The organism is Aureimonas populi (assembly GCF_017815515.1).
Taxonomy (GTDB): Bacteria; Pseudomonadota; Alphaproteobacteria; order Rhizobiales; family Rhizobiaceae; genus Aureimonas; species Aureimonas populi.
In genome coordinates this window covers 2,087,581-2,197,799 of sequence record NZ_CP072611.1, presented here as the reverse complement: position 1 = coordinate 2,197,799, position 110,219 = coordinate 2,087,581, and the positions used below count along the sequence as shown (strand labels likewise).

The following is a 110,219-nucleotide window of genomic DNA, read 5'->3' as shown; positions in this document are numbered from 1 at the left end:
CGCACTACCTCTTCCAGCGCTTCTTCGACATGATCGACGCGCACCGCGCGAAACGGGCGGCGTAAGCGCCTAGCGCCTGCGCCGCGCCTCTGTCGTGCCAGCGCAACGACGCGATGGCTACCCAGGCGAGGAGCGGCATCCAGAGGAAATAGATCGCGATTTCCCAGTTCATCGGTCCAGCCCGTCGAGAGCGCCCTGCGCCAGCCAATGTGGGCGCAGGCTGACGAAAAGGCAAAGTGCCGAGAATGGAACGCCGGACGCCGGATGAAGCATATCGCTCAGCATCGAGAGCGGGATGGTCAGCACCGCGGCCACGATAAACGCGTTCGCGATGCCGTTCACATAGGTCGCGCGCAGCTTGATCTTCTCTCGTGCACCCTCGCTCAGCTTTCGTGGCTGCACACCTTCTTCCGCCGTCATTCGCTCTCCCGGCGCCAAGCCCGTCATCGCCTCCCAGCCTATCCACCCGGCAAAGCGTCGAGAAGCGCCTCGCGGGGGTTCCCCCGGCGCTGCGCCTCGCCTATAAGCCGCTTCCAGCCTTTAGACAGACGACGCCGCACCCGGCCGCGCCCCATGCGGCCCGGGTCTTCGCGCGCACGAACAAGACGGACGGCCCGATGCCCAAGCGTACCGACATCAAATCCATCCTCATCGTCGGCGCCGGGCCCATCATCATCGGGCAGGCCTGCGAGTTCGACTATTCCGGTACGCAGGCCTGCAAGGCCCTGCGCGAGGAGGGCTACCGGATCGTCCTCGTCAATTCGAACCCGGCGACGATCATGACAGATCCCGATCTCGCCGACGCGACCTATATCGAGCCGATCACGCCCGAGGTCGTCGCCAAGATCATCGCCAGGGAGCGGCCGGATGCGATCCTGCCCACCATGGGCGGCCAGACCGCGCTGAACACCGCGCTCTCCCTCAAGCGCATGGGCGTTCTCGACAAGTACAAGGTCGAGATGATCGGCGCGGACGCGACCGCCATCGACAAGGCCGAGGACCGCGCCCTCTTCCGAGAGGCGATGTCCAAGATCGGCCTTGCGACACCCAAATCCTTCCTGGCCAACGCCACCGAGGCCAAGCACGCCGACAAGCTGGCGCATGAGGAGCGCAAGGCCGCCCTTATCCGCGAGACACCCGAGAACGACCGCGAGGAAGCCCTTGCCGCGCTGGAAACCGAGTGGAACCTCGGCGAGAGCGACCGCAAGCAGCGCTACATGACGCGCGCGCTCGCCGCCGCAGCCGAGGGGCTGGAGCATGTCGGCTTGCCGGCGATCATCCGCCCCTCCTTCACCATGGGCGGCACCGGCGGCGGCATCGCCTACAACCGCTCGGAGTTCTTCGAGATCGTGGAAGGCGGGCTCGACGCCTCCCCCACCACCGAGGTGCTGATCGAGGAATCCGTGCTCGGCTGGAAGGAGTACGAGATGGAGGTCGTCCGCGACAAGGCGGACAACTGCATCATCGTCTGCTCCATCGAGAACGTCGATCCGATGGGCGTGCACACCGGCGATTCCATCACGGTCGCCCCGGCGCTGACGCTCACCGACAAGGAATACCAGGTGATGCGCAACGCCTCGATCGCGGTGCTGCGCGAGATCGGGGTCGAGACGGGCGGCTCCAACGTGCAGTTCGCCGTCAACCCGGCGGACGGCCGGCTGGTGGTCATCGAGATGAACCCGCGCGTCTCGCGCTCGTCCGCGCTGGCCTCCAAGGCCACGGGCTTTCCCATCGCCAAGGTCGCGGCCAAGCTCGCCGTCGGCTACACGCTGGACGAGCTGAAGAACGACATCACCGGCGGCGCGACCCCGGCCTCCTTCGAGCCGACCATCGACTATGTCGTCACCAAGATTCCGCGTTTCGCCTTCGAGAAGTTCCCCGGCGCCGAGCCGACGCTGACCACCGCCATGAAGTCGGTCGGCGAGGTCATGGCCATCGGGCGCACCTTCGAGGAAAGCCTCCAGAAGGCGCTGCGGGGCCTGGAAACCGGCCTCGACGGGCTGGACGAGATCGAGATCCCCGGCCTCGGCGAGGGCGAGGACAAGAACGCCATCCTGGAAGTGCTCGGCCGCCCGACGCCCGACCGGCTGCGCCAGGTGGTGCAGGCGCTGCGCCTGGGCCTGTCGAAGGCGCAGGTGCATCAGGCCTGCAAGATCGACCCGTGGTTCCTCGATCGGCTCCAGGCCATTGTCGACATGGAGGCGAAAGTGCGCGAGCACGGCCTGCCGGCCGACGCGGACAATCTGCGCTTCCTGAAGAGCATGGGCTTCTCGGACGCGCGCCTCGCCCGGCTCGCAGGCCGGCGGGAGGAGGAGGTCGCCAGCCTTCGCGAATCGCTGGACGTGCGCCCCGCCTTCAAGCGGATCGACACCTGCGCCGCCGAGTTCGCCTCCCCCACCCCCTATATGTACTCGACCTACGAGAAGCCCTTCGCCGGCGCCCTGCGCTCGGAGGCCGAGGTCTCGGGCGCGCGCAAGGTGGTCATCCTCGGCGGCGGGCCGAACCGCATCGGCCAGGGCATCGAGTTCGACTATTGCTGCTGCCATGCCGCCTTCGCGCTGAAGGATGCCGGCTTCGAATCGATCATGATCAACTGCAACCCGGAGACGGTCTCCACCGACTACGACACGTCCGACCGGCTCTATTTCGAGCCGCTGACGGGCGAGGACGTTCTGGAGATCCTCAAGGCCGAGCAGGAGAAGGGCGAGCTTGTCGGCGTCATCGTGCAGTTCGGCGGCCAGACGCCGCTCAAGCTCGCCGAGGCGCTGGAGAAGGCCGGCATCCCGATCCTGGGCACCTCGCCGGATGCGATCGACCTGGCCGAGGACCGCGACCGCTTCCAGAAGCTGCTGCACGACCTGAAGCTGACCCAGCCCAACAACGGCATCGCCCGTTCGGTGGAGGAAGCGCGGGTCATCGTGGAGCGCATCGGCTATCCGGTGGTGGTGCGCCCCTCCTACGTGCTCGGCGGGCGCGCGATGGAGATCGTGCGCGGCGAGCACCAGTTCGAGCGATACATGAAGGAGGCCGTCGTCGTCTCCGGCAAGTCGCCGGTGCTCATCGACAGTTATCTCTCCGACGCCATCGAGGTGGACGTGGATTGCTTGAGCGACGGCACGGACACCTTCGTGGCGGGCATCATGGAGCATATCGAGGAGGCGGGCATCCATTCGGGTGATTCGGCCTGCTCGCTGCCGGTGCATTCGCTCTGCGCGAAGATCACCGACGAGCTGGAGCGCCAGACGCGCGAGATGGCTCTGGCCCTCAGGGTGGGCGGGCTGATGAACGTGCAGTTCGCCATCAAGGGCGAGGAGATCTACGTTCTCGAGGTGAACCCGCGCGCCTCGCGCACCGTGCCCTTCGTGGCCAAGACGGTGGGCTCGCCCATCGCCAAGGTCGCCGCGCGCATCATGGCGGGCGAGACGCTGGAGGCGGCCTTCGCCGCCTATGGCGGCAAGCCGGACGTGAAGGGCCTGCGCCACATCGCGGTGAAGGAAGCCGTCTTCCCCTTCGCGCGCTTTCCCGGCGTCGACACGCTGCTCGGCCCGGAGATGCGCTCGACCGGCGAGGTCATGGGCCTCGATTTCGACTATGCGCTGGCCTTCGCCAAGGCGCAGCTCGGCGCGGGCGTCGACCTGCCGCGCGAGGGCACCGTCTTCGTCTCGGTGCGCGACGGCGACAAGGAGGGCGTGGTGGCGCCGGTGCGCCGGCTGGTGGAACAGGGCTTCCGCGTCTCGGCGACGGAGGGGACCCATCTCTTCCTCGCGCGCAAGGGCATCGCCTCGGAGAAGGTGAACAAGGTGCTGGAAGGCCGCCCCCACATCGAGGACGCCATCCGCAACCGGCAGGTGCAGCTCGTGCTGAACACCACCGAGGGCGCCAAGGCGGTGTCGGATTCGCGCTCGCTGCGCCGGGCGGCGCTGATGCACAAGGTGCCCTACTACACCACCCTCGCGGGCATGGTCGCGGCGGCCGAGGCCATCGCCGCGCTGAAGGCCGGGAATCTTGAAGTTCGCCCCCTTCAATCCTACTTCCGAGCCGCTTGAACTCTTTGCGGCCGGGGTGTCTGATCCCAGGGTGCAACTGATTCTCTCAGGGACCGGTCTCCTCCAAGGGGCCGGTCCGCAATTTTATCCGGCAAGGCTGCCGGCCAACGAAAGAAGGGGGCTCCGGTACGCACGCCGGCGCCCCGGCGATGAGGTGATGGCATGGAAAAGGTCCCGATGACCGTGAGCGGGTTCGAGGCCCTGAAGGAGGAGCTGCGCCGCCGCCAACAGGAGGAGCGCCCGCGCATCATCCAGGCGATCTCGGAGGCGCGCGCCCATGGCGACCTTTCGGAGAATGCCGAGTATCATTCGGCCAAGGAATCGCAGAGCCTGAACGAGGGCCGCATCTCCGAGCTGGAGGATCTGACCGCGCGCGCCGAGGTCATCGACGTCTCCAAGCTCTCGGGCGAGAAGATCAAGTTCGGCGCCACCGTCAAGCTGGTGGACGAGGACACCGAGGAGGAGAAGACCTACCAGATCGTCGGCGAGCAGGAAGCCGACGTGAAGCAGGGCCGCATCTCCGTTACCTCCCCCATCGCGCGCGCCCTCATCGGCAAGGGCGAGGGCGACACGGTGGAAGTGGCCGCCCCCGGCGGCGCGCGCTCCTACGAGGTGCTCGAGATCCGCTGGGTCTGACGGCATTCCGTGACGCCGCGAACAAGGGCCGGAGCCGTCGCCCGCGCGGCGCATGAGGCAAGCGCGCCGGCCGTCTCGCATCGCGAGTCGGTCCGCGCCCTCCTGCCCGCGGCCGGGAAAGCCTGACCATGGACATGCGCGAATGCGAGGTCATCGCCCCGAACTTCAAGAAGCGGCTGTCGGGCGTCACCTCCACCATCATCCAGCTCGTGCCCGTGCAGTCGCGGGCGCTGGGAATCGCGGTGCTCGGCCCCGGCCTGCCCGCTTCCCTGCCGCGCCTTCGCCTCTCGCAGCTTCCCGGTCTATGGCGCGCGCCGCGCGGGCGCATGGTGCGCGTCTGGCACGCGCGCCGCAATGTGGAGATGCTGCCCGGCATCGTGATGCGCGACCTGTTGCGAATGCCGCTGAAGCTCGTCTTCACCTCCGCCTCCCAGCGCCGGCACACCGCCTATACGAAATGGCTGATCGGCCGCATGGACGCGGTGGTGGCCACCAGCGCGCGCACGGGCTCCTATCTCGACGGCGCCCATGAGGTCATCCTCCACGGCATCGACACGCAGCGCTTCCATCCCGCGCCGGACAAGGCGGCCGCCAAGGCCGCGCTCGGCCTGCCGGCGGAGCAGAAGATCGTGGGCTGTTTCGGGCGCGTGCGCCGGCAGAAGGGCACGGACCTCTTCGTCGATGCGATGATCGCGCTCCTGCCCGCGCGCCCCGGCTGGACGGCCATCGTCGCCGGCCGGGCCACCGGCCCGCACGAGTCCTTCGAGGCCGGCTTGAGGCGCAGGGTCGCGGAGGCGGGCCTTGCCGAGCGTATCCTCTTCGTCGGCGAGCACACGAACATCCCCCCCTGGTATCGCGCGCTCGATCTCTTCGTCGCGCCGCAGCGCTGGGAGGGCTTCGGCCTCACCCCGCTGGAGGCGATGGCGAGCGGCGTGCCGGTCGTGGCGGCCGATGTCGGGGCTTTCAGCGAAATCATCGTCACCGGGTCGGGCGAGACCGGCATCATCGTGCCGGCCGGCCAAGCGGACGCGATGGCGCGGGCCGCCGGCGCGCTGATGGACGAGGACGGCCGGCGCATCGCGGCCGGCGCGAATGCACGCGCGCATGTGGCCGCGCGTTTTTCCATCGAAAACGAGGCGCGGGCGCTGGAAGCGGTCTACCGGCGGCTGATGGGCGGTTCCCCGGCGTCCGGGCGCACGCCCTCGTCGAGCGCGACGCGCCTGTAGTCGGCCCTCGTCAGCCGGGCGGCATGGTGCAGGGCGAGCCGGAGCTGCGTGCCCACGCGCCGGGCGAGGAAGCGTGCATTGGCCGGCGCCACGGCCAGCCTCTCGCGCCGCGCCTGCACGCTGCTGGCGGCCTGGGCGCCGATCCCGCGCTGGGCGAGGACATGCGTCTGCGCGGCCAGCGCCGGCTCGCAGAGCCAGGCCTCCAGCCCCGCGCCGTGGATGAAGGCGTCGGCGGGGGCCGCGCCCTTCTCGGCCCGCAGAAGGAGCTTGCGCGCGCCCGAGGGCCACAGGAGATAGGCCGCCGAACCCGCCTTGTCGCGATAGAGCCGGATGCGGGAGAGTCCCGGCCCGAGCGGCCGCGCGCCATGGCGCGCCACGAAGCGGCGCTTGCCGAAATCCTCGAAGTTCAGAAGATCGACGCCCTCCAGCGCCTCGGCCGCCGCCAGCGCGTCGAGGATGCGCGGCGACAGCACGGCGTCGTCCTCCAGGATCAGCGCCGGCCGCCCCTCCTCCACGATCCGCTCCCAGAGGGCGTGGTGCGAGAGGAAGCAGGCGAGTTCGGGAAGCGAGAGCGGCCGCTCCCAGGAGCGCCCCAGCGCGGCCGCGCGGGCCGGCGTGATCTCGGCCGCCTCCACCGCCCGCACCCGCTCCAGCCCCAGCCCCAGCCGCCGCCCCTGGCGCTCCATCGCCAGGCGGCGCTCCCCGGCCCGGTCGAGATTGATAAAGCGGCAGGGGATCATCGGTCCCTCCAGAAATCGGGGGAGAGGAGGATGAGCACGGTGACGATCTCCAGCCGCCCCACCAGCATCAGGAAGGACAGCACCCAGAGGGCGCCGTCCGGCAGGGCGGAGAAATTGCCGGCCGGGCCGATGAGCGGCCCGAAGCCCGGCCCCACATTGCCCACCGCCGAAAGCGAGCCGGAGAAGGCGGAGAGGAAATCGACGCCCAGCATCGTCATCGCGATCGTGCCGGCCACGACGAGCACGAGATAGAGCGTGATGAAGATCATCAGCGTCTCGATCATCGCGGGAGTGATGTCGATCCGCCCGTATTTCAGCCGCTCCACCGCGTGCGGGCGAAGGAGGCGGCGGAAATTGGCGCTGACGAGAGAGAAGAGGATGACGAGCCTGTTGACCTTGAAGCCGCCCGCCGTCGAGCCCGCGCAGCCGCCGATGAACAGCGCCGGAAGGAGGATGCCCAGCGCCGCGTTCGGCCAGAGCATGTAGTCCTGCGTGGAAAAGCCCGTGGTGGTGATGAGCGAGATGAGGTTGAAGAAGCCCGTCAGCAGCGCGGTGCCCGCCGCCACGCCTTCCAGGAAATAGCGCACGGCCGAGAGCGCGAGGCCGAACACGAGGCAGATGGCGAGGAAGACCAGGACCTGCGGGTCCGACCAGCGCTGGAACGAGCGCGGCAGGAAGATGCGGATGTAGAGGACCGCCGGCAGCGCCCCCAGCGTCATGAACAGGATGGCGACGAGGAGGATGGCGGGCGTGCCGTAGCGCCCCAGCGAAGCATCGTGGGTGGAGAAGCCGGCCGTGGTCACGGTCGTCATGGCGTGGTTCACGGCGTCGAACAGCCCCATGCCCGCGAGGTAGTAGGCCGCCGCGCAGGCGAAGGTCAGCCCGCCGTAGACCCAGACGAGCGCGCTGGCGAGCTGGCTGAAGCGCGGCAGGAGCTTGTCGGAGCGGTCCGAGCTTTCGAGCTGGAACAGCGACTGCCCGCCGCCGCGAAGCTGCGGCAGGATCAGCACCATCATGGCCACGAGGCCGATGCCGCCCAGCCATTGCAGGAGCGAGCGCCACAGAAGCACGCCGCGCGGCATGGAATCGAGCCCCGTCAGCGCCGTGCCGCCGGTCGTCGTCACGCCCGAGACCGCCTCGTAGACGGCCGTCTCGAAAGTGATGCCGAGGCCGGAGAGATAAAGCGGCAGCGCGCCGACGACGGAGGCGGTGAGCCAGACGCAGGTCACGAGCAGGAAGCCGAGGCGCTGCGTCATCACGATGCGCTCGCCGCGCGTGGCCACGGCCACCAGCGCGCAGACCGCCGCCACCAGCGCGCTCGATCCGATGAAGACGACCCAGTCGTCATTGTGGTCGGCATGGTCCACCAGCGCGGGCAGCAGCATCGCGGCGGCAAGCGCGATGCCGAAGAGCGAGGCGACGTGGGCGAGCGACCTGAAGATGGGAGCCTCCCCCGGCTGGGCCGACCGGCCGGCGAGGCCGGCCGGTCGGGGCGCCCACCTTCTACCGGCTCGCCCCCTCGCGCGCAATCCGCCCGCCCGCTTGCGCGGCGAATGCGCCGTCCTGCCGCTCCGACAGGCGTCGATAGAGCCCGTCCCGGCGAATCAGGGCGGCGTGGCTGCCGTCCTCCACGATGCGCCCCCGGTCGAAGACGAGGATGCGGTCGAGGTCGCGCACCGTGGAGAGGCGGTGGGCGATGACGAGCGCGGTGCGCCCGGCCATCAGCCGCTCCATCGCCGCCTGGATCAGCGCCTCCGATTCCGAATCGAGGCTCGATGTCGCCTCGTCGAGAATGAGGATCGGCGCGTCGGCCAGGAAGGCGCGGGCGAGCGCGATGCGCTGCCGCTCGCCCCCGGAGAGCTTCACGCCCCGCTCGCCCACCAGCGTGTCGTAGCCGCGCGGCAGGCGGTCGATGAAGCCGCTTGCGCTCGCCAGCTCCGCCGCCCGCTCCACCTCGGCCCGGCTGGCGCCCGGCCGGCCATAGGCGATATTCTCGGTGAGCGTGCGGTGGAACAGGATCGGCTCCTGCGGCACCACCGCGATCTGCCGGCGCAGGTCCCTCAGCCGCACGGCCGAGATATCCCGCCCGTCCACCGTGATCCGCCCGTCCGTCACGTCGTAGAACCGCTGCACGAGCTTGACGAAGGTCGTCTTGCCCGAGCCGGAGCGGCCCACGAGCCCGACGCTCTGCCCGCCGGCGATCGTCACCGACAGGTCGTCGTAGAGCGGCGTCTCGTGGCGGCCGTAGCGGAAGCGCACGGCCTCGAAGCGAATCTCGCCGCGCTCCACCGAGAGCGGCTCCGCCTGCGGGCGATCGGCGATTCCCGGCTCCTCCCCGTAGAGGTCCACCAGCTCCTCCATCTCGTTCACCGAGCGCTGGAGGTTGTTCACATGCATGCCGATGTCGCGCAGGTAGCCGTGCACCACGAAGTAGGTGGTCAGCACATAGGCCACGTCGCCGGGGCTCGCCTGCCCGCGCACCCACAGCCACAGCGCGGTCGCCGCGATGGCGAGGCGCATCGTCCACAGGAGCGCGTTCTGCAAGGTGCCTGTCAGCGTCCCGCGCATCCAGGCATGGCGCGTCATCCGGCGCCAGCGCCGCACCGCGCCGGCGAAGCGCTCCTCTTCCCGCTCCTCGGCCGCGAAGGCCTTCACCACGCCGTTGCAGGCCAGCGCATCGGCCAGGACGCCGCCCATGCGCGTGTCCAGCCGGTTCGCGACCCGCGCCACGGGCGCGACGTAGCGCGTGGCAAGCAGCACCGTCGCCGCCACATAGGCGCCCGAGCCGAGCGCCATGACAAGGCCCATCACCGGCCAGGTCCAGCCCAGCAGCGCGACCGTGCCGACGAGCACCACCGCCGAGGGCAGCAGCGCCAGCAGCAGCACGTCGTGCAGGATGTCGAGCGACCACATGCCGCGCGTGATCTGGCGCACGACCGAGCCGGAGAAGGCATTGGCGTGCCAGTCGGTGGAGAAGCGCTGGACGCGCGCGAAACCCTCGCGCGACACCTTGTCCATGATGCGCAGCGTCATCGGCACGATGAGGCTCCACGCCAGATGGCGGAAGAGAAGAAACGTGACGCCGAGCCCCGCCATGGCGGCGAGCGCCGGCAGGGCGCCCGCCAGCCCCGCGGCGGGGTCGCCGGGATGGGCGGCGATGGCGTCCACCAGCCGGCCGGCCGTGATCGGCACGAGGATGTCGGCGAGCGTCGCCACGGTGATGCTGGCCGCGATGGAGCCGACGAGCAGCTTCTCGTCGCGCCAGTTGCCGAAGGTGAAGGACAGGACCCGGCCCAGCGCGTCGGAGCGCCGGCGGCGTTTGTGATGGCTCATGATGGTCTTCGGCGCCCGAAGGCACCGTCCCGATGGAGCGTCGCGGGCCTTAAAAAGCCGGCGCGTCCTCAAACAGTCATGGAAAAATGCGCGGGAAGCGCGGGCGGCGCTGGCCGGCGGGTCAGGCCGAAGGGCGACCCTGCCCGGCCACGGAGACGGCGTATCCGCCTGGGAAAGCAGCGTTCGACATCGAATTCATGCGCCTCCCTCTCCATCTTGCTCGACCGGGAAATTTCCGTTTAGCCCGCTTCCCTCACGCCGGGCAACCGCCCGGCGAACGCTGCCGCCTCACTGTTGCCATCCTGCACCATTGTTGTGTCGGCCCCTGCCCTCCACTATTGAAAACAGGCAGCGCGGCGTCCACCTGCCCGCGTGATCGAACGGACCGCTTGTCATGACCGAACGCCACGCCGACATTCTCATCATCGGCTCCGGCCCGGCGGGGTACACCGCCGCCATCTATGCCGCCCGCGCCATGATGAAGCCGTTGATCGTCGCCGGCCTTCAGGAAGGCGGCCAGCTCACCATCACCACCGATGTGGAGAACTATCCCGGCTTCCGCGATCCCATCCAGGGGCCTTGGCTGATGGAGGAGATGAAGGCGCAGGCCGTCCATGTCGGCGCCGAGATCGTCTCCGACCTCATCGTGGAGGCCGACCTCTCGCGCCGTCCGTTCCGGCTCACCGGCGACGGGGGGCAGATCTACACCTGCGACGCGCTGATCGTGGCCACCGGCGCGCAGGCCAAGTGGCTGGGCCTCGATTCGGAAGCCGATTTCCAGGGCTTCGGCGTGTCGGCCTGCGCCACCTGCGACGGTTTCTTCTACCGGGGCAAGGATGTCGTGGTGGTGGGCGGCGGCAACACGGCGGTGGAGGAGGCGCTCTATCTCGCCCACATCGCCAAATCCGTCACCGTGGTTCACCGCCGCTCCGAGTTCCGGGCCGAGCGCATCCTCCAGAACCGCCTGATGGCGCTGGAGAACGTGCGGATCGTGTGGGACAGCGAGATCGCCGAGATCGTGGGCGCGCACCAGCCGATGAAGTCGGTGACGGGCGTGAAGCTGCGTCATCGCGCCAGCGGCGAGATATCCGAGATCGCGGCCGACGGCGTCTTCATCGCCATCGGCCATGCGCCGGCGACCGAGCTTTTCGCGGGCAAGCTGCGCCAGAAGCCCGGCGGCTATCTCTGGGTGGAGCCGGGCACGACGAAAACGTCTGTGGAGGGCGTCTTCGCGGCGGGCGACGTGGCCGACGACGTCTATCGGCAGGCGGTGACGGCGGCAGGGCTGGGATGCATGGCGGCGCTGGAGGCGGAGCGCTGGCTCGCGGCCGAGCGCACCGAGGAGCACGCGCAGGCGGCGGAATAAACGACAAGCCGGCCGCTCACAGAGCCGGCGACGAGGGGACGGACAATGGCGCTCGACTGGGACAAGCTGCGCATCTTCCATGCGGCAGCCGAGGCCGGATCCTTCACCCATGCGGCGAACGCGCTGAATCTCAGCCAGTCGGCGATCTCGCGCCAGGTCGCGGCGCTGGAAACCGAGATCGGCACGCCGCTCTTCCACCGGCACGCGCGCGGGCTGGTGCTCTCCGAATCGGGAGAGATCCTCTACCAGACCGCCACCGATGTCCTGAAGCGCCTCGAATCGGTGCGCATGCAGCTCACCGAGACCAAGGAGAAGCCGCAGGGGCGGCTTCGCGTCACCACCACGGTGGGCCTCGGCTCGGGCTGGCTGACCCAGCGCGCGCAGGAGTTCCTGGAGCTCTATCCCGAGCTCGAGCTCCAGCTCGTCTTCGACAACGAGGAGATCGACCTGACCATGCGCAAGGCGGACTGCGCCATCCGCCTGCGCCAGCCGCAGCAGCCGGACCTCATCCAGCGCCGCCTCTTCACCGTGCACATGCATGTCTACGCCTCGCCGGCCTATCTCCAGCGCTACGGCCGGCCCGAGACCATCGAGGACATCGACAAGCACCGCATCATCACCTTCGGCGAGCCGGCGCCGGACTATCTGCGCAATCTCAACATCCTGGAAACGGTGGGGCTGCCCGAAGGGCGCTCGCGCCACAGCGTGTTGCAGATCAACAATCTGATGGCGATGAAGACGGCCATCGAGCGCGGCATCGGCCTCGCCCTCCTGCCGGACTACATGATCGACAAGGAATCGAAGCTGGTGCAGGTGCTGCCGGAGCTGGACCTGGCCTCCTTCGACACCTATCTCTGCTACCCTGAGCAGCTACGCGACGCGGCCAAGCTCAAGGTGTTCCGCGACTTCCTGATCTCCAAGGCGCGCACCTGGTCGTTCTGACCGCTTATGCATATTCGCATGGCAGGCATACCGGATGAGCACTGGTCGTTGCGCAGCTAAGGATTAATCTGCATGTAGTCGGTTGCGAGGGATACCTCCTCCCATTTCTCGCCCGGCCGTTTCCTCCCAAGGGCTCATAGCCCTTACTTTTCAGCCGGGTTCTTCGTGAGCCCGGCTTTTTTTCTGCCTCTCCGACATGCTATCGGCCAAGGGGCTTTCCAAAGGACCCCATCTTGCCGTTCCACTCCCTTCCCGCGCCCCTGGCGTCCGCCCTGCAATCTCGCTCCTATCTGGAGCCAACCCCCGTGCAGGCGGCGATGATCGATCCGGGCGTGGCAGGCCGCGACCTGCTCGTCTCGGCGCAAACCGGCTCCGGCAAGACGGTGGCCTACGGCCTCGCCATGGCGAGCGACCTTCTCACCGACGAGAACCGCCTGCCGGCGCCGGGCGCGCCGCTCGCGCTCGTCGTCGCTCCCACCCGCGAGCTGGCGCTCCAGGTGCAGCGCGAGCTGGAATGGCTTTATGCCGACGCGCGCGCCCAGATCGTCACCTGCGTGGGCGGCATGGATCCGCGCGCCGAGGCGCGGCAATTGTCGCAAGGCGCCCATATCGTCGTCGGCACGCCCGGGCGCCTGCGCGACCATCTGGAGCGCGGGCGGCTGGTGATCGGCAATCTGCGCGCCCTCGTGCTCGACGAGGCGGACGAGATGCTCAATCTGGGCTTCCGCGAGGATCTGGAGTTCATCCTGGAGGCGACGCCCGCCCAGCGGCGCACGCTCCTGTTCTCCGCCACGCTGCCCAAGACCATCGCCGCGCTCGCCAAGCGCTATCAGCGCGATGCGCTGCGTATCGAGGCCACGCGCCAGCGCGAGGCCCATGCCGACATCGAGTATCAGGCGATCCGCATCGCGCCGAACGAGATGGAGCACGCGGTCGTCAACATCCTGCGCTTCCACGAGGCGCCGAGCGCCATCGTCTTCTGCAACACGCGCGAGACCGTGCGCCATCTTCATTCGGGGCTGGTGGAACGCGGCTTCTCGGCCGTGGCCCTGTCCGGGGAGCTGGGCCAGAACGAGCGCAACAGCGCGATGCAGTCGCTGCGCGACGGGCGCGCGCGCGTTTGCGTGGCGACGGACGTGGCCGCGCGCGGCATCGACCTGCCGAGCCTGGGGCTCGTCATCCATGCCGAGTTGCCCAACGATTCGGAAACGCTCCAGCACCGCTCGGGGCGCACCGGGCGCGCGGGCCGCAAGGGCGTCTCGGTCATGCTCGTGCCCATCTCGCGCCGCCGCAAGGCCGAGCGGCTCCTGGCCGAGGCGCGCATCCAGCCGCAATGGGGCGGTGCGCCGGCGGCGGACGCCATCCGCAAGCTCGACGAGGAGCGGCTCCTGGCCGACCCGGTGCTGACGCAGGAGCCCAGCGAGGACGACCTCGCCGTCGCGCGCATGCTTCTGCACAACCGCTCGGCCGAGGAGCTGGCGGCCGCCCTCGCGCGTCTCTACCAGCTCAAGTTGCCGGCGCCCGAGGATGTGTTCGACCCCGGCTTCGGGCGCGACCCCAAGGGGGGCGAGGCGCGCGAGCCCGGCCCCCGCAAGGAGCGCGGCCCCGGCGGGCCGACCGTCTGGTTCCGCCTGGATATCGGCCGGCGCAACGAGGCCGACCCGAAATGGCTGCTGCCGCTCCTGTGCCGTCGCGGCCGGGTGACGAAGCAGGAGATCGGCGCCATCAAGATCTATGACCGCGAGACCAAGTTCGAGGTGGCGGAGGAAGCGGCCAAGAAGTTCCTGAAGTCGGCCGGCGGCGAGCTGGACGACATCACCATCTCGCTGGCGGACGGCGCGCCGCCGGAGGGCGACGGCAAGTCCTTCTCCGGGCCGCGCAACAAGAGCCGGCCGCCCATCGGCAGGTCGTCCTTCGGCCAGCCGCCCGAGGGCAAGCCCCGCGGCCCCTTCTACAAGAAGAAGCTGGGCGCCTCGCAGGGCGAGCGTCCGCATCGCGGCAAGCGCCCGAAGGGCTGATCGACATGAAAAAGGCCCGGTCTTTCGACCGGGCCTTTTTCATGGTCCGAGCGGCCCCGCCTTTACCGGCGCAGGCTGGCGCAGAAGCGCTGGATGCGCCCGCAGGCATCCTCGAGCTGCTCGTCCGAGGCCGCGTAGGAAAGGCGGAAGTTGGGGCCGAGGCCGAAGGCCGCGCCATGGACGACCGCCACGCCTTCCGCCTCCAGAAGCTCGGAGACGAAATCCTCGTCGGTCTCGATCACCTTGCCGCCCTGGGTCTTCGCGCCGATCAGCTCGCGCACCGAGGGGTAGACGTAAAAGGCGCCCTCCGGCGCGGGGCACTGGATGCCCGTCGCCTGGTTCAGCATGGAGACGACGAGGTCGCGGCGCTTCTCGAAGGCCTTGCGGCTTTCGCCGACATAGTCCTGCGGCCCGTTCAGCGCCTCCACCGCCGCCCATTGCGCGATGGAGCAGGCGCCCGAGGTCTGCTGGCCCTGGATCATGTCCATCGCCTTGATGAGGTGCAGCGGCCCGGCGGCATAGCCGATGCGCCAGCCGGTCATGGCATAGGCCTTGGAAACGCCGTTCATCGTCAGCGTGCGATCGTAGAGCGAGGGCTCCACCTGCGCGGGCGTGGTGAAGACGAAGTCGCCATAGACGAGATGCTCGTACATGTCGTCCGTCAGCACCCAGACATGGGGATGCTTCACCAGCACGTCGGCCAGCGCCTTCAGCTCGTCGCGCGTATAAGCCGCGCCCGAGGGGTTGGAGGGCGAGTTGAACAGGAACCACTTGGTCTTCGGCGTGATCGCCGCGTCCAGCGCCTGCGGCGTCACCTTGAAGGCGTCCTCCAGCCTGCCCTCGACGAAGACGGGCGTGCCGCCGCACAGCGCCACCATTTCCGGGTAGCTCACCCAGTAGGGCGCGGGGATGATCACCTCGTCGCCGGGGTTCAGCGTGGCCATGAAGGCGTTGAAGAGGATCTGCTTGCCGCCCGTGCCCACGATGGTCTGCGCGGGGGTGTAGTCGAGGCCGTTCTCGCGCTTGAACTTGGCGACGATCGCCTCGCGCAGCGGCACGATGCCGGCCACCGGCGTGTATTTGGTCTCGCCCCGGCGGATGGCGTCGATGGCGGCGTTCTTGATGTTGTCGGGCGTGTCGAAATCCGGCTCGCCGGCGCCGAGCGAGATGACGTCGCGGCCCTTCGCCTTCAGTTCGCGCGCCTTCTGGGTCACGGCAATGGTGGCGGACGGCTTCACGCGATCGAGGGCGCTCGCAAGAAAGGCCATGGGGCAGGCTCCGGAATCGTCTGGGCGGCAGGCTTCCACGGGCGATCCCCGCGAAAATCGGCGGACCATAGGTCGGTCCCCGGGCCCGCGCAAGGCGCCGGGCCGGCCGCACTCATGAATATGGCTGATGGCTTCGTTCACGCCCGCGAATTGGCCATCGGGCCCGCCACGTGCCAGGCTGGGACCGGAGGAAAAGGAGTTTCCATGATCGCGATTCACGGCATGTCCGACAGCGGCAATTGCTACAAGCCGCGCCTCCTCATGGCGCTGCTCGGCCGCCCCTTCGCCCATGTGGAGGTCTCCGCGCTGGACGGCACCACGCGCACGCAGGAGTTCCTGCGCCTCAATCCCGCCGGGCAGGTGCCTCTCCTCGTCCTGCCGGACGGGCGGCTGCTCGCCGAATCCAACGCCATCCTCTGCTATCTGGGAGACGGCACGCCCTTCGTGCCGGCCGATCCGTTCGAGCGCGCCGGGATGCTGCGCTGGATGTTCTTCGAGCAGAACGTGCACGAGGTCAGCGTCGCGGTGCGGCGCGCGCTCAGCGTCTATCCGTCCCGCAAGGCCGGGGCCACCCCGGAGCGGATGGCGCTGACGCTGGCCGGCGGCAATGCGGCGCTGGACGTGATGGAGCGTCATCTGGCGGGGCGCGACTTCTTCGTGGGCGACGGGCCGACGCTCGCCGACATCGCGCTCTATCCCTACACGGCCAGCGCGCCTGAAGGCGGTTTCGACCTTGCCGGCCGGCCCGCCGTCGCGGCGTGGCTCGCCCGCATCGAGGGCCTGCCCGGCTATCGCCCGCGTCAATGGCTGCCGGATGCGCCATGAAAAAAGGCCGCCCCGGTTTCCCGGAGCGGCCCTTCCTGGAAAGGCGCGGCGCTTAGTTGCGGCCGACCAGCAGCGTGTCGAGATCCACGCCCTCGGCCTGCTCCAGCATCTCGCGCGTCAGCGTCGGGGCCAGCAGGCGGATGTCGTCGCCCTCGACAGCCACCTCGATGGCATTCCAGTCGACCAGCACATCCTTCTCCCCGATGCCGAGGAAGCCGCCGACCTCGATCACCACAGCGGCCACCGTGCCGTCGGCGGAGAGGATGATGTCCTCGACCTCGCCGATCTCCTCGTTATTGGCGCCGTAGACTTCCTCGTCATCGAGATCGTCGGCGAGGAAATGGGCCGGGGCGGCGCCGGCCTGAACCTCGGGCAGCATCACGATGGGCGAGCCGCCCTCCATGCCGGAGGTCGGCGTGGCGGAGCCGGCGATCGGGGCCTCGGTGCCGGCGGCCGGTGCCGTGGTGCCCTCGGTGGCGGGCGCGGTGGTCTGGGCCATCGCGGCGCCGCTCATGAGAGTGGCGAGGCCGGCGGCGAGAACGAACGTCTTCATGAAAGAAGCCTTTCTGTACTGATACGCAAAAGCGGCCGGTCCGCGGTTCGTCTCGGCCGCCTTGTTCGGCAGGTAAAGGCACGGCGGCGGCGATTGGTTCCCCCCGTCGTTTCCCTTCGCGCCGCCCGGTGCTACACGCGCCCCACCCCACAGGACGTCCCCAAGCCCGCATGAGCCGCGCCAGCGCCAACCTCCTCCTTTGCCTGACGGCCGCCATCTGGGGCCTGGGCTTCATCGCCCAGTCCACCGCCATGCAGGCGATCGGGCCGTGGACCTACAACGCGACGCGGTTCGGGCTGGCCGCCGCCGTTCTCGTGCCCTTCGCGCTGGCGGAGCGCCGCCGCGCCGGCCCCATGCCCCCGCGCAAGCTGGCGGGCTTCGCGCTGGTGGGCCTCATCCTGTTCGCGGCCGCCGGCCTTCAGCAATTCGGCATCAGCCAGACGAGCGTGACGAATGCCGGCTTCCTCACCGGCCTCTACGTCGTCCTCACGCCTCTCATCGCACTGGTGCTCACGCGCAGCGTGCCCCATCCGGTGGTCTGGCCGGCCGCCGTCGTCGCCTTCTGCGGCATCGCCGCCATCGCCGGAGGCGCCCTCGACGGGCTCAATGCCGGCGACGGGCTGGTGATTGCGGGGGCCGTGTTCTGGGCTCTGCACATCGTCGCCATCGAGCGGTTCGGCCGGGCGGATCGCGGCCCCTTCACCCTGTCGCTGGTGCAGTTCGCCATCGTGGCGCTTCTCTCGGCGCCCGGCGCGGTGGTGGAAGCCCCCTCCGGCGCCGCCCTGGCGGCGGCGCTGCCGGAGATCCTCTATGGCGGGCTCGTCGCCACGGCCCTGGCCATCACCCTCCAGGTCGTGGCGCAGGCCCATACGCCCGCCTCGCAGGTGGCGATCTTCCTTTCGGGCGAGGCGCTCTTCGCCGCCCTGTTCAGCTTCATCCTCCTCGGCGAGCGGCTCAGCGCCGGCGCATGGCTGGGTTGCGCCATGGTCTTCCTCGCCATGCTTGCGGTGGAGCTGGTGCCGATGCGACCTTGGGCGGCCCGTCCATCATCATCATCAGGAAAGCAGGCAGACGAATGGATGCACAAGAGGAAACGCCGCGCGGAGAGCTGACCGTCCGCGTTCCCGCCATGCCGGCCGACGCCAATGCGGCGGGCGACATCTTCGGGGGCTGGGTCATGTCGCAGATGGACCTGGCCGCCGGCATCCGCGGCGCCGAGCGCGCGGGCGGGCGGGTCGTCACCATGGCCGTCAACAGCCTCGTCTTCCGCCGCCCCGTGAAGGTGGGCGACGTCCTGTGCGTCTACACAAGTGTCGAATCGATCGGGCGAAGCTCCATGACGCTGGCGGTGGAAGCGTTCGCGCGCCGCTATGTCAATCATGAGCGCGTGAAGGTGACGGAGGGCACCTTCGTCAAGGTGGCGCTCGACGGCGAGGGGCGCCCCACCCCCGTTCCGGCCGAGCCGCCCTCGCTGCCCTGAGAGGCATCGGGCGCCTCGCCCGGCGCATTTGCGCCGGGCCCGCGCGGCGTTCTATGACGCCGCCATGACAGACCCCGCACCCTCGTCCCCCGTCCATGACAGCCACGCCCTCCTCGCATTGGCGCGCGGCGGCGCACGGCGGGTGGAGCGGATCGAACTGGCCGGGCGGGCCTACTGGGCCAAGCGGCCGGGCACGGCGGAAGGCGGCCGCTGGCACGCGGCGCAGGCCCTTCTCTCGCGCACCCTGCCGCTGCCGATCCTGCGCCCCACGGTCAGCCGGGGCGGCGACGCAGCCGCCGGCGGGGAGGCGCAACGGATCGAGGCCTTCCGCCGCGCCGGCTTTCACGTGCCCGATATCGCCGCACGGGCGCCGGGGCTGCTGATCCTGTCCGATATCGGCCCCAATCTGGGCACGGTGCGCCAGCATCTTTCGGCCGAAGCCTTCGGGCAGGTGCTGCGGATGGCGGCAGAGACCCTCGGCCGCGCCCACGCGGCCGGCCTCGTCCACGGCCGCCCCAGCCTTCGCGACCTGACCTATGACGGCCGGGCCATCGGCTTTCTCGATTTCGAGGAGGACCCCCGCGCCGTGATGCCGCTGGCCAGCGCCCAGGCGCGAGACCTGTGGCTGTTCTTCTGCCAGCTCGCGGCGGCGGGCGTGCGGCCCGAGGCGCAGGGCGCGGCGCTGGTCGCCTACCGCCCCTTCCTCACGCCCGAGGTGCAAGCGGCGCTGCGCCCGCTGCTGACCCTGGTGGCCGGCGCGGGCCGCCTCGTCATGCCGCTCGCCCGCCCCTTTGCCGGCCGCGACCTCGTCGCCCCCATCGAAGCCAGCCGCCTCATGCGTGCCGGGCTTTCGGGAGCGGCCTGAGAACTATTTGCAGACCGAGCGCGAGCGCGTCTTCACGTCGAAGTGGAGGTGGTCGTCATGCGCCTTGTTGTAGCCGGGCCCCAGCACCGTGCCGAAATAGCGGCAGCCGGCCCGGCGCACATTGTTCTGGAACTTGCGCTCGCGCGGGGAGAACAGGCCCTTGGGCTCCACATCCATGGTGGAGCCGTCCGCGAAACGGAAGCCCCGGATGTCGAGCGCGTTGCCCAGCGCGTGCTCGCTGATGGTGCGCGAGCCGGCGATGCGCGAGCAGCGGTAGGACGAGGCGTTCAGAACGGCCGTCGGGCGTTTCCACAGGGTCCACCGGGCGGCGGAGCGCACGTCGTTGTCCAGCCAGCGCGCGGTTTGGAGCGCGGTCTGGCAGGAGAGCGTCGCCGCCGGCTGCATGGCGATGCCCTTGGCCGCCTGCGTGACGCGGATCGGATTCTGGATGCCGCAGCCGCCGCCATTGCCCACAGGGGAAACCTCGGTGAACTGCACGCCGAGCCTTTGCAGCTCGCGCCGGCACATGGCCTCGCCGCGCGGCAGAGAGCGATAGCCGGTCGGCGTCTTGTCCTCCAGCGCGCCACGCCCCCAGCGGAAGGGGTTCCAGCCCCGGCCACCCTCCTGGCGCTCCGGCCGTGCCTGTTCCACCGCCGCGTAGGACGGCACGGCGGCGGCCGGGCGCGGCGCGGAGGCCGGCGGCGCGACGGCGCCGCGAGCCGCGCCCTGGCCCGGCTGGCCGGAGATCGGCGCGCGCGGCACGGGGCCCCCGGAGGGCGCCGCCATCGGCGCCGGCACGGATCGAGGCACGGGGTCGGCCCCGGACGATCCGTCCCACGGGTCGAACGCCTCGTCCGGCCGGGAGCCGTAGAGGCCGCCCCCGCCGGCATCGTCGATCACGCGTCCGCCTTCCAGCGGCGGCAGGGCGGCCTCCTGCACCGGCGCGGGCTGCCCATAGGAGCTGTCCTGAGGGGCGGGCTGCACCGGGTAGGTGCGGCCGTAGTCGCCCGGGCCGCGCTCATCCGGGGCGACCATCGCCTGGGGCTGCGGCTGGGCCACGGGTTCGAGGAATTGCGGCGGGGTGGGCTGCACGCCGCGAAAATTCGATTGCGCCGGGGTCTCGTATCCGCGCTCGGCCGAGTAGGCGGGACTGGGCACGTAGACCGGCGCCTCGCCGGGACGCGGCGGCGGCGGCACATGCCCGCCCCACACGAGGTTCCCCTGAGACGCATCCGAAAAGCCCTGCGCGAGCGGCAGGCCGGGAAAGGCGCCCGCCGCCGCGGAACACACGGCGGCGAGCGTGACGATGCGCCATCCCCTTTTACGCAGAACCATCAGGAGCGGCCTTTCATCTACCGCGAAACTCGAGCGGATGAGGCAAGCCTAGGAGCGTTTGGTAAGCGAAGGATGAACGAGCCCGTATCAAACTCTCTGTCCACAGCCCTGTGCGGAAAATGAACGAAACCGTCGCCGGCCCGTTCAAGGTGCCTTCAGCTTCGTCCCGCTAGAGGCTGTCATGGGCCGGCGCTCCAGCGCGGACAGGCCGCCCGTAGGGAGAACATTCATGATCAAACGCGCAGTCATCCGCCTCGCGCTGGCCGGCATCCTCGCCGCACCCGTCCTCACCGCCGCCATGCCGGCCGCCCAGGCGCAGTCCTCCTGCGGCGCCACGTGGCGCGTCTCGCCGGGCGACACCCTGTCGGCGATCTCGCGCGCCTGCGGCATACCCGCCGGCGCCATCGAGGCGGCAAACCCGCAGATCGACTGGCGCCGCCTCCAGGTGGGCCAGCGGGTCGATCTGGACATTCGCGGCGGGGGCGGCCCGCGCCCCGGCGGCCCGGCGCGGCCGGAGGGCTACGTCGTGCGCGCCGGCGATACGCTCTCCTCCATCGCGCGCTCCTTCGGCATCTCGCTCCAGGCGCTGCGCGCGGCCAATCCGGGCCTGACGGATCGCGACCTCCAGGTCGGCCGCACCATCTATTTCGCCGGCCCGGGCACGCCCCCCGCCCCGCCGCCCGGCCGCCCCGGCCCCGGCAGGCCGGACAGGGCCGGGATCGAGGTGCGGATCGACGAGCGGGAGAACTTCCCCGGCGGCGGGGTGAGCCTCCTCGTCTCGGGGCTGCGCCCCGGCGACGCGGTGTCGGCCGAGGCCGGCCCCCGCTCCGGGCGCGGGGGCACCGAGGCCGAAACGCGCGCCGACCGGCGCGGCCTCGCCACTCTCCATCTGGACATTCCGCCCCGCTCGCGCCCCGGCGAGCGCTGGGGCTACGAGGTATTCGACGGGCGCGGGCGCGTGGCGGCCGACGGCGCGTTCCGGCTCGGCGAGGAGCCGCGCCGGCCCGGACGCCCCGGCCCCGGCAGGCCCGGCCCGGAGCGCCTCACCCTCAGCGGCGTGCTCACCAACGAGGGCGCCGAGTGCCCTGCCCTGCGCGCCGGGAACGGCCGGCTCTACACGCTGGCGGGCTCGCTCGGCGGCTTCCGGCCCGGCGACCTCGTGAGCATCACCGGGGCGGTGGCGGAGGTTTCCACCTGCATGCAGGGCACCACCATCGCCGTGGATTCCATCCGCCCGGCGCGGTGAGAAACAGGAGTGGAGAAGGGTGAAAGCCCTTCTCCAAACTCGTTTTGTTCCCCATATTGCCCCGATGGCCGATACTCCCCGCAAGTCGCCCCGGCGCTCGCCGATCCTGGATTTCTCCGACGCCTCGGAAAGCCTGAACAAGGGCTTCTCCGAAGCGCCGCAGACCGGCTTCGAAGGGCCTCCCCTCGCCGGCCCGGTCTCCGGCTGGGCGGAGGAGATCGCGCAGGCCGCCGAGGTGGAGGCCGAGCGCAAGGCCGATGAGCAGCCCAGGCCCGCCGCGAGGAAGAAGCCCGCCGCGCCCAGGAGCGCCAAGACGGCGCGCGGCACCTCCATGGGCACGACCTCCGACCCCAGGACGCGCGCCGCCGCCGGTCTCAACCCCGTCGCCGGGATGGACGTGTCGCTGGAGGACGCGGCCGCCCTGCCGGAAGGCGGCGTCACCGCCACGGTGGAGGCGCTGACGCGGCTGATCTCGGAAGGCAACCCCCTTCTGAAGAACGGTGAGATCTGGGTGCCGCACCGACCCGAGCGGCCGGCCAAGTCTGAGGGCGGCCAACCGTTCCGCATCGCCTCCGACTACACGCCCAAGGGCGACCAGCCGACCGCCATCGAGGACCTTGTCTCCGGCATCGGGGACGGCGACCAGACGCAGGTGCTGCTCGGCGTCACCGGCTCGGGCAAGACCTTCACCGTGGCCAACGTCATCGAGCGCACGCAGCGCCCGGCGCTGATCCTGGCGCCCAACAAGACCCTCGCCGCGCAGCTCTACGGGGAGTTCAAGAACTTCTTCCCCGACAATGCGGTGGAGTATTTCGTCTCCTATTACGACTATTACCAGCCGGAGGCCTATGTGCCCCGCTCGGACACCTTCATCGAGAAGGAATCCTCCATCAACGAGCAGATCGACCGGATGCGCCACGCCGCTACCCGCGCGCTGCTCGAACGCGACGACGTCATCATCGTCGCCTCGGTCTCCTGCATCTACGGTATCGGCTCGGTCGAGACCTATACGGCGATGACCTTCCAGATGAGCGTCGGCGACCGGCTGGACCAGCGCCAGCTCCTCGCGGACCTCGTGGCCCAGCAGTACAAGCGCCGCGAGATGGACTTCCAGCGCGGCTCCTTCCGCGTGCGGGGCGATACGATCGAGCTCTTCCCCGCCCATCTGGAGGACCGCGCCTGGCGCATCTCCCTCTTCGGCGACGAGATCGAGGCCATCCACGAATTCGATCCGCTGACGGGCCAGAAGACCGACGACCTGAGGTCGGTGAAGATCTACGCCAATTCGCACTACGTCACGCCGCGCCCCACGTTGCAGCAGGCGGTGAAGTCCATCCGGCAGGAGCTGAAGGCCCGGCTGGTGGAGCTGAACAAGGCCGGCCGCCTATTGGAGGCGCAGCGGCTGGAGCAGCGCGTCACCTTCGACATCGAGATGATCGAGGCGACGGGCTCGTGCAACGGCATCGAGAACTATTCGCGCTATCTCACCGGCCGCCAGCCCGGCCACCCGCCGCCCACGCTGTTCGAATATCTGCCGGACAACGCCCTCGTCTTCATCGACGAGAGCCATGTCACCGTCCCCCAGATCGGGGCGATGTATCGCGGCGACTTCCGGCGCAAGGCGACGCTGGCCGAATACGGCTTCCGCCTGCCCTCCTGCATGGACAACCGCCCCCTGCGCTTCGAGGAGTGGAACGCCATGCGCCCGCCCACCGTGGCCGTCTCGGCCACGCCCGGCGCCTGGGAGCTGGAGCAGAGCGGCGGCGTCTTCGCCGAGCAGGTCATCCGCCCCACCGGCCTCACCGATCCCCCGGTGGAGATCCGCCCGGCCAAGGCACAGGTGGACGACCTCCTGGGCGAGATCCGCGAGACGGCGGCCAAGGGCTATCGCGTGCTGGCCACCGTGCTCACCAAGCGCATGGCGGAGGATCTCACCGAATATCTGCACGAGCAGGGCGTGCGGGTGCGCTACATGCACTCCGACATCGACACGCTGGAGCGCATCGAGATCATCCGCGACCTGCGGCTGGGTGCGTTCGACGTGCTGGTGGGCATCAACCTCCTGCGCGAGGGGCTGGACATTCCCGAATGCGGCCTCGTTGCCATTCTCGACGCGGACAAGGAAGGCTTCCTGCGCTCGGAGACCTCGCTGATCCAGACCATCGGCCGCGCGGCGCGAAACGTGGACGGCAAGGTGCTGCTCTATGCCGACCGCATCACCGGCTCGATGGAGCGCGCCATCGCGGAGACCAACCGCCGCCGCGAGAAGCAGGAGGCCTACAATGCGCAGAACGGCATCACGCCCGAATCGGTGAAGGCCAGGATCGCCGACATCCTCGACAGCTATTACGAGAAGGACCACGTGCGCGTGGATGCCGGGCGCGACGCGAAGGAAGGCGCGCTCGTCGGCAACAATCTCAAGAGCCATCTGGAATATCTGGAAAAATCCATGCGCGAGGCGGCTGCCGATCTCGACTTCGAGAAGGCCGCCCGCCTGCGCGACGAGATCAAGCGCCTCCAGGCCACGGAGTTGGCCGTGTCGGAAGACCCGCTGGCCCGTGAATACGACATCGACGCGGAGGGCGGCTCGGCCAACAAGCGCACCGGCAAGGGCCGCCGCCCCGCGCCCGCCAACCCCCGCTTCGGCCCCAGGGGCGAGCCGCTGGCGCCCCGGGGCGAGGCGAGCCCCGCCGGCAAGGCCGAAAACTCCTATTTCGCCAAGCCCTCGCTGGACGACATGGGCCCGGGCACCGACACCGCCCGCCCCCTCTTCCGCAAGAACACGCTGGACGAGATGACCGTCGGCCGCACGGAGAAGCCCCGCCACGAAGGCGCCCTCCCCGCCAAGCCGACCCCATCGCGCCGCCCCCAACCGCCCCAGGGGGAGTCCCCCGAACCACAAGACGCCTCCCCGCCCAACGACGCCCGCCCCATCCGGCGAGAGCGCGTCGGGCTGGGCTCCTACGAAGACCCCTCGGACGAGAAACGCCGCAAGCGCCGTCCGGGAAAAACGGGTCGGCCGGGGCGGTGAGGCGGCGGTTTTTCCTGTCGGGCCGTTTCTCGGCGGCGATACCGGAGAAGTCGATGTAACTTGCCCTCGCGCCAGATTTGGCCGTCAAAGGCGCAGCAGGATTTTGCCCCTTCGATCGGGGCGCGCATTGTGAAGGAGCGCGTCCTGGAAGGCCGAAAGGGGATAGGCGGCCGCGACGGGCGAGGCGGAAAGCCCCGTTCTGATATCCCCGAACGCCTCGGCCATCGCCGCTCGGAAGTCCGAGCGGGGTGAGGCATGGACCCAGTCCCGGAGCCGGAACATCCGCACGCTCGCCTTCGCCTTTTCCAATAGAGCGCCCGTGAGGGGCCGACCGGAAAGAAGGCCGTAGTGAAGCAGCACGCCAGCAGGCTCGATGGCGGCCGCCAGACGCGCCCCGGCAAGGCCGCCCACCGCGTCGAGCCCCGCGTCCAGAGATGGAAGGGGTCTGCTTTCCTCGATGATCTCGACGGGCTCACCACGCAGGGCATGCCGCGACCGCTCGCTACGAACGATCGCGAGGGGCAGCGCCCCGGCCGCATGCAGAAGGCGGATCAGCATGCGGCCGATGCTCGAGGCTCCAGCGGTCATGCCGATCCGGGCGCCGGGCTTCGGCGACAATGCCTGCACCATCAGCCTTGCCGTGAGCGGGTTGATGTAGGCCATCGCGGCCTGCTCGTCCGCGATGTCGTCCGGCACATCGATGCACCATTCCGCCGGCAGGGCCTTCCATGTCGACCAGTTGCCCGCCGAGCCGAGCGGCAGCACGCGGCGGCCGAGCATCGCCGGATCGACACCCGGTCCGACGTCGGCAACGACACCGACCCCATCGTAACCCGGCACGAACGGCAGGGCCGTGCGATGCCGGTACGCGCCCGTGACCGGGATCAGATCCGAGGGATTGATCGCGCTCGCCCGCATCCGCACCAGCACGTCTCCCTGATCGGGAACGGGCTTGGCCGCCCATGCATAGGCCAGCGCTTCTTCGGGCGGGCCGAACTCGTATGCGACAACGCGGAACATGCCGGCATCATACGGGACGTCCCCTTCCGTTGCGACCTCCAAGCCATCACGACGATCGCCTCGCCAACCCTGCATCCAAGGACTTGAAGCGCGAGGCCGATGGCTGCGTTGAGGACGGCAGCAGGGGCCGGATGATCGCGATTTCAGGTCGGGAACGGGCGGACAGGGCCGAAAGCAGCCGTCAGCCCGCGCCTGCCAGCGCCCACGCGTAGAGCAGCGTCGTGGCTGCGCCGAGTGCGCTCCTGATGTTGTGCAGCTTTCCCCACTTCACCAACAGTGCTCGGCTTTCAGCACCCGCCTCCTTTTCCTCGATCGCCATCAAGCGTTTGTTGACCGGCATGATGACAGACAGCGTGAACGGCCAGTTGGCGAGCAACAGGGCGCTTCCCGCAAACCATATCCAATCCGTCGCAAGATATCCGACGATCACTCCTGCCACGCCCCCTGCCAGCGCCAGCCCGGACTGGATCGGCAGCGCTCGCCTGTAACTGGGCTTCCACTGCGCCAGCAGGGGAGCGTCCGCCAATCCGAGGCGAGCCGGATGCTCGACAAGGCTGATGTAGAGCGCGGCGCCAGCGAACAGCGCGGCCGAAACGAGAGCAGCTATGGCAAGTTGCAACATCGGAAATTTCTCGGCATTCAGCCGGGAAGATGCCAAACCCGTGTCAGCGCCTTCCCAAGCGAGTTGGGTTGGCGCCGTGGCTGGGAAGAACCCGATAGACGGGCGCAGGAACTACCGACCTGCAACTCTATTTTCGGCATTCACAGGATGGTCCGCCATCGGACCATTTGCAAGATGTCGAATGTCTCCGATGGTCGGGGGGCGAGGATCGGTGACGCGGCGGCGGCGGACAAGACCCGCAGGACCGACCCGCCCGAAGTCTCGGACGGTCTCCGAGCCCGTTTGCATGGCCTCTGCCCTGGGCCCTTCGCATACCCCCTCATCCCGAGCCGTTCGCATAGCCCCTCATCCTGCGCCCTCCGCTTAGCCCCTCATCGTGAGCCCCGCGCACAGCCCCTCACCCTGAGCCCTTCACACAGCCCTCACCCCGAGCGCATTGCGCAGCCGCGCCCCCTGATCCCTCCGCACCGCCCCTCATCCTGAGCCGTCCGCATAGCCCCTCATCCTGAGCCTGTCGAAGGACGGGGGGCGCTTGGTGCAGCGGTCGTGCCGCCCACCCTCGTCCTTCGACAGGCTCAGGATGAGGGTGAGGTGAGGCGCAGGGTGAAGGAAAGGTGAGGTGAGGCGAGGTGAGGTGAGGTGAGGTGAGGTGAGGTGAGGTGAGGTGAGGTGAGGTGAGGTGAGGTGAGGTGAGGTGAGGTGAGGATGGGCGTACGGGCGAGGCGCGGACGCAAGCCGCCGGCCGATTCCCGCGCGATCTTTCCCCCCATTTCCGCAACGCCCCATACTCCTCCCACCGCCGGCCCGCGGATGGGCGCGAATGATCACCGGGATCGTTCGGGGGCCGGCGGGCGGCGTCCGCGGCGCGGCCTCTTCCGGAGGGGCGGCGACCCGGACGGACCCTCGCAGGCCGGGCGTCCCTCCACTAGGAGAGGGGCCCCAAGTCACGGGGCGCCGCGCGGAACCGGAGACAGCCCAACCGCCCCGTGGTGAGAGCCGGGGTGGAGATCGGGCCGAGGTTCCGGCGTTGGACAGGCGCGGACCGGGAAGCGGAGCGGAGGCTGGCACCCTTCGCAGGGTCTGGAAGACGCCGCGTGGGGCGCCGGAGGCGAGCCACATATAAAATACCAATCGGAGGCGAGCCTCCGGCGCTCCATCGCCCGTTCCCCTCAGGAACGGCACCATCCCTCACCGATCCGGCCGCCAAAGCGGCGCGGAAACGCGCTCGCGCGTCATCCTCGCGGGGCGGCCCCCAGGCGGTGCGGGTCAAAAGACATACGCGCCTTCCGGCGAGGCAAAGGCGGAGCCCGCGGGACCGGCCTCGCGGCCGCTCAATTGGCCGGCGGCACCAGGGGCTGGCCGGGCGTCGTCTCCAGCGGCAAGCCTGTGCCGGCCGGCGCGCCGCCCGTGCCGGGCGCCCCCCCGCCGACAGTGCCGGCGGCCCCCGTCGTGTCGGGCGCCATCGTGCCGGTCGCGCCGACGCCGTTCTGAAGCGCGCCGGGGCCAGCGGTCGCATTCTCCTCGCTCGTCGTGGCGGTGCCGATGCCAACGCCCGGCAATGCGCCCGAGCCCAGCACCGTGCCCACGTCCGCCCCTGCGTCCGCCTGCCCCTCGGCCGACGTCATCGGACGCGGCTCCGGCGAGGGTGCGCCCTGCGCAAGAGCGGCGCCACCGGTGGAGGCCGCCACGGAGGCGGCGATCAGAATTGCCTTCATCATGCGTCTCGTCCTGTTTTCCATGCCGGGCGGCGGCCGAGCGCGCGCGCCGCCCTTTGGTGGGTCCAACGGGCGTCGCGCGCAGCCGTTCCCCTTTCCGCCCCTCCTTCCCCCACGGCAGCGTGGTGGCAAAACGGAGGCAGGAAGCGACACTTCTTTGCAGGGTCGGAGAGTTCTACCGTGCGGTCAAAATCGCCGCTCAAACCATTTGTGACGCGGGGCCACGAAACTTTCGCTTGCAAAGTCTATCGCTCCTTTGCAAGACTTCTAGTGTTCGGGCAATTTCGCGAACACGGGTGATGGACGAATTGCGTATCGGAGGCGCATCCTTCGGGCGGTCCGTGCAAGCGGAGCGCGATGTATCGGTTCCCTTTCCTCGCATCAAGACTTGCCTGCCACCGCCCCGTTCAGGGCGTTCTATGAAAGCCTAAGGGAAGAGGGTTCCGACATGGCGCAGACCGGCACGGTCAAATTCTTCAACACCGAGAAGGGCTTCGGCTTCATCAAGCCGGACAATGGCGGCGCGGACATCTTCGTGCACATCTCGGCGGTCCAGGCTTCGGGCCTCAACGGCCTCGTCGAGAACCAGAAGGTTTCCTACGATACCGAGCCCGACAAGCGCGGCAAGGGCCCCAAGGCCGTCAATCTGCAGACCGCGGACTAAGCTTCCCCATCGCACGGCGGCTTGCCCGCCGGCCACACGGTGCACTGCCCGCGCGAGTTGTCTTGCGCGGGTTCTTCGGCTTTTCCCCTTCCGGCCGGTTCGTGTATCGTGAAACCGTATCCGTGTTAACTGCATTTTAACCTTTCGTTCCATTACCCTTCCCCTGGGGCGCGCGGGGCCTTATTCCTTTCCGAAGTGTTAACGGAACGGGAACGGGTCATGTCGCAGATGCCGTGCCTCGGCGCGCTCGCCTTTGCCGTGCTCGCTTTTGCCGGTGGCCCCGCGCAGGCCGCCGGCTCCTTCATCGACCTGGGGCCCGGCGCGGGCGCGGCCGAGCCGGTCCACTACCGCCATGATCGCACCAGCCCTTCGGTGGTGCGGGTGGTCGCCCTGCCCCGCTCGTCCTACTACCGGGGCACGGGCGTGTTCGCCAACGCGCAAGGCTCCGCCGGCGGTCTTCCCGTCCCCGCCTTCGTGGAGCGCGAACCGGGGCCGAGGATCGTCAACGTGGCCTCCGCGCGGCTCGACCGTCAGCCGTCCGGCCCGGCGGGCTTTCGCATAGACCATTCCGGCGCCACCAAGATCATCCGCCTTTCCCCCGGCATGGGGGCGCGGTCGGAGGCACGGGCAGAGCCCCAGCCGGACGAGGACCGGCGTGCCTTCGCCGCGCGCGCTCTTCAGGAGCCGGGCCTCGTCGTCTATCCCGACCCGGAGGAACCGGCCGGCGAGGCGGTGCCGGTTCCCGAGGAAGCTCCGGCGCGCGAGGCAGCCGTGCCGGAGGAGGTGCCGGTTCCCGAGGCGGCCGAGGTGCCCGCCGAGCCGGCGGAGCCGGAACGGATAGCGGAGCCCTCGCCCGGCTTCGAGCCGTGGACGCAGGACTGGCTGCGCGATTGCGTCGAGCGCCACGAGACCTTCGACGCCTCGCTCGGCACCTACACCGACGAGACCGGCCGCCGCCGCTTCTGCACGGGCGAGTAGGCGCCGTCAGACCAGGAAGGGATTGGTGCGCCGTTCCTCGCCCAGGCGCCCGCCCGGCCCGTGGCCGCAGATGAAGCCCACATCGTCGCCCAGCGGCAGGATCTTGCGCTTGATCGTGTCGATCAGCGTGGCGTGATCGCCGCCCGGCAGGTCGGTGCGGCCGATCGAGCCGGAGAAGAGCACGTCGCCGGCATGGAGGAAGTTGGCCGCGCGGTTGAAGAAGACGACATGGCCCGGCGCATGGCCCGGCGCGTGGATGACCTCGAACACATGCTCCCCGAGCGAGAGCGTGTCGCCCTCCTCCAGCCAGCGGTCGGGCCGGGCGTTGCGCACCGAGCCGGGAAGGCCGAACATCCTGGCTTGGTCCTCCAGCCGGTCGAGCAACATGCGGTCGTCGCGGTGCGGCCCGACGATCTCGACGCCGAGCGCGTCCTTCAGGTCCATCGCGCCGCCGGCATGGTCGATATGGCCATGCGTCAGCCAGATGGCCTCCACCGCAAGCCCGCGCTCGCGCACCGCCGCCAGGATGCGCTCCACATCCCCGCCCGGATCGACCACCACCGCCTGCTTCGTAAGCTCGTCGAAGAAGATGCAGCAGTTCTGCTCGAAGGGCGTGACGGGAACGATCTGCATGCGAAGGCTCATAGGGCAAACTCCCGGAAGGACATCTCGAGGCCGCAGCCAGGGCGGCGCGGCCGTCGCGCCAAAGGAAAAAGGGCCGCGCAACGCGGCCCTTTTCCTATCATTTTCTCAGCGTGAGGCGCGCCCTACTCGGCCGCCATGCGCTTGGGCTGCACTTCGGCCATGTAGTCTTCCACCAGCCGGCGCGTGGTCTCGCCCGGCGTGAAACGGTAGGGGCCGATCTCGGAAACGGGCGTCACCTCGGCGGCCGTGCCGCAGAGGAAGCACTCCTCGAAGCCTTCCATCTCCTCGGGCATGATGGCGCGCACCTTCACCTCGAAGCCGCGCCGCCGGGCCAGCTCGATGACGGTGCGCCGGGTGATGCCGTCCAGGAAGCAGTCGGGCGTGGGCGTATGGATAACGCCGTCCTTGACGAAGAACACGTTGGCGCCGGTCGCCTCGGCCACCTGCCCGCGCCAGTCCAGCATGAGCGCGTCCGCATAGCCCTTGGCCTCGGCCGCGTGCTTGGAGATGGTGCAGATCATGTAGAGGCCGGACGCCTTGGATTTGGAGGGCGCGGTGCGCGGGTCCGGGCGGCGATACTCGGCCAGGTCCAGGCGGATGCCCTTCATGCGCTGCTCGGGGTCGAAATAGCTCGGCCACTGCCAGATGGCGATGGCCACATTGATGCGGTTGTGCTGGGCGGAGACGCCCATCATCTCCGAGCCGCGCCAGGCGATGGGGCGCACATAGGCATCCGTGAAGCCCTGGCGGCGCAGAAGCTCGTTGCAGGCGTCATCGATCTCGTCGGCGCCGTAGGGCACCTTGAAGCCGAGGATGCGGCCCGATTCGATCAGCCGCTCGGTGTGCTCGCGCAGCTTGAAGATCTCGCCCCCATAAGCGCGCTCGCCCTCGAACACGGAGCTGGCATAGTGCAGCCCGTGGGTCAGGACGTGAATCTTCGCGTCCTTCCAGGGAACGAACTCGCCGTTGAACCAGATTTCGCCGTCCAGTTGATCGAACGGAACGCTCATGACCGTTTCTCCCAAGGCGCGGAACGCGCCTTCTTCCGACTGCAAGAAGATCCTGCCGCTTCACGCCCGAATTTCGCCTGCCGAAGCGGTGATGATCGGAATCGAATGGAGGGCGGTCCAGGATCGCGCTAGGCTGCCCAAGCTGCAAGATGGCTGTTCGGGAAGTCGGGATGGGTGTAACAATGACGCCTGAATACGTCAACAGTGCTGACCTATCTTGATGGATGCCCGCCTGCCCGATCCCACCCCACGAAAGCCGATCGACCGGATCGCGACGGACGCGCTTCCGACACACGGCGAGCTCGATTTCCGCCTGATCGAGCTGTTCTTCTTCGCCTATCGTGAATTCACGGCAGATGCGGACGAGATCCTGGACCGCTACGGCTTCGGGCGCGCGCATCATCGGATCCTGCATTTCGTGAACCGCGATCCGGGCATGACGATCGCGGGCATTCTCGATCTCCTGCAGATCACCAAGCAGTCGCTCTCGCGCGTTCTGCGGCAATTGGTGGAGGACGGCTTCATCGTGCAACTGCCGGGCGACGAGGACCGGCGGCAGCGCCGCCTCTATCCCACCCAGAAGGGGCGCGAGCTGACGCTGGAGCTTTCGCGGGCGCAGGTGCGCCGGATCGACGCGGCGCTCGCCGCGTCCGGTTTCCAGAACTCGCGCTGGATCGGCGACTTCCTGTTCGAGATGGGGTGCGACCGGGAAACGACGCGCGAGTGGTTCCACCGCAAGGGCATCGTCAAGGAGGGCGCGTCTTGACGCTTCAGAACGCAGGACCGACGCCGGGCGAACTGGCCGCGGTGCCGACCGGGCCGGGAGACGACGCGGCCCACCTCCTGGTGGTGGACGACGACCGGCGCATCCGCAGCCTCCTGTCGCGCTTCCTTTCCGAGCACGGCTTTCGCGTGTCGACCGCCGCCGACGCGGCGGGGGCGCGGCGCATTCTGGAAGGGCTGGATTTCGACCTTCTGGTCGTCGACGTGATGATGCCGGGGGAGAACGGGCTGGAGCTCACCCGCAGCCTGTCGCAGGCGCGCGACATCCCCATCCTGATGCTGACGGCGCGCTCGGAGATCGACGACCGCATCGGGGGGCTGGAGGCGGGGGCGGACGACTACCTCTCCAAGCCCTTCGATCCGCGCGAGCTGATGCTGCGCATCAACAACATCCTGCGGCGCGGCGCGCCCGCGCCGATCCAGAAGGTGGAGAATGTGCGCTTCGGCCCCTTCACCTTCTCTCTCTCGCGCCGCGAGCTGAAGCGGGAGAACGAGGTGATCCGCCTCACGGACAGGGAGCAGGAGTTGATGGTGCAGTTCGCCGCGCGCGCCGGCGACACGATCCAGCGCCAGGAGCTGATCGGGGAGGAGACGGAGGTCGGCGAGCGAACGGTGGACGTCCAGATCAACCGCCTGCGGCGCAAGATCGAGAGCGACCCGGCCAACCCGCTCTGGCTCCAGACCGTGCGCGGCATCGGCTACCGGCTGAACATCGACCGATGAGCGTTCTGGAGCGCCTTCGCCCCGGCGCGCAGGCGTTCCGGCGCAGGCTGGCCGACCGGCTGCCCGCGAGCGGCCGGTTTCGGCTGAAGGCGCCCCGCCTGCCCCGCTGGATGGGCAAGTTCGCCCCCACCGGCCTTTACGCGCGCTCCCTCATCATCATCATCGCGCCGATGGTGCTGCTCCAGACGGTGGTCTCCGTGGTCTTCATGGAGCGCCACTGGGCGACGGTGACGCAGCGCCTTTCCACCGCCGTGGTGCGCGACATCTCGGCCATCATCGACGCGATCGAGACCTTTCCGCAGGACCCGGACTTCTCGCAGATCACGCGGATCGCGCGCGACAAGCTCGACCTCAACATCCTCGTCCTGCCGCCGGAGCCCCTGCCCGCCCCGGCGCCGCGCCCCTTCTTCAACATTCTCGACGGCATCCTCTCCGAGGAGATCACCCGCCAGATCGACCGGCCCTTCTGGATCGACACGGTGGGCGATTCGCGGCTGGTGGAAATTCGCATCCTGCTCGACGAGCACATGCTGCGCGTCTACGCCCGGCGCAATTCGGCCTATGCGTCCAACACGCACATCTTCATCGTATGGATGGTGGGCACCTCGCTGGTCCTCATCCTCATCGCGGTGCTCTTCCTGCGCAACCAGATCCGCCCGATCCAGAAGCTGGCCGAGGCGGCCGAGAGCTTCGGGCGCGGCCAGCCGCTGCCGGCCGATTTTCGTGTGCGCGGGGCGCGGGAGGTGCGGCGCGCCGCGCTGACCTTCCTGCAGATGCGCGACCGGATCGAGCGGCAGATCGAGCAGCGCACGCAGATGCTCAACGGCGTCAGCCACGATCTGCGCACCGTCCTCACGCGGTTCCGGCTGCAACTGGCCTTCTTCTCCGATTCGGAGGACCGGCGGGAGCTGGAGCGCGACACGGACGAGATGCAGCGTATGCTGGAGGGCTATCTGGCCTTCGCCAAGGGCGAGGCGGGCGAGGAGGTGGGGCTGCTCGACCTCGAGCCCGTCCTCTCCAAATTCGAGACGGAAGCGGGGCTGAAGGGCAGCCGTTTCTCCTTCGAGCTTTCCGGCGACCCGGTGGTCAGGGTCCGCCCCGACGGCTTCACCCGGCTCGTCACCAATGTCGTGTCCAACGCCATGCGCTACGGGGAAACGGTGCGCGTTCGCGCCCGGCACGAGGGCCGCTGGCTGACCATCACGGTGGAGGACGACGGGCCCGGCATAGCGCCCGAGCAGCGCGAGGACGCGTTCAAGCCCTTCATGCGGCTCGACGACGCGCGCAACATCGACGACGGCGGAACCGGGCTCGGCCTTGCCATCGCCCGCGACATCGCGCGCAGCCATGGCGGCGACATTCGCCTCTCCGCCTCGGAGCTGGGCGGGCTGAAGGCCGAGATCAGGATTCCGGCCTAGAACAGCCGTCCGCCATTGGGGACGGGGTGGGACAGGGCGGCAAGGACGACGTTGCCCTCCTCGTCCGGGAAGCCGAGCGTCAGCACTTCCGAGCGCACCGGGCCGATCTGGCGCGGCGGAAAGTTGACGACCGCCATGACCTGCCGGCCCACCAGCTCCTCCAGCGAATGGCGAACCGTGATCTGCGCGGAGGATTTCTTGACCCCGATCCCCTCGCCGAAATCGATCGCCAGCTTGAAGGCGGGCTTGCGCGCTTCGGGGAAGGGATCGGCGGAGACGATGGTGCCGACGCGGATGTCCACTTTCAGGAAATCCTCGTAGGAAATCTGTGGCGCGGAGGTTTCGTCGCTCATCGGTGCCTTCAGTTTCTGGACAATTCTTCGGCGCGGGCCTTCGCCGCCGCCACGGCGCGCTCCAGCAGCGGGCCAAGGCCACCTTCGGCCATCAGCACGTCGAGCGCGGCCTGCGTGGTGCCGTTCGGCGAGGTGACGTTGCGGCGCAGCTGGGCCGGCTCCTCCCCCGAGCGGATCATCAGCTCGCCGGCGCCCGCCACCGTATGGCGCGCGAGCCGCAGGGCGAGATCCGGGGCGAGACCCGCCTTGGCGCCGGCTTCGGCCAGCGCCTCGGCCATGAGGAACACATAGGCCGGGCCGGAGCCCGAAACCGCCGTCACGGCATCGATCCCGCCTTCCTCGCCCACCCATTCCATCGGTCCGCAGGCGGAAAGGAGCGCCTCGGCGGAGGCGCGCGCCGTATCGCTCACGCGGCCATTGGCGAAGGCGCCGGTGATGCCGCGCCCGATGAGCGCCGGCGTGTTGGGCATGGCGCGCACCACCGGCCGCGCACCCAGCACCGCCTCGATGGAGGCGATGGTGCGCCCGGCGGCGATGGAGATGAGAAGCGTGCTTTCCTTCAGCACCGGCAGGAGCGCGGGAAGCGCGGCGTCCAGCACCTGCGGCTTGACGGCGAGGACCACGATATCGGCCGCCTCGCCGCCCGGCGCCTCCAGATGAACCGCGCCCGCATCGAGCACCGGGCGAAGCGCGGCGCCGGCGCGCGGGTCCACCACGACGAGGCGCCCGGGCGCAAGGCCGGCCGCGAGCCAGCCGCCGGCCATGGCCGCGCCCATATTGCCGCCGCCCAGAAGCAGGACCCGGCCCGGTTCCAACCACGCGCTCACGCGTGGCCGACCGTTTCGAACATGGCGCAGGCCAGCGCCTCCTCGGCCGTCTTGTTGGCCCAGATCACGAAGTGGAAGGCGTCGAAATAGCGCTCGCAATTCTCCAGGGCGAGCGTCAGCAGGCGCTCGGCCTGCTCGCTCGTGGGCTCGGCATTGCCGGAGAGGAGCAGCGCGTGGCGGAACATCACCGCCCCTTCCGCCGGCCAGAGATCGAAATGGCCGAGCAGCATCGCCTCGTTGGTGCGGGCCAGAAGGCGCAGCACCTCGGCCTCGCGATGGGCGGGCACCTTCAGCTCGAACGCACACCCCAGATGCAGCGCCTCGCAATGCTCCATCCAGGAAAGGGAGAGCGAGTAGCGGGCGCGGGTCCCGTCCACGCTCATCTCGATCTCGTCGTCGCAAGGGCGCTCGAAGGCCCAGTCACGCGAGGCGGCGACCAGCTCCACCATGTCCACCGGATTGGATTGTCGCCGGAATTGGACTTCCGCCAGTTGCATATCAAAATCCCCGTGCCGCATTCGGGGAGCCGGCGGCGGGGGTCCTCGTCCCCGCCGCCGGCTCCATCGGGCGTCGCCGAACGCGAATCACCCTTTGGAATCAGTGTATCGACGCGGAGTCACGGCACCAGTGGGGAAAGGAAATATTAACCACCGCCCGGCGGGCGGGCTTGAGAGGGCGCGCGAATCGGCCGCCCTAACAGACTCATGGCGAAGGGTAATTTCGCGACGCGGAACGAGCGCCCGCATTGCGAACAAGCTGTGGACGGCCTGTGGACAACCCGTCCGCGACCGCCTCAGATGGAGGGATCGGAGGGTCCTGCATCCGGCGTGGCGGCCCCGCGCGCCTCGAGGGCGGCGATGCGGCGCTTCAGCTCCTCGTTCTCGGCGCGGGCGCGGATGGCCATCTCGCGGACCACCTCGAACTCCTCGCGCTGAACCAGTTCGAGCTGGTTGATGAGACGCTCGGTCTGCGAGCGAACCGCCGTCTCGATCTCGCGCCGCACGCCCTGGGCCGCGCCCGTCGTGTCTGTGACGATGCGGGCGAACTCGTCGAGCATCCGGCTCGGGCCTCGGCTGTTGGACATGGGTAAGCGCTCCGCCTTCGGATTCGTCTGGAACCTTGAGGTAGGCAGGAGCGCGCCGCTTGGCAATGGCGCGGCTTGACCGGAGGGAGCCATGCCGCCAAACCTCGCCGCGCCGCGTCGCGCGTTTTTCGAGAAAGCCGGAGAGCCAGCCATGTCCACCCTGCCCTTTCTCGGCGTACTGGCCTATCCGGCCATCGACCCCGTGCTGCTCCAGATCGGGCCGCTGGCGATCCGCTGGTACGGGCTGGCCTATGTCGTGGGCATCCTGTGCGGCTGGCTCTACGGCCGGCACCTGGCGGGCACGCCGCGCCTGTGGCCCAACGGCGTTTCGCCGGTCTCCAAGGCGGATATCGACGACTTCATCATCTGGATCACCGTCGGCATCGTCGCCGGCGGGCGGCTGGGCTCCATCCTGTTCTACGATTTCGACCGCTGGCTGGCCGATCCGCTTTCGCTTTTCCGCGTGTGGGAGGGCGGCATGTCCTTCCATGGCGGGCTGATCGGCGTCGCCATCGCCATCCTGCTCTTCGCCCGCTCGCGCAAGGTGCCGCTCTGGAGCTTCGTGGACATGGTGGCCGCCTCGGTGCCCTTCGGCCTGTTCTTCGGGCGCATCGCCAATTTCATCAATGCCGAGCTCTACGGCGCGCCGACCAGCGTGCCCTGGGCGATGGTGTTTCCGGGCGCCGGCCCGGAGCCGCGCCACCCGAGCCAGCTCTACGAAGCGGCGCTGGAGGGCGTGCTGCTCTTCATCGTATTGCGCGTCATGACCCACCATCTCGGCTCGCTCTCGCGCCCGCGGCTGACGGCGGGCGTGTTCATCCTCGGCTATGGGTGCGCGCGCATCTTCGTGGAGTTCTACCGGCTGCCGGACGCCCATATCGGCTATCTCCTGGGCACCGGCTGGCTGACCATGGGCATGGTCCTGTCGCTGCCCATGGTGCTGGCCGGCCTGTGGGCCGTGGCAACCGCGCGGCCGCGCGTCTCCCCGCCCAGCCCGAGCGCGCTGGAGGCCGCGCGCGAGGGCGCCGCTTGACGCCGCTCGGGCGGCGGATTGCCGAGGCGATCGCCTCGCGGGGGCCGATGAGCCTCGAACGCTTCTGGAACATCGCCCTGTTCGACCCCCAGGGCGGCTACTATACCGCCCGCCGCCCCTTCGGGGCCGAAGGCGACTTCATCACCGCGCCCGAAATCAGCCAGATGTTCGGCGAGCTTCTGGGCGCATGGCTGGTGGCCGCCTGGCGGAAGCTGGGGCGGCCATCGCCCTTTGTCCTGGCCGAGATCGGGCCCGGGCGCGGCACGCTGATGGCCGACCTCCTGCGCACCACGCGCCGCCTCGACCCGGCCTTCGCGGGCGCCGCGCGCCTCTGGCTGGTGGAGACGAGCGACCGGCTGGCGGGCGAGCAGGCGGCCGCCCTTGCCCGCTTCGACCTGCCCGTGCGCCGCGCCAGGCGGCTGGCGGAAGTGGAGGACGGCCCGCTCCTTCTCGTGGCCAACGAATTGTTCGACGCGGTGGCGATCCGCCAGTTCGTCTTCGGCGCCGAGGGCTGGCGCGAGCGGCTGGTGAGCCTCGACGGCGAGGCGCTGCGCTTCGTGGAAGGCGAGGCCGGAACCGCCCATCCGCTGCCCGGGGCGGGGACGCCCGCGCCAGGCGACGTGGCGGAAGTCTCGCCCCTGCGCGAGGCCATCGCGGCCGAGATCGGCTCGCGGCTGGCGCGGCGGCCGGGCGCGGCGCTCCTCATCGACTACGGCCATGCGCGCTCGGGCTTCGGCGACACGCTCCAGGCGCTGCGGGCCCATGCCTTCGCCGACCCGCTGGCCGATCCCGGCCTTCACGACATCACCAGCCATGTGGATTTCGCCCGCCTCTCGGCCGCGCTGGCGGGGGCCGGAGCCAGCGTCTCGCCCGTCGGCACGCAAGGCGAGTTCCTGCTTTCCCTCGGCCTTGCCGAGCGCGCCGCGCGGCTCGCGCGAGACCGGGGCCCCGAGGACCGGGCGCGCGTCGCGTCAGATGCGCGGCGGCTGGCGGGCGGGGGGCCGGGGGAGATGGGCGCGCTGTTCAAGGTGCTGGCGGCGGCCTCGCGGCCGCTCGCACTGCCGCCCTTCGGCGCGGGCGGCCTCGATTGACTTCGCCACCCCCCTCCACCACGATCCGCGCCATGTTGGACCGGCCCCCCGAATCGCCCTTGAGCGAGCACGATATCGTCAGCGACGACTGGCTCGCCGCCCTGCCCGGGCTGCGGCACGGCTTCTTCACGCGCGCCGGCGGCGTCTCCCGAGGGCTCTATCGCGGCCTGAACGCGGGGCTCGGCAGCCAGGACGCGCCCGAGGCGGTGCGGGAGAACCGCGAGCGCGCCACGCGCTTCCTCGGCATGGAGGAGATCGCGACCCCCTGGCAGGTGCACTCGCCCGACGCGGTGATCGTCGATGCGCCCTTCGGCTCCGAACGGCCCAAGGCCGACGCCATCGTCACCGCGACGCCGGGCCTTGCCATCGGCGTCGTCACCGCCGATTGCGGCCCGGTGCTGCTGGCCAGCGAGGACGGCGCGGTGGTGGGCGCGGCCCATGCCGGCTGGCGCGGCGCGGTGGGCGGCGTCCTGGAGGCGACCATCGAGGCGATGGAGCGGCTGGGCGCCCGGCGCGCGGGCATCCTGGCCGTGCTCGGCCCCTCCATCACCGCCGCCCATTACGAGGTGGGCGAGGACATGGCCGAGACGGCCGCCCGGCAGGACGCGACGGCGGAACGCTTCTTTTTGCCCGGGACGAAGCCCGGCAAGCGGCAGTTCGACCTGCCGGCCTACATCGTCGCGCGGCTGGAGCGCGCGGGCACCCGCGCGCGCTTCGTGGGGCGCTGCACCTATGCGGAGGAAGAGAGCTTCTTCTCCTTCCGCCGCACCACCCATCGCGGCGAGCCCGATTACGGGCGGCAGCTCTCCGCCATCGCGATCGGCCGCTGACACCTTCCCTTCATCCGATACGGGGACGACCCATGCTTCACTTCGCGCCGGAGGAGTTTGCAGGACGGCTCGGCCGCCTGACGGCCGAGATGGCCACCCGCAAGCTCGACGCCATCCTCCTGTTCTCGCAGGAATCCATGTACTGGCTGACGGGCTACGACACGTTCGGCTTCTGCTTCTTCCAGTGCCTCGTGGTGAAGGGCGACGGCGAGATGCGGCTTCTCACCCGCTCGGCCGATCTGCGCCAGGCCCACCATACGTCGAACATCCAGACCATCGCGCTGTGGCGCGACCGGGCGGGCGCGGACCCGGCCATCGACCTGCGCGACCTGTGCGACGACATGGGGCTGCTGGGCTGCCGGCTGGGCGTGGAATGGGCCACCCACGGGCTGACCGCCGCCAACGGCCAGCTCGTGCAGGAGCGTCTGGGCTCCTTCGCGAGCCTGAAGGACGCCTCGGACCTCGTGCCCTCGCTGCGCCTTCTCAAGAGCCCCGCCGAGATCGCCTATGCGCGCGAGGCAGCGCGGATCGGCGACGATGCCTTCGAGGCCATGATGGCGCTGGTGAAGGAGGGCGCGGACGAGGCCGACCTCCTCCATGCCCTGCAAGGGGAAGTGCTGCGGGCGGGGGGCGACTATCCGGCCAACCCCTTCATCCTCGGCTCCGGCCCCGACGCGCTCCTGTGCCGCTACAAGTCGGGCCGCCGCAAGCTTTCCGCGCAGGACCAGCTCACCGTGGAATGGGCGGGCGTCAAGGCGCAGTACCACGCGCCCGCCATGCGCACCGTCATCCTCGGCAAGCCGCTGATGCGCCACGAGGAGCTGTTCGAGGCCGCGCGGGAGGCGCTCCTGGCGGTGGAGGAGGCCATGCGCCCCGGCTCCACCTTCGGCGACGTGTTCGACGCCCATGCCCGCGTGATGGAGGAGCACAAGCTGGTGCGCCACCGGCTGGCCGCCTGCGGCTATTCGGTCGGCGCGCGCTACGCCCCCTCCTGGATGGACCCGCAGATGTTCGTCTCGGGCAATGCCGAGCCCATCGAGCCCGGCATGACGCTCTTCGCGCACATGATCATCATGGATTCGGAGGAGGGCGCGGCGATGACGCTGGGGCGCACCTACCTGACGACGCAGGGGCCGCCGGAGCCCCTCTCGCGCCTGCCGCTGGAGCTTGTTTCGGTGCAGCCCTGAAACGATTCCAAATCGAAACCTTGAATCTTCACCTGATGTTGTTATGAGCCCGACCATAGGCAGCCGGGGCGGGGACGGAGCGCCCCTCGAGCGGCCCAGCGGCCCATTTCAGGCGGGACAGGCATGAAACTCTTCGCAGGCAACTCCAACGTCGCGCTCGCCGAGCAGATCGTGAAATATCTGGAGTTGCCGCTCGGGCGCGCCACGGTCCGACGCTTCGCCGACCAGGAGATCTTCGTCGAAATCCAGGAGAATGTGCGCGGCGAGGATGTCTTCATCGTGCAGTCGACCGCCTATCCGGCGAACGACCATCTGATGGAACTCCTCATCATGATCGACGCGATGCGCCGCGCCTCCGCCCGCCGCATCACCGCCGTGGTGCCCTATTTCGGCTATGCCCGGCAGGACCGGAAGGCCGGCGGGCGGACCCCCATCTCCGCCAAGCTCGTCGCCAACCTCATCACCGAGGCGGGCGCCGACCGCGTGATGACGCTCGACCTGCACGCCGGGCAGATCCAGGGCTTCTTCGACATCCCGACCGACAACCTCTTCTCCGTGCCGCTGCTCTCGCGCGACATCAAGGCGCATGTCGACCTCGACAACTGCATGGTCGTCTCGCCCGACGTGGGCGGCGTGGTGCGCGCCCGCTCGCTCGCCAAGCGGCTCGACGCGATGCTCGCCATCGTGGACAAGCGCCGCGAGAAGCCGGGCGAGTCGGAGGTGATGAACATCATCGGCGACGTCTCGGGCCGGCACTGCATCCTCGTGGACGACATCATCGATTCGGGCGGCACGCTCTGCAACGCGGCCGACGCTCTGATGGCGCAGGGCGCCCGGAGCGTGCGGGCCTACATCACCCACGGCGTGCTTTCGGGCGGCGCGGTGGCGCGCATCGAGGCCTCGCGCCTCGAGGAACTCGTCATCACCGACTCGATCCAGCCCACCAAGGCGATCGTGGAGGCCAAGAACATCCGCGTCGTCTCCACCGCCAACCTCCTCGGAGAGGCGATCCAGCGCACCGCCGCCGAGGAATCGGTCTCCAGCCTCTTCGACTGACGAGCCTGAGGCTGCCATCGCCGCCGGGCGACCCTATATCCCGGTCCGGTTTCCCTTTCGGGAGGACGGCGACATGCGCGCCACCCTTGGCACCCTGATCCTGGCCGCGCTGGTCTGCGCCGGCTGCACCACCGTCGACCCGCAGGAACGGCGCGCCCGCGACGAAGCCTCCTGCCGCGACTACGGCTTCAGGCCCGGAACGGACGCCTTCGCCGAATGCCTCCAGCGCATCGACCTTTCCCGCGAGGCCGACGCCCGCGCGCGTGACTGGGAGCTGCGCGCCCTTTCCCGGCCTGTCTACAGCCCGATCATCCTTCGCTGAGCGCGCTCGATATCGTCTCGCCCGGGGCCCCGGCGCTCCTCCGGGTCGGGCTCGATCGGCGGCACGTCGGTGTCCGGCTCGCGGATATCGTCGTCGCCCACATGGTCCCCGCCCGGCAAATCCTCCCCCGGCAGCGAATCGGGCGGCGGCGGCGGGCCCTTGGTCGGGTCCACGATGTTCGGCTCGATATTGGACATGGAACACCTCTCCTGGTCGACGGCACTCAGGGAGGGTAAGGCACAATTCCGGACGGCGTTCCGCGCGCCGCGTTCAAATCCGAGGACGCCCTTCATGACGCAGGAAGCGACCGAACTCCCGGGAGGATGCCTTTGCGGCGCGATCCGCTACCGGGCAACGGGCTACGACCGGGCCGTCCATTGCCACTGCGGCGCCTGCCGCAAGGCCACGGGCGCGGCCTTCACGACCTGGGTCTGCATTCCCGAAAAGGACTTCGCCCTCCTCGCCGGACGCCCCGCCTACCGGCGCTCCTCGGCCGCCTGCAACAGGGGCTTCTGCGCCGCCTGCGGCACGCCCCTGTTCATGCTCTATGACGGGGACGGCGAGGTCACGGTCTCGCTCGGCTCGCTCGACGAGCCGCGGGCCGTGCGGGTAAGCTACCAGATCTGGACCGAGGAACGGCTGGCGCCGGCCCCGGCGGCGGACCTGCCGTCCTTCCCTCGCGACCCGCACTGACCTTGCCCGAGTGCGCGGCGCGCGCTATAGGCACGCCATCCCGCGCGGACACCCTTGGAGGCAGCGCGGGAGGAAGCGGCTCGCAAGGGCCGCTTTTCGTCGTTCCGGCATTGGGCCGGTTCGGCATCCTCTGCTGTTTTTAAGGACAATCCCATGAGCGAGAGCTACACGGTCAAGGCCGAGGCGCGCGAGAAGGTCGGCAAGGGGGCCGCCAGACATCTGCGCCGCACGGGCATGGTGCCCGCCGTCATCTATGGCGACAAGCAGGAGCCCCTGCCGATCGCCGTCCCCTACAAGGAAACCTTCCTGCGCCTGCACGCCGGCGGCTTCCTGACCACGATCGCCACCATCGAGGTGGGCGGCCAGTCGATCCGCGTCCTGCCCAAGGACTACCAGCTCGACGTGATCAAGGACACGCTCCAGCACGTCGACTTCCTGCGCGTTTCCGCCAGGACCGTGGTGACGGTGAACATCCCCGTGCACTTCGAGAACGAGGACGAGGCCCCCGGCATCAAGGCGAAGGACGGCACGCTGAACGTCGTCCATCACGAGATCGAGGTGCACTGCCCGGCCGAGCAGATCCCCGAGGCCTTCACCGTCGACCTGACCGGGCTCGATATCGGCGATGCGGTCCACGTCTCGGCGCTGAAGCTGCCCAAGGGCGTGACGCTCTCGTCCAGCGAGGACTTCGTCATCGCCACCATCGTGCCGCCGATGGCCGAGGAGACGGACGAGGCCGAGGCCGAGGCGCCGACGACCGAGGTCATCAACCAGACCGACAACACGGTCGAGGACGAGCCGAAGTCCGGCAACTGAGGCCGAAGCGCCCCAGCGGGCGCTTTCCCTAAAGCGAACACAGGAGGCCGGGAACATGCTGCTCATCGCAGGATTGGGCAATCCCGGCCCCCAATATGCCGGCAACCGGCACAATATCGGCTTCATGGCGGTGGACGAGATCCATCGCGACCCCTCCTTCTCCCCCTGGTCGAAGAAGTTCCAGGGCGAGATATCGGAAGGGCGGATCGGCGGCGAGAAGGTGCTGCTGCTCAAGCCGCAGACCTTCATGAACCTATCCGGCCAGTCGGTCCACGCCGCCGCGTCCTTCTACAAGATCGAGCCGGCGCGAATCGTCGTGCTGCACGACGAGCTGGATCTGCCGCCGGCCAAGGTGCGCGTGAAGACGGGCGGCGGGCATGGCGGGCACAACGGCCTTCGCTCCATCGATTCGCATCTGGGCAAGGACTATCGGCGCGTGCGGCTGGGCATCGGCCATCCGGGCGACAAGGACCGCGTTTCCCCTTACGTCCTTTCCGATTTCGCCAAGGCGGACCGGGACTGGCTGGAGCCGCTGCTGGCGGCGGTGGCCGCGAACGCGCCGCTGCTGGTGAAGGGCGAGGACGCGCAGTTCATGAACCGCATGGCGCAGGCGCTCGGCTCGCCGGAGCCGGCCTCGGCCAGGGGCGCGGGCAAGCCGAAGGGCCAAAGCCATATCCGCCAGGCCCGCGGCACGGGGCCGGGGCCCGCCATCCCCGACCGCGGCCCGATGGCCGCGATGCTGAAGAAGCTCTTCGGCACCAAGGACTGAACCGGCCTTTCCGGCCGAGATCAGCGCCGTGACCGGCGCTTCATGGACATGAAGGACGAACTCATGGGCTTTCGCTGCGGCATCGTCGGGCTCCCCAATGTCGGCAAGTCGACGCTCTTCAACGCGCTGACCAAGACGGCCGCCGCGCAGGCGGCGAACTACCCCTTCTGCACCATCGAGCCGAACACCGGCGATGTGGGCGTGCCGGACCCGCGGCTGCGCGATATCGCCCGGATCGGCAAGTCGGCGCAGATCGTGCCGACGCGCATCACCTTCGTGGACATTGCCGGGCTGGTGCGCGGCGCCTCCAAGGGCGAGGGGCTCGGCAACCAGTTCCTTGCCAATATCCGCGAGGTGGACGCCATCGTCCACGTGCTGCGCTGCTTCGAGAATGACGACATCACGCATGTGGAAGGGCGCATCGACCCGGTGGCGGACGCCGAGACGGTGGAGACCGAGCTGATGCTCTCCGACCTCGACAGCCTGGAGCGGCGCGTGGTGGGCACGCGCAAGAAGGCGCAGGGCAAGGACAAGGAGGCCCTCGCGCAGCTTCCCGTCATGGAGGCCGCCCTTGCCAGGCTCCAGGCCGGCGAGCCGGTGCGCACGCTCGTCAAGGACCTCGACGCGGAGGAGGCGCGCGAGCTTCGCGGGCTGAACCTCCTCACCTCCAAGCCCGTCCTCTACGTGTGCAATGTGGCCGAGGAGGATGCGGCGAACGGCAACGCGCACTCGGCGGCCGTGGCGGCCATGGCCGAGCGGCAGGGCGCCGGAACGGTCGTCATCTCGGCCGCCATCGAGGCGGAGATCGCCCAGCTCGGCGAGGACGAGGTGGGCGACTATCTGGAGGCGATGGGCCTGTCCGAGCCCGGACTGGACCGCCTGATCCGCGCCGGCTACTCGCTGCTCGACCTCATCACCTACTTCACGGTGGGGCCGAAGGAGGCGCGCGCCTGGACCGTGCGGCGCGGCGCGCGGGCCCCGCAGGCGGCCGGCGTGATCCACACCGATTTCGAGAAGGGCTTCATCCGCGCCCAGACCATCGCCTATGACGACTACGTTTCGCTCGGCGGCGAGGTGGCGGCCAAGGAGGCCGGCAAGGCGCGCGACGAGGGCAAGGACTATGTCGTCCACGACGGCGACATCATGCTGTTCAAGTTCAACGTCTGAGGCCGGCGCGCGAGAGCGCGCGAAAAGCCCGTTCCGCCGACAGAAAAAAGGGGCCGTCCGGCCCCTTTTCCATGCGCCTTCCAGGGACGCTCAGTGTGGCGTGTCGGCCCAGACGCGGCGTTTCACGGCGTAGACGAGGCCGCCGAAGATGATGAGGAAGATCATCACCACGAAGCCCGTCGCCTTGCGCTCGACCAGATGCGGCTCGGCCGTCCACATCAGGAAGGCGGCGATGTCGCGCGAATACTGGTCCAGCGTCTCGGGCGCGCCGTCGTCGTAGGACACCTGCCCGTCGGAGATGGGCTGGGCCATCGCCAGCGCGATGCCGCCGATGAAGGCCGGGTTGTAGTGCGTGCCCGGCTGGATCTCGTAATGGGCGGGCGGCTCCTCGCCATAGCTGGTGAGAAGCGCGCGCAGATAGTCCGGGCCGTTCTCGTTGTACTGCGTGAAGATGTCGAAGATGAAGGTCGGGAAGCCGCGCTCCACCGCCCGCGCCTTGGCGATGAGCGAGAGGTCCGGCGGGATGGCGCCGCCGTTGGAGGCCGCCGCCTGCTCGGGATTGGCATAGGGGCTGGGGAAGCGGTCGGAGGGAATGCCGGCGCGCTCGAACATCTCGCCCTCGGCGTTCGGCATCGGGTCCTGGATCTGGTACTCGGCCGCCAGCGCGCGCACCTGCGCGTCGGAATAGCCGAGCGCCTCGAGGTTGCGGAAGGAGACGAGCGACAGCCCGTGGCAGGCCGCGCAGACCTCGCGATAGATCTTCAGGCCGCGCTGGAGCTGGCCGATATCCCACGTGCCGAACGGCCCGGCGAAGCTCCAGCTCATCTCCTCCGGCTTGCGCAGCGGGTAGTGCGGCGTCTCCTGCTCCTCGGCCTCCGGGCCGTCCACGGCGGCCGCGGCGCCACGGGCCGATTCGTCGGCCTGCCCGGCCGCCGGGCCCTCGATCACGCCATCCGCCGCCGCGCCCCCGGCGGGCGCCTCCCCGGCCGGCGACTCGGCGTCCGCATCGCGGGCGTCCTCGGCGTCCTGCGCGGCCTGCGCCCCCTCGGCCGGGGTCTGCGGCTCAGCGGCCGGGGCCGCCGTGCCGGCGGGCGCGGCCGGCTCCTGCGCCAGTGCGGCGGCCGGGAAGGCCATGAGGCCCGCCGACAGAAGGGCCGACAGAAGCTGTTTCATCGCGGATTCCTTCGAGAGCTTCATCAGCCTTTGTGCTCCGCAGCCGCGGCGGCGCCGGCGGGGGCGGACCTTGCGCCGTGCCGCGCGAGCACGGCCTCGGTGATCGAGTTCGGAAGCTTCCGGGGCGTCTCCACGAGGCCCAGGACCGGAAGCACGATCAGGAAGTGGCCGAAATAGTAGATCGTGCCGATCAGCGAGAGCAGCGGATAGATGCCCTCGGCGGGGCGCGAGCCGAGCCAGCCGAGGAAGATGGCGTTGACGACGAAGATCCAGAAGAAGATCCGGTACACCGGACGGTAGGAGGTGGACCGGACGCGCGAGGTGTCGAGCCAGGGCAGGAAGAACAGGATGATGATGGAGCCGAACATCACCAGCACGCCGCCGAGCTGGGCGGAGATGGGGCCGATGTCGAAATCGATGGCGCGCAGCATGGCGTAGAAGGGCAGGAAGTACCATTCCGGCACGATATGCGAGGGCGTCACCAGCGGGTTGGCGGGGATGTAGTTGTCCGCGTGGCCGAGATAGTTCGGCATGTAGAAGACGAAATAGGCGTAGGCGGCCAGGAACACGATCATCGCGAACCCGTCCTTCACCGTGGCGTGGGGCGTGAAGGGAACGGTGTCCTTCTCGCTCTTGACGTCTACCCCCGTCGGGTTGGTCTGCCCTGTGACGTGCAGCGCCCAGACATGCAGCCCCGCCACGCCCGCGATCATGAAGGGCAGCAGGTAATGCAGCGAGAAGAAGCGGTTCAGCGTGGCGTTGTCCACCGAGAAGCCGCCCAGGAGCAGCGTCTGGATGGGCTGGCCGACAATGGGGAAGGCGGTGAAGAACGAGGTGATCACCGTCGCGCCCCAGAAGGACATCTGCCCCCAGGGCAGGACGTAGCCCATGAAGGCGGTGGCCATCATCAGGAGGAAGATGACGACGCCGAGAATCCACAGGATCTCGCGCGGCGCCTTGTAGGAGCCGTAATAGAGGCCGCGCGCGATATGCAGGTAGACGGCGACGAAGAAGAAGGAGGCGCCGTTGGCGTGCATGTAGCGCAACATCCAGCCCCAGTTCACGTCGCGCATGATGCGCTCCACCGAGCCGAAGGCGAGCTGCGTGGAGGCGGCGTAGTGCATGGCGAGCACGACGCCCGTCAGGATCTGGATGACCAGGAAGAGCGCCAGGATGCCGCCGAACGTATAGGCGTAATTCAGGTTTCGCGGGACCGGATAGGCCACGAAACTGTCATAGACGAGCCGCGGCAGGGGCAGGCGCGCGTCGAGCCAGCGCATGATTCCGGCGGAGGGAACGTAAGTCGAATGGCCAGACATGTTTGACGGCGCCCCCTCAGCCGATGCGAACGGTGGATTCGGAAATGAACTCGAAAACCGGAACGTCCATGTTCCGTGGCGCGGGGCCCGAGCGGATGCGCCCGGCCGTGTCGTAATGCGAGCCGTGGCACGGGCAGAACCAGCCATTGTAGTCGCCCGACTGGCCGAGCGGCACGCAGCCCAGATGCGTGCACACGCCCACCATCACCAGCCACTGCTCGGCTCCCTCGGCGGCGCGGTTCTCGTCGGTGGCCGGCGCGTCGGGCGAAAGGTTCTCGTTGCGCGCGACGGGGTCGGGCAGCGATGCGGGATCGACGCCCCTGCCCTCCTCGATTTCGGCCGCCGTGCGGTGCCGGATGAAGACCGGCCGCCCGCGCCAGCGCGCCGTGACCGACTGGCCCTCCGCGATCTGGCTTACGTCCACGTCCACCTGCGCCAGCGCCAGCGTGCCGGCGTCCGGGTTCATCTGGTCGATGAAGGGCCAGAGGGCGGCCGCGGCGCCCACCGCACCGGCGGCGCCGGTGGCGATGAAGAGGAAATCGCGGCGGGTGGGTTCGTCCGAATGGTTGACGCTCACGGGAATGGACGCTCCTTGAAGGTCGCCGGGGCGTACGCAGCCCCCTGAGACACGGGCGGACGAAACCCGTACAGCCGCACAACGCCTTAGGCGCCAACCGGAGCGCGGAGCCAGTCCATCCCGGCGTTTTTACTAAGCGCCGACTTGGAACTTGTCCAGACTAGGGCGAGAACAGGCGACAATATCCAACGAGGCGTTGCAAAGGCGGCGCGCCCCTGCGCCTCATTCGGCGGCGGCGCCGCTGGCGATGAAGCCGCCGGACTGGCGGGCCCAGAGGCGGGCGTAGAGCCCGCCGGCGCGCACGAGTTCGGCGTGGGCGCCATCCTCCACGATGCGGCCGCGATCGATCACCACCAGGCGCTCCAGATGCGCGATCGTGGACAGGCGGTGGGCGATGGCGATCACCGTCTTGCCCTCCATCATCGCGTCCAGATTCTCGTTGATGGCCGCCTCGACCTCCGAATCGAGCGCGGCCGTCGCCTCGTCGAGGACGAGGATGGGGGCGTTCTTCAAAAGCACGCGGGCGATGGCGATGCGCTGGCGCTGGCCGCCCGAGAGCTTGATGCCGCGCTCGCCCACATGTGCGTCGAAGCCGCTGCGGCCATGCGGGTCGCGAAGCTCGGCGATGAAGTCCAGCGCGTTGGCGCGGCGCGCCGCCGCCTCGATCTCTCCTTCGGTCGCGTCCGGGCGGCCGTAGGCGATGTTGTCGCGGATCGAGCGGTGGAGAAGGGAGGTGTCCTGCGTGACCACGCCGATCTGCGCGCGCAGGGAGGCCTGCGTGACCGTGGCGATGTCGCGCCCGTCCACGAGGATCGCCCCGCCTTCCACCGCATAGAGGCGCAGCAGCAGGTTGACGAGCGTCGTCTTGCCCGATCCCGAGCGGCCGACGAGCCCCACCTTCTCGCCCGGGCGGATGAGGAGGGAGAAATCGTCGATGATGCCGCCCCCCTTGCCGTAATGGAAGGAGACGCCGCGATACTCGATGCGCCCCTCGGCGCGCGGCAGCGCCTCGGCGTCCCGCGCGTCGGTGAGGGCCGGAGGCGCGGAGACGGTGGCCACCGCGTCCTGGATGGTGCCGTAATTGCGCACCAGGCCATTGATGTTGAACATCATCCAGCCGGACATCTGGTTGAGCCGCAGGATGAGGCCGAGCGCGGTGGCGACGTCGCCGGCGGACATGCCGCCGGCCCGCCAGGAGAGCACCGCGATGGCGCCGATCGCCGTCATCATCAGGCCGTTGAGGATGGAGACGGCCACGCGCACCGCCGAGATGGCCCGCGTCATGGCGCGGGTGGCCTCCAGCGAGTGGGCGAAACCGTCGCGCACGAAGGCGTCCTGCCGCCGCTCGGTATCGAACAGCTTCACCGACAGGATGTTGGTGAAGCTGTCCACCACGCGGCCGGCCACCACGGAGCGCGCATCGGCCGCCGCGCGGCCCGTGCGGCGGATGCGCGGCAGAAGCTCGCGCACGATCCACGCGTAGCCCAGCGTCCACAGCGCCAGCACCGCGCCCATCCACGGGTCCATCGCGCCCAGGATCGCCACGGTGAGCACGGCGAAGGTGATGAAGCTCCAGAAGGTCTGGAGAAGCGTGATGATGAAATCGCCCGTCGCCTCGCCCACCTGCTGCACCTTTTGCGAGATGCGCCCGGCGAAGTCGTTCTGGAAGAAAGTGTAGGACTGGTCCATCAGCCGGCGATAGGACTGCCAGCGGATGCGGTTGTAGAAGGAAGGCACCAGCACCTGCTGTTCCAGCACCGTCGCGCCGAAAAGCACCGCCGTGCGCGCGAACAGCGTCATCACGGCGAGGCCGAGGAGGAGCAGCCCGTGGTCGGCGAACAGGCTCTGCGGCGAGGAGCGCTCCAGCGCGTCCACCACCCAGCCCACGCCGGCATAGAGCGCGGCCTCCACGATGCCCGTCAGCGCGCCGGTGACGAGCAGCGCCACGAAGGGCCATTTCGCCTGGGCCGCGAAGTGCCAGATGAAGCGGTTGGCCTCGCGCGGCAGCGGCTCCAGCGCGCCCACGCGCCGGATGTCGCTCTCGCCCCCGGCGTCGCCGAACGGATGGACCAGCCCCTCGAAGCGCTTCAGGAACGACCAGCTCATCGAGCCGCGAGCCCCTCGGGGGCGCCGTCGGCCTCCTCCGGCAGGAAGCCGCCCACCTGCCGGCTCCAGAGCTGTGCGTAGAGCCCGCCTTTGGCCAGGAGTTCGGAATGGGGCCCCTCCTCCACGATGCGGCCCTTGTCGAGCACGACGAGGCGGTCGAGCGCTGCGATGGTGGAGAGACGGTGCGCGACGGCGATGACGGTCTTGCCCTCCATCAGGCGATAGAGATTCTCCGCGATCGCCGCCTCCACCTCGGAATCGAGCGCGGACGTGGCCTCGTCGAGAAGCAGTATCGGCGCGTCCTTCAGCATCACGCGCGCGATGGCGATGCGCTGGCGCTGGCCGCCCGAGAGCTTGACGCCGCGCTCGCCGACCTCGGCCTCCAGGCCGCTCCTGCCCTCCCGGTCGGTCAGCTCCTCCACGAAGCCCTCCGCCTCGGCGCGCCGCAGGGCGTGGCGCACATCCTCCTCGCTCGCATCCGGCCGGCCATAGAGGATGTTCTCGCCGATGGTGCGGTGGAGGAGCGAGGTGTCCTGCGTGACCATGCCGATCTGCGAGCGCAGCGAGGACTGGGTGACGCGGCGGATGTCCTGCCCGTCGATGAGGATGGCGCCGGACTGCACGTCGTAGAAGCGCAGCAGGAGGTTGAGCAGCGTGGACTTGCCTGCGCCCGAGCGCCCGACGAGGCCGATCTTCTCGCCCGGCGCGATGGTCAGGTCGAAGCCGTCCACCACCGGCCCGGCGGCGCGATGCGGCTTGGCGGCGCCATAGGCGAAGCCGACATTCTCGAAGCGCACCTCGCCCTTCTCCACCCGCAGGGGCTCGGCGTCCGGCGCGTCCTCCAGCGCCACCGGCATGGTGAAGCTGGCGATGCCGTCGCGGATGGTGCCGATATTCTCGAACAGCGCCGAGACCTCCCACATGATCCATTGCGACATGCCGTGAAGGCGCAGGACGAGGCCGATGGCCACCGCGATGGCACCGATGCTGATGAGTTCGCCCAGCCACAGGCCTATGCCGAGCGCCCCCACGGCGAAGAGCAGAAGCGCGTTCAGGAGATGGAGGCAGACGTAGTAGCCGGTGATGAGGCGGCCCTGGCCGTAGACGGTGGCGAGGAAGGAGCCCATCGAGCGGCGCGCATGGTCCGCCTCGCGCTGCGTGTGCGCGAAGAGCTTGACCGTGCCGATATTGGCGTAGGCGTCCACCACGCGCCCGGTCATCAGGGCGCGCGCGTCGGCCTGCCGCTCGGCCACCACCATCAGGCGCGGGATGAAATAGCGCATCATCAGGACATAGAGCACCAGCCAGCCGGCGAAGGGCAGCGCCAACTGCCAGTCGGCCGCCGCCACCAGGAAGACGATGCCGGCGAAATAGACGACGACGTAAAGCATCACGTCGACGAGCTTGATCACCGTCTCGCGCAGGGCGAGCGCGGTCTGCATCAGCTTGGTGGAGATGCGGCCGGCGAACTCGTCCTGGAAGAAGCCGAGCGACTGGTCGAGCAGCCAGTTGTGCACGCTCCAGCGAAAGCGCATCGGGAAATTGCCGAACAGCGCCTGGATCGAGATCAGCGAATGCAGGAAGACGAGCCCCGGCAGGGCCAGGAGGACGACGAAGCCCATGAAGGCGAGCCGCCAGCCCTCCTCGGCCAGGAAGGTCTCGCGCGAGGCCCCGCCCAGCCAGTCGACGATGGTGCCGAGAAAGCCGAAGAGCGAGACCTCGACGATGGAGATCGCCGCCGACGTGACCGCCATGAAGGCGAGCAGCGGCCAGATGGGGCGGCAATAGTGCCAGACGAAGGGCCAGAAGGCGGCAGGCGGGCTTTTGGGCCGCTCCAGGGGGAACGGATCGACGAGCCGCTCAAAGAAAGCGAACATGTATTCTTCCCATGAAGGGCTGCCGACAGGTGCCGTGCCCCGGCGCCGGCCATGAACGGGCGAGGCGCCCGATATAGGCCGGGGGCGCCGAGGTTTCATCCAGGCCGCGCCATCTTTGCGCCGAGCCCCTGCCCGGCTATCACGCCCGGATGACGCTTTCCATCGCCCTTTACCAGCCCGACATCGCCGGCAACACGGGCACGCTCCTGCGGCTCGGCGCTTGCCTTTCCATCGATATCGAGATCATCGAGCCGGCCGGGTTCGACCTGTCCGGGCGCGCGCTGAAACGGGCGGGCATGGACTATCTGGAAACGGCGCGGCTGGTGCGCCATCTCGATCTGGCCACCTTCGAGGCCACGCGCCGGTCCTCAGGCCGGCGACTGGTGCTGTTCACCACCAAGGCACGAACGAGCTATCTGGACTTCGCCTTCCGGCCCGACGACGTGCTCCTGTTCGGGCGCGAGAGCGCGGGCGTGCCGGACCACGTGCACGAGAGCGCCGATGCGCGCGTGACCATCCCCATGGCCCCGGGCGCACGCAGCCTGAACCTCGCCCTCAGCGCCGCCATGGCCGCCGGAGAAGCGCTGCGGCAGACTGACGCCCTCAATCCGCGCTCGGCAGGCGGCGCATGGTGAATTCGACCTCGCCGCCGGGCAGGAGCCGCCAGCTTTCGACCTCGGTCCAGTAGGCGGCCTTCGGATAGAGCTCGAACCATTCGCGCGCCTTGGCGCGGGCGGCCTCGCGCGGGAGCGTGAAGGTCTCGCGCAGGAAGCTGTCCGCCCCGCCGCGCGGAGCGGCCGGGGCGCGCGCCTTGTCCTGGCGCAGGCGGCGGCGGAGGCTTTCCAGCGGCGGGGGCGGAAGGGAGGGCATCGGCGCAACTCTCGGGATGCGGAAGGGCTGTGTGGCAAGATAACGCCGCCCGGCGCACTTGACGAATCGCGCCGCGCCCCATTCTCCAGACAGAGCCATGCCATTGCCGGACAGGCGGGCTCGAAAGGGCTTGGCGGCTTGGAGAACCTGGAGAAGGCGCACGATGGAACGTCCCGAACTGCCGAAAGGACTGCCGGAGAACATCGAGGAGAAGAAGGAGCGCGCCCGGATCTGGTTCGAGACGCTGCGCGACAAGATCCTGCTCGCCTTCGAGGAGCTCGAGGACGAGTTCGGCGGCGAAGACGGGCTACCCGCCGGGCGCTTCGAGCGCACGCCTTGGAATCGCGGCGAGGATGGCGGCGGCGGCGTGATGTCCATGATGCACGGGCGCGTCTTCGAGAAGGTGGGCGTGCACACCTCCACCGTCTTCGGCCAGCTTTCGGAGGATTTCGCCAAGCAGATTCCCGGCACCTCGGAGGACCGCACCTTCTGGGCGTCGGGCATCTCGCTCATCGCCCATACGCGCAACCCTCACGTGCCCGCCGTGCACATGAACACCCGCATGGTGGTGACGTCCGGCCAGTGGTTCGGCGGCGGGGCGGACCTGACCCCCATGCTCGACGCGCGGCGCAACCAGGAGGACCGCGACACGGTGGGCTTCCACAAGGCGATGAAGTTCGTGTGCGACCGCCATTCGCAGGTCGCGGACCACCAGGCCTACAAGGACTGGTGCGACGAATATTTCTTCCTGCCCCACCGCAACGAGCCCCGGGGCGTGGGCGGCATCTTCTACGACTGGCTGCACTCGCCGGAGGAGAAGGGCGGCTGGGAAGCCGATTTCGCCTTCACCAAGGATGTCGGCAAGGCCTTCCTCGTCGTCTACCCGCACCTCGTTCGCCAGAACGCCGCAACGCCCTGGAACGAGGCCGAGCGCGAGGAGCAGCTCATCCGGCGCGGGCGCTATGTGGAGTACAACCTCCTCTACGACCGGGGCACGCTCTTCGGCCTGAAGACGGGCGGCAACGTGCAGTCGATCCTCTCTTCCATGCCGCCCGTGGTGCGCTGGCCGTAGGGCCGGCGAAACACGCCCGTTCACGCGCGATGAATTGATGGTTACGCATTGAAATACAAGTTGACCGCGCCATCTTTTCAACAGAGACGTTAATGATCACTGGGAGGCAGACATGTACGAACTCAACTGTGCTGGTGTCATTCCTGGATGCGACCGCGTCATTCGCGCCGAGAGCCAGGCGGACCTCATTCGCAAGGCCGTTATCCAGGCCAAGCAACTGGGCGTAGAGCGAATCACCCCCTCCATGATGGATGCATTCCGGCTGGCCACGACGGAAGCCGCAACCGCGCATTGAGCGCTTGCGCGCTCTTTGAAACGCCGAACGAAAACGGGCCCCGGCGGCCCGTTTTTTATTGCCGGTCCTCAGAGCCTCGAGAGAAGCGCGGCGCGGTCGAGCGTGAAGCCGCTGGAAACCCAGTCGGCTTCCAGGCGCTTGAGGGAGCGGCCGAAATCGGGCCCCGGCTCCAGCCCCGCGGCGGTCAGATCCGCGCCGCTCACGGGCAGGCGGGGTTTGCGGAAGCTGGCGGCAGCCTCTAACTGGCGCGCCAGAGCGGCGGTCTCCTCCAGCGCGCCCTTCGCATCCGAGCCGGCCAGCGCCAGCGCCAGACGGTCGCGGACGCCGCGCGGCTCGCCGAAATAGAGGGCGGCGCGCAGGGCGGCGTCGTCTGTGTCGGCATTCAGCGGCGGCGTCATCGCGAAGGCGGTGAGGCGATCGCGTTCGGCGTTGGAGAGGCGCAGGCGCCGGGCCAGCTCCACCATGCGTGCCTCGTCGGGCGGCACGATCGCCATCAGGCGCAGGAGCGCGTCCGGCACCCAGCCCCGCGCCGCTTCGCTCGCGACGAGGCCGTGGATCGCATCGATGCCCCAACGCTCCGATTCGGGGAGGATCGCAGTGAGGATCCCGGTCTGGCGCATCCACAGGAGCGCGCGGGAGGGATCGGGCGCGGCGAGCAGCTTCTTCAGCTCGGCCCAGACACGCTCGGCGGACAGGCGCGACAGGCCCCCCTTCAGCCGCGTGGTGGCGCGGATGCCTTCGGCGTCCGGCCGGCCGGAGCCGTACCAGGCGAAGAAGCGGTAGAAGCGCAGGATGCGCAAATAGTCTTCCTCGATGCGCGCCGCCGGATCGCCGATGAAGCGCACGGTGCGCGTGGCGATGTCGGCGAGCCCGCCCACCAGATCGAGCACATGGCCCTCGCCATCGCAGTAGAGCGCGTTGACGGTGAAGTCGCGCCGCTCGGCGTCCGCCTTCCAGTCGCGGCCGAACAGCACGGTGGCATGGCGGCCGTCCGTCTCGCGGTCCTGCCGCAGGGTCGTGACCTCGAAGGGCCGACCCTCCGCCACCAGCGTGACCGTGCCGTGCTCGACGCCGGTGGGCACCGGCTTGAAGCCCGCCTCCCGCCCGCGCTCGATCACCGTCTCCGGCAGCGCCGTGGTGGCGATGTCCACATCGGTGATGGGGTGGCCCATCAGATGATTGCGCACCGCCCCGCCGACGATCCGCGCCTCCTCCCCGTCGCGCCCGAGGATGGAGAGAACCCGCTGGAGAAGCGGATCGCCGAGCCATTCGGCCTCGATCCGATGGGTCATGCATAGAGCCTTTCGTAGAGAGTGCGCAGGATGCCGGCCGTCACGCCCCAGATGAAGCGCTCGCCGAAGGGCATCACGTAATAATGCCGTTCGCGCCCCTGCCATACACGGCTTTCCCGCGCATGGTTGGCCTTGTCCATCAGGAAGGCGAGCGGCACCTCGAAGGCATCCTCCACCTCGGCGGGGTCGGGACGCAGGGAGAAGCCGGGCCGCACCACGGCCAGCACCGGCGTGATGCGGAAGCCCGTGGTGGTGACGTAGCGCGGCAGGCGGCCGACCGGATCGACGAAGGCGGGGTCGAGGTCGATCTCCTCTCGCGCCTCGCGCAGGGCCGCCGCCTCCGGCGAGGCGTCCTGCGGGTCGATGGAGCCGCCGGGAAAGGCCACCTGCCCCGAATGCTTGCGCAGGCTGCGGGCACGCGTCGTCAGGATGATCTGCGCGCCCTCCGGCCTGTCCACCACGGGCACGAGCACCGCCGCCTCGCGCGCGCCGGCCCTTTCGAGAAGCTGGTCGAGGTCGGGATTGAGGACATGGTCGCCATGGTCCTCCTCCAGCCGCTCGCCGCCCCGCGCCAGGACGCGGCGGCGAAAATCCTCGCCCGTCAGTATGGAAGCCTCAGCCATGGTCGGCGAAGGCTTCCGGCGGCAGGGGAAAGCGCGCGCCGCGCGAGCGGATGAAGGCGGCCTCCCCCTCCCACTCGATGCAATCGGCCAGTTCCAGCGCGAGCGGGCGCGTCAGGCGCGCCTCCAGCCGGCCGCGAACGTGAAGATAGGGCCGGAAGGCTCCGCCCGCTGCCGGGAAGCGCAGGGGGTGGTCGGGGCCCGCCTCCACCACGTCGCCCACATTCGTGCGGAAGGTGAGCGCCGGCTCGCATCCCCTTGTCGCGCGATTCATTTCCACCGCCAGGAAGGGGGCGTCCTCCACGGTGATCGAGAGCATCTCGGCGGGCGTCACCAGATAGGTCGTGCCGTCCTCGTCCTTGCGCAGGACGCTGGAGAACAGGCGCACCAGAGCCTCGCGGCGGATAGGCGCACCCTCGTGCATCCAGCTTCCGTCGGCGCGGATGACCATGTCGATGGCGCCGCAGCGCGCCGGGTGCCAGCGCTCCACCGGGGGCGCCTGCCTGCCGGCCCGCTCGGCTCGCGCCAGAAGGGCCGCCAGACCCGCCCCCGGCTCGTGCGCCGCGCCTGCCTGATTCTCCTCGTCCAATTGCACTCCTTGCCGAAGCTTCTATGACAAGTCCTTGATCGTCCGCGCTTCCCGGAAGGGGGAGCGGGCCGGAGCAGTCTTATTTTGGCCGGCCTTGCCAGTCACCAGATAGTTCCCCGATCCACGCTTGCCATCCGCGCCTCCGGGCGATTTCATGGCGCCGGCGGCCGGCCCGCCGCCTCGCCGCCCTTCCGACGGAGAACCGCCATGACGATCCTCGAGCCGCAGACCCAGACGCTCGACGCCGACGCGATGGTGGGCCTTGCCGAACGGGCCCTGTCCGACATCGCCGATGTGCGCCGCTCGGTGGGGCGCGTCATCTTCGGGCAGGAGACGGTGGTGGAGCAGAGCCTCATCGCGATCCTGGCGGGCGGCCATGCGCTGCTGGTGGGCGTGCCGGGCCTTGCCAAGACCAAGCTGGTGGAGACGCTGGGCACGGCGCTCGGCCTCGACGCGCGCCGCATCCAGTTCACGCCGGACCTGATGCCCTCCGACATCGTGGGCACGGAGGTGATGGATCAGGACGAGAGCGGACGCCGCTCCTTCCGCTTCGTGAAGGGGCCCGTCTTCGCCCAGCTCCTGATGGCCGACGAGATCAACCGCGCCTCGCCGCGCACGCAGTCCGCCCTGCTCCAGGCCATGCAGGAATACCACGTGACGGTGGCCGGCGAGCGCCACGACCTGCCCGCACCCTTCCACGTTTTGGCGACGCAGAACCCGCTGGAGCAGGAAGGCACCTATCCCCTGCCCGAGGCCCAGCTCGACCGCTTCCTGATGCAGATCGACGTCGCCTATCCCGACATCGAGGCCGAGCGGCGCATCCTGCTGGCGACCACGGGCGCGAAGGAGGACAAGGCGGAGCCGGTGATGAGCGCGGAGCGCCTGCGCGAGATCCAGCTCCTGGTGCGCCGGATGCCGGTGAGCGACACCGTGGTGGAGGCGATCCTCGCCCTCGTGCGCTCCGCCCGGCCCGGGCACGGCTCGGCCGAGACGGACGCGCATGTCGCCTGGGGCCCGGGACCGCGCGCCAGCCAGGCGCTGATGACCTGCGTGCGCGCCCGCGCCCTCTATGACGGGCGCCTCGCCCCCTCCATCGACGACGTGAAGGCACTGGCCGAGCCGATCCTCCAGCACCGCATGGCGCTGAACTTCTCCGCCCGCGCCGAGGGCGTCCATGTGCGCGACGTGGTCGGCCGGCTGTCGCGCGCGATCTAAGGGGCGGGCTCGCTCATGGCCTCGATCGGCTCGATCACGGATGTCACGCCCGGCCCCGAGGCGCTCGGCCGCGCGCGCCGGCACGCGGGCCTGTTGCCCGACCTGCTGGTGGAATCGCAGCGCATCGTGGCGAGCGTGACGGCGGGCTGGCACGGGCGGCGGCGGCGGGGCCAGGGCGAGAATTTCTGGCAGTTCCGCCCCTTCGTGGACGGCGAGCCGGTGTCGCGCATCGACTGGCGGCGCTCGGCCCGCGACGACCATGTCTACCTGCGCGACCGCGAATGGGAGGCGGCGCAGACCGTGTGGCTGTGGGCCGACCCCTCCCCGTCCATGCTCTACAAATCCGCCGGCGCCGGCGTTTCCAAGGAATCGCGCGCGCTCGTGCTGGCGCTGGCGCTGGCCGAGCTTCTCGCGCGCTCGGGCGAGCGGATCGGCTATCCCGGCGTTCTGGACCCCGTCTCGGCCCGCAACGCGGCCGAGCGGATCGCCGCCGCGCTTGTCACGGCCCGCCCGGCCGGCGGCTTTCCCGCCACCGAGCGCCTGAAGCGGCATTGCGAGTTCGTCGCCATTGGCGACTTCCTCGATCCCGTCGAGGAGACGACCGCCCGCATCGACCGCCTTGCCCGCTCGGGCGTGCGCGGCCACCTCGTGCAGGTGTTCGACCCGGCCGAGGAAGACTTCCCCTTCACCGGGCGCACCGAGTTTCGCGACCCCGAAAGCGGCGCGCGGCTGACGGCGGGGCGCGCCGAAACGCTGGCGCAGGACTATCGCCGGCTCTTCCACGCCCGGCGCGAGCACCTGGCCGAGCATTGCCGCCGGCTCGGCTGGAGCTTCACGCCCCACCGCACCGACAGGCTGGCCTCCGAGGCGCTGGTGGCCCTGCACGGCCGCCTCTCCGGCGCGCCGGCGGCGGCAGGGGGCCGGGGCTGATGGGCGGCCTGTCCTTCGGCGCGCCGCTGATCCTGGCCGGGCTCCTGGCCCTGCCGGCGATCTGGTGGCTGCTGCGCCTCACGCCGCCTCGGCCGCAGACGGAAGCCTTCCCGCCGTGGCGTATCCTGGAGCGGATCGTCAAGCGCGAGGAGACGCCCGCGCGCAGCCCCTGGTGGCTCACGCTCCTGCGCCTTCTCCTGGCCGCCGCGATCATCTTCGCGCTCGCCGCCCCCATCCTCAACCCGCGCGAGAACGCGCTGGCGGGCGACGGGCCGCTTGCCATTCTCATGGACAATGGCTGGGCAAGCGCGGGGGATTGGGACGAGAGGACGGCCGCCGCCGAGGCGCTGATCCGGGAGGCGGCCGACCAGGGGCGCCCCGTCGCCCTCGCCTTCTCGGCCGACCCGGCCGGCGACGCGACGCCGATCGAGGCCGCCGCCGCGCTGGAGCGGCTGGCCGCCGCCGGCCCGCTTCCCGTGCCGGTGGACCGGCTCGCCGCCGCCGAGCGCCTTTCGACGGCGCTGGCGGGCGGCGCCGCGCCCAGCCTGGCACTCCTGACGGACGGGCTCGATTCGCCCGGCACCGCCGAGGCAGGCGCGGCCCTTGCCGCGCTCGGCCCCGCGCAGACTGTCCTGTTCCGCCCCTCCACCGACGGGCTCATCGCCCTGACGGGCGCCGAGAATGCCGGCGACGCGCTGGCGGTGAGCGCCACCCGCCCGCCCGGCGCCACGGGGCTGTCGCGCCCTCTCCGGCTTCTCGACGCGCAGGGCCGCGAGATCGGCCGGGCCGAGCTCAGCTTTCCGGCCGGCGACACGCAGGGCGCGGCGCGCTTCGAGGTGCCGGTGGAACTGCGCAACGACATCGCCCGCATCGAAGCGGAGGGCTTTGCGAACGCCGCCGAGGTTCGCCTCGTGGACGACAGCTTCCGCCGCCGCAAGGTGGCGGTGATCTCCGGCGAGGCCTCCGATCTCGGCCAGCCCCTGCTCTCGCCGCTGAACTACATCACACGGGCCATCGAGCCCTTCGCCGACGTGGAACGCGCGGGCAGCGCCAATCTTTCCGTCTCCGTGCCGCGCCTTCTGGAGGAAGGGCCCTCGGTGGTGATCCTCGCCGATATCGGCGTTCTGCCGGGCGCGGTGCATGAGGCGCTGGAGGGCTTCGTGGCGGAGGGCGGCATCCTCCTGCGCTTCGCCGGGCCGCGCCTGGCCGCCAGCGTGGGCGAGGATACGCTGGTGCCCGTGCGCCTGCGCGCGGGCGAGCGGCAGCTCGGCGGGGCGATGTCCTGGTCGCAGCCCCAGCCCTTCGCGCCCATGCCGGGCGAAAGCCCGTTCGCCGGCCTTGCCGTGCCGCCGGACGTGACGGTGACGCGCCAGGTTCTGGCCGAGCCCTCGGCCACGCTCGACCATCAGGTCTGGGCGAACCTCTCGGACGGAACGCCCATCGTCACCGCCGCCGCGCGCGGCGCGGGAACGGTGGTGCTGGTCCACACCGCCGCCGACGCAAGCTGGTCCAACCTGCCGCTTTCCGGCACCTTCGTGGAGATGCTCCGGCGCATCGTCGCCCTGTCGCGCTCGGGGGCGGCGGCGCCGGCCAGCGGCCAGCTCGCGCCCTATCGCGCGCTCGACGCGAGCGGGCTGATGACGATGCCAGCGTCCTCCACGCGCCCTCTCGTCATCGAGGCGGGCGTGCGCACGCCCGCCGACAACGCCAACCCGCCGGGCCTCTACGGAAGCGACCTGGGCTTTCGCGCGCTCAACCTGTTCGAGGAGGGCGACACGCTGGCCCCCTTCCCCGCCGAGGCGGCCGCGGGCGCCACGAGCCTTTCCTACGGATTGATGGATTCCACCGACCTGAAACCCGCCCTCCTCCTCGCCGCCCTTGCCCTTTTCGCGCTCGACGCCGCCGCGCTCCTGTGGCTGCACGGCGGCTTCTCGCGCATGCGCCGCCGGCTCGGCCCGCGCGGCGCGGCCGCGCTGCCGGTGCTGGCGCTGGCCTGCGTGCTCGCGGCCGGCGGACAGGCGCAGGCGCAGGAGTTCGGCGAGGTCGACACAGCCCGCGCGCTGGCCGCCACCACCGCCACGCACCTGGCCTATGTGCAGACCGGCGACGGGGCGCGGGACGAGATCTCGCGGCAAGGGCTCACCGGCCTTTCCCGCTTCATCGCCGCCAAGACGGCGCTGGAGCCGGGCGAGCCGATGGAAGTGGATCTGGAGACGGACGAATTGTCCTTCTTCCCCGTGATCTACTGGCCGGTGGACCCCGCCGCGCAGATGCCGAGCCAGGCCGCCATCAGCCGGATCGACGCCTATATGAAGCAGGGCGGCACGGTGCTTTTCGATGTGGAGGACAACGAGATGAACGCGCTGGGCGGCACCGTTTCGGCGGGGCAGCGGCGCCTGCGCGACATTCTGGCCGATCTCGACATCGCGCCGCTGGAGCCGGTGCCGGCCGACCATGTGCTGACCAAGGCGTTCTATCTCCTCGACGACTTTCCCGGCCGGCGCACCGGCTCCGACCTTTGGGTGGAGGCCAGCCTGCGCGGCGATGAGGCCGAGGCGCGCCCGGCGAGCGCCGGTGACGGGGTGTCCTCCATCATGATCACCTCGAACGACTTCGCCTCCGCCTGGGCGGTGGACGATTCGGGCATGTTCGTGTTCCCCACCGATTCCGCCGACCCGGCACAGCGCGAATTCGCCTACCGGGCGGGGGTCAACATCGTGATGTACGTGCTGACCGGCAACTACAAGGCCGACCAGGTGCACGTGCCGGCGCTTCTCGAACGGCTGGGACAGTGACATGAGCTGGTCCATCGCCTTCGCCCCCGTCTTCCCGTGGGCGCAGATCGCCATCTTCGCGGCCGTGGCGGGGCTCGTCGCGCTGGTTCTCCTGCTCTCGGGCCTGCGCGGGGCCGTGCTGCGCGTGCTGGCGCTGGCCGCGCTCCTGCTCGCGCTCGCCAACCCCGTGGCGCTGCGCGAGGAGCGCGACCCCCTCTCCAGCGTCGTCGCGCTGGTCGTGGACCGAAGCCAGAGCCAGGGCATCGGCGAACGCAACGCGCAGACCGACGCCGCGCTGGCGGGGTTGCAGGCGGAACTGGCCGAGCGCCCGGAGCTGGAAGTGCGCGTCGTGGAAGCGGGCGCGGAGCCCGGCGCGGACCCGGAACGGACCACCGCCCTCTTCTCCGCCCTCGGAACCGCGCTGCGGGACGTCTCGCCCGCCCGCGTCGGCGGGGCGATCCTGCTGACGGACGGCCAGGTGCACGACATTCCCGAAAGCGCGGCCGAACTCGGCTTCGCCGCCCCCGTCCACGCGCTGGTGACCGGCCGGCCCGACGAGTTCGACCGGCGCGTGGAGATCGTCTCCTCCCCGCGCTTCGGCGTGGTGGGAGAGGAGCAGCGCCTGACCTACCGTATCATCGAGGAGGGCGAAGGCGCGGGCGAGGCGCCGGTGGAGCTTCGCGCCTATCTGAACGGCGACCTCTTCGCCCGGCAGACGGCGGTGCCGGGGCGCGAGGGCGAGCTGGCCTTCCAGCTCCCGCGCGCGGGCGAAAGCATCGTCGAGCTTTCCGTGGCCGGAGAAGAGCGCGAGATCACCACCGTCAACAACCGCGCCATCGCCGTGGTGGACGGCATTCGCGAGAACCTGCGCGTCCTGCTCGTCTCGGGCGAGCCCCATGCGGGCGAGCGCACATGGCGCAACCTCCTGAAGTCCGACGCGGCGGTGGACCTCGTGCATTTCACCATCCTGCGCCCGCCGGAGAAGCAGGACGGCACGCCGATCGACGAACTCTCGCTCATCGCCTTTCCCACGCGCGAGCTCTTCGTGGAGCGGATCGAGGATTTCGATCTCATCATCTTCGACCGCTACCAGCGCCGGGGCGTGCTGCCGACGCTCTATTACGACTATATCGCGCAATATGTGGAGAATGGCGGGGCCATCCTCGTCGCCGCAGGGCCGGAATATGCTGGGCGCGATTCCATCGCCAGCTCGCCGCTCGCCTCCGTGCTGCCGGCGCTGCCGACGGGCGCGGTGGACGAGCAGCCCTTCCGCGCCGCCCTCTCGGACCTCGGCCGCAAGCATCCCGTAACGCGCGACCTGCCGGGGGCCGAGCAGACGCCGCCCGCCTGGAGCCCGTGGTTCCGTTCCATCGACGTGGGCGGCACGGCGGGCGAAGTGGTGATGGAGGGGCCGGACGAGAAGCCGCTCCTGGTGCTGGACCGCGCCGGCGAAGGGCGCGTCGCGCTCCTGCTTTCGGACCATGGCTGGCTCTGGTCGCGCGGCTTCGACGGCGGCGGCCCCCATGTCGCGCTGTTCCGCCGGCTGGCGCACTGGCTGATGAAGGAGCCGGAGCTGGAGGAGGAGGCGCTGCGGGCCGTGGCGGGCGAGGACGGCATCACCGTCACGCGCAACACGATCGGGGAGAATCCGGGCCCGGCCACCATCGTCACCCCCGGCGGCACGGCCTCCACCCTCGCGCTGGAGGAGACCGGCGAAGGTCTCTGGACGGGCCGGATCGAGGCGGGCGAGCTCGGCCTCTACCAGATCGCCAACGGCGATCTGCGCACGCTCGTCAATGTCGGGCCGGTGAATCCGCGCGAATACCGCGAGGCGATCTCGACGCAAGACAAGCTCGCGCCGCTCGCGCAGGACAGCGGCGGCAGCGTGCGGCGGCTGGCGCAGGCGGAGGGCGACATCGCCCTGCCCCGCATCCAGACCGTCGCGCCCCGCGCCCCCGCCTCGGGCGAGAACTGGATCGGGCTGCGCCGCAGCGAGGAGACCGTGCTGCGCGGGGTGGAGCGCACGCCGCTCTTCGCCGGCTTCCTGGGGCTGGCGGTGCTGCTGCTGGGTATCTCGGCCACCTGGTATCGCGAGGGCCGCTAGGGAAGCGGCCGTCGCGACGCCTCGAACCCACGGGAGGCCCGATTGGCCAAACGCATCTGCCTGGCCCTGCAGGGCGGCGGCGCGCATGGAGCCTTCACCTGGGGCGTGCTCGACCGGCTTCTGGAGCGGCAGGCCATCGAGGTGACGGCGGTGTCGGGCACCAGCGCGGGCGCAATGAACGCCGCCGCCCTCGTGACGGGCTTGGTCGCGGGCGGCCCCTCGCAGGCCCGCGAGGGGCTCTCCCGCTTCTGGCAGGCCGTCTCAGAGCGCTCGCCGCTCGGCGTGGTGGAGCGGGCGATGCCCTTCATGCCCATGCCCTTCATGGAGGGCGCGCTGGAGCGGATGAAGGTGTTCGGCCAGCTCGTTTCGCCATACCACCCGGCCCTGCCCACGGCCAACGCGCTGAAAAGCGTCATCGAGGCGACGATCGACCTTGGCCTTCTGGCGAGCCAGACCATGATTCCGACCTTCGTTTCGGCAACGGATGTGGAGAGTGGCCGGGCGCGCCTGTTCACCGGGCGCGAACTGAGCGCAGACGCGCTCCTGGCCTCGGCCTGCCTGCCGAACCTCTTCCGCGCCGTCGAGATCGACGGGCGCTCCTATTGGGACGGCGGCTATACGGGCAATCCTGTCCTGACGCCGCTCTTCTCGGACGACTGCGACTGCACGGACCTTTTGATCGTGCAGGTGACGCCCTTCGAGCGCGCCGGGGCGCCGCGGCAGCCGGCCGAGATCATGAACCGCGTCAACGAGATCACCTTCAATTCCTCTCTCCTGCGCGACCTGCGCACGGTGGCGGAAATCCAGAAGCTGGCACGGGGCGAGCGCTTCGAGAATTCGGTGCTGCGCCGGACCGCGGCCCTGCGCGTCCATATGATCGCGGCCGGCCCCGAGATTGGCGAAGGGGGCGTGGCCGGCAAGCTCGACACGCGGCTCTCCGCCCTCTCGCGGCTTTGCGACCTCGGGCGGGCGGCGGCCCTGCGCTGGATGGAGGAGAGCTACGAGGCCGTGGGACAGCGCAGCACGGCCTCCCCCATGCTGGAATCGTTCACGTAAGGCGGGGGCCCACCGGGCCCTCCAGCCCTTCAAGGGCGCCGGGCCTGAGCGCGAGCGCCAGGATGCGCGCCTCGTCCACCGGCCCCGGCATCCGCAGCGAGCCCCGGGGCAGCGGAGAATAGCCGAGCGGCATGTAATAGGCCCGGTCGCCGACGAGGAAGATCACCTCCTCCCCGGCCTCCCGCGCGGCATCGGCGGCCAGCGCCATCAGCGCGCGCCCCACGCCCTTGCCCTTGCAGGCGGGGCGCACGGCGAGCGGGCCGAGCATCACGGCCGGACGCGCGCCGACCATGACGCGGGTCTGGCGCACGGAGCCGACCAGCTCCCCATGGCGCACCGCCACGAAGGAAAGGGACCGGTCGTGCGGCGCCATCTCGCGAACGCGCGAGGCCGCGCGCGCGAAGCGGCCGGGGCCGAAGGCCTCATCGGCCATCGCCTCGACGGCATCGTCGAACGAGGGAGTTTCGGTCAGGAAATGGATTTCGAGATGGGCGGGCAGCGACATCATCTGCATCGGGCTCCGAAAGGGCAGGCATGGCGCCGCCCCGGCCCGAGCTTGACGTCAGGCGGAAGCGGCGCTGCGGACCGCGGCTCTTGCCGCCGTCGTCGTTCGTCGTCGCAGAATGCGCATCGGGCTCGCCCCAACCGTGAAAATCCGATGCGCCCATAGCACCCCCCGGGCCGCTCGTAAATCGTCTTGCGCCGATCGATTGACGCTGTGTCGAGCCCGCAACCGGTGGAACGCGGCAGCCGCGCCTGCTTTACCCCCAACAGGACACGCAAGGAGCGGACGATGGGCCTGTTGATCGACGGCGAATGGCACGACCAATGGTACGACACCGCCAAGAGCGGCGGCTCCTTCCAGCGCACCACGACGAGCTTCCGCCGCTGGGTGACGGCGGACGGGCGGCCCGGCCCGGACGGGCAGGACGCCGTTCCCGCGCAGGCAGGCCGCTACCACCTCTATGTCTCGCTCGCCTGCCCCTGGGCGCATCGCACACTGATCTTCCGCAAGCTGAAGAAGCTGGAGGATGTCATCTCGGTCTCGGTGGTGGACTGGTTCATGGGCAAGAACGGCTGGGAGTTTTCCGACCGGCCGGGCACGGTGCCCGACAGTGTGAACGGCGCCTCGCGGCTCTACGAGATCTACCTCAAGGCCGACCCGCATTATTCCGGGCGCGTGACGGTGCCCGTCCTGTGGGACAAGCAGGAGGGCACGATCGTCTCCAACGAGTCGGCCGAGATCATCCGGATGCTGAATTCCTCCTTCGACGCCTTCGGAGACGACACGCTCGACTTCTGCCCGCCCGAGCTTCGCGCCGAGATCGACGCGATCAACGGCACGGTCTACGAGGCGGTGAACAACGGCGTCTACAAATGCGGCTTCGCCACCACGCAGGACGCCTATGAGAAGCCGTTCCACATACTGTTCGCGACTCTGGACGAGCTGGAGGCCCGCCTTTCGCGGCAGCGATACCTGGCGGGAAGCCGCATCACGGAGGCCGACTGGCGGCTGTTCACCACGCTGATCCGCTTCGACGCGGTCTATCACGGCCATTTCAAATGCAATCTGCGCCGGATCGCGGACTATCCGAACCTCTTCTCCGCCATGCTCGAGCTCTACCAATGGCCCGGCGTGCGCGAAACGGTGAACTTCCACCACATCAAGCACCATTATTACGAGAGCCACGACACCATCAATCCGACGCGCATCGTGCCGCTGGGGCCCCGGCAGGACCTCGACCGCCCCCATGGCCGCGAGCGCTTGAAGGCCGCCTGACGGGACATCTGCCATCGGGAGGGCGTGCGAGAAAACGCCCGCATCACCCATTCGCGATGCCGGCGGCCCTTCCTTTGCGGCAGCCGGCCGTTACATTGCCGGCATGTTCCGCCTTGCCCATCTGTCCGACATCCATCTCGGCCCGCTTCCCGCAGTGTCCTATCGCGAGCTCGTCTCGAAGCGGATCACCGGCTACATCAACTGGCAGCGCAACCGGAAGCGGGCGATGTTCGGCGATACGCTGATCCAGCTCGTGGCCGACCTGAAGGAGCGCGCGCCCGACCACGTGGCGGTGACGGGCGATCTGGTGAACCTTGCAACCCGCAAGGAGGTGGAGGGCGCCAAGGAGTGGCTGGAGGACCTCGGCGACCCGAAATGGGTTTCCGTGGTGCCGGGCAATCACGATGCCTACGTGCCCGGCGCGCTGAACCGCGCCTATCGCGAATGGCACCCCTACCTGATCGGCGACCGCTACCGGAACGGGATGCGCAAGTTCCCCTATCTGCGCATCCGCGACAATGTCGCCATCATCGGCATTTCCAGCGCCGAGGCAACGGCGCCCTTCTTCGCCACCGGCAGCTTCAAGCGCGGGCAGGCGCTGGCGGGGGCGCGGCTGCTGCGCCAGACCCGGGACAAGGGCCTGTTCCGCGTGGTCCTGATCCATCATCCGCCCATCTCCGGCGCGGCCGCCTGGTCCAAGCGGCTGATCGGCAAGCAACTCTTCTCCAAGATGATCCGGGATCTCGGCGCCGAGCTCGTGCTGCATGGCCACACCCATCTCGACACGCTCTATTGGCTGACGGGGCCGGACGGGGCCAAGGTGCCGGTGGTGGGCGTGCCGAGTGCCAGCCAGAACGCCGGCGACCACAAGCCTGCCTCGCGCTACAACCTGTTCGAGATCGAGGGCGGGCCGGGCGACTGGACGCTGACGCAGCGCGAGCGCGGCCTGCGCGCCGACGGCAGCGGCATAGACTGGATTCGCGAGCGGACGCTGCTTTCCGACGGCCGGGCGGTGGACGCCAGGCCGCGCGTGGACCTGCCGCCGGCCAAGCTCGCCAGCTAAGGCCGCCTCAGACCAGCGGCACGCCGCGCAGGGCGGCGAAGGCGACGAGCGCGCCCATGCCGATGAGGATGCCCGCCACCAGGAGGGCCAGCGCCGCGCCATGGCCGGCGAGCGTGCCGCGCCGGGGCGTCTGCGCCAAAATGGGATCGTCGGAAGCGATACGCGCGCCGGCGCGGGCGGCGAGCCGCTCGGCCATGCCGTCGTCGAGTGCCAGCGCCCTGTCGCGCTCCACGATCCGCTCCGCCACATAGTCGGTCACGCGTTCGGCGATGACGCGCGCCTCGGGCGATTCGGCCAGCGTCGTGCGCCCCAGCCGTGTCTCTCGCACGAAGCGGTAGGTGCGCCGGTCGCGCGCCATCATCACATGCGCCGTCCCGTCGACCCAGAAGCGCGGCTGCTGGCCGCCGGACAGGTAGAAGTCGAAGAGATCGTCCTCGGCCGGCACCGCATCGACGATGGGTTGCAGCTCCTCGGCGAATATCTCGAGCCGGGCCCGGTCGGCCTCGCGAATGTCCACGACCACATCGGTGCGGTGGGCGGAGGCGATCTTGGCGGCGCGCACCGCCTCCGCGAGCCGCCGAGACCCGCTCGTCGCCAGTGCCAGCCCTGCCCGTGCCTCGGCCATACAAGTGCTCCCGATCGCTCGACGCCGCATCGGTTAACGTATCGTCACCCCGGCGTCGAGCAATCTGGCCGTCGAGGCTGGCCCGACGCTGGCCTTACGGCCTTGCGAGGATGCGATTGGCCGCCGAAACGATGGCCTTGAGCGAGGAGGTGACGGCATTTCGGTCGATCCCCGCGCCGAAGACGCGCCCGCCGCCGTGCTCGATCTCCATATAGGTGATCGCGGAGGCGTCCGAGCCGCGCTGGAGCGAGTGCTCGGAATAATCGACGATGCTCATGTCGAGGCCCAGATGCCGGTTCAGCGCGTCGATGAACCCCTCGATGGCGCCGGACCCCTTGCCCTTGATCGCGATCTCGCGCCCGTCGTCGCGGATGGTCGCCTCCAGCTCGCGGCCCGACCGGTCCTTCGTGGCCTGCGTGTGATGGTCGAGGAAGGCGATGCGCGCGCCGGGTTGCTCGACATAGGCTTCCAGGAAGCGCTCGTAGATGCGCTTGACGGGCAGCTCGCGCCCCTCCTCGTCGGTGATCGCCTGGATATCCTCGCGGAACTCGATCTGGAGGTTGCGCGGCAGGTTCAACCCGTAGTCGGCCTGGAGCACATAGGCGATGCCGCCCTTGCCCGACTGGGAGTTGATGCGGATGATCGCCTCGTAGGAGCGGCCCACATCCTTCGGGTCGATGGGCAGGTAAGGCACCTCCCACAGCTCCGTGTTGGCGACCTCCTTGGCCTTCATCCCCTTGTTGATCGCGTCCTGATGCGAGCCGGAGAAGGCGGTGTAGACCAGCTCGCCCACATAAGGGTGGCGCTCGGGAATCGCGAGCTGGTTGCAGTATTCGTAGACGTCCTTGATGCGGTTGATGTCGGAGACGTCGAGCTGCGGGTCCACCCCTTGGGTGAACATGTTGAGCGCCAGCGTGACGAGATCGACATTGCCCGTGCGCTCGCCGTTTCCGAACAGCGTGCCCTCCACGCGGTCGGCGCCGGCCAGGAGGCCCAGCTCGGTGGCCGCGACAGCCGTTCCCCGGTCGTTGTGCGGGTGCAGGGAGAGGATGATGCTCTCGCGGTTGTCGAGATTGCGGCTCATCCACTCGATCTGGTCGGCGTGGATGTTGGGCGTGGACATCTCGACCGTGGCCGGCAGGTTCAGGATCAGCCGGTTCTGCGGCGTCGGGCGGATGATCTCGGCCACCGCGTTGCAGATCTCCAGCGCGAAATCGAGCTCGGTGCCGGTGAAGCTCTCGGGCGAATATTCGAAGCGGTACCCGCCCCCGGCCTTCTCGGCCATGTCCACGATCATCTTCGCCGCATCCGTGGCGATGCGCAGGATGCCGGCGCGATCCTTGGCGAAGACGACGCGGCGCTGCAACTCGCTGGTGGAGTTGTAGAAATGGACGATGGGCGCGCGCGCGCCCGAAAGGCTCTCGAAAGTGCGCTGGATCAGTTCAGGCCGGCATTGCACCAGCACCTGGAGGGACACGTCGTCCGCGACGCCCCCTTCCTCGATGGCCCAGCGCGTGAAGTCGAAATCGGTCTGCGAGGCCGAGGGGAAGCCGATCTCGATCTCCTTGAAGTTCATGTCCTTCAGGAGGGCGAACATGCGCGCCTTGCGCTCGTGGCCCATCGGGTCCACCAGCGCCTGGTTGCCGTCGCGCAGATCGACCGAGCACCAGATCGGCGCGGTCTCGATGGACCTGGTCGGCCATTGCCGATCGGGCAGGTCCACGGCGGGATAGGGCTGATATTTCGTGCCGGCCTGGCCCATCACGGGGGTCGAGCTCATGTCGCTTGTCCTTTCGGCGATGACGGGCGTCCGTGCGGACGTCACGCGTCATCCTTCATTTCAACTTGGGTGTGAAGGCGAAGGGACAAGACGCCAAAGCGCCGGCTCGACCGCCGGGCGCCCCTTCTTCAACGGGCCCGGCGATCGCCGCTAAGGAGAAGAAGGCCGAGCGAACGCAGAAGCACCGGCGCCATGGAGGCGCGGGGCGTGACCGGGACGATGGTCTGGGCGGCGTTCATGGCCGGGAAGATGCAGCGGCGCGTCACAAAAGGCAAGGCGATTTCCGCAAGGCCGTTGCCGCGCCGGCAAGGCGGCATTAGAACCGGCCTCGCGAAACCACCGGACGGACGAGCGATGACCACGCTTCGCCTGCACATCACCGGCGCCGCCTGCTCGGGCGTGACGACGCTCGGCGAGACGCTCGCGGCGGTTCTCGGCGCTGCCCATGTCGATAGCGACGACTTCTACTGGATGCCGACCGATCCGCCCTTCAGCACCAAGCGCGCCCCTCAGGATCGCGTTCGCCTGATGGCGGACGCGCTCGGCGAGGAGGGATGGGTCCTGTCCGGGTCCCTGATGGGCTGGGGCGATTCGCTTGTGGAGGGCGCGGACCTCATCGTCTTCGTCGATACGCCGACCGCCCTGCGCATGGAGCGCCTCAGGCGGCGCGAAAGGGAGCGATTCGGCGAGCGCATCCTGCCGGGCGGCGACATGCACGCCATCCATACGGACTTCGTCGCATGGGCGGAGCGATATGACGACCCGAACTTCGCGGGAAGAAGCCGTGCCCGGCACGAGGCCTGGCTGGGCAGACAGAGCGCGCCGCTGCTGCGCCTCGATGGCCGCGAAGAGCCTCGATCGCTCGCCGAGCGGGTCCTCGCCGCCGCTTCACCGCGAGAGCGTTAGAATATCCAGGCCCGCCACGCCGCCCTCCAAGCGCCCTCTTCCCGCCACCATGCATTCCAGACACGGTCCGCGACGGTGGCTCGCCATCGGGGCTCCCGGCGCAGGGACACGATCCTCATCCGGTCCCTTGCCCTTCACAGAACCGGCACGCCGGTCTGCTTCGCCTCTTCCTCGGGCTCCACGTGGATGATGACGCGGGCGTCCTCGAAGCGGGCCTGGAGGGCGTCCTCGATGCGGTCGCAGATGCAGTGGGAATCGGCCACCGTCATCTTGCCCGGCACCACGAGGTGGAATTCGATGAAGGTGGCGCGGCCGGCGGCGCGGGTCTTCACGTCGTGCACCTCCAGCGCGCCATCGGCATGGGCGGAAATGATCTGGCGCATCTCCTCGGCCTCGGAAGGCTCGATGGCCTGGTCCAGCAGGCCGGACAGGGAGTTCGTCACCACCTTGAAGCCTTCACGCAGGATGTTGAGCGCGACGAGGGCGGCGAGGGCGGGGTCGAGGATGGACCAGCCCGTGGCGATGGCCAGGAGCAGGCCTGCCAGCACGCCGACCGAGGTGACGACGTCGGTCATGATATGCCGGCCGTCCGCGTTCAGCGCCGGCGAGCGCAGCTCGCGCCCCTTGCGGATCAGGAACGTCGCCCAGGCCGCGTTGATGAGCGTTGCGACGCCGTTGATCGCCATGCCGAGCGCCGGCGCCTCCAGCGTGCGGGGCTCCAGATAGGCGAACCACGCCTCGCGCAGGATGAGGAGCGCCGCCAGGACGATGAGGACGCCCTCCAGCACGGCGGAGAAATATTCCGCCTTGTGGTGGCCGAACGGGTGGTCGTTGTCGGCCGGGATGTAGGAGACGTGCACGGCCCAGAGCGCCACGAGCCCGGCCACGACGTTGACCACCGATTCCAGCGCATCGGAGAAGAGCGCGACCGAGCCGGTCAGCGCATAGGCCACATATTTCAGGCCGAGCACCAGCATGGCGACGGCCACCGTCGCCATGGCGATGCGGCGCACCCCCCGCCCGATGGACGAGGGAGGCGCTCCGATGCCCAGGCTCATGCCCCTAAGCTGCCTTGACGCCGGCCCGGCGGGGCAGTTGCGACACGATGTTCTCGATCATCCGCATTCCCGCCTCTCCCCCAAGGCTCATGATGCTCTCGGGGTGGAACTGCACGGCCGCCACGGGCTCCGTCTTGTGCTCGAAGGCCATCACCACGCCGTCCTCCGTTTCCGCCGTCACCTCGAAATCCTTCGACAGGCGCACCGGATCGGCGAAGATCGAATGGTAGCGCCCCACCGTGACCTCGGAGGGAAGCCCGGAGAAGATGATGCCGGGCCTCGACACGCGGATGCGCGAGGGCTTGCCGTGCACGGGCACGTGCAGCGTGCGAAGGCTTCCGCCATAGGCCTCGGCCAGCGCCTGGAGGCCCAGGCACACCCCGAAGATCGGCATCTGCCGCCGCCGCGCTTCGGCGATCGTGTTCCGGCAGTCGAAATCGTCCGGGTTGCCCGGCCCCGGAGACAGGACGACGAGGTCGGGCGCCACGCGGTCGAAGATCTCGGCCGGCACGGGGGTGCGCACGGTCGTGACCTCGGCGCCCGTCTGGCGGAAATAGTTGGCCAGCGTGTGGACGAAGCTGTCCTCGTGGTCGACCAGCAGGATGGACACGCCCTCGCCCGGCCGCGCGGCGGCGCGCGCGCCGGGCGAGGCGGCGGTCGTTCCGGCTTCGCGGACGGCGGCGATCATGGCGGCGGCCTTCAGCTCGGTCTCCGCCTCCTCCTCCTCCGGGTTGGAATCGTAGAGAAGCGTGGCGCCCGCGCGCACCTCGGCGATGCCGTCCTTCAGGCGCACGGTGCGCAGCGTCAGGCCGGTGTTCATGTCGCCGTTGAAATGCATCATGCCCACCGCCCCGCCATACCAGGCGCGCGGGCTGCGCTCGTTCTTTTCCAGGAAGCGCATGGCCCACAGCTTGGGCGCGCCCGTCACCGTCACCGCCCAGGCGTGGGAGAGGAAGGCGTCCATCGCGTCCATGCCCTCGCGCAGGCGGCCCTCGATATGGTCCACCGTGTGGATGAGGCGCGAATACATCTCGATCTGCCGCCGGCCGATGACGCGCACCGAGCCCGGCTCGCACACGCGGCTCTTGTCGTTGCGGTCGACGTCCGAGCACATGGTCAGCTCGGACTCGTCCTTCTTGGAGTTCAGGAGCTTGAGGATCTGCTCCGAATCGGAGATCGCGTCCGCGCCGCGCTTGATGGTGCCGGAGATCGGGCAGGTCTCCACGCGCCGGCCGTTGACGCGCACGAACATCTCCGGGCTCGCGCCGATGAGGAATTCGTTCTCGCCCAGATTGATGAGGAAGGAATAGGGCGAGGGGTTGATGCTCTTGAGCTTGCGCGAGACGGCCGAGGGCGCGCTTTCGCAGCGTTCGAAGAAGGTCTGGCCCGGCACGACCTCGAAAAGGTCGCCGCGCATGAACTTCTCCTTGGCGCGGCGCACGAGGGCGGCATACTCGCCCGGCTGGTGGTCGCCGCGCGGCGGGATGGCGTTGGCGCGCATGAAAGGCGCGTCCGGCCCACCGCCATCGAGGCCCTCCGTGGAGACCCCGTCCCTCTCGAAGGTGAAACGGTCGATATAGGCCGAGGCGGTGTAGTGATCGACGGTGCGGATCTCGTCCGGCAGGAACAGGACGAGGTCGCGCCCGTCCTGCCTGCGCTCCAGCGTCTCCTCGATGGCGTCGAACTGGAAGGCCAGGTCGTAGCCGAAGGCGCCGTAGAGCCCCAGATCGCCGTTGGCCGGAGACTTGAACAGGGCGACGATGGCGCGCAGCACCGAGAAGACGGTGGGCGCGCGCGAGCGCTCCTCCTCCGTGAAGGGCCGGTCGGGCATCTTGACCGTCAGGTCGAGACGGTCCTGGCCGGCCGAGAAGGCGGCGAGGTCCGGGTGGTCGCGCAGCGCGCCGGCCACGAAGCCCAAAAGCACGCGCCCGCGCTCGTTCAACGCCTCGATGCGAACCGTGCGACGCTGCGCGGTGAGGACCAGCGGCGGGTCCACGATGCCCGTGTCCCAGCGCGTGTAGCGGCCGGGATATTCGTAATTGGAGGAGAACACCGCCCCGCGGCGCGTGTCGAGCCGGTCGATGACCGGCTCCATCGCGCCCTCGTAGGCGATCGGCTCACGGCGGCGCGTGACGGCGATCCCGCCTTCGGTGACATAGCGCTCGGCGCCGTCCGGCATAGCTTCCACGGTCATGACCGACCTTCCTTCATCGATGCCCGGACCGGCGGCCAGAATACAAAAAAGGCCGCCGGATGATCCGCTGCGGCCTTCGTTTCGTTGCTGCGCACGGGCGCAAAGCTTCACGGGCCGCCTGTCAGCGAGCCTGCCACCAAAGCTGTGCGTTCGTCGTGCGCTTCATGGCCCACCGATAACGCGCCGCGACACCATCCGCAACGCGAAATCGCCGCCGCGCCTCAATTGCCAGCGCTTCGCAGAAGCATTCGCCTTGCCAAGCCCTCACGCGCCGGCGGACGAGACGAGGCTGGCATTGCCGCCGGCCGCCGTGGTGTTGGTGGAGACCACCTGCTCGCGGCAGAAGCGCGCCAGATAGTTCGGCCCGCCCGCCTTGGGCCCGGTGCCCGAGAGGCCCGAGCCGCCGAAGGGCTGGGAGCCGACGATGGCGCCGATCATGTTGCGGTTGACGTAGACATTGCCGACGGACAGGCGCTCCGACACGGCGCGGATGGTGGAATCGATGCGGCTGTGGATGCCGAGCGTCAGCCCGTAGCCGGTGGCCTCCACCGCGTCGCAGACCTCGGCAAGCTCCCCGGCCTTCCAGGTGGCCACATGCAGGATCGGCCCGAACACCTCCCTGGCCAGAGATTGCGGGCGGTCCAGCTCCACGATGGCGGGGGCGATCCAGTGGCCCTCCTCCGGCAGGCCGCGCGACAGCTCCGCCTCGAAGCGCACGCGCTGGGTCTTTCGCATCTCGTCGACATGCGCGCGCAGCATCGCCGCCTGCTCGGCGTCGATCACGGGGCCGATATCGGTCGCCAGATCGCGCGGGGCGCCGATGGCCAGCTCGCGCGCCGCTCCCTCCACCATGGAGACGATGCGCTCGGCCACGTCCTCCTGCACCAGCAGCAGGCGCAGGGCCGAGCAGCGCTGGCCGGCCGAGCGGAAGGCCGAGCGCACCACATCGTCGGCCACCTGCTCGGGCAGCGCGGTGGCGTCCACGATCATGGCGTTGATGCCCCCCGTCTCGGCGATGAGGGGGGCGATGGGCGCATCGCGCGCGGCGAGCGCGCGGTTGATGGCGAAGGCCGTGTCGGTGGAGCCGGTGAAGGCGACGAGCGCGGTGGCAGGATGAGAGACCAGCGCGGCACCCACCCCGCCATCGCCGGGCGCGAGGAAGAGGTGCTCCTTCGGCACGCCGGCCTCGTGCAGGAGATCCACCGCGAGCGCGGCGATCAGCGGGGTCTGCTCGGCCGGCTTGGCGAGCACGACATTGCCCGCCGCATAGGCGGCCGCGACCTGGCCGATAAAGATCGCCAGGGGGAAGTTCCACGGCGAAATGGCGAGCGCCACGCCCCGCGAGCGGTAGAGAAGCCGGTTCTCCTCCCCCGTCGGGCCAGGCAGGGGCACAGGCGCGCCCATCAGCCGCTCGGCCTCGTCGGCATAAAAGCGGCAGAAATCCACGGCCTCGCGCAGCTCCGCCAGGGCGTCCTCCACCGTCTTGCCGGCCTCGTCGGCCAGAAGCGCGAGAAGGGCGCCCTGCCGCTCATCCATCAGCTCGGCGGCGCGGCGCAGGCGCGCGGCGCGGGTGGCGGCGGGCACCGCCTCGGCGGCGCGGACATGGCGGGCGGCCTCGGCCACCAGCGCCGCCGCGCCGTCCGTCGTAAGCGGCGAGACCGCGCCGACGACGCGGCCGTCGGCGGGCGAGCGGATGTCCTGCCGGCCGGCGGTGGCAAAGCCCTTGGCCGGCCTTGCCTCCAGCCCCGAAAGGCGCGCGCCGTCCCGCTCTCCGATGAACGCCGCCACGGCCTTGCGGTCGCCGAATTCCAGCCCTTTCGAATTTGCCCGCGTGCCGAACAAGGCGGCGGGCGCGGTGATGCCCGAATGGCTGCGCCGGCCCTTCGCCAGCACGTCCTGCGGCTGCACGAGGAGGTCTTCCACCGGCACCTTGGGGTCGCCCACCCTGGCGACGAAGGAGGAATTCGCCCCGTTCTCCAGAAGGCGGCGCACCAGATAGGCCAGGAGATCGCGATAGCCGCCGACCGGCGCGTAGATGCGGCAGGAAAGCGTGCCGCCGGTTTCCTCGCGCACGGCCTCGTAGAGCGTCTCACCCATGCCGTGCAGGCGCTGGAACTCGAAGCCGGACGGGTCGTCGCCGGCCATTTCAAGGATGGTCGCCACCGTCACCGCGTTGTGGGTGGCAAATTGCGGGTAGAGCCGGGCTCGCCGGTCCAGAAGCTCCTGCGCCGCGACGAGATAGGAAAGGTCCGTGGCGGGCTTGACGGTGTGCACGGGAAAACCCTCCGCGCCCTTCTCCTGCGCCAGCTTGATCTCCGTGTCCCAGTAGGCGCCCTTCACGAGGCGCACCATCATGCGGATGCCGGCCTCTCCGGCAAGCGCGTCCACGTGCTCGATGACGGCGAGCGCGCGCTTCTGGTAAGCCTGCACGGCAAGGCCGAAGCCGCCCCAGCCGGAGAAGTCCGAGGAGCGCACCACCGCATCGATCACGTCGAGCGAAAGCTCCAGCCGCTCGGCCTCCTCGGCATCCACGGTGAAGTTGAGGTCGTAGGAGGCGGCCTTCTGCGCCAGGTCGCGCACAAGAGGCACGAGCTCGGCCAGCACCGTCTCGCGATGGGTGGGAAAATAGCGCGGATGCAGGGCCGAGAGCTTCACCGAGATGCCGGGGCGGTCCGGCAGGGGCTTGTTTCCGGCGCTGCGGCCGATTGCCTCGATGGCATCGGCATAGGACTGGAAATAACGCCGCGCGTCCTCGCGCGTGCGGGCGCCTTCGCCCAGCATGTCGTAGGAATGGCGGTAGCCCTTCTTCTCCGACGCCCTCGCCCGTTCCAGCGCGTTCCCGATGGTTTCGCCCAGCACGAACTGGCGGCCGAGAAAGCGCATGGCCTGCCGCGTGGCGTTGCGCACGGCCGGCGCGCCGATACGCTTGACGAGGCCGGACAGGACGCCGGAGGGCGTCTCGCCCGGGCGGATGATGCGCGCGGAGAGGCCGAGCGCCCAGGCCGAGGCCGCCATCAGCGCCCCGTCGCCCACCGGCTCGCGGTTCGCCCAGTCGCCGGCGCCGATCTTGTCCTCGATCAGCCGGTCCTGCGTCGCCTTGTCGGGCACGCGCAGGAGCGCCTCGGACAGGACCATCAGCGCCAGACCCTCGCGGCTCGACAGGCCGAACTCGCGCAGGAAATCCTCCACCGCGCCGATGCCGTGCGACTTGCCGCGGATCGCCTCGATGAGGCCGCGCGCGCGGCCTTCCACGCGGGCGCGGTCGTGACGCCAGCCTTGCGCCCGCTTCAGGAGCGCGAGCGCGGCCTCCTCGTCCGAGGGCGCGAAAGGGGCCGAAAAGGGCGGGAGACTCATGGAGGAAGGGCCTCGACGAACGGGAGCTGCGGGACAGGCACGATCATACCGGCTTCCCTGCCGCGCATCTCACCGTTTATGACGGTTCGAACGACGCCAATCGCCACGGACCACCGCCGCCATGGAGACTTCCCCGCCGCTCGACGCGAAAGACCGGAAGATCCTCCGGGCGCTGCAATCCCAGGGCCGGCTGACGACGCTGGAGCTGGCCGAGCGCGCGCATCTCTCGCCCACCGCCACCGCCGCGCGGGTGAAGAGGCTGACGGAGGCGGGCTTCATCAGGGGCTATGTCGCCCAGCTCGACGCCGCCAAGCTCGGCCGGGGCATGATCGTCTTCGTGGAGGTGAAGCTGGACCGCACGACGGAAGACGTGTTCGACGCCTTCGCCAGGGCCGCGCGCGCCAACAGCGACATCATGGAATGCCACATGGTGGCCGGCGGCTTCGACTATCTCCTGAAGGCGCGGGTGAAGGACATGGAGGCCTACCGCGCCTTCCTGGCCAAGGCGCTGACGGAGCTGCCGGGCATCCGCGAGACCCACACCTATGCGGTGATGGAGGAGATCAAGAACACCACCGCCATCGTGCTCTGAAGCGGCGGGGCGGGCCGGAACGCGGGGCGGCGGGTGGTTCCGGCGCGCAAAGATGCATAGAAATGTCGCGAATCGCCCATCCCGGCCGCCTGCCGGATGATCCAATCGGCTCCCCGCGGGCTCTCTCGAAGGAAGGTGTGGCTCCCACGTGAACTGGCTGACCAGCAACAAGATTCCCATCGGCCGGGCCGGCGCGGACGCCATCGACTGGCTGATCGGCAATTTCCTGTGGGTCTTCGATGCGATCAGCGCGGGCCTCTCCTCGATCATCGCGGGCATTCTGTTCATTCTCGAGCGCCCGCATCCCCTCCTCGTCGTCGCAGCCTTCGCCGGGCTCGCCTTCGCGTTGCGGCGGCGCGTGGCGGCGGCGCTCGGCACGGCGGCCGGGCTCCTTCTCATCATCAATCTGGGCTATTGGCAGGAGACGATCCAGACGCTGGCCCTCGTGGTGGCGGCCAGCTTCGTGTGCATGGCGATCGGCGTGCCGCTCGGCATCCTCGCCGCGCGCCGGGACTGGCTCTATGCCTGGATGCGGCCGGTGCTCGACCTCATGCAGACGATCCCGACCTTCGTCTATCTCATTCCGGCCCTGATCCTCTTCGGCCTCGGTACCGTGCCGGGGCTGGTGGCGACGGTCATCTTCGCCCTGCCCGCCTCGATCCGGCTGACGAGGCTCGGCATCGCCTCCACGCCGCGCCAGCTTCTGGAAGCGGGCGACTCCTTCGGCGCCACGCGCCTGCAGCGGCTTTTCGCCATCGAGGTTCCCCACGCGCTGCCACAGATCATGGCGGGCCTGACACAGACCATCATGCTCTCGCTCTCCATGGTCGTCATCGCCGCGCTCGTGGGCGCGCCGGGGCTGGGCGTGCCCGTGCTGCGGGCGCTCAACACGGTCAACATCGCGCAGGGGCTGGAAGCGGGGCTCGCCATCGTGATCCTGGCCATCATCCTCGACCGCTTCTTCCGCATCGACGAGGAGGCGCGGCGATGAGCGCGCCGGCCGTCTCCTTCCGCGACGTCTCCATCGTCTTCGGCCGCGACGCGCGGGCGGCGCTGCCCCTGATCGACCGGGGCGCCAGCCGCGAGGAGATCCGCGAGAAGACAGGCGCGACGCTCGGCGTCGCGGGGGCCAGCCTCGACATCGAGCCCGGCGAGATCGCAGTGCTGATGGGCCTGTCGGGCTCGGGGAAATCCACCCTTATCCGCGCCGTCAACGGGCTGGCGCCCGTCACGCGCGGTCAGGTGATCGTGGACACGGGGTCCGGCCCGGTCGATCCCGCCGCCTGCCCGTCCTCGCGCCTGCGCCGGTTGCGCCGCCACGAGGTGGCGATGGTGTTCCAGCAATTCGCGCTCCTGCCGTGGCGCAGCGTGGCGCAGAACGTGGCGCTCGGCCTCCAGTTCGCGGGGGTGCCCAAGGGCGAGCGGCACGAGCGCGCGCTCGCGCAGCTCGAACTCGTGGGCCTTTCGGACTGGGCGGGGGCGCGGGTCTCGGAGCTTTCGGGCGGGATGCAGCAGCGCGTGGGGCTGGCCCGCGCCTTCGCCACCGATGCGCCCATCCTGCTGATGGACGAGCCCTTCTCCGCGCTCGACCCGCTCATCCGCGCCAAATTGCAGGACGACCTTCTCGACATCCAGGCACGGGCGAGAAAGACCATCCTCTTCGTCAGCCACGACCTCGACGAGGCCTTCAAGCTGGGCAACCGCATCGCCATCATGCAGGGCGGGCGGATCGTCCAGTCCGGCGGGGCGCGGGACATCGTGCGCGCGCCGGCCAACCCCTACGTGGCCGATTTCGTGGCGCACCTGAACCCGCTGAACGTGCTGACCGCCGCCGACATCATGGCGCCGGTCGCACAGGCGCAGGACGCTGGCCTTGCCGGCGTGATCCGGCCCGACACGCCGGTGCGGCGCGTGATGGATGCGCTGGAGGGCGGGCGGGTTCTGGGCGTCACGGAGGGCGGGCGTCTGATCGGGCAGATCGGCGACCGCCAGATCGTCGCCGCCCTCACCCACAAGCCCGCGCGCTGAGGCCCTACTCGAAGACGATGGAGGGGGCCGCCCGGCGCGCGGATCGGCCCTCGATCTCATCCCACGCCTTGGCCGCGATCTCGCGATAGATTTTCGCGTGCGGCCCGTCCGGCTGGCTGGCGACCACCGGCGTGCCGGCATCGGAGGTCTCGCGGATCGACATTTCGAGCGGCACCTCGCCCAGGAAGGGAACGCCGAGGCGCGTCGCCTCCGCCCTCGCCCCGCCGTGACCGAAGATATCGTAGCGTCTGCCGGTGTCGGGCGCGATGAAATAGCTCATGTTCTCGACGATGCCGAGGACGGGCACGTCCACCTTGCGGAACATGGCAAGGCCCTTGCGGGCGTCGATCAGGGCGAGGTCCTGCGGGGTGGAGACGATGACGGCGCCGGCGAGCGGCACCTGCTGGGCCATGGTGAGCTGCGCGTCGCCCGTGCCGGGCGGCATGTCCACCACCAGAAGGTCGAGCGGCGCCCATTCCACCTCGCGCATCATCTGCGTCAGCGCGGACATGACCATGGGTCCGCGCCAGATCATCGGGGTCTCCTCCTCCACAAGGAAGCCCATGGACATCGCCTTGAGCCCGTAAGCCTCCATGGGCAGCAGGCTGCGCCCGCCGACCGTCTCGGGCTTGCCCTTCAGGTTCAGCAGGCGGGGAATGGAGGGGCCATAGATATCGGCGTCGAGAATGCCGACCTTCAGCCCCAGCGCCTGAAAGCCCAGCGCGAGATTGACGGCCGTGGTGGACTTGCCGACACCGCCCTTGCCCGAGGCGACGGCCACGATGCGCGTGACGCCCGCGATGCCGGGCTTGGCCTGCCCCGGCGCATGGCCGTGGGCGCGCGAGGGCGCTGGCTTCGGCGGTGACGGCGGGCGTGCGGGCGTGGAGCCCGCGGCGCGCTCGGCCGTCAGCGCGATCATGGCGGAGGAGACGCCTTCCACCTGCGAGACGCGGCGCTCGGCCTCCTGGCGGAACGGCTCGAACCGCTCGGCCAGCGCGGCCGGCACGGTGAGCGAGAAGAACGCCTTTCCATCGGCGATGAAGACATCGGAGACGAGGCCGCGCGAAACGATGTCGCCCGCCCCGTCGGGCGCCGGCATCTCCTTCAGCACCGCCAGAATCGCGGCCTTCACGCTATCGCTCATCTCGTCGTCCTTCCCTCTGCTGGCGGCACACAACGCGAAAGCGGCGCCGGTTGCCCGGCGCCGCTTTCCGATCAAAGGCTGGCAGGATCAGTAGCCGGCGGGGCAAGCCGCGACATAGCGCTGACCGCGGCCATCGCGATAGACGCATTCGCCAGGACGGTTCGTCGCCGCGCCCACCAAGGCGCCGGCCGCCGCACCCACGCCAGCACCGATCAGCGTGCTCTCGGTATTGCCCCCGATCGCCTGGCCGACAAGCGCGCCACCCAGCGCGCCCACGCCCGCCGGCACGGCGACGTTGCGGTCCACCGACTGGCAACCCGCCAGCCCCAGCGTCAACGCCGACACCGCGGCGATCATCATCTTCTTCATCGTGTTCTGCCTCTCAGCCTGCATGTCCCGTTCACCGAACGAGTTGCAACAAAGGTTGGTTTCATCAAGACGTGAAAAGAGTCTTCCACGCCTTTATACCCTCTCAGCGCGAGGCGAGACGGACATTTTCCTCCAAAGCATCCAGAGAGGCAGTTGCGGCGGGCTCGACCGGCACGAGCGCGACCTTCAGCTCACCATTGCGGCTAACGGCCCATTCCACCGTGGCATCCTGCTCCATCATGGCCTCATCGACCGCCTCACACGCCCCCATCACGCGAGCATCGTAGGTATCGGTCAGACGCATCTGCAAGGGAAGATCGGCCCTACATTCCTCGATCGAAGAATAGGTAGGCGTTGCGACGGGGATCTCCGAGCACTGCGAGGCATCGGGGCTGCAACCCACCAGAAGCATGAAGGCGAAAACCTGTTCCATGTCGTCAAACTCCAGTTACATCTTAAACTGGAAGATGATTCGTTGGTTCCATTCGCCTCTGCCATTTTGTCAAGCTGGCCGTCGGCTATCGCGGCCCGTCTATCCTCTCGAACTGCGATTCGGGGATGAGGAGGGAGTAGGACACGCCCTCGGGCTGGTAGCTGAGGATCGCCTCCCCGCCGACCGAATTGGGCACGATGCGCTCCAGCGTGGAGGTGCCGAAGCGCGTGTCGTGCTCCGGGGGAACGAGCGGCCCCGCCTTCTCCTGCCAGCGCAAGCGCAGATAGCGCTGCCCCTCGCGCTCCAGGAAGTCGGAACGGATCAGCACCTTTCCGCCATGGATCGAGAGGGAACCGTAGGAGGCGGCATTCACCGCCAGCTCGTGCAGCGCGAGGCCCACATGCAGCGCGGCGGTGGGAGAGAGGTAGACGTCCGGCCCCTCGAAGCGAACCTGCGTCATACCGTCGGGCGCGTAGCGCTCCACCTGCATGGTGACGAGGTTGGACAGGTCCGCCCCGCGCCAATCGGCCTCGGTGACGATGTCCTGCGAGGAGGAAAGCGACTGGATGCGACCACGGAACCGCACCAGGAATTCGGGGATCGTCACCGAATGGCGGGCAGTCTGGCTGGCGAGCGACTGGATGATCGCCAGAAGGTTCTTGGACCGATGGGAGAGTTCGCGCAGGAGCGACTTGAGGGTTTCCTCGCGCTTCTTCTGGGCCGTAATCTCGACGGAGCTGCCGACGAGGCCCTGTATCTGTCCCTGCGCGTCGCGATCGGCATCGAGGCGCACATCGAACCAGCGGACGCCGTCCGGCGAGGCAACCCGCAGCTCGAATCGCGCCCTGCGACCGCTCAGGATCACACCGCGCTTGATCTCGGCGGCCTGCCCGCTTTCCGCCTGGCTCAGGAAATCCTCGTCCCGGCAACCCGGCTGCGCGCCGGCCAGCCAGGAGCCTTCCGTGTTGAAGCACCACCGATAGCGCAAATCCAGATCCTGAGCGAAGAGGCTTATCTCCGTTCCGGCCAGAGCCTTGAGCGCTTTTTCGGAGGGCGTCATCCGGATTGCGCCGAGCCGGAGGGCGGCCGCGACATCGCCTGAAAACCATCGCGCCTTGCCCGCTCATGCGCGCCAAGCTTCACCGTCTCGCCGAGGGCCGAAAGTTTCATCGTTCACCGGGTATGGACATATCGAGGCGCTAACGGAGCCTCTTTGCAGAACTTGAGCCGGACCGTTCCGACCAAGGCTTGAACGAGCGCCTCGGCAGGAGAGTTCCCGGCAATGATGGAGGCGCACCGGCCGGGCACGATGCGACGCGCCCGGCTGCGGCAAACGCCTTCAGGCGGCGGCTTCCTTCGTGTCGTTCTCGAAGAACAACGCCTGGCTGATCAGCGCCTTCACCATGTCCGGGTTGAAGGGCTTGGTCACGAGGAAGGTAGGCTCGGGACGCTCGCCCGTCAGCAGGCGCTCGGGGAAGGCGGTGATGAAGATCACCGGAACCGCGACCTTGGACAGGATCTCGTTGACGGCGTCGATGCCGGACGAGCCGTCGGCGAGCTGGATGTCGGCCAGCACCATGCCCGGCTTCTGCTGCTCGAACAGCTCGATCGCCTCCCTGTGGGTGCGCGCGATGCCCGTCACGCCGTGCCCGAGGCTCTCGACCATCTGCTCGATATCCATCGCGATCAGAGGCTCGTCCTCGATGATCATGATGTTGGTGGAGACCTGGCGGCCGATATCCGTGCTCGCCTGGTCGATCAGCCCGGAGAACCCGGCCGCGTCCACACGCAGGATGGCGGCGGCCTCCTCGGAGGTGAAGCCCTCGACGGCCACGAGAAGGAAGGCCTGGCGCGGCAAAGGCGAGATCGCGCGCAGATTGCGGGACGCCTTCTCCTCCCACGCGGAGACGGGCGCATCCTCCCGCACGTTCACCTCCACGGACTGCCAGAGGGACGAGAACAGCTTGTAGAGCGCGATGCGCGGGCTGTCCTGATCGTCGAACAGGCTGGGCTCGGCGATCAGCGCCTCCAGAACGGCCGCCACATAGGCGTCGCCGCTCGCTTGCGAGCCGCTGAGCGCACGGGCGTAGCGACGAAGATAGGGTATGTGCGGCGCAATGCGCGACGACATCGACATGAACTCTCCCCACGATCGGGACTTGAGGACCGGATTTGGCCTGGCCGGCGGGAAGCAGCCTCCCCGTCCAGAGAGCAACCCGCGCCAGGCAGCCCGGCCTTGCGCCGGCACGGGCCGAAAAACAACATATGGCGCGCGTTGTCGGCTTGGTAGTGGTCCTTGTGCTATTAAATGAATCTGCGGCAGGGCACTTGAGAAGCGGCCGCATTGTCACACCTAAGGCTGCAAAGGGATCGGGGCCTGCGGACCTTGGCGCGGACCATCCCGAAAAGATCGCTGCGAGGCAGAATGGACGACCGCGAGGACGAAGGAAAGACGATGCCGGCACAATCGAGCGCAGCGGCGGGCGGCCAGGAGGCGGGCGCCAGCTCGGCGATCGGCCGCAGGCTCAAGGCCTATTACGATGACGTGGCGAGCGAACCGGTGCCCGATCGCTTCATGGCGCTGCTCGACGCTCTCGACGCGGCCGACTCGAAGAGAACGGGGCGTGGCTGAACCATGGGTCAGGAGCCTGACTTCCGGCGCGAGCTGATCGCCATCATCCCCAATCTGCGCGCCTTCGCCGCCTCCCTGTCGGGCTCGTTCGACCGGGCGGACGACCTGGTGCAGGAAACGCTCGTCAAGGCCTGGGACAAGCAGCACACCTTCCAGCCGGGCACGAACCTGAAGGCGTGGCTGTTCACCATCCTGCGCAACGAGTTCTACACCCAGATGCGCAAGAAGGGCCGCGAGGTGCAGGATGTCGACGGCATCCACGCCATGCAGCTTGCCGGCCACCCCGAGCAGCAGGGCCATCTCGACCTGCAGGATTTCCGGCGTGCTATGGACCTCCTGCCCGCCGACCAGCGCGAGGCGCTGATCCTGATCGGCGCGTCCGGCTTCTCCTATGAGGAGGCCGCCGAAATCTGCAAATGCGCCGTGGGCACGATCAAGAGCCGTGTCTCGCGGGCCCGCACGCGGATGGCCGACGTGCTGGGCATCGAGGGCGACGGGGAGTACGGTCCCGATTCCATCGCCTCGCAGATCATCGGGATCGCCCCGGCGGCCTGAGCGGGCGCGGCGGACGAAGCGGTTTTGCGCGCGCGCCCGGAACTGCCGGATCGAGGCGCGCATTATCCCGGCGAGAGGACCATGGCGTCCCCTCCCAAAAGAAAAACGCATGGCTGAGAGGATCGAACGATGTCCAACACGACCCCCAATGAGAACGGCTTCGAGGCCGAGGGCGGCAAGCGTTCCGAGGCGGAACTCGAGGCGCAGGTCGCCAAGCTGCGCGAGGATATGTCGGGGCTGGCCGAGACGCTGAAGTCGCTGGCCGGCGAGCGTGCCGACAGCGCCAAGCGGCAGGCCTTCGCCCTGCGCGACGATGTGCGCGAGACGGGCGAGCGCTATTTCCGGCAGGCGCAGGAAACCGCCAGCGAGCTTGAGGAGCAGGTCAGCGAACGCGTTCGCGCCGAGCCCATCAAGGCCGTGCTCATCGCGGCGGCCGTCGGCTACTTCTACGCGCGTATCTTCAAGAACTGATGCTGACGCAGCTCATCACCAAGATCTTCACCGGCGAGGCGGGCGTGTTCTTCGCCCGCATGCGCACGGTGGCGATCCTCTATGCCGTGATGGGGATTTTCGCGCTCGGGCTTCTGGGCTTCCTTCTGGGGGCGCTGTTCATCTGGCTGGCGTCGATCTACGGCGCGCTGGCAACGGCGCTGGGCTTTGCGGCCGCCTGCCTGCTGGGGCTGGTGGTCCTCTACATCGTGCTGATGATCGCTCGGCGTCCGCCCAAGGACAGGGCCTCCGATCGCCTTCAGCGCGACATAGCGTCCGTGGCCAGCGTCGCGGCCATCTCCAACCTGCCGCTCCTCATGCGGTCGGTCCGGCGGCGGCGTTCCCTGCTTCTGGTTCCCGTCGCGGGCATCGGCATCTTCGCCGCCGTGCGCGCCCTGTCGGCCATCCGCCGGCGCTGACGAACGACATCGGGCCGGCCGGACCCCTCCGGCCGGCAACGCAATTTCTGGGAGGATTGGCCATGACCAATATCGATCCGAAGGACGCACGCCAGGGACGGGAGGGCCGCCCGGTCCTCTACGTTCTCATCGCGGCGCTGGCGCTGGCGGTCATCGCCTTCATCGGCATGGGCTTCTTCGGCGCCTCGCAGCCGGACGAGAACATCGGCGGAATCGCGCCCTCGGGCGTGGAGAGCGGAGCGGCTCCGTCCGAGACGCCCGCGCCGGCCGGCAGCGTGGTCGCCCCCGCCGACGAGCCGGCGGCCCCGGCGAACTGAGATTCGAGCCGGAAAGGAAACCCGACCATGTCGCGCAGTCCCTATGACGACGGCCGGATCGTTCCTGTCGATGCGGCGGTGGGCGAGGATGGAGACTCGCCGGGGATCGCCCAGCCGATCACCCAGGCCGAGATCGACGATCTCGTGAACGACGCCGGGATGCCGATCGAGGAGCGGCGCGAGCGCCTGGAGGCTATCGCGGCTGCCCTCGGCGCGCGCGACAGCATCGACCGGGGCGGTGAGTTCGGCCCCATGCAGTCGCAGATCGCCGAGGCGCTTTCCCTGCTGGCGGAAGGCGGCCATGCCTACGGAACCGCCTCCTCCACCGGGCTGGACGCGGAGGCACGCAGCGACGCGCGCTCGCCCGACGAAGACGATCCTCAGCGCTGAGGATGGAGCAAGACCTAAAAGGCCCGCCTAACCGGCGGGCCTTTTAGGTTCATGGGTAGCGGCCCATCTCGCAGGCACGCCCGGTTCATTCGCGCAGGAAGCCGGCCTCCTGCGGGACGAGCACCTTGAGGGCGCGGGGGCGGATTTCGATGTCGCAGACCGGATCGAGCCTCACCAGTTCCCCGTCGCGCACGGCGCGATCCTCCTTCGGCCCGGAATCGTGCTCGATCCGCACGCGCTTGGCGGGCACGATCGTCATGCCCTTGCTGCCCCGCCACGCTCCGCGCAGCACGTCGAGCGCCAGCCCGGCGGTCGCCACGCTATCACGCGTGCGGCAGATATAGACGCCCAGAACCCCGCCCGTCGGATCGTCGGCGAAGGGCATGTGCCCTTCCCCGTAGAGATTGTTGGACACCGCCACGGCCGGGGATTCGATGATCTCGGTGCGGCCGTCCACGTCGATCTGGAGGCGCACCATGGGAAGCGTGCGCACGGCGGAGGCGATGGCGCGCGTGGTGGCCCAGATCTTGCCGAGGCGCGAGCCGTAATCATACCGCTCGCGGGTGCGCACCATGCGGGCATGGAGCCCCACCGCGAACTGATGGACGAAGGGCTCGCCGTTCACCACGGCAAGGTCCACCGCCGTCACGCGCCCGCCGGCCAGCGCCGAGACCGCGCTGGCCAGTTCGAGCGGAATCTGCAGCGTGCGGGCGAAGAGGTTCATCGTGCCTGCGGGAAGGATGGCGAGGGCGATGTCCTTGCCCATCAGGGCCGCGGCCGCGCCCGAGACCGTGCCGTCGCCGCCGCCGACGAGGAGGATGTCGAGATCGGTCCGGCGCGCGGCCCGGCCGAGCGCGCCGCCGACCTGCCGGCCGTCCACCACTTCCACGTCGATCTCATGGCCATGCATGCGGAACTCGTCCTCGATGAGTTGCCCGAGGATCTTGAGGTCGGTGGTCTTCAGCGTGCCGCCGGCCTTGTTCAGAATCGCGTGGATCCGCATCGCCTCAAACTTCCTGCGTCCGGCCCGGCCGATGCTCGGGCCTTGCGCCACCATTTAACGCCGGGCTCGCAGAAGGAAGAGGGCGCCCTAGGATTTATGCCGCAGGACGCGGCCGCCTCGCGGCTTCCGGTCATCGTCTCACGGAGCTTCCCATGATCGAATGGATCGTCATCCTCCTGATCGTCGCGGCCATCGCCAGTCTGCTGGGCTTTCGCGGCATCGCGGGCGCATCCGCAGGCGTCGCCAAGTTCCTGATCCTGATCGTCCTCCTCGGCATTCTCCTGCTCTTCCTGTTCGGGATCGTCGTCTTCGCCTGAGGACGTCCTTGGGGCGGCGGGGCGGACCTTACCAAAATTTATGGGGAAGGATGTTCGCGGTTGCAGTATTCATAGGAGGTCTTATGGCCACGGCGTCGTAAGAGCGCCCCCTATCGAAAGACGCTCATGGCCGTTCTGAAGCAGCTCCTCGCCACGTTTCTGGTCGTCCTGATCGCGGCGATGGTCTGGATCAGCCTGGACGAGACGCCGGGTCGCTATCTCCTGGCGGAGGATTCGCCCCTGCCCGGCGCCCTTCGCCCGGCCGTGGCGGCCATCGCGCGGGCGCCGGAGGCGGGGCCCGTTGGCGCCACGCCGCAGCGCGGGGGGACGCAGGGGCTCGCGCCTCTGGTTGTGGTGGATGCGGCGATTCCCGACGTGACGCGCGACAGGCTCCGGGCTGTCGGTACGGGCGAGGCGCGCCGCTCCGTGGCGATCTTCCCGCAGGACAGCGGGATCGTGACGCAGGTCGCCTTCCGGCCGGGCCAGGACGTGGCGGAAGGCGAGCTTCTGGCCCGGCTGGACGACCGCGACCAGCGGCTGGCGGTGGAGCGGGCCGAGATCGCGCTGGCGGCGGCCGAGGAGCAATTCGCCCGCTACCAGCGGCTGGGCGCCTCCGCTTCCGTCACGACCGTGCAGATCGACGAGATGCGCCGCGCCGCCGACACCGCCCGCCTCGACCTGCGCGCGGCGGAGCTGGCGCTGGACCGGCGCTCCATCGTCTCGCCCATCGACGGGCGCATCGGCCTTGCCGGGGTGGAGACCGGCAGCCTGATCGGCACTCAGACCCTCGTGGCCACGGTGGACGACAGGACGGAGCTGAAGCTCGTCTTCCACGCGCCCGAAGCCTTCCTGCCCGATCTGTCCATCGGGCATCCGGTGGAGGCCACGCCGACGACGCGCAACGGCCGGGTTTATCAAGGCGAGATTTCAGCCATCGACAGCCGCATCGACGAGACCAGCCGCACGATCCGCGTCGAGGCCGCCATCGACAATGCGGCGGACGAATTGCGGCCCGGCATGTCCTTTTCCGTCGAGGTCGCCTTCGCTGGCCAGGAGTTCCTTTCCGTGGACCCGCTCGCCGTCCAGTGGGAGCGCAGCGGCGCTTTCGTGTGGGCGCTGCGCGGGGAAACGGCGCACAAGGCGCCGATCCGCATCGTGGAGCGCAATGTCGAGCGCATCCTGGTGGCGTCCGACGCCATCGGGGCGGGCGATGCCGTGATCGTGGAGGGTGTGCAGTCGCTCCGCGAGGGCATCTCCGTGCGCGTGCGAAACCCCCTGCCCGTGCCCGCCGCCGAGGACGTTCCCTCCGCGGGCCTTCCCGAGGCGATGGGCGACGGCACGCCGCTGGCCGACGAGCCGGCCGGGCCGGGCCAACGTGCCGACGCCGAGGGCCCGAACAGCGAATTCGCCCGATGAGCGGGCCGCACGCCGCCGCGACGGACGCGGTGACGAAGTTCACCTCGCTCTTCATCCGGCGCCCCGTCCTCACCATCGTGGTGAACCTCCTGATCGTGGTGGCCGGCCTTGCGGCTTTCCAGGCGGCGGAGGTGCGCGAGCTGCCCAATGTCGACCGGCCGGTCATCTCCGTCTCCACCAGCTTCACGGGCGCCTCGCCCGAGGCGGTGGACCGGCAGGTCACGGCCGACATCGAGGGCGCGGTCGCGCGCGTGCCGGGCATCGTCTCCATCTCTTCCAATTCCCGCTTCGGCTCCAGCCAGGTGACGATCGAGTTCTCCTCCTCGACCGACCTGAACGTGGCGGCCAGCGACGTGCGCGACGCCGTCTCCTCCATCGCCAACCGCCTGCCAGACGACGCGGACGAGCCGCGCATCGTGAAGGCCGACGCGGATGCCGACGCCATCATCCGCCTGTCGGTCCTCTCCCCCGGCCTGTCCATCGAGGATTTGACGACGCTGGTGGACGAGCGCATCGCCGACCGGCTGGCGGCGGTGGAGGGGGTCGCCGCCGTCCAGCTCTCGGGCGACCGCGAGCGGCAGATCTTCGTGGACATCCGCGCCGACCAGCTCGCGACGCGCGGACTCACCATCGGCGACATCGGCACGGCTCTGGCCAATGCCGCGCTGGACGCGCCGGCCGGATCGCTGGAATCCTCGCGCCAGACCATCGTCGTGCGCGCCGACGCCAATGTCTCGAACCCGGCCGAGTTCGGCGCCATCATGCTGAACGCCCAGACACGCCTGTCGGATGTGGCCGACATCCGCTTCGGCCCGGACGAGGCGGGGTCGTATCTGCGCGTCAACGGGCAGACGGGCATCGGCCTCGACGTGCTTCGGCAGGCGGGCTCCTCGACCATCGCCATCTCGGAGGGCGTGCGGGCCGCCGCCGCCGAGCTGAACGCCTCGATGAACGACGGCACGCGCATCATCGTCACCAGCGACGAGGCGACCTTCATCAACGGGGCGATCCACGAGGTCCAGCTCACGCTGCTGCTGGCCGTCATCATCGTGGTCGGCGTGATCTACGTCTTCCTCCTGTCCTTCCGCGCCACCCTCATCCCGACCCTGACCATCCCCATCGCGCTGATCGGCGTGGTGGCCGGCATCTATCTGGCGGGCTTCTCCATCAACATCATCACGCTGCTCGCGCTGGTGCTCGCCACGGGCATGGTGGTGGACGACGCCATCATCGTGCTGGAGAACATCATGCGCCGGCGCGCGATGGGCATGGGAACCCAGGCGGCGGCCGTTGTGGGCACGCGCGAGGTGTTCTTCGCCGTCATATCCACCACCGCCACGCTGGCCGCCGTCTTCGTCCCCATCTCCTTCCTGCCGGGCGTGGCGGGCGGGCTCTTCCGCGAATTCGGCTTCGTGCTCGCCATCTCGGTGACGATCTCCTCCTTCATCGCCCTCACGCTCTGCCCGATGCTGGCCTCGCGGCTTCTGGGCGCGCCCAAGGAACCGGGCCCGGTGAAGCGCGCCATCGGCGCGTTCGGGGGCAAGCTGGCGGGCTTCTATGCCGTTACGCTGCGGGCCGCGCTGAACTATCCGCTGGCGGTGGTTGCGGCTTCCCTCGTCTTCGCGGGGGCCTCCTTCTTCGCCTTCCAGAACCTCAGCAGCCAGTTGACGCCGCAGGAGGACCGGGGCGTCGTCCTGATGAGCGTCTCGGCACCGCAAAGCGCCAGCCTCGACTATACGAACGGGCAGATGCAGGCGGTGGAGGAAATCCTCCAGCCCTATCTCGACAGCGGCGAGGCGACGAACCTCCTCGCGCGCGTGGGCCTGGGCACCGGCAACCGCGCCTTCCTCGTCATGCCGCTGGCGGACTGGAGCGCCCGCGAGCGTTCGCAGAACGAGATCGTCACGGAGATCAACACGGCCTTCGCCGAGATTCCCGGCGTGCAGGCACGGGCCATCCAGCCCAACTCGCTGGGCATCCGGGGCGGCGGGCGCGGCCTTTCCTTCGCCATTGCCGGGCCGAACTACCAAGCGCTTTCGGACGCCGCCGAATCCCTGCGCGAGGCGATGGCGGCCGACGGCCGCTGGGGCCGGCCCGAGCTCTCCTTCGACACCACCCAGCCGCAGCTTTCGGTGAGGATCGACCGGCAGCGGGCCTCCGATCTCGGCATCGACATCGATGGCCTGGCCGCCGCCATCCAGTCGCTGCTGGACGGGCGGGAGATCGGCACGACCTATGTGGAAGACCGCTCGGTGCCGATCCAGCTCGTTTCCACCGCCCTGCCGGTCACCGATCCCTCGGATCTGCAGAACATCTTCGTCCAGGCGGGCGACGGGCGCATGATCCCCATGTCGAGCATCGTGGGCGTGGAGGAAGAGGCCATCGCGCCCTCGCTGGCGCGGGAGAACCAGTCGCGCGCCGTCTCCATGTCGGCCGACCTCTCCACCGGCCTGACCGTGCAGGAGGGCTGGGACCAGCTCCTGCCCTTCGCGGCCGAGCGCCTGCCCTCCGAGATGCGGCTGGTGCCGCTGGCGGAGGCGGCCACACTTCAGGAAACCTCGGGCGGCCTCGCCCTCGTCTTCGGCTTTGCCATCGTCATCGTCTTCCTGGTGCTGGCCGCGCAGTTCGAGAGCTTCGTCTCCTCCATCATCATCATCGCCACCGTGCCCTTCGGCCTGGCCTGCGCCGTCTACGCGCTTTCCTTCTTCGGGGAGAGCCTGAACCTCTACTCGCAGATCGGGCTCGTCCTGCTCGTCGGCATCATGGCCAAGAACGGCATCCTCGTGGTCGAGTTCGCCAACCAGCTTCGCGACGAGGGCCTCAACGTGCGCCAGGCCATCGAGGAGGCCTCCCTCATTCGCCTGCGCCCCATCATGATGACGATGATCGCGACGGTGGTGGGCGGCGTGCCGCTCGTCATGTCCTCCGGCGCGGGGGCGGAGGCGCGCATCTCGCTCGGCTACGTGATCGTCGGCGGCCTCGGCCTCGCCACCGTCGCCACCCTCTATCTCACGCCCATCGCCTATCTGGCGCTGGCGCGCTTCTCCCGGCCCGGCTCGCACGCGCAGGCCGAGCTGGACCGGCAACTGGCCGAGGCCACGCGCGCGCCGATGGCGCCGGCCGAGTGACGCCCCCGCACAGGCGCACGTTCGAACGCAAGCTTTTCCGGGCCGCAAAGCGGTTCCCACTTTCGCCGGAAATGCTCTAGAAGCGCCCTCATGGCTCTTCCTCCGCTTCTTCGCCTCGACGGCGCCCGCCTGACCTTCGGCGGCACGCCCCTCCTGTCCGACGCCACCTTGAGCGTCTCGCCGGGGGAGCGCATCGCGCTTGTCGGCCGCAACGGCTCGGGCAAGTCCACGCTGCTCAAGATCGCCGCCGGGCTCGTGGAGCCCGATGGCGGCGAGCTGTTCCGCCAGCCGCAGGCGACGATCCGCTATCTGGCGCAGGAGCCCGATTTCGGCGAGGCGCCGAGCGTGGAGGCCTATGTGGCGGCGGGATTGGGCCCGGCCGACGACGCCTGGCGCGTGACGCGGCTGCTGGAGGGCCTCGGCCTCAGGGCCGATGCGCGCCCCTCCGACCTTTCCGGCGGGGAGGCCCGCCGCGCCGCGCTCGCCCGCGTCCTGGCGCCCGAGCCTGACATCGTCCTCCTCGACGAGCCGACCAACCATCTCGACCTGCCCACCATCGAGTGGCTGGAGGAGGAGATCCGCGCCTCGCGCAGCGCCATCGTGGTCATCAGCCACGACCGGCGCTTCCTGGAGCGCACGACCGAGGCCACCGTGTGGCTCGATCGCGGCACGACGCGGCGGCTGAACGAGGGCTTCGCCGCCTTCGAGGGCTGGCGGGACAAGGTGCTGGAGGAGGAGGAGCGAGACCTCCAGAAGCTGGACCGCAAGATCGTGCGCGAGGAACACTGGCTGCGCTACGGCGTGACCGCGCGGCGCACCCGCAACGAGCGGCGGCTGGCGGCCCTGCACCAGTTGCGCGCGGACCGGCGCAACGCCCGCCGCGCGGTGGGGCAGGTGGAGATGCAGGCAGGCGAGACGCGCGAGAGCGGCAAGCTCGTGATCGAGGCCATCGGCATTTCGAAGGCCTATGGCGAGCGGGTGCTGGTGAAGGACTTCTCCACCCGCATCCAGCGCGGCGACCGCATCGGCCTGGTGGGCCCGAACGGCGCGGGCAAGACGACGTTGCTCAAGATGCTGATCGGCGAGTCCAGGCCCGACACGGGCCGGGTGCGGCTGGGCACCAATCTCGACCTCGCCTTCCTCGACCAGAAGCGCGCCGCGCTGCGCGACGACCTGCCGGTCAGCGAAGCCCTGACGGACGGGCGCGGCGACCAGGTGATGGTCAATGGCGAGGCGCGGCACGTGGCCGGCTATCTCAAGGACTTCCTGTTCAATCCCGAGCAGATCCGCACGCCCGTCGGCAATCTTTCGGGCGGGGAGCGCGCGCGGCTCCTGCTGGCCAAGGTGCTGGCGACGCCGGCCAATCTCCTCGTCCTCGACGAGCCGACGAACGATCTCGACATGGAGACGCTCGACCTTCTCCAGGAGCTGATCGCGAACTATCCGGGCACCGTGCTCCTCGTCTCCCACGACCGCGACTTCCTCGACCGGACCGTGACGAGCGTGATCTCGCCGCAGGGGCCCGGCGAGTGGCTGGAATATGCCGGCGGCTACTCGGACATGGCCGCGCAGAAGCGGGGCGCGCAGAAGGAGGCCCGGAAGGCGGAGAAGCCGAAGCCGGCCGCCGCGCCCTCCCCCGCGGCCAGGCCCGCAGCCGCCTCCACCAAGCTCTCCTTCAAGCAGAAATACGCGCTGGAGACCCTGCCGAAGGAGATCGCGGCGCTGGAGGGCGAGATATCGAGGGCCGAGGCCGAGATGGCCGACCCCGCCCTGTTCTCCCGCAGCCCCGAACGCTTCGCCGCGCTCGCGCGGGAGATCGAGGCCAAGCGCGCCCGGCTTGCGGCGGCCGAGGACGAATGGCTGGAACTGGAGATGCTGAAAGGCGAGATGGAGGGCTAACCCTTTCATCGTCGCCATGGCGCAAGCCTTTCGGAAAGGGCAGTGTGCGGACCCTTGGCAATCCTTGCCAAACGAACGGTGCTTGACGCGGAGGGCAAAGCAGCCGATATGAGGCTCGTCACGCCGTGATCGCGCGGCGCCCGTCCTCTTCCTCATCGAAGCTTTCGACGCGGCGTCAAGCCTGACCCATTCAGGCCACGGCCCGTGCCAATCCGTCGCTTTCTCAGCGCGAAGACGATTGGCCGCTCCAGCGGGGCCCTCGCGGTTTCGCATCCTGCTCGAAAGCATCCTTTGACCATTCAGAACTTCCAGTCGCTCGGCCTTGCCGACGCGATCCTTGCCGCGCTTGGGCGCATGGACATCACCACGCCGACGCCGATCCAGGCGCAGGCCATTCCCGCGGTGCTCAAGGGCCGCGACGTGCTGGGCATCGCCCAGACCGGCACCGGCAAGACGGCCGCCTTCTCGCTGCCGATCATCGACGCCCTTCTCAAGGCCGGCGGCCGGCCGAAGGCCAATTCCACCAAGGTCCTGATCCTCGCGCCAACCCGTGAGCTCGCCTCGCAGATCGCCGAGAACGTCAAGGGCTTCACCGCCGGCACCCCGATCCGCCATATGGTGGTGTTCGGCGGCGTCTCCATCCGCCCGCAGATGCAGACTGCGCTCAAGGGAGTCGACATCGTCATCGCCACGCCCGGCCGCCTGCTCGACCTCGTCGAGCAGCGCGCGCTGACGCTGGCGGACGTGAAGCATCTTGTGCTCGACGAGGCCGACCGGATGCTCGACATGGGCTTCGTGCGCGATATCATGCGCATCGTGAAGCTCCTGCCGGTGCAGCGCCAGTCGCTGCTGTTCTCGGCCACCATGCCCCAGAACATCGCCTCTCTGGCCGCCAAGATCCTCAAGGATCCGGTCCGCGTCGAGGTGACGCCGGAGGTGGTGACTGTCGAGAAGATCGAGCAGAGCGTGCATCTGGTGCCCCAGAAGGCCAAGAAGCACTGGCTCATCAAGAACCTGCCCGCCTTCGAGAAGGCGGTGATCTTCACGCGCACCAAGCACGGCGCCAACCGCCTGTCGGAAGACCTTGCCAAGGCCGGCATCGGCGCGCTCGCGATCCACGGCAACAAGAGCCAGGGCGCGCGGCAGAAGGCGCTGTCGGAGTTCCATGCCGGCAAGCTCAAGGTGCTGGTGGCCACCGACATCGTGGCGCGCGGCATCCATGTGGACGACATCTCCCATGTGGTGAATTTCGACCTGCCGGAAGAGGCGGAGAGCTACGTTCACCGCATCGGCCGCACCGCCCGCGCCGGCAAGTCCGGCATCGCGGTCACGCTGTGCGACCCGTCGGAGCGCGCCAAGCTGCGGCAGGTGGAGAAGCTGACGGGCCTGCGCTTCACCGTGCAGCCGACCGAGTTCATGGACGCGGCCACGCTGGCCGCCCTGCCGGCCGACGCGCCGCGCGAGGATCGCGGCCCGCGCGGCCGGGGCAACGGGCGCGGCGGCGCGCCCAAGCAGAACGCCGGCAAAGCGCCGCGCGGCGCCAAGCAGGGCGAGCGGCGCGGGCGCCCGCAGGAGGGACGCCCGCAGGAAGCGCGCGGCGAGCGCTCGCAGGCCCCCCAGGGACGCCGGCGCAACCGCGCGCCGCAGCGGGCGGGCCATCAGGCTCCCGCCTGAGCACGCGGCTGATTCGGTCGGAAAGGGGCGCCTCGGGCGCCCCTTTTTCGTTCAGCCATTGCGCGCGCGCGCCGGCTTCGCCATATCGCGGGGCAGTTCGACTTCAGGAGCGTTCCATGGCCGAGACCGTGAAGGTCGATATTCCGCACAAGCTCACACGGGCCGAGGCGCATGAGCGCATCGCCAAGGGCTTCGACCGCATCCGCTCGGACGCCACGGGCGGGCTGGTGAAGTTCGAGGACACCTGGACGGGCGACCATCTCGACTTTCGCGCCAAGGTGATGATGCAGTCGGTGACGGGGCGCCTCGACGTGATGGACGACCATGTCCATGTCGAGATCGAGCTGCCGGCCTTCCTGGCCGCCATCGCCGACAAGCTGACCGGCAAGATCCGCAAGGAGGGCCAGGTCCTCCTTGAGAAGAAGTAGGTCAGGAGCCCGGCGCGGGCACCGGCACGGGCTTGAGCGTGGCGTTCTGCGCCGCGACGCCTTCCTCACTGACGGAAAGGATCGCGCCCAGCCCCGGCAGCACCGAGCCGACCTTGGCGCGCATGAGCTCCCTGGCCGTGGCCAGAAGCGCCTCGCCGCCGAAGATCATCACGATCTCGTAGTCGGCGGGCGAAAGCTCCCTGTCGCGCACGACGCGTGGAACGGGCAAGGCACCGGAGGTGCCATCCGCCTCGGCCGCGTTCGCCACCGTGCCTGTCTCGATCAGGTCGATCGAGCTGCCGCCCTGCTGCAGGGAGGCGATCATCCGGCGGGAGAAATAGTCGGGGTCGTTGGACCAGATGCGATAGGCGGTGGTGAAGAAGCCCGTGGAACTCAGCGCCAGGAGCGCCACGATGCCGGCGAAGACGACATCCATCCTCGTCCATTCGCGCCCGTCCGGCAGCGAGGCGAGCCAGCCGTTCACCCGGCGCAGGCCCTCGCGATAGAAGTCGGACGGACGGGCTTTCTCGAGGAGAACAGGGCGGGCGTCTGGCAGGGACATGGGCGGCGGCTTCCGGCTCGGCAGATGCGGCCATCCTCGCCCGCCACCGGTTAACCCTCCTTGCCGGCAAGGGCTCACGGGCGGGACAAGCTGCCAACATGGTTAGGAAGCGGTGAAGCGCGGGACCCGCGTTAACGTTTTCTTCAGGATATGGACGCAGCGCCGGCTTCATGCCCTATACTCTCCGTCGGCGAGCGAGGTGGAGGCATGGGGGCGATGGCGGAACGGCGGAACGACCCGCGACGGCGCACACGCCTGCGGCCCGGCAAGCTGCTGGACATGAAGGGCGGGTTCATCGCCGATTGCATGATTCTCGACCGCTCGGCGGCTGGCGTGCGGATCAGGCGCTTCGAGCCGGGCGCGTTGCCGGAGGAGTTCCTGCTTCTCGACGAGCGGGAGGGTGAGCGCTGGGCCGCCCGCGCCGTGTGGCAGGAGAAGACCGAGGCCGGCCTTGTTCGCGAGGGGCTTGCCGAGCAGCCGGACCGCCGGGAGATGACCCGGATCGCCGGCCCGTACTACGCTGTGCGCTGAGGCTCAGAAGAGGCCGAGCACGCCGCTGGAGCCGGAGTTGCCGAAGAGCTGGAGCACCGGCGCGGAAGCCGATCCCGTGCCGTTCTCGATGTCGTAGAGCGCCGAGAAGCGGGAGATGAAACGGTCCAGCCTGGCCGGATCCTTGAAGTCGTCGAAATCCAGGCGCTGCTCCAGGATCGCGGCCTGCCGGTCGATGTCGAGCTGCGACATGGAGGCGGGAAGCCCCAGCGCGGTGCGCGCCACCTCGTACAGCGCCTTGTCGGCGAGGATCGAGAAGGCGTTCTCGATTTCGGGCGACTTGCGCAGGAAGTAGAGCGCGAGCCGCGTGCCCTCGCTCGTCTCGCCGGCCTGCGACTCCATCAATTGCAGGAGATAGAGGTTCTGGGCGGTGAGGAAGTCGGCCGGGCGCTGGACGCTCTCCCCCGCCAGGCCGATCCGCCCGTCCGGCTGGAAGTTGAAGCTTCCGGCGAAATCCCTGTAGCGCGCGTCGCCGAAGGCGTTGGCGTAGCTGTCCGGGTCGGCGAGGTCGCTGGTCACGAGCTTGCGGATTTCGGCCGGTGTCAGCTTTTCCTGGTCCAGCCCATGGGCCTTCAGGGCGTAGGCGAGGACGTCCCCGCTGGCGAGGAAGTCCTCCAGGGAACGGATGCCGCCGACCTGTTCCAGATAGGTTTCAGTCGCGGCGCGCACCGAGGCCTTCACGCTGTCGCTCTGGTCGGTGCCGAAGCTGGCCGAATAGAGGGCCGCCGTGCTCTGCTGGACGCGCACGGATTGCACCAGCCGCTCGCTGCGCACCTGCCCGTTCGCATCGAAGTTGAACGCGGCCGCCAGCTTCTCGTAGCGTTCGTCGTTCAGCGAGCGGACGAAGGAATTCGGGTCCGAAGGATCGCTTTGCAGGACCTTGCGGATCTTGGTGTTGCTCTCGAAGGTCGGGTCGATGTCGAAGGCCTTCAGGATGTAGTCGAACGCCGCCTTTCCGTAGACGGGATCGCGCCCCAGAAGGTCGTTGATCGAGTTCATCCTGGTGAGCTGAACGCGGAAGGAATTGGTCTTCAGCGCGATATCGCCGGCCGTCGAGGAGGAGGGATAGGCGGCGTAGAACTTTTCGGTCAACGCCGAGGCGGCCGTCGCGCCGATGGCCTTGCCGGGCTCGGCCGTGCCTTCGGCCGAGAAGTCGAACGCCTCAGCGAGGGCCAGCAGCTTCTCGCCCCGCGCCTTCTGCGCCTCCGTGCCGTTCAGGAGCTTGGAGACCTCGCTGTCGGCGTCCTGCGGCGACTGGGTCAGCACCTTGAGGAGGAAGGCGGGGGTGTCGGCCGCCGGATCGAGCCCGAAGGAGATGCCGATCACGCGGTAGAGCGTCGGATCGTCCACCAGTTGCTCGACCGTGGTGATCGACGCCATCTGGCGCTCGAAATGGCGGGCCTCGAAGGCCGCTGCCTGGCTGCTGTTCCCCTGCCCCACCGCCGTGAGGTAGCGCCCGATGAAGTCCGCCGTGTTCGCCGCGCTCTGCGCCTCGCCGGCCGGCGCCTTTCCGGCCGAATCGAACGAGAAGGCGCGCGACAGGAAGTCGATCCCGCCCGCCCCTTGCGACGGAGCGCCCAGGATCACCGCCCTGACATACTCCTTCGAGGTGATCTTGGGATCGAAGCCGGCGATCCTGGCGATCATCTCGAAGGAGGCCGGGTCGTTCAGCAACTGATCCACCGAAGTCGCGGTGCCGATCATGGTCTCGAAGGCGGAGGCCTTCTGCGCGGCGAGAGAGCCGGCGCGCACGACATGCTCCGAATAGGCCTCCACCAGCCGGTCCGTCTGGGCCTGGCTCTGGAGGGAGGTCGGCGCGCTGGCGGAGGCGAAGTCGAAGGCGCTGGCGAAGTCGCGATAGCGCGGATCGGTCAGGCGGTTGGCGAAGCTCGTCGCGTCCGAAAGGTCGCTTTCGAGGATCTGCCGCACGAAGGCCGTGGAGCCGATCTGCGCTTCCAGCCCGTAGGCCTTCAGCGCGTATGAGGAGAGGCGATAGTCGGAGAGGAAGTCGTCGACCGTCTCCACCTTGCCGATATTGTCGGCGTAATACTGCGCCTCGCGCTTGACCGAGGCGTCCGCCTCGATGCGCGCCAGCGAGCTTGCCATGTCGTTGGCGTAGAAGCGGTAATTGGAGAAGGTGGAGATCATCGCGGCTTTCCGTCGGTCGGCCCGTCATGCTTAACGAAAAGCTGTTACCGCAAGCTGAACGGCTTCACTGGAGGTAGCGCTTCATGCCTTCCCCGCCCATTTCGTTGCGCGGCAGGAAATCGAACTGCTCCACCAGCACCTCGCGCACCACGTCGCGGCCGAGCCGCTCGTTGACGGCGACGCGGATATCGCCCGTCAGGGCCGCCAGATCGTAGCGCTCCGGGCGCTCGAAATCGAAGCCGCTGACGGAGTAGACCCGCCGGAAGGCCTCGTCGAGCACGAAGGGGTCCGGCGGCACGGCCATGGTGGCCACCGTCTGCCCGTCGATCGTATAGACGAAGCGGGCGAGCACGTAGCCCTGGATATTCCCCTCCGCGATGATCGGCACGGAGATGGCATCGGTGCGCCGATAGTCGAGGCCGGCGAAGTAGGTCGGCTCCTCCTTCTCGGCGACCGTGCCCGAGCGCACCGAGGCCACCACATAGGTGGACCCCAGCGAAACGGCCGCGACCCAGAGGCCGAGAAGAAGGATCTTGATCATCGCGAGACCGTCACGCCGTTGACCGAGGCGCCGTAGGTGCCGTCGGATTCGGCCGCCGCCATCTGGCGCGAGATGAGCCCGGCGATCTCGTCGGTGGCTTCCATGTGGAGCTGGAGAACACGGCGGTTGTCCTCCAGGCGCGCGCGCAGCGTGGACAGGCGGTCCTGAAGGCCGTCCGTCACCGTGCCCAGGTCGAGCCCGCGCGCGATGCGGGTGAGCTCGAGAAGGCTCTGGTTCTTGCGATTGCTGGTTTCGCCGAGGTCGATGCGCCGGCCGGCGCGCAGCGCCGTGGTCTCGCCGGCGAGCACCGCTTCAAGTCGATTGATGGCCTGGGTCAGAACCGCTTCCAAAACTCTTCGCTCCCGATACGCGGAGGCCCCCGTCCCGGGGCGCCTCGAGGTTCTTAGATGGATGTCAGCTTCGCGGCGCCGGCCGCGTCCTGGCGCGCCTGCGTGTCGCGCAGCGTGTCCTGCGCCTCAGGCGCAAGGGTGGGGTCGCGGGCCAGCATCTCGGCGATGCCGATGCCGCCCGCGGCCGCGATCTCGTCTCCCAGCTTCTCGGCCAGCATGGAGCGCCAGATGCCGCCCGCCGTGCCGGAACCGAAAAAGCTCGTATTCTCCTGCGGCAGCATCGCTTCCACGAAGGTGCGCAGCACGAAGCCCTCGAACTGCTGGAGCGGGCCCGCCTTGCCGCTCTGGCCGCCCTTGCCGTGGATGGCCGGCGGCATGTCGGCCGCGCCCGCGCGCCTTGCCTCCACCCCGCCCAGCTCCGCCGCGAAGGCGCCGTCCGCCTGCCGGTCGGACGCGGCGCGGGAAGGCTCGGCCGGCTGGGCGGCAAGCGGGAGCTGAAGGGCGGAAACAGAAGCGATCGTCATGGCGAAAGACGTAGCCGACCACTCTTATTCGAGGCTTGCGCCTGCGCGCCTTGCCGCGGACAGATAGGTGTCGAGCGTATCGGAAAGCCGCGCGGCCTCGGCCGCCGCGTCCTCCGCCAGCCGCGCCTCGCCCGAAAGGCGCTCCAGCCGCTTCTCGGTGGCGGCGGCGTCCAGAAGCCGGGCGCGGACCGTCTCCTCCTGCGCCAGCAGGCGAACGCGCTCGGCCTCCTTGCGCTTCAGCGCGCTGGACTTGGCCTCCAGGAACAGGCCGTTCAGGAGGGACTGCTCGCCGAGGCTGGCGAGGATGTCGTGCGCCTCCCGTTCCAGCGCCGCGTCCTGCCGGCGCAGCTCGGCCAGCCGCCACTCCTCCATGGCACGGCGCTTCTCCTGCACCTTGAGCAGGCGCTCCAGCCGCTGGGCGCGTGTGGCGCTCATCCGTTGTACACCCAGTTGCGGAACGCCTCGGTGAACTGCGTGAGGAAATCGCCGATGGAAAATCCGAGCAGGAACAGCCCGCCCATCAGAACGAAGGGCAGCGAGATGAAGTAGACCGGGATCTGCGGCGTCAGCTTGTTGGCGAGGCCGATGGCGAAGTTGACGATCACCGCGTAGACGACGAAGGGGCTGGCGATCCGCAGGCACAGGAGAAAGGTCTCGTCGAGATTATCGGCGAGCGCCATCAGCCCGGCGCGCGGCGCAAAGCCCATCGCCACCGGCAAGGTGGCGTAGGAGGCCAGAAGCGCGAGGATCACCTCGGCATGCAGGTTCAGCGAGAAGATGATGACCGTCGCCGTCATGGTGATGAGGGTGACGAGCGCGGGCACCGGGTCGGTCTCGTCGATGGGCGTGCCGAGCGCCATGCCCATGCCGATGGCGTTGGCGACGAAATTGCCGGCGAACTGGAGCGCGAGCAGGAAGACGCGCCCCAGAAGCCCGATCATCGCCCCGTTGAGGATTTCGGTGACGATGAGCTGGAGCCGCGCATCGTCGCCCCCCTCGCGCACCAGCGGCAGGATGTCCGGCAGAAGCCCGGGCGAGATGGCCAGCGACAGCGCGAAGGCGACGAAGAGGCGCACCTGCGCGGGAATGCGGAGGGAGGAATAGCCCGGCAGCAGCATCAGGCAACTCCCGATCCGGCAGAAGATCAGGAAGAGAGCCAGGATGACGCTGGTCGCCTCCGGCGTCACGAGACCGTTCCGAGCGCCTTGATGTCGATGCCGCGCGCGATCTCCAGATGCGAGAGTACCGGAAGGTTCACGAAAATGCGCTCGATCATCATGCGCACGTAGGGTCGCGCGTCCGGGGAGGCGACGAGCACGAAGTTCTCTCCCTCGGCCGTCTTCTCGCGGATGACCTTCGAGGCCTCGGTCGCGAACTCCTCCACGAGGCGCGGGTCGATGTCGAATTCGATGACGTCGCCCTTGGCGTCGCGCTTCAGCGCCTGGTGGAACGCCAGGTCCCAGCGGTTGCCCAGGCGCAGCACCGCGAGCTGGCCGTTGTGCAGGAGGTCGCCGCAGATCTGCTGCGCCATGCGCATGCGCACATGCTCCACGATCTTCTCCGAGCGGCGCACATGCGGCGAGATTTCCGCGATGGCCTCCAGGATCAGCGTGAGGTTGCGGATGGAGACGCGCTCGGCGAGCAGGAGCTTGAGCACCGCCTGAAGGCCCGAATGGGACATGTGCGCGGGCACGATCTCGTCGATCAGCCGCTTGTATTCCGGCTCCAGCCGGTCCAGCAGCGCCCGCATGTCCTTGTAGGACAGGAGATGGGCGAGATTGTTGCGGATCACCTCCGACAGGTGGGTCAGCACGATGGAGAGCGTGTCGACCGGCTCGAAGCCCGCCCGGCGCGCGGCGCTGGCGAAGGTCTCGGAAATCCAGGCGGCCCGCAGTCCGAAGGCCGGCTCCTTGGTGAGGTCGTGGGGAATGTCGGGCTCGGGCGCCTCGCCGAGCACGATCAGAAGATCGCCCAGCCGCAGCTCCTGCTTGGCCACGCGCGTGCCGTGCACCTTGATCTCGTAGCATTTCGGATCGACCGCCAGATCGTCCGAGAGCTTGATCTCCGGCACGACGAAGCCGTAGCGCGCGGCGAAGCGGCGGCGCATCTTCTGCACGCGGGTCGCCAGTTCGTCGCGCGAGAAGGAAAGATGGGCCGAGAGCTGCTTGCCGAGGACGAGCTCGATCTCGACGATGCGAAGGCTTTCCTTCACCGACTGGCGCTCGGCCTCCAGCGCCTCCTCCTCGACCGCCCGCTTCTCGTCCTCCACGACCTTGGCCTCCTGCGCGCGGCGGCGGGGGATGACATAGGCGGCCAGGCACAGGATCGAGCCGATGGTGAAGAAGGGCAGGAACGGCAGGCCCGGCAGGATGGCCAGGAGGATCATCAGCGCGCCGGCCACGAGAAGGGCGCGCGGATAATAGCCGAGCTGGCGCATGATCGCCGTTTCGGCCGCGCCGGAGGTGCCGCCCTTGGAGACGAGCAGGCCGGCGGCGAGCGAAACGATAAGCGCGGGAATCTGCGTCACCAGGCCGTCGCCGACCGAGAGCTTGACGAAGACGTCGGCCGCGTGCGCGGCGTCCATGCCGTGGCGCGTGATGCCGATGACGATGCCGCCGAAGATGGTGACGGCGGTGATGATGAGGCCGGCGATGGCATCGCCGCGCACGAATTTGGAGGCGCCGTCCATGGAGCCGAAGAAGGAGCTTTCCTCCTCCAGCTCCTTGCGGCGGGCCTGCGCCTGCTTCTCGTCGATCAGGCCGGCGGACAGGTCGGCGTCGATGGCCATCTGCTTGCCGGGAATGGCGTCGAGCGTGAAACGCGCGCCCACTTCCGCGATACGCGTCGCGCCCTTGGTGATGACGAGGAAGTTGACGGTGATCAGGATGGCGAAGACGACGAGGCCGATGACGAAGTCACCGCCCATGACGAAGCTGGAAAAGCCGCCGATCACGTAGCCGGCGGCGTTCACGCCCTCATTGCCGTGCGAGAGGATGATGCGCGTCGTCGCCACGTTGAGCGACAGGCGCAGCATGGTGACGATGAGCAGAACCGTCGGGAAGGCCGAGAATTCGAGCGGCTTCTGGATCCAGAGCGCCACCATCAGGATCAGGACCGAGAGCGCGATGGACAGGACGAGGCCCATGTCGATCAGCACCGCGGGAATCGGAACGAAGAGCACCGCGAGGATGAAGACGATCCCCACCGCGAAACCGATGTCGCGCGTGCTCTGGCGCGCGACGGCGGCGGCCTTCACGGGCCTTGCAAGCTTCAATGTGTCGACGCTCATCGGCTCCTCGGGCAGGCTTTGCCGGGCCGAAGGAAAGGCAGGCCCGCGCCTCCCTTATCGATGCGTTAACTTTTGCCGGGCTGAACGCGCGGCGCCTCCGCCTTGGGCGGAAGCGGAAACAGGGTGACGAACCGCTCCGCGAGGGCGCGCTCGCCGCTGATGGAGAGGGCGCCTGCCTCCTCCAGCTCGCGCAGCGGCCTGCCGCCATAGATCGCAGACGCCATGATGGCGGGCGTGGCCTCGAACACAAGGTCGGCCCCCTCGATTCCCTCGCGCCGGATGTCGATGGCGCCCGCGGCCAGGCGCGCCCGGTAGGTCTCGCCCGCGAAGCGGAAGCCGATATGGGCCTCGATCCCCCTCGCCGCGCGCACGTCGATCATCGTGCGCAGCGAAAGGGCGAAGGAGGCCGCGCTGAAGGGCAATGTCGGATCGTGGAAGGGCGAGCGCGAGGCCCAGCGCCCCAGCGCCTGAAAGATCGGCTCCGCCTCGTAGCCCCATGCCGTCAGTTCGTAGACCGGCGCGCCGGACGGTGGCGGCAGGCGGCGGCGCTCGATCACGCCCGCCGCCTCCAGCCCCTCCAGCCGCTGCGTCAGCACATTCGCGCTGATGCCGGGCAGGCCCGCGCGAAGGTCCGTGAAGCGCCGGGGGCCGAGCATGAGTTCGCGCATCACGAGGAGCGCCCAGCGCTCGCCGAAGAGGTCGAGCGCATGGGCGGCCGCGCAGGCGTCCTCGTAGCGGCGCTTGCCAAGCGGGGATTCCATATCAGTTATTTTTTCTAACTTCATTGTTGTTTTTTATAACTACCTCTGGCAGGCTCTTCCAATCACACAAGAGGGAGGGTGCCCCGATGAGCAAGCTGATTTTCGTGAACCTTCCGGTCAGCGACCTGAAACGGTCCACGGCCTTCTACGAGGCGGTGGGCGGACGGGTGAACCCGCAGTGCACCGACGAGACGGCGGCCTGCCTCGTGTTCTCCGACACGATCCACGCCATGCTCCTCACCCACGGGAAATTCGCACAGTTCACGCCCAAGCCCATCGTCGACGCCAAGGCGAGCGCGCAGGTGCTCCTGTGCGTTTCGGCCGAAAGCCGCGGCGAGGTGGATGGGCTCGTGGAGAAGGCACGGGAGGCGGGCGGCGCGCCGGATCCGACGCCCACCCAGGATTTCGGCTTCATGTACGGGCGCTCCTTCGAGGACCCGGACGGCCATATATGGGAAGTGATGTGGATGGACATGGAGGCCGCCACGGCCGCGATGGCCGGCTGACGATCACGCGAAGCAGAGGAGAAAGCCCCCATGTCCTACATTGACGGATTCGTCGTGGCGGTGCCGGCCGCCAACAAGGAAGCCTACCGCGTTCACGCACAGGCCGCGCTGAAGCTGTTCCTGGAGTTCGGCGCGACGCGCTGCGTGGAGTGCTGGGGCGATGACGTGCCGGACGGCAAGATCACCGACTTCAGGGGCGCGGTGAAGGCCCTCGAGGACGAGGTCGTCCTGTTTTCCTGGATCGAATGGCCGGACAAGGCGACGCGCGATGCCGGGCACAAGCAGATGATGGAGGATCCGCGCATGGAGCAGATCGGCGAGATGCCCTTCGACGGGAAGCGCATGATCTACGGGGGCTTCTCTCCCCTCGTGGACATTAGTCGCTGATCGGCGGGAGGGCCCTCCGCTCGGTCAAGGAAGAGCCGGACCGGTTACGGGAGGCGTTCTCGGGCGCGAAAGGAGGTGCCGAGCCGATGCGGCCGTTTCGTCGGCAGCCCCGTTTCGCGGCGTCGGATCGTCCGGCCAGCACATCTGCGCGGCCGGCAGTTCTTAGTAGCTCGTCTCGATCCGGGCGAAGGCTTCCTGGGTGAAGGCCCAGACCTGCGCGCCGGTGAAGGAGGCGGTGAAGGCGATGATGACGAAGATCGCCAGGATCTTCGGCACGAAGGTGAGCGTGATCTCCTGGATCTGCGTCAGCGCCTGGAAGAGGGCGATGACCACGCCCACGATCATGGCGCCGGCGACCGCCGGCCCGGAGGCGGCGACGATGGTCCAGATCGCGGACTGCACGATGTCGATGGCGTCTGCCTCGTTCATGGCTATTCGATCGTCACGCCGTCGGCGAGCGCGACCGTGCTGCCATTGGTGAGGGTTGCCAGAACGTCGTTGCCCGCCACCTGCACGGACTTCACGTAACCGCTGGTCGTTCCGTCCGCGCTCGTCAGCACCCGGCCGATCAGGCTGTCGGCCTGCGTCAGCGAGGAGACGGTGATCATGGCGTCGAACTTCTGGTTCAGCTTGATGGTCTGCTCGACATTGGAGAAGGAGGCGAGCTGGCCCATCTGCTCGGTCGGGTCCATCGGCGAGAGCGGGTCCTGGTTCTTGATCTGGGCGATCAGGAGCTGGAGGAAGGCATCGTAGTCCATCCCCGTCTTCAGTTCGCTCGTCGTCTGGACGGCGGCCGCGCTGGAGGCGGTGGTCCCGGAAACGGTGGTCATCGCGCAGCTCCTGCAACGAGGGGAAGAATCTCGGCCGAAGGCAGCGGCGCGCTGTCATTGGCCAGCACCCTGTCTTCCATGGGAATGAGCGCCCGCAGGCGCTTCAGCGCGTCGAACGGCCGGTCGCGCTGCACCAGTTCCTCCACCTCGGCCAGCCCGTCGCGGATGGAGGGCGTCTCGAAAGCGGCCAGGAGAAGCGCCACCGTGCTTTCGAACACCCGCTTGGCATCGACCGCATTGGCCGGGTCGATCAGCATCATCTGCACGATGAAGTAGAGCTGGCGCAGCGGCGTGCGCGTATCGGCGGCCTGCATGACGTGGCTTTCCAGGAGGAAGGTCACGTCGTTCAGGATTTCGAGCTGCGTGCGGCGGTCGACGCGCATGACGGCGCCGTTGATGAAAATCCGCTCGCCGGCCTTCAGGGAAAGCTTGAGCGTTGACATCAGGCCTCGAGCCCTTCGCGGATCGAGGTGGTGATCTCGATGAGGCTGGCGAAGCTCGTCACGCGGCCGAGCCGGATGGCCTCGGCCTCGCGCATGACCCAGAGCCCGATGGAGATCAGCGAGGCCCGCAGGTCCTCGGGCAGCGTGTTCTCCGGGTTGGCGAGGTCTTCCACCAGGATCGTCCAGAGGCTGCGCACGAGATAGACCGCCTCCACCGCCTCGCGCGACTTCGGCCCGGCCGCTTCCGCGCGCTTCATCGCCTCGATGGAGCGATCCAGCGCCTCGCGCTCGCGGTCGCGCGAGGTGGCGAAGCTCTCTTCGACGATCTCGGCGTAGGAGAACTGATACATGCCCGTTCCTTGTTCATGGACGTTCTTCACCGGCCGTCATGGCCGGCGGGGTTCGGTTCAGAGGTAGTCGAGGATGTTGATCTCGCGGATCAGGCTCGTGACCCGGTAGGATGCCTCGAGCTGGGTCTGAAGCGCTGCCACGCGGTTGGCGGCCTCGACCATGTCGACATCCTCCAGCGCGCCCAGAGAGGCGGCGACGATGTCCTTCTGCTGCTTGAGCGACTCATCGGCCGCCTCGACGCGCGAGATGCGGTTGCCGAGGTCGGAGCGGATGGCCGTGACGCCGGAGAAGCCTCCCGAAATCCTGCCTTGCGCGGCGGCGGACAGCGCGGCGCGGGCGCCCTCGCCCATGTCCCCGGAGGCGAGGTCGAGCATGACGTAGCCGGCCATGAGGTCGCGGAAGGCGGCCCCGTTGCTGCTCACGGAGCTGTCGATGGTCTCGCTCTTGGAGATGCGCGATTCGATCGTATCGTCGCTGGCGTTCGACCACACCTCGTTCCACCGGGGATCGGAGAAGAGGTCGTCGAACCGGTGGTTGTTGCCCTCCCCGTCCGTATAGCCGGCTTGCGAGAAATAGGCCTCGAGATCGCCGGCCGCGAGCGCGGACACGCCGCCGCCATCGGTCGCCGCCGCGACGAAATCGTCGAAATGGGTTTGCGCCACCGTCTTCGGGCTCGGCAGGGACGTGCCGTCCTCCCCCACGCGCGGCGCGTCGTAGCCGTTCAGGGGGCGCACGTCGGTGTTGGTGCCGGCAAAGATGTACTGGCCGCCGACCGAGAGGTTGGCGGAGCCGATGAGCTGGTCGAGCGCATTGGCGGCGACCTGCCGGGCGCTGTTCAGGAAATCATCGTTGCCCAGCCCGGTGATGAGCTGGTTCTGCAAGCCCTCGGCCGTTGTGGCCACGGTCTCCAGCGTGTCGTCGGCCAGCGTCAGGCGCTGGGTGACGAGCTTGTTGGACTGGAGCAGGCGGTCGAGGCTCGTCTCCTGCGAGCGAAGCGACACGGCGTTGGCGGTCTGCCGGCCGAGCGTGCGTCCGACATCGGCGTGGCGGTTCGTCGAGGTCTCGACGAGCGCGTCGCGCAGTTGCGATTCCACGCGCATGATCTGCGCGCGGGCCGCGTTGTTGAACGAGATCGTCGAGATGCTCATAGTCTATATCCCTAGGCGCGCTCAGACGCTCTGCAGGAGGGTGGCCAGCATGTCGTCCACGGTGGAGATCAGCTTGGCGGCCGCCTGGTAGGAGCGCTGGAGATCGGTCAGAAGCGTCATCTCCTCAGCCAGGTTGACGCCGGTCTCGTTGGAGAGCGTCTCCTGCGTGCGCTGGAAGATCGTGGTGCGGTACTCGGTCTCCGAGAGGGCGCCGGCCCGGCCCGCCTGGAGCCAGCCGAGCGAGGAGGCGGC

Annotated in this window: 110 protein-coding genes (2 of these 110 only partly in view); 57 read left to right on the top strand and 53 right to left on the bottom strand. The window is 69.1% G+C overall.

Translation table 11 applies throughout. From position 1 onward, the window contains the following. On the top strand, nucleotides 1-65 hold the final stretch of the coding sequence (gene carA / locus J7654_RS10200; protein ID WP_209735799.1) for a glutamine-hydrolyzing carbamoyl-phosphate synthase small subunit. 1,120 nt of this gene lie to the left of the window's left edge; the window shows 65 of its 1,185 coding nt (coding positions 1,121-1,185); its start codon lies beyond the left edge, outside the window; it ends in the stop codon at nucleotides 63-65. 103 nt (nucleotides 66-168) lie between these two features. On the opposite strand, the gene J7654_RS10195 is transcribed toward carA, so the two are convergent. Next, nucleotides 169-420 carry a hypothetical protein gene (locus J7654_RS10195; protein ID WP_209735798.1) on the bottom strand — a complete coding sequence of 84 codons (252 nt, stop codon included), beginning with the start codon at nucleotides 418-420 and terminating at the stop codon, nucleotides 169-171. 197 nt (nucleotides 421-617) lie between these two features. Between J7654_RS10195 and carB the strand changes: the two genes are divergently transcribed. From carB to J7654_RS10180, 3 genes are all read left to right on the top strand, one after another. After that, a complete protein-coding gene (carB, locus tag J7654_RS10190; RefSeq protein ID WP_209735797.1) occupies nucleotides 618-4,046 on the top strand; it encodes a carbamoyl-phosphate synthase large subunit in 3,429 nt (1,142 codons plus the stop codon). Nucleotides 4,047-4,208: 162 nt separating this feature from the next. Continuing rightward, nucleotides 4,209-4,682, top strand: a complete 474-nt coding sequence (gene greA, locus J7654_RS10185; protein ID WP_209735796.1) for a transcription elongation factor GreA — start codon at nucleotides 4,209-4,211, stop codon at nucleotides 4,680-4,682. A 128-nt stretch (nucleotides 4,683-4,810) separates the two neighbouring features. Continuing rightward, nucleotides 4,811-5,908 carry a glycosyltransferase family 4 protein gene (locus J7654_RS10180; protein WP_209735795.1) on the top strand — a complete coding sequence of 366 codons (1,098 nt, stop codon included), beginning with the start codon at nucleotides 4,811-4,813 and terminating at the stop codon, nucleotides 5,906-5,908. Here J7654_RS10180 and J7654_RS10175 read toward each other — a convergent pair. From J7654_RS10175 to J7654_RS10165, 3 genes are all read right to left on the bottom strand, one after another. Continuing rightward, nucleotides 5,839-6,648 (bottom strand): glycosyltransferase family 25 protein, encoded by an 810-nt coding sequence (locus J7654_RS10175; RefSeq protein WP_209735794.1) that lies wholly within the window; start codon nucleotides 6,646-6,648, stop codon nucleotides 5,839-5,841. The genes J7654_RS10180 and J7654_RS10175 overlap by 70 nt on opposite strands. Next, nucleotides 6,645-8,033, bottom strand: coding sequence for a TrkH family potassium uptake protein (locus J7654_RS10170; RefSeq protein WP_209735793.1), 1,389 nt, complete (start codon nucleotides 8,031-8,033; stop codon nucleotides 6,645-6,647). The genes J7654_RS10175 and J7654_RS10170 overlap by 4 nt, the downstream gene beginning before the upstream one ends. A gap of 118 nt (nucleotides 8,034-8,151) precedes the next feature. Next, a complete protein-coding gene (locus J7654_RS10165) occupies nucleotides 8,152-9,981 on the bottom strand; it encodes an ABC transporter ATP-binding protein (RefSeq protein WP_209735792.1) in 1,830 nt (609 codons plus the stop codon). Between the two features lie 394 nt (nucleotides 9,982-10,375). Between J7654_RS10165 and trxB the strand changes: the two genes are divergently transcribed. From trxB to J7654_RS10150, 3 genes are all read left to right on the top strand, one after another. Beyond that, nucleotides 10,376-11,347, top strand: coding sequence for a thioredoxin-disulfide reductase (gene trxB, locus J7654_RS10160; RefSeq protein ID WP_209735791.1), 972 nt, complete (start codon nucleotides 10,376-10,378; stop codon nucleotides 11,345-11,347). Between the two features lie 45 nt (nucleotides 11,348-11,392). Next, nucleotides 11,393-12,289, top strand: coding sequence for a LysR family transcriptional regulator (locus tag J7654_RS10155; protein WP_209735790.1), 897 nt, complete (start codon nucleotides 11,393-11,395; stop codon nucleotides 12,287-12,289). 233 nt (nucleotides 12,290-12,522) lie between these two features. Further along, nucleotides 12,523-14,307: a DEAD/DEAH box helicase gene (locus J7654_RS10150; protein WP_209735789.1), complete on the top strand. Its 1,785-nt coding sequence runs from the start codon at nucleotides 12,523-12,525 to the stop codon at nucleotides 14,305-14,307. 62 nt (nucleotides 14,308-14,369) lie between these two features. Here J7654_RS10150 and J7654_RS10145 read toward each other — a convergent pair whose 3' ends face one another. Then, on the bottom strand, nucleotides 14,370-15,575 hold the full coding sequence (locus J7654_RS10145) for a pyridoxal phosphate-dependent aminotransferase (protein ID WP_209735788.1): 1,206 nt from the start codon (nucleotides 15,573-15,575) through the stop codon (nucleotides 14,370-14,372). A gap of 204 nt (nucleotides 15,576-15,779) precedes the next feature. Here J7654_RS10145 and J7654_RS10140 point away from each other — a divergent pair, with 204 nt between their 5' ends. Continuing rightward, nucleotides 15,780-16,400, top strand: coding sequence for a glutathione S-transferase family protein (locus J7654_RS10140; protein ID WP_209735787.1), 621 nt, complete (start codon nucleotides 15,780-15,782; stop codon nucleotides 16,398-16,400). A 52-nt stretch (nucleotides 16,401-16,452) separates the two neighbouring features. Here J7654_RS10140 and J7654_RS10135 read toward each other — a convergent pair whose 3' ends face one another. Next, nucleotides 16,453-16,953, bottom strand: coding sequence for a PRC-barrel domain-containing protein (locus J7654_RS10135; RefSeq protein ID WP_209735786.1), 501 nt, complete (start codon nucleotides 16,951-16,953; stop codon nucleotides 16,453-16,455). A 170-nt stretch (nucleotides 16,954-17,123) separates the two neighbouring features. On the opposite strand from J7654_RS10135, the gene J7654_RS10130 reads away from it, so the two are divergent. From J7654_RS10130 to J7654_RS10120, 3 genes are all read left to right on the top strand, one after another. Continuing rightward, nucleotides 17,124-18,065, top strand: coding sequence for a DMT family transporter (locus J7654_RS10130; RefSeq protein WP_209735785.1), 942 nt, complete (start codon nucleotides 17,124-17,126; stop codon nucleotides 18,063-18,065). Continuing rightward, nucleotides 18,029-18,433 carry an acyl-CoA thioesterase gene (locus J7654_RS10125; protein ID WP_209735784.1) on the top strand — a complete coding sequence of 135 codons (405 nt, stop codon included), beginning with the start codon at nucleotides 18,029-18,031 and terminating at the stop codon, nucleotides 18,431-18,433. Before J7654_RS10130 ends, J7654_RS10125 begins: the two co-directional genes overlap by 37 nt. A 64-nt stretch (nucleotides 18,434-18,497) precedes the next feature. Continuing rightward, complete coding sequence (locus J7654_RS10120) at nucleotides 18,498-19,298, top strand: BUD32 family EKC/KEOPS complex subunit (protein ID WP_209735783.1); 801 nt, start codon at nucleotides 18,498-18,500, stop codon at nucleotides 19,296-19,298. A gap of 3 nt (nucleotides 19,299-19,301) precedes the next feature. On the opposite strand, the gene J7654_RS18350 is transcribed toward J7654_RS10120, so the two are convergent. After that, a complete protein-coding gene (locus J7654_RS18350) occupies nucleotides 19,302-20,633 on the bottom strand; it encodes an extensin family protein (RefSeq protein WP_245195457.1) in 1,332 nt (443 codons plus the stop codon). Nucleotides 20,634-20,862: 229 nt separating this feature from the next. Between J7654_RS18350 and J7654_RS10110 the strand changes: the two genes are divergently transcribed. Then, a complete protein-coding gene (locus J7654_RS10110) occupies nucleotides 20,863-21,879 on the top strand; it encodes a LysM peptidoglycan-binding domain-containing protein (protein ID WP_209735782.1) in 1,017 nt (338 codons plus the stop codon). Between the two features lie 64 nt (nucleotides 21,880-21,943). Then, the gene (uvrB, locus tag J7654_RS10105) at nucleotides 21,944-24,910 is read left to right on the top strand and encodes an excinuclease ABC subunit UvrB (protein ID WP_209735781.1); all 2,967 of its coding nucleotides are present in this window, start codon (nucleotides 21,944-21,946) and stop codon (nucleotides 24,908-24,910) included. 84 nt (nucleotides 24,911-24,994) lie between these two features. Here uvrB and J7654_RS10100 read toward each other — a convergent pair whose 3' ends face one another. From J7654_RS10100 to J7654_RS10090, 3 genes are all read right to left on the bottom strand, one after another. Then, the gene (locus J7654_RS10100; protein ID WP_245195456.1) at nucleotides 24,995-25,840 is read right to left on the bottom strand and encodes a zinc-dependent alcohol dehydrogenase family protein; all 846 of its coding nucleotides are present in this window, start codon (nucleotides 25,838-25,840) and stop codon (nucleotides 24,995-24,997) included. A 271-nt stretch (nucleotides 25,841-26,111) separates the two neighbouring features. Further along, nucleotides 26,112-26,552 (bottom strand): anthrone oxygenase family protein, encoded by a 441-nt coding sequence (locus tag J7654_RS10095; RefSeq protein WP_209735779.1) that lies wholly within the window; start codon nucleotides 26,550-26,552, stop codon nucleotides 26,112-26,114. Nucleotides 26,553-27,883: 1,331 nt separating this feature from the next. Next, the gene (locus J7654_RS10090) at nucleotides 27,884-28,270 is read right to left on the bottom strand and encodes a hypothetical protein (protein ID WP_209735778.1); all 387 of its coding nucleotides are present in this window, start codon (nucleotides 28,268-28,270) and stop codon (nucleotides 27,884-27,886) included. A 445-nt stretch (nucleotides 28,271-28,715) separates the two neighbouring features. On the opposite strand from J7654_RS10090, the gene J7654_RS10085 reads away from it, so the two are divergent. Next, on the top strand, nucleotides 28,716-28,931 hold the full coding sequence (locus J7654_RS10085) for a cold-shock protein (protein ID WP_209735777.1): 216 nt from the start codon (nucleotides 28,716-28,718) through the stop codon (nucleotides 28,929-28,931). 219 nt (nucleotides 28,932-29,150) lie between these two features. Next, nucleotides 29,151-29,909, top strand: a complete 759-nt coding sequence (locus J7654_RS10080; protein ID WP_209735776.1) for a hypothetical protein — start codon at nucleotides 29,151-29,153, stop codon at nucleotides 29,907-29,909. Between the two features lie 6 nt (nucleotides 29,910-29,915). Here J7654_RS10080 and J7654_RS10075 read toward each other — a convergent pair whose 3' ends face one another. Together J7654_RS10075 and J7654_RS10070 are read right to left on the bottom strand one after the other, a co-directional pair. Next, nucleotides 29,916-30,554, bottom strand: coding sequence for an MBL fold metallo-hydrolase (locus tag J7654_RS10075; protein ID WP_209735775.1), 639 nt, complete (start codon nucleotides 30,552-30,554; stop codon nucleotides 29,916-29,918). Between the two features lie 122 nt (nucleotides 30,555-30,676). Beyond that, a complete protein-coding gene (locus J7654_RS10070) occupies nucleotides 30,677-31,564 on the bottom strand; it encodes a branched-chain amino acid aminotransferase (RefSeq protein WP_209735774.1) in 888 nt (295 codons plus the stop codon). Between the two features lie 220 nt (nucleotides 31,565-31,784). On the opposite strand from J7654_RS10070, the gene J7654_RS10065 reads away from it, so the two are divergent. From J7654_RS10065 to J7654_RS10055, 3 genes are all read left to right on the top strand, one after another. Further along, on the top strand, nucleotides 31,785-32,330 hold the full coding sequence (locus J7654_RS10065) for a MarR family winged helix-turn-helix transcriptional regulator (protein WP_209740421.1): 546 nt from the start codon (nucleotides 31,785-31,787) through the stop codon (nucleotides 32,328-32,330). Between the two features lie 32 nt (nucleotides 32,331-32,362). Next, complete coding sequence (locus J7654_RS10060; RefSeq protein WP_377946334.1) at nucleotides 32,363-33,070, top strand: response regulator; 708 nt, start codon at nucleotides 32,363-32,365, stop codon at nucleotides 33,068-33,070. Between the two features lie 83 nt (nucleotides 33,071-33,153). Then, nucleotides 33,154-34,488, top strand: a complete 1,335-nt coding sequence (locus J7654_RS10055; protein WP_209740418.1) for an ATP-binding protein — start codon at nucleotides 33,154-33,156, stop codon at nucleotides 34,486-34,488. Here the strand turns inward: J7654_RS10055 and J7654_RS10050 are convergent. The 4 genes from J7654_RS10050 to J7654_RS10035 all read right to left on the bottom strand — a co-directional run bounded on the left by J7654_RS10050 (nucleotide 34,485) and on the right by J7654_RS10035 (nucleotide 36,752). Continuing rightward, complete coding sequence (locus tag J7654_RS10050; RefSeq protein ID WP_209735773.1) at nucleotides 34,485-34,841, bottom strand: tRNA-binding protein; 357 nt, start codon at nucleotides 34,839-34,841, stop codon at nucleotides 34,485-34,487. The two genes, J7654_RS10055 and J7654_RS10050, sit on opposite strands and share 4 nt — an antisense overlap. Nucleotides 34,842-34,849: 8 nt before the next feature. After that, nucleotides 34,850-35,617, bottom strand: coding sequence for a pyrroline-5-carboxylate reductase (gene proC, locus J7654_RS10045; RefSeq protein ID WP_245195763.1), 768 nt, complete (start codon nucleotides 35,615-35,617; stop codon nucleotides 34,850-34,852). 47 nt (nucleotides 35,618-35,664) lie between these two features. Further along, nucleotides 35,665-36,165, bottom strand: coding sequence for a type III secretion system chaperone family protein (locus J7654_RS10040; RefSeq protein ID WP_209735771.1), 501 nt, complete (start codon nucleotides 36,163-36,165; stop codon nucleotides 35,665-35,667). A 296-nt stretch (nucleotides 36,166-36,461) separates the two neighbouring features. Next, entirely contained in the window at nucleotides 36,462-36,752 is a 291-nt protein-coding gene (locus J7654_RS10035; protein ID WP_209735770.1) for an accessory factor UbiK family protein, read from the bottom strand. A gap of 151 nt (nucleotides 36,753-36,903) precedes the next feature. On the opposite strand from J7654_RS10035, the gene lgt reads away from it, so the two are divergent. The 6 genes from lgt (at nucleotide 36,904) to J7654_RS10005 (ending at nucleotide 42,271) form a co-directional block, all read left to right on the top strand. Further along, nucleotides 36,904-37,785, top strand: coding sequence for a prolipoprotein diacylglyceryl transferase (lgt, locus tag J7654_RS10030; protein ID WP_209735769.1), 882 nt, complete (start codon nucleotides 36,904-36,906; stop codon nucleotides 37,783-37,785). Then, nucleotides 37,782-38,876 carry a class I SAM-dependent methyltransferase gene (locus J7654_RS10025; RefSeq protein WP_245195455.1) on the top strand — a complete coding sequence of 365 codons (1,095 nt, stop codon included), beginning with the start codon at nucleotides 37,782-37,784 and terminating at the stop codon, nucleotides 38,874-38,876. Before lgt ends, J7654_RS10025 begins: the two co-directional genes overlap by 4 nt. 32 nt (nucleotides 38,877-38,908) lie before the next feature. Continuing rightward, nucleotides 38,909-39,706 carry a peptidoglycan editing factor PgeF gene (gene pgeF, locus J7654_RS10020; protein WP_209740414.1) on the top strand — a complete coding sequence of 266 codons (798 nt, stop codon included), beginning with the start codon at nucleotides 38,909-38,911 and terminating at the stop codon, nucleotides 39,704-39,706. Between the two features lie 32 nt (nucleotides 39,707-39,738). Next, nucleotides 39,739-40,893: a M24 family metallopeptidase gene (locus tag J7654_RS10015; protein ID WP_209735768.1), complete on the top strand. Its 1,155-nt coding sequence runs from the start codon at nucleotides 39,739-39,741 to the stop codon at nucleotides 40,891-40,893. A gap of 123 nt (nucleotides 40,894-41,016) precedes the next feature. Further along, nucleotides 41,017-41,949 carry a ribose-phosphate pyrophosphokinase gene (locus tag J7654_RS10010; protein ID WP_209735767.1) on the top strand — a complete coding sequence of 311 codons (933 nt, stop codon included), beginning with the start codon at nucleotides 41,017-41,019 and terminating at the stop codon, nucleotides 41,947-41,949. A gap of 73 nt (nucleotides 41,950-42,022) precedes the next feature. Further along, nucleotides 42,023-42,271 (top strand): hypothetical protein, encoded by a 249-nt coding sequence (locus tag J7654_RS10005; protein WP_209735766.1) that lies wholly within the window; start codon nucleotides 42,023-42,025, stop codon nucleotides 42,269-42,271. Here the strand turns inward: J7654_RS10005 and J7654_RS10000 are convergent. Further along, nucleotides 42,247-42,468, bottom strand: coding sequence for a hypothetical protein (locus tag J7654_RS10000; protein WP_209735765.1), 222 nt, complete (start codon nucleotides 42,466-42,468; stop codon nucleotides 42,247-42,249). The genes J7654_RS10005 and J7654_RS10000 overlap by 25 nt on opposite strands. A 94-nt stretch (nucleotides 42,469-42,562) precedes the next feature. On the opposite strand from J7654_RS10000, the gene J7654_RS09995 reads away from it, so the two are divergent. The 4 genes from J7654_RS09995 (at nucleotide 42,563) to ychF (ending at nucleotide 45,716) form a co-directional block, all read left to right on the top strand. Continuing rightward, nucleotides 42,563-42,964 carry a GFA family protein gene (locus tag J7654_RS09995; RefSeq protein WP_209735764.1) on the top strand — a complete coding sequence of 134 codons (402 nt, stop codon included), beginning with the start codon at nucleotides 42,563-42,565 and terminating at the stop codon, nucleotides 42,962-42,964. A 153-nt stretch (nucleotides 42,965-43,117) separates the two neighbouring features. Further along, complete coding sequence (locus J7654_RS09990) at nucleotides 43,118-43,780, top strand: 50S ribosomal protein L25/general stress protein Ctc (protein ID WP_209735763.1); 663 nt, start codon at nucleotides 43,118-43,120, stop codon at nucleotides 43,778-43,780. Between the two features lie 55 nt (nucleotides 43,781-43,835). After that, entirely contained in the window at nucleotides 43,836-44,549 is a 714-nt protein-coding gene (gene pth / locus J7654_RS09985) for an aminoacyl-tRNA hydrolase (protein ID WP_209735762.1), read from the top strand. A 63-nt stretch (nucleotides 44,550-44,612) separates the two neighbouring features. After that, nucleotides 44,613-45,716: a redox-regulated ATPase YchF gene (gene ychF, locus J7654_RS09980; protein ID WP_209740412.1), complete on the top strand. Its 1,104-nt coding sequence runs from the start codon at nucleotides 44,613-44,615 to the stop codon at nucleotides 45,714-45,716. 90 nt (nucleotides 45,717-45,806) lie between these two features. Here ychF and J7654_RS09975 read toward each other — a convergent pair whose 3' ends face one another. The 5 genes from J7654_RS09975 to J7654_RS09955 form a co-directional block, all read right to left on the bottom strand. Further along, complete coding sequence (locus J7654_RS09975) at nucleotides 45,807-46,889, bottom strand: cytochrome c1 (protein ID WP_342451361.1); 1,083 nt, start codon at nucleotides 46,887-46,889, stop codon at nucleotides 45,807-45,809. A gap of 23 nt (nucleotides 46,890-46,912) precedes the next feature. Next, nucleotides 46,913-48,208, bottom strand: coding sequence for a cytochrome b (locus J7654_RS09970; protein WP_209735761.1), 1,296 nt, complete (start codon nucleotides 48,206-48,208; stop codon nucleotides 46,913-46,915). Nucleotides 48,209-48,224: 16 nt separating this feature from the next. Continuing rightward, nucleotides 48,225-48,785: a ubiquinol-cytochrome c reductase iron-sulfur subunit gene (petA, locus tag J7654_RS09965; RefSeq protein WP_209735760.1), complete on the bottom strand. Its 561-nt coding sequence runs from the start codon at nucleotides 48,783-48,785 to the stop codon at nucleotides 48,225-48,227. Nucleotides 48,786-49,007: 222 nt separating this feature from the next. Continuing rightward, complete coding sequence (locus tag J7654_RS09960) at nucleotides 49,008-50,891, bottom strand: ABC transporter ATP-binding protein (RefSeq protein ID WP_209735759.1); 1,884 nt, start codon at nucleotides 50,889-50,891, stop codon at nucleotides 49,008-49,010. Further along, nucleotides 50,888-52,768, bottom strand: a complete 1,881-nt coding sequence (locus tag J7654_RS09955) for an ABC transporter ATP-binding protein (protein WP_209735758.1) — start codon at nucleotides 52,766-52,768, stop codon at nucleotides 50,888-50,890. The genes J7654_RS09960 and J7654_RS09955 overlap by 4 nt, the downstream gene beginning before the upstream one ends. Before the next feature lie 149 nt (nucleotides 52,769-52,917). Here J7654_RS09955 and J7654_RS09950 point away from each other — a divergent pair, with 149 nt between their 5' ends. Further along, nucleotides 52,918-53,403 carry a tRNA (cytidine(34)-2'-O)-methyltransferase gene (locus J7654_RS09950; RefSeq protein WP_209735757.1) on the top strand — a complete coding sequence of 162 codons (486 nt, stop codon included), beginning with the start codon at nucleotides 52,918-52,920 and terminating at the stop codon, nucleotides 53,401-53,403. On the opposite strand, the gene J7654_RS09945 is transcribed toward J7654_RS09950, so the two are convergent. After that, nucleotides 53,372-53,638 carry a hypothetical protein gene (locus J7654_RS09945; protein ID WP_209735756.1) on the bottom strand — a complete coding sequence of 89 codons (267 nt, stop codon included), beginning with the start codon at nucleotides 53,636-53,638 and terminating at the stop codon, nucleotides 53,372-53,374. The two genes, J7654_RS09950 and J7654_RS09945, sit on opposite strands and share 32 nt — an antisense overlap. Before the next feature lie 163 nt (nucleotides 53,639-53,801). Between J7654_RS09945 and hemF the strand changes: the two genes are divergently transcribed. Both hemF and J7654_RS09935 read left to right on the top strand, forming a co-directional pair. Beyond that, entirely contained in the window at nucleotides 53,802-54,710 is a 909-nt protein-coding gene (hemF, locus tag J7654_RS09940; RefSeq protein ID WP_209735755.1) for an oxygen-dependent coproporphyrinogen oxidase, read from the top strand. 112 nt (nucleotides 54,711-54,822) lie between these two features. Further along, the gene (locus J7654_RS09935) at nucleotides 54,823-55,005 is read left to right on the top strand and encodes a DUF1059 domain-containing protein (RefSeq protein ID WP_209735754.1); all 183 of its coding nucleotides are present in this window, start codon (nucleotides 54,823-54,825) and stop codon (nucleotides 55,003-55,005) included. Between the two features lie 68 nt (nucleotides 55,006-55,073). On the opposite strand, the gene J7654_RS09930 is transcribed toward J7654_RS09935, so the two are convergent. The 3 genes from J7654_RS09930 to J7654_RS09920 are packed head-to-tail and all read right to left on the bottom strand — an operon-like array spanning nucleotide 55,074 to nucleotide 57,506. Beyond that, entirely contained in the window at nucleotides 55,074-56,297 is a 1,224-nt protein-coding gene (locus J7654_RS09930; RefSeq protein WP_209735753.1) for a CCA tRNA nucleotidyltransferase, read from the bottom strand. Then, the gene (locus J7654_RS09925) at nucleotides 56,294-56,920 is read right to left on the bottom strand and encodes a CoA pyrophosphatase (RefSeq protein ID WP_209735752.1); all 627 of its coding nucleotides are present in this window, start codon (nucleotides 56,918-56,920) and stop codon (nucleotides 56,294-56,296) included. Before J7654_RS09925 ends, J7654_RS09930 begins: the two co-directional genes overlap by 4 nt. Then, nucleotides 56,913-57,506, bottom strand: coding sequence for a DUF1285 domain-containing protein (locus J7654_RS09920; RefSeq protein WP_209735751.1), 594 nt, complete (start codon nucleotides 57,504-57,506; stop codon nucleotides 56,913-56,915). Before J7654_RS09920 ends, J7654_RS09925 begins: the two co-directional genes overlap by 8 nt. Nucleotides 57,507-57,758: 252 nt before the next feature. On the opposite strand from J7654_RS09920, the gene J7654_RS09915 reads away from it, so the two are divergent. Genes J7654_RS09915 through J7654_RS09895 form a run of 5 tightly spaced genes read left to right on the top strand, consistent with a single transcriptional unit; the run spans nucleotide 57,759 to nucleotide 65,585 of the window. Next, on the top strand, nucleotides 57,759-58,721 hold the full coding sequence (locus J7654_RS09915) for an AAA family ATPase (protein WP_377946335.1): 963 nt from the start codon (nucleotides 57,759-57,761) through the stop codon (nucleotides 58,719-58,721). Between the two features lie 15 nt (nucleotides 58,722-58,736). Further along, nucleotides 58,737-59,651 (top strand): DUF58 domain-containing protein, encoded by a 915-nt coding sequence (locus J7654_RS09910; RefSeq protein WP_209735749.1) that lies wholly within the window; start codon nucleotides 58,737-58,739, stop codon nucleotides 59,649-59,651. Next, nucleotides 59,651-62,446: a DUF4159 domain-containing protein gene (locus tag J7654_RS09905; RefSeq protein WP_209735748.1), complete on the top strand. Its 2,796-nt coding sequence runs from the start codon at nucleotides 59,651-59,653 to the stop codon at nucleotides 62,444-62,446. The genes J7654_RS09910 and J7654_RS09905 overlap by 1 nt, the downstream gene beginning before the upstream one ends. A gap of 1 nt (nucleotide 62,447) precedes the next feature. Next, nucleotides 62,448-64,529 (top strand): hypothetical protein, encoded by a 2,082-nt coding sequence (locus tag J7654_RS09900; protein WP_209735747.1) that lies wholly within the window; start codon nucleotides 62,448-62,450, stop codon nucleotides 64,527-64,529. A 42-nt stretch (nucleotides 64,530-64,571) separates the two neighbouring features. Continuing rightward, nucleotides 64,572-65,585, top strand: a complete 1,014-nt coding sequence (locus J7654_RS09895) for a patatin-like phospholipase family protein (protein WP_209735746.1) — start codon at nucleotides 64,572-64,574, stop codon at nucleotides 65,583-65,585. On the opposite strand, the gene J7654_RS09890 is transcribed toward J7654_RS09895, so the two are convergent. After that, nucleotides 65,578-66,099 (bottom strand): GNAT family N-acetyltransferase, encoded by a 522-nt coding sequence (locus J7654_RS09890; RefSeq protein ID WP_245195454.1) that lies wholly within the window; start codon nucleotides 66,097-66,099, stop codon nucleotides 65,578-65,580. The genes J7654_RS09895 and J7654_RS09890 overlap by 8 nt on opposite strands. Nucleotides 66,100-66,378: 279 nt before the next feature. On the opposite strand from J7654_RS09890, the gene J7654_RS09885 reads away from it, so the two are divergent. Together J7654_RS09885 and J7654_RS09880 are read left to right on the top strand one after the other, a co-directional pair. Next, complete coding sequence (locus tag J7654_RS09885; protein ID WP_209735745.1) at nucleotides 66,379-67,365, top strand: glutathione S-transferase family protein; 987 nt, start codon at nucleotides 66,379-66,381, stop codon at nucleotides 67,363-67,365. A 103-nt stretch (nucleotides 67,366-67,468) separates the two neighbouring features. Next, nucleotides 67,469-68,428: a metallophosphoesterase family protein gene (locus J7654_RS09880; protein ID WP_245195453.1), complete on the top strand. Its 960-nt coding sequence runs from the start codon at nucleotides 67,469-67,471 to the stop codon at nucleotides 68,426-68,428. A 7-nt stretch (nucleotides 68,429-68,435) separates the two neighbouring features. Here the strand turns inward: J7654_RS09880 and J7654_RS09875 are convergent, their stop codons facing one another. Then, nucleotides 68,436-69,053, bottom strand: coding sequence for a hypothetical protein (locus tag J7654_RS09875; protein ID WP_209735744.1), 618 nt, complete (start codon nucleotides 69,051-69,053; stop codon nucleotides 68,436-68,438). A 94-nt stretch (nucleotides 69,054-69,147) separates the two neighbouring features. Beyond that, entirely contained in the window at nucleotides 69,148-70,815 is a 1,668-nt protein-coding gene (gene leuA, locus J7654_RS09870) for a 2-isopropylmalate synthase (protein WP_209740404.1), read from the bottom strand. A 225-nt stretch (nucleotides 70,816-71,040) separates the two neighbouring features. Here leuA and J7654_RS09865 point away from each other — a divergent pair, with 225 nt between their 5' ends. Next, nucleotides 71,041-71,739, top strand: coding sequence for a P-loop NTPase family protein (locus tag J7654_RS09865; RefSeq protein WP_245195451.1), 699 nt, complete (start codon nucleotides 71,041-71,043; stop codon nucleotides 71,737-71,739). 134 nt (nucleotides 71,740-71,873) lie between these two features. Here the strand turns inward: J7654_RS09865 and J7654_RS09860 are convergent, their stop codons facing one another. The 3 genes from J7654_RS09860 to putA form a co-directional block, all read right to left on the bottom strand. Next, complete coding sequence (locus J7654_RS09860) at nucleotides 71,874-72,797, bottom strand: cation diffusion facilitator family transporter (RefSeq protein ID WP_209735743.1); 924 nt, start codon at nucleotides 72,795-72,797, stop codon at nucleotides 71,874-71,876. Nucleotides 72,798-72,801: 4 nt separating this feature from the next. Further along, on the bottom strand, nucleotides 72,802-74,991 hold the full coding sequence (locus J7654_RS09855) for an anthranilate synthase (RefSeq protein ID WP_209735742.1): 2,190 nt from the start codon (nucleotides 74,989-74,991) through the stop codon (nucleotides 72,802-72,804). 264 nt (nucleotides 74,992-75,255) lie between these two features. After that, nucleotides 75,256-78,345, bottom strand: coding sequence for a bifunctional proline dehydrogenase/L-glutamate gamma-semialdehyde dehydrogenase PutA (gene putA / locus J7654_RS09850; RefSeq protein ID WP_209735741.1), 3,090 nt, complete (start codon nucleotides 78,343-78,345; stop codon nucleotides 75,256-75,258). A 121-nt stretch (nucleotides 78,346-78,466) separates the two neighbouring features. Here putA and J7654_RS09845 point away from each other — a divergent pair, with 121 nt between their 5' ends. The 3 genes from J7654_RS09845 to choV all read left to right on the top strand — a co-directional run bounded on the left by J7654_RS09845 (nucleotide 78,467) and on the right by choV (nucleotide 80,965). Beyond that, nucleotides 78,467-78,937: an Lrp/AsnC ligand binding domain-containing protein gene (locus tag J7654_RS09845; RefSeq protein WP_209735740.1), complete on the top strand. Its 471-nt coding sequence runs from the start codon at nucleotides 78,467-78,469 to the stop codon at nucleotides 78,935-78,937. Between the two features lie 148 nt (nucleotides 78,938-79,085). Beyond that, a complete protein-coding gene (gene choW, locus J7654_RS09840; protein ID WP_209735739.1) occupies nucleotides 79,086-79,928 on the top strand; it encodes a choline ABC transporter permease subunit in 843 nt (280 codons plus the stop codon). Continuing rightward, complete coding sequence (gene choV / locus J7654_RS09835; protein WP_209735738.1) at nucleotides 79,925-80,965, top strand: choline ABC transporter ATP-binding protein; 1,041 nt, start codon at nucleotides 79,925-79,927, stop codon at nucleotides 80,963-80,965. Before choW ends, choV begins: the two co-directional genes overlap by 4 nt. Before the next feature lie 4 nt (nucleotides 80,966-80,969). Here the strand turns inward: choV and J7654_RS09830 are convergent, their stop codons facing one another. The 5 genes from J7654_RS09830 to J7654_RS09810 form a co-directional block, all read right to left on the bottom strand. Then, complete coding sequence (locus J7654_RS09830; protein WP_209735737.1) at nucleotides 80,970-82,109, bottom strand: Mrp/NBP35 family ATP-binding protein; 1,140 nt, start codon at nucleotides 82,107-82,109, stop codon at nucleotides 80,970-80,972. An 87-nt stretch (nucleotides 82,110-82,196) separates the two neighbouring features. After that, nucleotides 82,197-82,478, bottom strand: a complete 282-nt coding sequence (locus J7654_RS09825) for a YMGG-like glycine zipper-containing protein (RefSeq protein WP_209735736.1) — start codon at nucleotides 82,476-82,478, stop codon at nucleotides 82,197-82,199. 103 nt (nucleotides 82,479-82,581) lie between these two features. Beyond that, nucleotides 82,582-82,911: a hypothetical protein gene (locus J7654_RS09820; RefSeq protein ID WP_209735735.1), complete on the bottom strand. Its 330-nt coding sequence runs from the start codon at nucleotides 82,909-82,911 to the stop codon at nucleotides 82,582-82,584. Nucleotides 82,912-82,996: 85 nt separating this feature from the next. Continuing rightward, nucleotides 82,997-83,971 (bottom strand): PAS domain-containing sensor histidine kinase, encoded by a 975-nt coding sequence (locus tag J7654_RS09815; RefSeq protein ID WP_209735734.1) that lies wholly within the window; start codon nucleotides 83,969-83,971, stop codon nucleotides 82,997-82,999. Between the two features lie 279 nt (nucleotides 83,972-84,250). Then, nucleotides 84,251-85,048 (bottom strand): response regulator, encoded by a 798-nt coding sequence (locus J7654_RS09810; RefSeq protein WP_209735733.1) that lies wholly within the window; start codon nucleotides 85,046-85,048, stop codon nucleotides 84,251-84,253. Nucleotides 85,049-85,336: 288 nt separating this feature from the next. Here J7654_RS09810 and J7654_RS09805 point away from each other — a divergent pair, with 288 nt between their 5' ends. The 6 genes from J7654_RS09805 to J7654_RS09780 all read left to right on the top strand — a co-directional run bounded on the left by J7654_RS09805 (nucleotide 85,337) and on the right by J7654_RS09780 (nucleotide 87,713). After that, nucleotides 85,337-85,543, top strand: a complete 207-nt coding sequence (locus J7654_RS09805) for a NepR family anti-sigma factor (RefSeq protein ID WP_245195450.1) — start codon at nucleotides 85,337-85,339, stop codon at nucleotides 85,541-85,543. Between the two features lie 3 nt (nucleotides 85,544-85,546). After that, a complete protein-coding gene (locus J7654_RS09800; protein ID WP_209735732.1) occupies nucleotides 85,547-86,098 on the top strand; it encodes a sigma-70 family RNA polymerase sigma factor in 552 nt (183 codons plus the stop codon). Between the two features lie 129 nt (nucleotides 86,099-86,227). Continuing rightward, nucleotides 86,228-86,569 (top strand): ElaB/YgaM/YqjD family protein, encoded by a 342-nt coding sequence (locus J7654_RS09795; protein ID WP_209735731.1) that lies wholly within the window; start codon nucleotides 86,228-86,230, stop codon nucleotides 86,567-86,569. Continuing rightward, complete coding sequence (locus tag J7654_RS09790; protein WP_209735730.1) at nucleotides 86,569-87,006, top strand: hypothetical protein; 438 nt, start codon at nucleotides 86,569-86,571, stop codon at nucleotides 87,004-87,006. The genes J7654_RS09795 and J7654_RS09790 overlap by 1 nt, the downstream gene beginning before the upstream one ends. A 62-nt stretch (nucleotides 87,007-87,068) precedes the next feature. Continuing rightward, nucleotides 87,069-87,323 carry a hypothetical protein gene (locus J7654_RS09785; protein WP_209735729.1) on the top strand — a complete coding sequence of 85 codons (255 nt, stop codon included), beginning with the start codon at nucleotides 87,069-87,071 and terminating at the stop codon, nucleotides 87,321-87,323. A gap of 27 nt (nucleotides 87,324-87,350) precedes the next feature. Then, nucleotides 87,351-87,713 carry a nitroreductase family protein gene (locus tag J7654_RS09780; RefSeq protein ID WP_209735728.1) on the top strand — a complete coding sequence of 121 codons (363 nt, stop codon included), beginning with the start codon at nucleotides 87,351-87,353 and terminating at the stop codon, nucleotides 87,711-87,713. An 85-nt stretch (nucleotides 87,714-87,798) separates the two neighbouring features. On the opposite strand, the gene J7654_RS09775 is transcribed toward J7654_RS09780, so the two are convergent. Continuing rightward, nucleotides 87,799-88,716, bottom strand: coding sequence for a diacylglycerol/lipid kinase family protein (locus tag J7654_RS09775; protein ID WP_209735727.1), 918 nt, complete (start codon nucleotides 88,714-88,716; stop codon nucleotides 87,799-87,801). 152 nt (nucleotides 88,717-88,868) lie between these two features. On the opposite strand from J7654_RS09775, the gene J7654_RS09770 reads away from it, so the two are divergent. The 6 genes from J7654_RS09770 to J7654_RS09745 all read left to right on the top strand — a co-directional run bounded on the left by J7654_RS09770 (nucleotide 88,869) and on the right by J7654_RS09745 (nucleotide 97,578). Further along, nucleotides 88,869-89,033 carry a DUF1328 domain-containing protein gene (locus J7654_RS09770; RefSeq protein WP_209735726.1) on the top strand — a complete coding sequence of 55 codons (165 nt, stop codon included), beginning with the start codon at nucleotides 88,869-88,871 and terminating at the stop codon, nucleotides 89,031-89,033. A 126-nt stretch (nucleotides 89,034-89,159) separates the two neighbouring features. Then, a complete protein-coding gene (locus J7654_RS09765; RefSeq protein ID WP_209735725.1) occupies nucleotides 89,160-90,449 on the top strand; it encodes an efflux RND transporter periplasmic adaptor subunit in 1,290 nt (429 codons plus the stop codon). After that, nucleotides 90,446-93,577, top strand: a complete 3,132-nt coding sequence (locus J7654_RS09760; protein WP_209735724.1) for an efflux RND transporter permease subunit — start codon at nucleotides 90,446-90,448, stop codon at nucleotides 93,575-93,577. Before J7654_RS09765 ends, J7654_RS09760 begins: the two co-directional genes overlap by 4 nt. A gap of 90 nt (nucleotides 93,578-93,667) precedes the next feature. After that, nucleotides 93,668-95,476: an ATP-binding cassette domain-containing protein gene (locus J7654_RS09755; protein WP_209735723.1), complete on the top strand. Its 1,809-nt coding sequence runs from the start codon at nucleotides 93,668-93,670 to the stop codon at nucleotides 95,474-95,476. A gap of 291 nt (nucleotides 95,477-95,767) precedes the next feature. Next, nucleotides 95,768-97,150, top strand: coding sequence for a DEAD/DEAH box helicase (locus J7654_RS09750; protein WP_209735722.1), 1,383 nt, complete (start codon nucleotides 95,768-95,770; stop codon nucleotides 97,148-97,150). Between the two features lie 116 nt (nucleotides 97,151-97,266). Next, nucleotides 97,267-97,578 carry a polyhydroxyalkanoic acid system family protein gene (locus J7654_RS09745; RefSeq protein WP_209735721.1) on the top strand — a complete coding sequence of 104 codons (312 nt, stop codon included), beginning with the start codon at nucleotides 97,267-97,269 and terminating at the stop codon, nucleotides 97,576-97,578. A 1-nt stretch (nucleotide 97,579) separates the two neighbouring features. On the opposite strand, the gene J7654_RS09740 is transcribed toward J7654_RS09745, so the two are convergent. Further along, on the bottom strand, nucleotides 97,580-98,140 hold the full coding sequence (locus J7654_RS09740) for a hypothetical protein (RefSeq protein ID WP_209735720.1): 561 nt from the start codon (nucleotides 98,138-98,140) through the stop codon (nucleotides 97,580-97,582). 216 nt (nucleotides 98,141-98,356) lie between these two features. Between J7654_RS09740 and J7654_RS09735 the strand changes: the two genes are divergently transcribed. Then, the gene (locus J7654_RS09735) at nucleotides 98,357-98,671 is read left to right on the top strand and encodes a PilZ domain-containing protein (protein ID WP_209735719.1); all 315 of its coding nucleotides are present in this window, start codon (nucleotides 98,357-98,359) and stop codon (nucleotides 98,669-98,671) included. 3 nt (nucleotides 98,672-98,674) lie between these two features. Here J7654_RS09735 and J7654_RS09730 read toward each other — a convergent pair whose 3' ends face one another. From J7654_RS09730 to J7654_RS09695, 8 genes are all read right to left on the bottom strand, one after another. Continuing rightward, complete coding sequence (locus J7654_RS09730) at nucleotides 98,675-100,837, bottom strand: DUF1217 domain-containing protein (RefSeq protein WP_209735718.1); 2,163 nt, start codon at nucleotides 100,835-100,837, stop codon at nucleotides 98,675-98,677. Between the two features lie 64 nt (nucleotides 100,838-100,901). Continuing rightward, nucleotides 100,902-101,378 carry a hypothetical protein gene (locus tag J7654_RS09725; protein ID WP_209735717.1) on the bottom strand — a complete coding sequence of 159 codons (477 nt, stop codon included), beginning with the start codon at nucleotides 101,376-101,378 and terminating at the stop codon, nucleotides 100,902-100,904. Further along, nucleotides 101,375-101,728 (bottom strand): flagellar protein FlgN, encoded by a 354-nt coding sequence (locus J7654_RS09720; protein ID WP_209735716.1) that lies wholly within the window; start codon nucleotides 101,726-101,728, stop codon nucleotides 101,375-101,377. Before J7654_RS09720 ends, J7654_RS09725 begins: the two co-directional genes overlap by 4 nt. Nucleotides 101,729-101,781: 53 nt before the next feature. Beyond that, entirely contained in the window at nucleotides 101,782-102,252 is a 471-nt protein-coding gene (locus tag J7654_RS09715; RefSeq protein ID WP_209735715.1) for a rod-binding protein, read from the bottom strand. Nucleotides 102,253-102,276: 24 nt separating this feature from the next. Beyond that, nucleotides 102,277-102,687 carry a hypothetical protein gene (locus J7654_RS09710; RefSeq protein ID WP_209735714.1) on the bottom strand — a complete coding sequence of 137 codons (411 nt, stop codon included), beginning with the start codon at nucleotides 102,685-102,687 and terminating at the stop codon, nucleotides 102,277-102,279. Beyond that, a complete protein-coding gene (locus tag J7654_RS09705; RefSeq protein WP_209735713.1) occupies nucleotides 102,684-103,439 on the bottom strand; it encodes a flagellar biosynthetic protein FliR in 756 nt (251 codons plus the stop codon). Before J7654_RS09705 ends, J7654_RS09710 begins: the two co-directional genes overlap by 4 nt. Then, on the bottom strand, nucleotides 103,436-105,541 hold the full coding sequence (flhA, locus tag J7654_RS09700) for a flagellar biosynthesis protein FlhA (protein ID WP_209735712.1): 2,106 nt from the start codon (nucleotides 105,539-105,541) through the stop codon (nucleotides 103,436-103,438). Before flhA ends, J7654_RS09705 begins: the two co-directional genes overlap by 4 nt. A gap of 65 nt (nucleotides 105,542-105,606) precedes the next feature. Then, complete coding sequence (locus J7654_RS09695) at nucleotides 105,607-106,326, bottom strand: winged helix-turn-helix transcriptional regulator (protein WP_209735711.1); 720 nt, start codon at nucleotides 106,324-106,326, stop codon at nucleotides 105,607-105,609. A 62-nt stretch (nucleotides 106,327-106,388) separates the two neighbouring features. Between J7654_RS09695 and J7654_RS09690 the strand changes: the two genes are divergently transcribed. Both J7654_RS09690 and J7654_RS09685 read left to right on the top strand, forming a co-directional pair. Further along, on the top strand, nucleotides 106,389-106,808 hold the full coding sequence (locus J7654_RS09690; protein ID WP_209735710.1) for a VOC family protein: 420 nt from the start codon (nucleotides 106,389-106,391) through the stop codon (nucleotides 106,806-106,808). Between the two features lie 30 nt (nucleotides 106,809-106,838). Beyond that, complete coding sequence (locus J7654_RS09685) at nucleotides 106,839-107,195, top strand: DUF1428 domain-containing protein (RefSeq protein WP_209735709.1); 357 nt, start codon at nucleotides 106,839-106,841, stop codon at nucleotides 107,193-107,195. A gap of 162 nt (nucleotides 107,196-107,357) precedes the next feature. Here J7654_RS09685 and fliQ read toward each other — a convergent pair whose 3' ends face one another. The 6 genes in view from fliQ to flgK are tightly spaced (at most 57 nt apart) and all read right to left on the bottom strand, a layout consistent with a single transcriptional unit that may run on beyond the window. Continuing rightward, nucleotides 107,358-107,624: a flagellar biosynthesis protein FliQ gene (gene fliQ, locus J7654_RS09680; protein WP_209735708.1), complete on the bottom strand. Its 267-nt coding sequence runs from the start codon at nucleotides 107,622-107,624 to the stop codon at nucleotides 107,358-107,360. A gap of 2 nt (nucleotides 107,625-107,626) precedes the next feature. Beyond that, nucleotides 107,627-108,025, bottom strand: coding sequence for a flagellar hook assembly protein FlgD (gene flgD / locus J7654_RS09675; RefSeq protein ID WP_209735707.1), 399 nt, complete (start codon nucleotides 108,023-108,025; stop codon nucleotides 107,627-107,629). Further along, nucleotides 108,022-108,468 carry a flagellar biosynthesis repressor FlbT gene (gene flbT, locus J7654_RS09670; protein WP_209735706.1) on the bottom strand — a complete coding sequence of 149 codons (447 nt, stop codon included), beginning with the start codon at nucleotides 108,466-108,468 and terminating at the stop codon, nucleotides 108,022-108,024. The genes flgD and flbT overlap by 4 nt, the downstream gene beginning before the upstream one ends. Then, the gene (gene flaF / locus J7654_RS09665; protein WP_209735705.1) at nucleotides 108,468-108,818 is read right to left on the bottom strand and encodes a flagellar biosynthesis regulator FlaF; all 351 of its coding nucleotides are present in this window, start codon (nucleotides 108,816-108,818) and stop codon (nucleotides 108,468-108,470) included. The genes flbT and flaF overlap by 1 nt, the downstream gene beginning before the upstream one ends. Nucleotides 108,819-108,875: 57 nt before the next feature. Then, a complete protein-coding gene (locus tag J7654_RS09660; protein WP_209735704.1) occupies nucleotides 108,876-109,967 on the bottom strand; it encodes a flagellar hook-associated family protein in 1,092 nt (363 codons plus the stop codon). 21 nt (nucleotides 109,968-109,988) lie between these two features. Beyond that, nucleotides 109,989-110,219: the end of a flagellar hook-associated protein FlgK gene (gene flgK / locus J7654_RS09655; RefSeq protein WP_209735703.1), read on the bottom strand. Its footprint extends 1,248 nt past the window's final position; only the last 231 of its 1,479 coding nucleotides appear in the window; its start codon lies beyond the right edge, outside the window; it ends in the stop codon at nucleotides 109,989-109,991.

Coding starts and splice junctions, on each gene's coding strand:
- J7654_RS10120 (WP_209735783.1), top strand. CDS start 18,498: ATGACAGACCCCGCACCCTCGTCCCCCGTCCATGACAGCCACGCCCTC.
- J7654_RS09970 (WP_209735761.1), bottom strand. CDS start 48,208: ATGTCTGGCCATTCGACTTACGTTCCCTCCGCCGGAATCATGCGCTGG.
- J7654_RS09825 (WP_209735736.1), bottom strand. CDS start 82,478: ATGAAGAAGATGATGATCGCCGCGGTGTCGGCGTTGACGCTGGGGCTG.
- J7654_RS09990 (WP_209735763.1), top strand. CDS start 43,118: ATGAGCGAGAGCTACACGGTCAAGGCCGAGGCGCGCGAGAAGGTCGGC.
- hemF (WP_209735755.1), top strand. CDS start 53,802: ATGGAACGTCCCGAACTGCCGAAAGGACTGCCGGAGAACATCGAGGAG.
- trxB (WP_209735791.1), top strand. CDS start 10,376: ATGACCGAACGCCACGCCGACATTCTCATCATCGGCTCCGGCCCGGCG.
- J7654_RS10135 (WP_209735786.1), bottom strand. CDS start 16,953: ATGAAGACGTTCGTTCTCGCCGCCGGCCTCGCCACTCTCATGAGCGGC.
- J7654_RS09845 (WP_209735740.1), top strand. CDS start 78,467: ATGGAGACTTCCCCGCCGCTCGACGCGAAAGACCGGAAGATCCTCCGG.
- J7654_RS09820 (WP_209735735.1), bottom strand. CDS start 82,911: ATGGAACAGGTTTTCGCCTTCATGCTTCTGGTGGGTTGCAGCCCCGAT.
- J7654_RS09860 (WP_209735743.1), bottom strand. CDS start 72,797: ATGAGCCTGGGCATCGGAGCGCCTCCCTCGTCCATCGGGCGGGGGGTG.
- J7654_RS09995 (WP_209735764.1), top strand. CDS start 42,563: ATGACGCAGGAAGCGACCGAACTCCCGGGAGGATGCCTTTGCGGCGCG.
- J7654_RS10165 (WP_209735792.1), bottom strand. CDS start 9,981: ATGAGCCATCACAAACGCCGCCGGCGCTCCGACGCGCTGGGCCGGGTC.
- J7654_RS09725 (WP_209735717.1), bottom strand. CDS start 101,378: ATGATCAAGATCCTTCTTCTCGGCCTCTGGGTCGCGGCCGTTTCGCTG.
- ychF (WP_209740412.1), top strand. CDS start 44,613: ATGGGCTTTCGCTGCGGCATCGTCGGGCTCCCCAATGTCGGCAAGTCG.
- J7654_RS10040 (WP_209735771.1), bottom strand. CDS start 36,165: ATGCAACTGGCGGAAGTCCAATTCCGGCGACAATCCAATCCGGTGGAC.
- J7654_RS10070 (WP_209735774.1), bottom strand. CDS start 31,564: ATGAGCGTTCCGTTCGATCAACTGGACGGCGAAATCTGGTTCAACGGC.
- J7654_RS09760 (WP_209735724.1), top strand. CDS start 90,446: ATGAGCGGGCCGCACGCCGCCGCGACGGACGCGGTGACGAAGTTCACC.
- J7654_RS10170 (WP_209735793.1), bottom strand. CDS start 8,033: ATGCTGCTGCCCGCGCTGGTGGACCATGCCGACCACAATGACGACTGG.
- J7654_RS09770 (WP_209735726.1), top strand. CDS start 88,869: ATGATCGAATGGATCGTCATCCTCCTGATCGTCGCGGCCATCGCCAGT.
- J7654_RS10110 (WP_209735782.1), top strand. CDS start 20,863: ATGATCAAACGCGCAGTCATCCGCCTCGCGCTGGCCGGCATCCTCGCC.
- J7654_RS09775 (WP_209735727.1), bottom strand. CDS start 88,716: ATGCGGATCCACGCGATTCTGAACAAGGCCGGCGGCACGCTGAAGACC.
- pgeF (WP_209740414.1), top strand. CDS start 38,909: ATGTTGGACCGGCCCCCCGAATCGCCCTTGAGCGAGCACGATATCGTC.
- J7654_RS10090 (WP_209735778.1), bottom strand. CDS start 28,270: ATGATGAAGGCAATTCTGATCGCCGCCTCCGTGGCGGCCTCCACCGGT.
- J7654_RS09975 (WP_342451361.1), bottom strand. CDS start 46,889: ATGAAACAGCTTCTGTCGGCCCTTCTGTCGGCGGGCCTCATGGCCTTC.
- J7654_RS09715 (WP_209735715.1), bottom strand. CDS start 102,252: ATGACGATCGCTTCTGTTTCCGCCCTTCAGCTCCCGCTTGCCGCCCAG.
- carB (WP_209735797.1), top strand. CDS start 618: ATGCCCAAGCGTACCGACATCAAATCCATCCTCATCGTCGGCGCCGGG.
- J7654_RS10010 (WP_209735767.1), top strand. CDS start 41,017: ATGAAACTCTTCGCAGGCAACTCCAACGTCGCGCTCGCCGAGCAGATC.
- J7654_RS09910 (WP_209735749.1), top strand. CDS start 58,737: ATGGCCTCGATCGGCTCGATCACGGATGTCACGCCCGGCCCCGAGGCG.
- J7654_RS10075 (WP_209735775.1), bottom strand. CDS start 30,554: ATGAGCCTTCGCATGCAGATCGTTCCCGTCACGCCCTTCGAGCAGAAC.
- J7654_RS09745 (WP_209735721.1), top strand. CDS start 97,267: ATGGCCGAGACCGTGAAGGTCGATATTCCGCACAAGCTCACACGGGCC.
- J7654_RS09830 (WP_209735737.1), bottom strand. CDS start 82,109: ATGAGCGATAGCGTGAAGGCCGCGATTCTGGCGGTGCTGAAGGAGATG.
- J7654_RS09740 (WP_209735720.1), bottom strand. CDS start 98,140: ATGTCCCTGCCAGACGCCCGCCCTGTTCTCCTCGAGAAAGCCCGTCCG.
- choV (WP_209735738.1), top strand. CDS start 79,925: ATGAGCGCGCCGGCCGTCTCCTTCCGCGACGTCTCCATCGTCTTCGGC.
- J7654_RS09885 (WP_209735745.1), top strand. CDS start 66,379: ATGGGCCTGTTGATCGACGGCGAATGGCACGACCAATGGTACGACACC.
- fliQ (WP_209735708.1), bottom strand. CDS start 107,624: ATGAACGAGGCAGACGCCATCGACATCGTGCAGTCCGCGATCTGGACC.
- J7654_RS09800 (WP_209735732.1), top strand. CDS start 85,547: ATGGGTCAGGAGCCTGACTTCCGGCGCGAGCTGATCGCCATCATCCCC.
- J7654_RS09660 (WP_209735704.1), bottom strand. CDS start 109,967: ATGAGCATCTCGACGATCTCGTTCAACAACGCGGCCCGCGCGCAGATC.
- flgD (WP_209735707.1), bottom strand. CDS start 108,025: ATGACCACCGTTTCCGGGACCACCGCCTCCAGCGCGGCCGCCGTCCAG.
- J7654_RS09875 (WP_209735744.1), bottom strand. CDS start 69,053: ATGGCCGAGGCACGGGCAGGGCTGGCACTGGCGACGAGCGGGTCTCGG.
- J7654_RS10195 (WP_209735798.1), bottom strand. CDS start 420: ATGACGGCGGAAGAAGGTGTGCAGCCACGAAAGCTGAGCGAGGGTGCA.
- J7654_RS10175 (WP_209735794.1), bottom strand. CDS start 6,648: ATGATCCCCTGCCGCTTTATCAATCTCGACCGGGCCGGGGAGCGCCGC.
- J7654_RS09730 (WP_209735718.1), bottom strand. CDS start 100,837: ATGATCTCCACCTTCTCCAATTACCGCTTCTACGCCAACGACATGGCA.
- J7654_RS09925 (WP_209735752.1), bottom strand. CDS start 56,920: ATGGCTGAGGCTTCCATACTGACGGGCGAGGATTTTCGCCGCCGCGTC.
- J7654_RS10035 (WP_209735770.1), bottom strand. CDS start 36,752: ATGTCCAACAGCCGAGGCCCGAGCCGGATGCTCGACGAGTTCGCCCGC.
- J7654_RS09950 (WP_209735757.1), top strand. CDS start 52,918: ATGACGCTTTCCATCGCCCTTTACCAGCCCGACATCGCCGGCAACACG.
- J7654_RS09785 (WP_209735729.1), top strand. CDS start 87,069: ATGACCAATATCGATCCGAAGGACGCACGCCAGGGACGGGAGGGCCGC.
- J7654_RS10095 (WP_209735779.1), bottom strand. CDS start 26,552: ATGTTGCAACTTGCCATAGCTGCTCTCGTTTCGGCCGCGCTGTTCGCT.
- J7654_RS09810 (WP_209735733.1), bottom strand. CDS start 85,048: ATGTCGATGTCGTCGCGCATTGCGCCGCACATACCCTATCTTCGTCGC.
- J7654_RS10155 (WP_209735790.1), top strand. CDS start 11,393: ATGGCGCTCGACTGGGACAAGCTGCGCATCTTCCATGCGGCAGCCGAG.
- pth (WP_209735762.1), top strand. CDS start 43,836: ATGCTGCTCATCGCAGGATTGGGCAATCCCGGCCCCCAATATGCCGGC.
- J7654_RS10140 (WP_209735787.1), top strand. CDS start 15,780: ATGATCGCGATTCACGGCATGTCCGACAGCGGCAATTGCTACAAGCCG.
- J7654_RS10085 (WP_209735777.1), top strand. CDS start 28,716: ATGGCGCAGACCGGCACGGTCAAATTCTTCAACACCGAGAAGGGCTTC.
- greA (WP_209735796.1), top strand. CDS start 4,209: ATGGAAAAGGTCCCGATGACCGTGAGCGGGTTCGAGGCCCTGAAGGAG.
- J7654_RS10130 (WP_209735785.1), top strand. CDS start 17,124: ATGAGCCGCGCCAGCGCCAACCTCCTCCTTTGCCTGACGGCCGCCATC.
- J7654_RS10000 (WP_209735765.1), bottom strand. CDS start 42,468: ATGTCCAATATCGAGCCGAACATCGTGGACCCGACCAAGGGCCCGCCG.
- J7654_RS09955 (WP_209735758.1), bottom strand. CDS start 52,768: ATGTTCGCTTTCTTTGAGCGGCTCGTCGATCCGTTCCCCCTGGAGCGG.
- J7654_RS09905 (WP_209735748.1), top strand. CDS start 59,651: ATGGGCGGCCTGTCCTTCGGCGCGCCGCTGATCCTGGCCGGGCTCCTG.
- J7654_RS10050 (WP_209735773.1), bottom strand. CDS start 34,841: ATGAGCGACGAAACCTCCGCGCCACAGATTTCCTACGAGGATTTCCTG.
- J7654_RS09755 (WP_209735723.1), top strand. CDS start 93,668: ATGGCTCTTCCTCCGCTTCTTCGCCTCGACGGCGCCCGCCTGACCTTC.
- J7654_RS09695 (WP_209735711.1), bottom strand. CDS start 106,326: ATGAAGTTAGAAAAAATAACTGATATGGAATCCCCGCTTGGCAAGCGC.
- proC (WP_245195763.1), bottom strand. CDS start 35,617: ATGGGCGCGGCCATGGCCGGCGGCTGGCTCGCGGCCGGCCTTGCGCCC.
- J7654_RS10015 (WP_209735768.1), top strand. CDS start 39,739: ATGCTTCACTTCGCGCCGGAGGAGTTTGCAGGACGGCTCGGCCGCCTG.
- putA (WP_209735741.1), bottom strand. CDS start 78,345: ATGAGTCTCCCGCCCTTTTCGGCCCCTTTCGCGCCCTCGGACGAGGAG.
- J7654_RS09880 (WP_245195453.1), top strand. CDS start 67,469: ATGTTCCGCCTTGCCCATCTGTCCGACATCCATCTCGGCCCGCTTCCC.
- flaF (WP_209735705.1), bottom strand. CDS start 108,818: ATGTATCAGTTCTCCTACGCCGAGATCGTCGAAGAGAGCTTCGCCACC.
- J7654_RS09960 (WP_209735759.1), bottom strand. CDS start 50,891: ATGAGCTGGTCGTTCCTGAAGCGCTTCGAGGGGCTGGTCCATCCGTTC.
- lgt (WP_209735769.1), top strand. CDS start 36,904: ATGTCCACCCTGCCCTTTCTCGGCGTACTGGCCTATCCGGCCATCGAC.
- J7654_RS10145 (WP_209735788.1), bottom strand. CDS start 15,575: ATGGCCTTTCTTGCGAGCGCCCTCGATCGCGTGAAGCCGTCCGCCACC.
- J7654_RS09900 (WP_209735747.1), top strand. CDS start 62,448: ATGAGCTGGTCCATCGCCTTCGCCCCCGTCTTCCCGTGGGCGCAGATC.
- J7654_RS09855 (WP_209735742.1), bottom strand. CDS start 74,991: ATGACCGTGGAAGCTATGCCGGACGGCGCCGAGCGCTATGTCACCGAA.
- J7654_RS10005 (WP_209735766.1), top strand. CDS start 42,023: ATGCGCGCCACCCTTGGCACCCTGATCCTGGCCGCGCTGGTCTGCGCC.
- J7654_RS09805 (WP_245195450.1), top strand. CDS start 85,337: ATGGACGACCGCGAGGACGAAGGAAAGACGATGCCGGCACAATCGAGC.
- J7654_RS10180 (WP_209735795.1), top strand. CDS start 4,811: ATGGACATGCGCGAATGCGAGGTCATCGCCCCGAACTTCAAGAAGCGG.
- J7654_RS10065 (WP_209740421.1), top strand. CDS start 31,785: ATGGATGCCCGCCTGCCCGATCCCACCCCACGAAAGCCGATCGACCGG.
- J7654_RS09815 (WP_209735734.1), bottom strand. CDS start 83,971: ATGACGCCCTCCGAAAAAGCGCTCAAGGCTCTGGCCGGAACGGAGATA.
- J7654_RS09710 (WP_209735714.1), bottom strand. CDS start 102,687: ATGAGCGCCACACGCGCCCAGCGGCTGGAGCGCCTGCTCAAGGTGCAG.
- J7654_RS09935 (WP_209735754.1), top strand. CDS start 54,823: ATGTACGAACTCAACTGTGCTGGTGTCATTCCTGGATGCGACCGCGTC.
- J7654_RS09735 (WP_209735719.1), top strand. CDS start 98,357: ATGGCGGAACGGCGGAACGACCCGCGACGGCGCACACGCCTGCGGCCC.
- J7654_RS09915 (WP_377946335.1), top strand. CDS start 57,759: ATGGTGGGCCTTGCCGAACGGGCCCTGTCCGACATCGCCGATGTGCGC.
- J7654_RS09690 (WP_209735710.1), top strand. CDS start 106,389: ATGAGCAAGCTGATTTTCGTGAACCTTCCGGTCAGCGACCTGAAACGG.
- leuA (WP_209740404.1), bottom strand. CDS start 70,815: ATGGGCCAGGCCGGCACGAAATATCAGCCCTATCCCGCCGTGGACCTG.
- flbT (WP_209735706.1), bottom strand. CDS start 108,468: ATGTCAACGCTCAAGCTTTCCCTGAAGGCCGGCGAGCGGATTTTCATC.
- J7654_RS09930 (WP_209735753.1), bottom strand. CDS start 56,297: ATGACCCATCGGATCGAGGCCGAATGGCTCGGCGATCCGCTTCTCCAG.
- J7654_RS18350 (WP_245195457.1), bottom strand. CDS start 20,633: ATGGTTCTGCGTAAAAGGGGATGGCGCATCGTCACGCTCGCCGCCGTG.
- J7654_RS09780 (WP_209735728.1), top strand. CDS start 87,351: ATGTCGCGCAGTCCCTATGACGACGGCCGGATCGTTCCTGTCGATGCG.
- J7654_RS10080 (WP_209735776.1), top strand. CDS start 29,151: ATGTCGCAGATGCCGTGCCTCGGCGCGCTCGCCTTTGCCGTGCTCGCT.
- J7654_RS09685 (WP_209735709.1), top strand. CDS start 106,839: ATGTCCTACATTGACGGATTCGTCGTGGCGGTGCCGGCCGCCAACAAG.
- J7654_RS09790 (WP_209735730.1), top strand. CDS start 86,569: ATGCTGACGCAGCTCATCACCAAGATCTTCACCGGCGAGGCGGGCGTG.
- uvrB (WP_209735781.1), top strand. CDS start 21,944: ATGGCCGATACTCCCCGCAAGTCGCCCCGGCGCTCGCCGATCCTGGAT.
- J7654_RS10125 (WP_209735784.1), top strand. CDS start 18,029: ATGGATGCACAAGAGGAAACGCCGCGCGGAGAGCTGACCGTCCGCGTT.
- J7654_RS09945 (WP_209735756.1), bottom strand. CDS start 53,638: ATGCCCTCCCTTCCGCCCCCGCCGCTGGAAAGCCTCCGCCGCCGCCTG.
- J7654_RS09890 (WP_245195454.1), bottom strand. CDS start 66,099: ATGCAGATGATGTCGCTGCCCGCCCATCTCGAAATCCATTTCCTGACC.
- J7654_RS09765 (WP_209735725.1), top strand. CDS start 89,160: ATGGCCGTTCTGAAGCAGCTCCTCGCCACGTTTCTGGTCGTCCTGATC.
- flhA (WP_209735712.1), bottom strand. CDS start 105,541: ATGAGCGTCGACACATTGAAGCTTGCAAGGCCCGTGAAGGCCGCCGCC.
- J7654_RS09795 (WP_209735731.1), top strand. CDS start 86,228: ATGTCCAACACGACCCCCAATGAGAACGGCTTCGAGGCCGAGGGCGGC.